Genomic DNA, 115,343 nt, shown 5'->3' on the forward strand with positions numbered 1-115,343 from the left:
GGATCAGGAAACGGTGTCAACTTTACTCGATAGTATGACCAGTGATAGGGATATTCTATATCAGGATGATTTATATCCAAGCGAGTATCACAAGTATAGTCCTAAAGGACTTTGGACGAATGGTTTTTGGGAACCAAGTGCAAATGCTGGTGGTGAGAAGATCAAGGAATATTTGAAAAGGTATTATGGTTCCATACCAACAAAAAGTACAGATCGTCTTTCAGCATTTAATACCCATACTGCCCGAATATGTTTAACAATTAAAGCAATTAAGACTGATTCTAATTTCCCAATCGAGACTTACCTAAACTATGACAAGAGCAAACGAAATGAAATTGTGGCATTTACGGAGGAACAGCTATATACCCCCAATCCTTGGGGAGGTGTTGCAACTGCTCTTATGGATTGGAGGCCATTACCTAGACCGAATGAAGGTGGTTGGCCACCTGAATATCAAGCGCTATTTAAGAATGCTGATGAATATTTGGATGCCTATCTTTTCAAAAAAAATGCGACCCCCAAAATGCAAGCCTTTGTAGAGAGAAGAATTCAATATCTGAAGACAATAATTCTCCAGAGTCGTGCAAATCACCTAATTACAATAGGACAAACAGAGAATAAGTTGGATATCATAGCCCGGATGTTTCCAAAGCAGAAGCTCGAAATTGAAAAGATGCCACTAAAAAACAGAGCATATTATGTACGAGTACGATTACCAGAGAAAACGTTGAACATATATGTACTCCCGTTTTTTAATTACTTCTCGATTGAAAATCTATATCGCGTAGCAAAACATTATATAATACCTAATTATTTTGATTTTCCTCATTTATCGGAGAAAAGCAATTTTGCATCTATTACTTATGATCACAAAATTAAAAATGAAAAAACGTCAAAAAAAAGTAAAAGTATTAGAGTTGAATCCTTAAATGGGAGTGAAGAGAAACTTTTTTTACTGGAGTTGGCTCAAAAAATTTCTGATCTTGAACCTGATATTCGCCATACTTCTGCTCGTCGGGATAATAAAGTTAATTATAACTATATGCATATGTGGTTCGACGATAGCTGCTGGGGTACTCCTCAATGTAGTGCGCATATTCATGTGAACTTCCAATCAATAATGAAAGTTGAAATAAGATGGGGGGTTCACCCTGATAAATTTGAGGAACCCATACGTTCCAATTTAATCAAGGCTGCCAATTATATCGGTAATATGATTTCAGAGTATGGGTTTCAAAGAAGTTCTTCATCCCGAAAATTGATTATTTTTCATAAAATTCTTCAGAAGGATAAAGAGAAGAAGGAAGAATTGCTTAATGATGCAGTTATGGAATTAAGACGAATGTTGTCCCTTGCGCGCGAGAACATTATAAAAATAGTTCCAGATTGACTCACTAATTAAGGAATTTAATTCGAACATACATTCGCTGACAACTCCTAGTCACTCCCATAGTTTATCCTATACCTAACTACTCTTCTAATAGGATGGTGCTCTATGGCTAAAACGCATGACACTCTTCTGTCCCTGATCACAGGGATTAACAAATGGCAGGGCAACTATGGTAAGATTCCGGACGAGCTTTATAAGGGAATGCTGCTATTCATTGAACAGACAGCTGCTTCTAAAGCTCAACCTCCGGTTGATCTATATCATCTACTGCAGATACTTCATCGCCCCTCCAAAGAATGGGGAATCCCTGACCTCCAAGACCATTACCCCGAAGATGCTCCTTTATTAGAAGAATTCATTGGCTTAACGCCGGATGCTGATGAGTTCCTGAACAGATATGTCTCCCCACAGGATGCTGAGCAACAGACTATGTATGAGATCCTGAAGTACTGCCGAGAAGAAGACCGACAGCTTCAGCAGGAATATACTCGCATCCGCACGTTTCTATCTAATCCCCAAAATGCCGTAGTTACTTCCTTTCAATTGTCCCAATTTGCTGATACATTCCTTGATGTTCAACTAACGAATCTGATCAAACAATGTTATGAAGAAATAACACCTGCGGTGCCAAACTTTCGGAAGTGCCCCCACTGTGGATGGACCCTGGAGTATAAGAATGACCGGTGGCGTTGTAATAAGGAAGATATCTGTCATCTGCTTGCTGATTTTGAGCGCATGAGTTCTTTTGATTTTGGTAGGGAAAGAGTATTGCGGCTTGTGCCCGGAATTCAAAGATTTGTATTACTGCCTGGAATATCTGAACTTAGAATCGCCGAACGATTGATTCATAAAGGATACCAGGTTGAGCTCTATCCCAATGTGGATGAATATGATCTCTTAGTATCCGGAGATGGCAAGAGTATATTTCTTGATGTCAAGGATTTCAGAGATCCACGGACGCTTGCTAATTTCTTCAATCATCAGAGTCCTGCCTACCTGGAAAAGTACAAGAACAAATGCCTTATTGTAGTTCCGAATTATCGCAGCCAGCTCTTCGCATCTTATCGTGAACGAAGTATGAATCTGCTAAACGAAACTGCTAGGGCATGTATCGAAATGATTATGGAGAAAGAAATTGAATCCACGCTGAAGAAGGTGTTTCTGTGAGGCAGACTTATTGGGATCTTTCAGAAGGTATCATCAAGGCGTTTGAATCACTTCAACTGCGTAAGTCCGAAATTAACCTTCTGGTGAGCATGGAGTTATTCATTACAGGTTGTACTTTGATCGATCCTAAGCTATCTATCCATCAAGCGTGGTCAGTTTTGGTTGGTTACAATGAACCCATTCTGAAACATACAACTCGCTCGGACATCATCACCCGGCTGAGAATTCTATTTCCTGAACTGCGAACCAAGAAGAATCTCTTGAAACGAATTAATGCTTATGGGGAAATTGGGAGTGAGTATCGGTTATACGAGATCAAGGAGGATGAAGGAGCAGTTCGTATTGCTCCGCGCTATTTAATTGACCGTTGTTCTATCTATAGCAATATCCTTGAACATTCCATCCCACGCCAGTTGAATACTAAACCCTTTGCTAATGAAAAAGTGTTTACATACTCTCGAAGGATTCGAGGTGGGCAATGGATTACCTTCCAGGGGGAAATCCCTGAATCTATGCTCTCCAATGAAGTCAAACCTTTGCCAGCGTATCGGCCTAAAAGAATATTTAAGCTTTCGGTCCCATATAACGGAGCTGTATTAGCAACTGAGATGGATCAACTCCTAGGAGCATCGGCCATGTGGGTAAGTAGGGCCAAGTCTGTGCTTTTGGAATCGCTTGATGGTATGGATCTAGAATTTGTGTATCAAGAGAATCAACACATTGGTGGGGGGCTTGGAGCAGGAAAGTCGACTTTTATGATGATGGAAGCCTACCGGCTGGTAAAACATGAGGGTGCAAGGGTAGGCTTTATTGAAGGTAGTGTTATGCAGGCCCTTGATCGTGTCAAAGAATTGCGTAAGCTTGGAATACATGCTGTTCCTGTTATTGGGAAAACCTCCAGAGAAGAACATCTCAATAACTATTTGTTTGCGAATAGCAGTGGCATTCAAGAGGTTAGTGATTGGCAGAGCCAGCAGTATGAGTCACTTATTCATTTATCCAATGTCTGTATCATTAAAGCGTTGGCTGAAGATTATGATCGGAGCAGCAGATATCCTTGTATCCAGTTGCAGCAAGACGATACATCTGTGAAATGCCCGCTTGCACATGCCTGTGGTGTATATAAAGATCTATCTTCCTTGCAGAATGCTGAGGTATGGGTGGCCACTGCGCCAAGTGTGCTGAAGACACGTATATCAGCAGTGATTGATCCCTTGGAGAGAACGATTTACGAAGCCATGTATGACCTGCTCGATGTTGTTTTTGTAGATGAAGCGGATCAGGTGCAGAAGCAGTTCGATGAGACCTTTTTAACACAATACAATGTGTTCGGGGCAGCTGACGATATCTTTGAACAGCTGAGATATGAGTCTAATGAGCTAACCAGTGGAAATTATGGTCAGTATGCGGCTGATCCTACCTTTATTGAGTGGAACGATAGGCTTCGTATGCTGGATCAGATGATCTGGCGAATTTATAACAAATTGGAACTGTCTCAGACGCTTAGGAAGGATATTAGGAATAATCTGATTCGAGTGGCAGCACTGGCAGGCACAATAAGTGAAAAACTCTCTGACAATACTCAATTACAGTCAAGGTTATTCAAACGTTTCAGCGAATACGCCTCAGACTCATACAAGGATCCAATACTCTCAAGAATCGTTGATGAGATTGTAGAGGCAGAAAGCTCCGAACAGAAGCAGAGACTCCTGGAGCAGATTGTATCCAAAGTGAGCGGTGTCCTTAAACCCAGGGTGAAAAAAGAACTGCTCTTTGCGCAGCTTGAATTCTTCCTGTACTTATGTAGGGCAGAGGAGAGTATCAAGTACATTTTAACTACGTTTCCTATGATTCAAGCTAAACTTGGCCTAACGATTAATTTCTCCCCGTTGTTTACTATGCAGAGGGATTATCAGGCATTTATGAAAGAAGCGATGACCGGGATTACCTTGGGATATAAATATGAATTGCCTGACAATGAAAAGACCGGAAAGTTCAAGCTGATTGAATACACTGCAGTGGGCCGTCTGCTGCTTCATGATTGGCATAATCTGTATCAAGAATGTGACGGGAAAGCAGGTCCTGCGGTTGTATTTCTCTCTGGAACCAGTCATGCTCCGAAGTCAGCTCATTATGACTTGAAGACACCTTCAGAATGGTTGCTGCGAGCCAACCGCCAAAGCTCAGTTATTCAGATGAATTATAAGCCCGTGCTTGATGAGGTTCGTGGAGAATTTTATTCGGTGTCAGGCATTCGTGATCCAGAGCAGAGAGATCAATATTTAAGAGGGATGGTACAGCATCTAAAGCCAGATATTGAATATGAACTGAATCACTGGAGGACTGAAGGTAACAACAGGAGAGTATTGCTGGTTGTGAACTCTTATGATGATGTTGAAACAGTCAGCAGTGTTTTTCGGAATGATCGAACTTGGACGGGCAGATATAAGGCGCTCTCAAGGGGTGATGGTCATCAAGAAGATCAGTATTCCAGAGTATTGATCGAATCCTTTTATCGGGAACGGGCTGAGGTATTGATTGTACCCCTATTGTCTGTTGGTCGGGGATATAACATATTAGATAGGCAGGGAGAGGCCCTCTTCGGTTCAGTATTCTTTCTTGTTCGTCCTTACCCCATACCCAATGATTTGAATTATCTTGTTCAGGTCCTGCATGCGTATTTGCCAGAATATTTGCGTCGCATAGAAGGAAAGAACCTTGTTTACGATAAGGCGGTTACCAAGCTACGGCAAATCAGCAGCGGTAAGCTGGAGCATATGTATATGAAACCGGATTTCTGGTCGATCTTAAGTCCGAAAGAAAGAGAGATTATGGGCTGGTACACTTTTGTTCCGATATGGCAGATGATCGGTCGTTTGCTGCGTGGAGGGTTAGATGCCCGTGTCTACTTCTGTGATGATAAGTTTAATGCTAAACCAGCAGGTAACCCTGAAGGATATTCGATGCTTGAAGTATGGGCAGCAATTATGCGCAAGAACAAGAAGGATGCTATTTTCCAAAGTTTATATGGGCCCTTTAGCGAAGCGATTAATAATATGAATATGGGAGGCAGTCTATGAACAGAATGGAGCTCTTTGCACTGGAAGTAAATGAAGCGGTATTCTATCATGAAACGATTCATGTCATGCATATGCCGGACAGCTGGCGCAATTTTTTCATTACACAAACGACAGCTCAAAACCACAAGCTTGCTTATAAGGTTGAACCTCTTTGCAAGAAGCTAAAGAGTATATTCCCGGAGATTGTTCATGTGGATTTAAATAATAAAGTACTGCAAAAAGACTTGCCATGGATTGTATCTACTGTTGAAATTCCAGAGTCTCATATTAAAAAGCTCACTCTAGGCTGGTTTGCACATTTGAAAGGATATTTAGAAGCGAATCTCCCGGAAGAGATTAAAGAGGCTGAGCTGGGATGGGAAACTTCTACTTTTGGTGAACTTCATGAAGCTATAGATAAATACCAATGGATCCCTGGCTTGTCAGCTCATAAGTTCTGTGAAGAACTGCGAACTGTTGAGTTAGGGCAAGGTATTGTAGAGGAGCTCCAGTTTCATCATACGATCTTTAATAATCAGCATGAATGTGTCTCCACACCGATCAGGAAATCACCGAAACATGATCCTTTTTCTTATGTACTAAAGGTTGAACTGAAGAATCGTGGTGGGGATGCTGATAGACCGCTTATTCTTGTAACTGTAGGTACAAGGCGGTATTTGAAGAACGCACAAATTAAGGAAGGTTCCTGTTATTTAAAAGCGGATCATGCCTGTTCTATTCTTGTGTCAGTCCGTAACCCGTATACAGTGCAAGAGAAGCATTCTTTCTCACAGCTTCAGTTTGAGCGTCGTGCTGGTAGTGGACAAGGAACACCTCCTTTTGCAGTCTGGAAAACAGCCCTGGATGGCTTGTATTGGGATGTTCTGTACGGAGAATCCTTCGAACCGGATATGTTGCTCTCTAATCCTGCTGCATTCCTGGACGAAAATGGTGAAGTTACTGCCTATGTAGTCAATCATCATTCGTTCAATGGCAAAGGTAACTTTGTGAAGTCAGGACTCGGGTTGTCGGAGAAAAGTGGTCTGTTTAATAAGTTTAAAGAAGTACTTGCTATGTATCATCTAACACCGTTATTTCATATTCCGGAGATCCCTCGTAAGCGTATGAATGACATTCGGTTCCCTATTGTCGCGCATCAAGCAGAAAAGCTTATTATTGAGGTTTATAGTAGTGAAGCAATGTTTACTGCAATGAAAGAAGTTTATACGACTGAACAAAAATCACTGGAAAATAAATCAATAATCTTTAATCGTCAAATTTCAGAGAATGTTTATGGTCTCAATTGCGATAAGGATGTAACCGTAGAATTCGTACACTGCAGTCCTGTTGAAATTGTAAATGAACTGGAAGTTGGAACATATAAATCTGATGTTGCCTTTATCAAGCGAGTGAATCAAATTAACAAGCTGCTTAATGAAGAACGCTCTTCCGGGGATCAGCGGACATTGGCATTAGTAGAGATTGCGCCTAAAGAAAACTGGAGCAAAGACGGTGATCCTAAGAGAGCTATAAGGGAAGGGATGAAAAAGGCAAGACGTCTTACTCAGTTCATACATCCTCTTACAGGAGATGAGAAGGGGGATACTGCTCGCATAATCAATGCATTATTTGATTTGCTTAATGATGCAGGCTTCCTAAGCAACAATGTGACCAAGCTAGATTCATACGGTCCAATTCTGTCATTCAATATTTTAAAAGCAGACAACAAACATTTACCTGTCATATCGAAAATGGACGGTACAGAAATAATGTTCAAGATATTCGGAATTGAGTCATGGTTACCTTTAGGAGAGGCACCTTTTTATCTGGAACAGGCTAAAATGTTGGATAACCCAAACAAGTGGAATCAAAGCAAACAGGTTTTTATGGATTTTATGGTTAGAGCGATTGAGAATGAGCTTGGTCAAGATATAAAGCAGCTAACAGTAATGATCAATGCGACTCTGAGAAAGGACTGGCTTCCAGTCATTCGAAATACTGACATTCAATACGATAAAGTTCCTTATCTGAGTAAGCGGCTAGTAAACGATGCTCGTCTTAAGTTTATACGTGTCAATATGACGGATGATGTGCCACAATATAGGATTATTGAAGATGATGCTGAAGAGAAATTCAACAAAGCTTCGGGGATTTTTAAAGATCCACTAGGGATATATTATGGTGTTGGTGGAAGGCCAAGAGCATGGTCTGGTGTGAGAAATGAAGATATCAAGTTCCTGTCTCCTAGCAAACAGCTGCTTCAGCAGAAAGCAGTTGAGTATATTCCTCTGGGAGAGCTGGATGAGATGGAACGTGATGATCTGGCTAATTTAGTTGATCAGCTGCGAAGAGTAGGTCTGAATTACGATAAACATACAATATATCCTTATGGTATTCGGATCACAAAAATTCTGTCGAAATATTTAACTGGAGAAGAGAAGAATTATGATCCGGAGTTTGATGAGGATGTGGAGATCCGGCATACATATCCTATAGAAATAGAAATCTAGTAGAAGACAACTGAAATCATGCAACGTATGGCTATGGCTATAATTATTCCAAATAAATGCAGGTGATTTTATGTCGAATTCCATAGTGCGACTTTAAACGATATTAAGAATCAAAGCTGTCTACGTTATCAAATAATCTCTTATTGCCAAAATCCTACCATGCGAGAATTTGAAGGATCACGGGATAAATCTGAATCGGAATTCGAAAGGCAATGTGTACGATAAAATCGCTACTTGAAATGATGAAGTCTGAGGGTTGGGCATACTTGTTTGATCTTTCATTTTTTGGAGCACACTGAAGATAAGAATGCTATCGATATGCATATACGTAGCATTTACAAAACAGCAATTGATGGTTTACTAAACCAAAGATCTAAGAAGCTGAAGAAGGGTCCAATTGTAGTCTGGAATTGTCTGAAGAGAGTAACAGGTGATCAAAATCAATTGGTTGATGGCTATATTCTGATGATCACTCCTTATTGATGATCACTCCTTATTATAGAAAGCTTACTGGTAGAGACACCGACCCTATTGTGGAATCTATGTGGAAACATAAGGGAGACATTCGAGCAAGCTCAGCCATACCACTATTAGAAGGCGCGGTCCCCGCGTGTATTTTAACTGAGGGGGAGGTTTATCTGTTAGATATTGATGAGACATTCTTCGATAATTTGTCTGAAGTGTTTGAAGAGCATCAGTATATGCTTTCGCTTGTTAATCCGGGGATGACTTTGCGATCCAATCCTTATCAGAATTAATCTACATTAAAGAAAGGTGATATAGTTCATCGCCCCCTTCAGAGTATGGCGAATCTCTTTCCGCCAAGATTTTCACACCGAAACTGCTCTCTTAGACGACCTCACGGCCGTCTTTTTTTGATTTCACAAGGACTTCAGAACCAACTCGTCGAAATGAGACTGATGATATGGATAAGGAATTATTTCCAAATGAACATACGTTCGCTGACATGTGGTGGTCTAGGTAATATGGTCTAATGGAAGTAGGCAATAGGAGCGGAGAGTTAAATGTGATTGTCAGAATTAATGAGTATATAAGGAAGTGCCATATGGGAAGGAAGTGCAACTTTGATTGCGGAAATTCACAATAAAATCTCAAAAACGGGCAGCAACTTGTCTGACCGGCTTGAGGACCAGTTAACGGGTGGTTTTTTTGGCTCAATTCGTTACCTACCTTTTGAAACTGCATTGCAGCATGTGTTGAGGGCAGTTCGTTTCGAGATCAATGATCAGGAATCGGAGTGGGAGCAAGCTTTACTATCGACTCAAGGATTTGACTATGAGATCAAGTTCTGGGTTCGTCATGCAGAAGGGGAAATCGATTTGATTTTGAATCTTCCCAATGCCGTTATTGGTATCGAGGTTAAATACTATAGCGGTCTCTCTTCAGAGGACGAAGAGTCTGAGGGAATGGTCACACCGGAAGAAAGCATCAACCAGCTAGCTCGTTATTCTCGGTTGCTTCAAGATATTAGGCAGGAACAACCCGCGTATCTTATATTCTTGGCCCCTTTAAATATTTTGCTTCCGGTCGAACGAGATATGAAAGGGCGTTCTATCATATCACAAGATATCAAGTTGGGGTTTCTGGCTTGGCAAAATGTACTGGAGCAGCTGCAAGACATTAAATTACTTAATCTGGATATTGGTCAGAAGAGGATTATACAGGACTTGATTGCCCTTTTGCATCAAAAAGGCTTTGCTCGTTTTAGAGGATTCAACTCAGCAAGCAAAGATAGTTTTATGAATGGGCAGTCCTACACATTCTACAAGAAAACAAAGTCATGGCTTAATTTATTATGGCCAATCCACCAAAATGTTCAGGAGGGTAACTATGTCTATATCAAATGATCTTGGCGGTAATATCAGTCTCGCTGTAAAGGTGCTGCGGGAAACGTACAAAAATTTAAATCTGCTTTTCGGTGAGATGGATATGATCGGTACAGAAGTGGGGTTCGTTCCATTAACTCCACGATTTTTAAGATGGAAGTCAGATAGCTATGAGGATGGCTGGCTACTCAATAATTTCATCAAGATTTATCAATTGGATGGAGCCTCTGCCGGTAACGAACAATTGCCTGATTTGAAGGAAGGCGCTGTGTATGTAGTCGAGATTGAACTGGCTGGGGAAGACGCGTATCCCGAAATTACCTTATCTCGGTTTCATTATGATCTTTCCTGTTGGGAACGGATGCCTGCCATCTCGGATCATTGGCTCTTTAATGACCCGTATCGAATAGAAAATCATTTTGACATTGATTGTGTTGATGATATCTGGATAAGTAAAGTTAAAGAAAAATCATCTAAGAAATATTGGGGTTTAAAGCAGGTAATTGGTAGAAGTATTCCGCTTATAACAGTAAATGATGCTGAATCGATTAGAGTAGGAATATTTCAACAGTTGCTTGAATTGCCTGAGGCGTAGACCAGTATTAATCACAGCCATATCGGAAAGTAACGGACATTAAATAGTTCCAACAATCAAAGGAGTCCTGACATGATCAACTTATCCCATTACCAGCAAATCTTCGATATTGAAAATACTACAGAACGATGCAAGAAAGTTAACGATACAATGGATCAGTTCTGGAAATCAGAACTAGACCAGCTTGCCGGGGAGTTAATAGGTCAAGAATACAGAATTGCTACCTATGGTCAGACATTAGTGACCACCTACCATGATTCATTAAATCCTAAATATGCAGAGCAAAAGAAAGATACAAGTATAGGGAAGAAGTATTTTGCTCAAATAGTGCGAAAAATTGGAGACAAAGAGTTCAATCTGCTAACACTTGAGTTTAACGGTGTTGATCAAAGATTGTATGTCTATATAGAACTTAGCTTCTATCAGGTCAATGAGTTGGTGAAAAACGGAAGTTTGAATGCGATGCTGAGCGAACTGAATTCCGAGATCAGAACGTTCTCCAGAACTGGATCATTTACGAGAAACGAAATTGAGCGGACAGTACTCAATCAGACAATCGTCGAGATGATTAAACCCAGAATTAGACCGTGGGTTTACATTGGGCGAGAACTTCCCTTAAAAGGAGAATATGAAACAAAAGTAATTATTGATCTATTAAGACAAACCTGGGATCAGACCTCCACATTTCGAAAGTACTTGTTGGAGTACAGTGAACAACGTGCTAGGGCTGCGAATATTATGAGTCTAATCGGTTCCGTTGAATCGACTTATTCGGCGACACTGTTTGGGAGGCCTTATCAGATTCAATATGGCGTTATGGGGAATGAGAAGTCGGGACAAAGAGAACAAGAGTTTTCTCTAAAGCGGGATGGGCAAACTATTGTGCAAGGGTCCTTCTTGTACAGAGAATATGAGGTGAGAACTGCTTCATCTAGACCGATGTTGGCTATTGATGTAGAAGGACACAATCACATCTATACTAATGTTGAGGTATTGCTTGGCAGTGGTCTAAAGGAATGGTGGTTAGTGAAAGCGTTTCGCACCACAAATCAAAACAATGAAGAATTAAAGCAAGAGGCCATGGAACTGCTTGGTCAGCATGGTATTGAAGTACGTCATAACGAGTATCGGATTGGTACGTATAACAATGCTGTGCAGCGGTTTGATGAAGAAATAGGGGAGATTAAGGGGAGACTGGCATGTACTGCATTGTTATTTGCACATGTAGCAGGTCGCGGTAAATTCAAATTTCTCGAAACGGATGCTCCAAGTGTTGAATTAGTAGATGACATCTCCGCAAATGATGATCAATCGACAGAGGTCATTGAGTACACCAGCAATTTTAATTTTTCAGTTATTTATGAGACGATTCAGAACTGTTCCCTGACGTTTGATAAAGATTTAATCCGTGATCTACATTTGAATTTGACAGCTTTGGACGATAAGCATTTCATTATTCTAAGCGGTATCTCGGGAACGGGCAAAACACAGCTAGCTAAACTCTACGCAAATGCAGTATATGGTTTGTCCTATGAAGCTGACAATCCGTATTTGTCTATAATACCTGTTCGTCCGGATTGGACGGATGCGACTGCTTTGTTTGGCTATTATAGCTCTTTTGAGAATGGATATATGATGACAGAGTTCTTAAAGGCGATCCTTCACGCTCAAGAGGAGCGGGAGAAGCCACATTTTATTGTACTCGACGAAATGAATCTAGCCAGGGTCGAGTATTATTTAAGCGATTATCTGAGTGGGGTGGAATCACATCATGAAATCCCTTTGCACAACCGAGATGACCTAGAATTGATTCCTTCCAAAATTAAAATACCGCCGAATGTATATCTCATTGGAACGATAAATGTAGATGAAACCACACATAGCATCTCGGACAAGGTATTAGATCGTGCATTCGTTATGACGTTAAGCGAGGTGGATCTGCAAACTTTTTGGAGTCGGGTAGATGATGGTGTCAGAGCGGAACTCCAGAACGAATTTTTATTTTTGAAGCTACTACAAGGTTTGTTGGCGCCTTATCACCTGCATTTTGGATATCGGACAATGAATGAGATGATTCGGAAAATGAGCAGCTATCTTGCGTTAGATGTTGAACATCAGGGCTCAAGAAAGGCTATGCTGGATCGTGTTATTGCGGAGAAGGTGCTTCCGAAACTTAGAGGTGATGATCGGATAGCTGATCTGCTTAAAGAACTAAAAGAAACCTTCTCAGAACATTTGAATGAAGAATCAGTAAGTTACGGTCATATTATTCGTATGGAGAAGGAGCTTGTACGTTATGGAGCAACACAGTTCTGGCGGTGATTTTCTGCTCCGATTAAATGGTGAAGAATGGGTTACCTTGGAAGATGCCTACTTAATCGAAGCGACTACCTACGATTGGAAGTACGTAATGAAAGACTTGGAACCGCAGCCTTCGGTCCAGTTTTGCGGTTTGCAGCACTTCCCAAATCGAATCTGTGAAGGAGAAGTTTATGGTCAATTAACGACACCTTTTTATAGCGGCCAGGTAACTTTAGTGATTAATGGAGTAGTATTTGATACTTATATTTATTCGGATACCCGGAAAATGACGCAGGAGCAATATCACCTCATGTTAAGTGAGATTTTACAGGAAGCGTCGCTTTGTTTCGAGCATTCGGGTATTGAAATGGGAGTTGATGCCGATGATCGTTCGCGTGAGCTTTCTTTGGCACAATGGAGCTATATTGAAGCATCGTTCTCTCCACTTGCAACCATGATCCGGCACGTGATTGAGAACCCGACTCGGGTACTTGAAGCCCATGAACAGCAAATGAGACGGGATCGAGTCAAGGTAGTGGATACTCGAACACTGGTCTGGGTAGAACGAAATAGAGGCCGGAGCCCTGATGGAACCATACCGGAAACAGTGAAGTCTTCTATGCGAGAAGATAGCTATAACACATATGAGAATAGGCTGTTAAAGCGGCAACTGATGGAACTGAGACATCTGCTGAAGCTGTACGGGAATATAAGTCCGGCAGAATTTGCAAGTAGAGCTGAAGCTTATGCTGATAAAGTAGGGTATTGGCTAAGAGATCCTTTTTTTCAGCAAGTAACTCCCTACCAAGGTGTGATCCGAATATCCCAAGTGTTCCGAAAACATCCCGTATACCGACAGTGTTATCAATGGTTTGATCGCTTATACAAGCATGGGAAAGAACGAATCGGCATGAGTTACAATTATCCGCTAAGAGAAACTTTTGCGCTATATGAGATATGGTGTTATATGCAGCTTGTGAAGCTTTTTCGGGAAAAGGGCCTATTAAAAAACAGCAGTGGGTTATTCCGAACCAGAAGGGAAGGGATTTTCCTTCATTTTGCAGAGCACAACGAGAGTGTTGTCCAGTTAAAGAATGGTATACGACTATCCTATCAACGGGTATTTCAAAGTAATTCACCGCACTTTTACACCTTTACACAGAGGATGGTCCCCGACATTGTTATTGATGCAGGAGAACGTCTATATATTCTCGATCCTAAATACCGCGTAGCTAGCAATTTGGGGACAGCACTTGGAGAAATGCATAAGTACAAGGATGGGATCTTGCTACGCCATAACGACGAACGTGCAGTTCAAAGCGTTTTTATCTTGACCCCTGTTCAGAGCGATGAGCTTCGTTATTTCACGGCAGATTTTCACGAAAGATATAATATGGGTGCAATTACGGTTATGCCAGGTGGTGGCATGAGATCACTTAGTGAGTGGATAGATAAATTGTTAGTACAATAAATTTTGGTTGATAAGAATGATTATCTAAAGGCATTAAAGGATAAATCAATTGGGGGAGGGTTAACGTTGGCTCTAATTAGAAGTTTAACTAAAATAGTAAGGAATTCAAAATTGCAAATAGAGGCAGAAGCCACTTACAATATCTTGATCCAAAACGGAAAGAAAGTTATCCAGATTAATACTTATGGTTCTAAGGAACGGGTGCATACAAACGTAGTGAGCCAAACTATTCAATTAGATGAGCAATCAGCTAGACAATTATTTGAAATTATCAAATCGGAGTTTTCATTGTAATTATGAGTTGAGATTTAGTTCTATTGAGGAGGCACTTATTAATGGCCACATATAAGCAAATCCAAGGATACGTAAAGCAAAGATATGGATATATTCCTAAAACATGCTGGGATAGCGCATATGAAAGAATTACGTGGTCTTCATCCTAAAATGTCACCCAGAAGATATTCTCCCAATGCTAGAATGCATCCTTGTCCTATAGAAAAACAAAATGATATCAAAAAATCATTCCAATATTTTGAAATGATCTGAAGTGGAATAATAACTATAGGCCTTTACCCTCAAGTGGTAAAGGTTTTTTTACCCGGAGGCGAATTATCTATTTGCTGAAGATTCAACTGTATTTTGCTCTTTAAGCAAAGACTTGAGAACTAGTTTGTCGAATTGACACGAATAAGGGAATATCTAGTACGTTTTTGGAATGGGTTATATCAATGCAAGAAGGATACTCAATGCTAGTCATGAAGTGAAGGAGGCATCGGAATGCTAAAGGATTTTCTTGAAAAAATCGAAAATAAGGAGTGCCCAAATTGTCCCAGAATGAGTGCGTGTAAACCTGTTCTTCAGATAACTGAGTTAGATATTAAAAAAACAATTATGTTTATAGCCGAGGCCCCCGGGCGGTTAGGAGCGGAATCAAGTAGAATACCTTTATATGGTGATCAAACAGGAAAGAATTTTGAAGAGCTACTCCTAAGTGCGAAACTAAATCGACAACAATGTTATATTACCAATGCCGTTTTATGTGTTCCTATTGATGAGCGAGGTAACAATAGCACACCAAAAGAAAGTGAAATTAGAAACTGCTCAGGTCTTCTGTTAGAACAGATTCAAATCATCAAGCCTCGATTAATTGTGACTTTAGGAAAGTCGGCATTGATGGCATTGTACAAGATAAGTAAACATCAGATAAAAATTCCAATAATCAACGAAAAGCCGTCTGTTCATGATTGGAATGGATTTAAAGTGTTAGCGCTCTATCATCCAAGTCCTAAAGTTATGAATATGTTTCGAAATAAAGGAAAACAATATGCTGATTTTAAAGTAATTCAAGATTGGCTAAAAGAAAATTGATAAAGATAGATTGTAGAGGTTTTCAATAGATTTTGATTTCTAAATAGAGACTTATTCATATTTTTTCATGACCAAGAGATTCAGCGAGTCACTGTAGACAGCAATACTATCCGCAAAGTGCTGGCGTACAGCGTTCAGATCATATATACCAAAGTGATGTTCGCCAAAGCTCAGGAGGGGGAAATTCCAATGCATAAGCATGTGCATCAGCAGCTCACCTATGTGTTGCAGGGCAGCTTTTAATCGTCAAAGCGGGAGATATCATCCACTTCCCGTCCCATGTACTTAACCTATATTCCGTTGGAGGATGATATTATTGCTGCTGGATGCTTTTACCCTGGCACGGGGAGTTACGTCTCTTTTTTTGCATAACGACAAATTCTGTCATCTGATCCAAGTATAATAGGAGAATACATCGGCATCTTCAGAAGCCATAGCATCATCCGGCTATATTCAAGATAAGAAGTGAGGTGACAGGGATTGAATTCATTCATACATCTTGAGAAGGAACTCCGTTTACTAAGTAAGCAGATTATAAGTATAAGCAAGGAGCTGGAAACTCACAGAAATTTGTCAACCGCGGATCGGGAAGCCAGATATGATCACATCAAAATGCTGGCCAGAAAATATCCGATCAGGAATGCAAAGCTGCGTGCGGCACACGAATCGACAAAGAAGGCGTATTTCGGCTTACTTACTCTCTTATCTACTGCAGCACAGCAGGATCATACAGAGGACCAGAGGTTATTCTTGCAGCGGATTGCTGCAGGGGCCGGTTATACTCTGGATTTCGAAGAATGGATGAAAGCTAGAAAGATGATTGAGGAAGAGCTGGCTAATGGAAACCAGATTCAACTGGAAGAGAATACATATTCTCTGCTGCTGGATGGCCTGCTATTGATCAATCTCACGGGGGCGGCTACTGCGGAGGAACTACGGATGTCCGCTGAGCTTTCGATTGTACTGAATGTCGCACAACCGGAATTGAAAATGCTGGCCCAATTGGCTAAAAGTCTGATTCATCAGAGCGAGGAGGAGTTCAACTCCATTGTGGCCACAGATCCGGTGAAATGGCGTGGGATGTTCACTCATCATATTCCTGTTGACTGGCTGAAGAATAGCAAAATATATTGCGGTAGTTACGAGGAAATTATTGGGGGTGAGGGAGCTTATAATGCAATTCACAAGCTATTTAAAATAAATGAACGATTGGAAGTTGTTTTTAAAGTGAAAGAGAACTCACTAGTCCAGAAAGATGATGTAATTGTAAAATACATAAAAAATGGTGAGGAAAATTGTATATTATCTCTCAGATCCGGGCGTGTCTTTTATAGAGAGTTAAAGAAAAATATAAATATAGATCAAAAAATGGTGTCTATCAGTGTTTTTATAGGCAGCTGTTTTAACCAGTTAGATACACCGAAGACCTAACTAACTATCAGGACTTTTGATATCAGACAAAATAAAGGAGAACGAACAATGAGCACTATTATCCATCCCATTGAAGCAGCAGAAGATTATGCTGGATTTACCAGCACTGTGGACTCCGTTGCCAATAATCTCTCAGCCGTAGCCAGCGAGCATGACCTGCAGCTGGTCAGCAGATTACGGCAGAACTTTATCCTGAAGACTACTGATTTTTACAGAGAAAACCGAAAACTGAGTATCGGAGTCATTGGCCAGGTTAAAGCTGGTAAGTCATCTTTTTTAAACTCTTTGCTCTTTCAAGGCGCTGAGGTGCTGCCCAAAGCTTCAACCCCCAAGACGGCTACACTGACCAAAATGGAATATGCCGAGCAGAACAGAATTCATGTTGAATATTACACACCGGAGGAGTGGGAGGTGCTTGAGGATAATGCCGCCGTCGATTCGGAGGAGGATATTTATCAGTCGGCGCGTGAAATCGTAGGCATGGTAGAGCGTTCCGGAATTGAACCGCTTAATTATCTGGAGAAGGGGACGGAAGATGAGCTGTTCGACAGCTATGAGCATCTGATCGCCCATCTTAATGATTATGTAGGCGAGGACGGCCGCTTCACTCCGCTGGTTAAAGCCGTCACCCTGTTTCTTAATAAAGAAGAATTCAAGGGGATTTCTATTGTGGATACCCCGGGACTTAACGATCCGATTGCTTCACGGACGGTTCGCACCAAAGAATTCATGGAGGTATGCGATGTTGTCTTCTTCCTCAGCCAGACAGGCAGCTTCCTGGATAAAAGTGACTGGGCCCTCTTATCTACCCAGCTTCCGCAGAAGGGAGTTAAGAAGCTCGTACTTGTGGCCAGCAAGTTCGACAGCGGCATCCGCGATGTGCTGCGGCATAAGGATGAGGATGATATTTTTGGAGGCTGGGAGGACGACAACAGCGCGGATACGATTGCCGGTGCATATGCAATTATCTCACGGAAGCTGAACCGGCGTGCGCGGGAGAAGGTAGCAGAATTTACAGAGGATCTGAGAAGGCGTAACAGCCCGGAGCCGCTCATTCAAGTGATCGGGGAGTGCGGGAAGCCGGTCTTCATCTCGGCGATCGCCTATAATATGTCGCTTAAGCAGCCGGCGGAATACAATATGGAGGAACAGAACATCTGCCGCGGGCTGCAGGAGTTCTCTAAGGATCTAGCTGCCGACCTTAAGCTGCTGAGCAATATGAGTACCATTCAGGAAATCTATGCGGCGGTGGTGGAGGAGAAGACGGAGATTCTGCGGCAAAAGGCGAAAGGCTTCGTGCCCACGGCATTAGAGGAGCTCAAACAGCTGCTGGGAGGCTTCCGAGAAAAAGCGGAAAAGCAGCTCGCGCTCTTGTCCGGCAGTGACCGCGAACGGTTGCTGGAGCAAAAGCGGGCGATGGAGAATCAGATTTCTTCTATCCGTGCTGATGTGGTGACGGTATTCGGTGAACTGAATGCCCGGCTGGAGGCTGAGAAGTCAGAGGCCGTGCGCGATTTACGGAAGGCGAGCAGCGAGCACTCCAGATTGTCGGAGCGGACAGGCACGGAGGTCAAGACCGGCTCACGGACATATTCCACTTCTAAATGGTACAAGCCGAAATCATGGGGAACCTCCCGTACTGAACATTACAGCTATGAGGTTGCCTATTCCTATCTGGATGTGGCGGATGCCCTTGATAATCTGCGCTCCTACTCGATAGAAGCCATGAATCAGATCGAGGAGATGTTTAGCGAGAGTATTCAGCTGAAGGAGATAAAGCGGAAGCTGTTGACCGTTGTGGTTAATAATTTCGATATGGGCAGTGAGAAATATGATCCGGCCTTCTTCCGGCTGCTGGTAGAGGAGAAGATTAACGGGATTGAGTTCCCGGTCATCAAGCTGGATATTACGGAAGCGACGAACCGCTTTGTGTCCAAGTTCAGTGGTGAGATTACCTCGGCATCCGATAAGACGAATATGCAGAATGCCATGCTGAGTGCCGTTAACGCACTGTTCGAGACGATGAGCACTCAGCTGAGTGAGCGGGTGAAAGTGTTCAAAGCGGACATGAATGAAATTGCCGGACAGCTGAGTGTGTCCCTGCTAGCCAGCGTGCAGGCTGAATTCGACGAGTTGCTGCAGAAATATGAGAACCGTCAGCAAGAGATTGAGAAGTACAGAGAGTATATTTACATGTTATCAGATGAACTTAAGAGACTATAAGGCCGGGGGAATGAAGATGGCAACAAGCATAGAGAAGCAGCAGCGGGATCATGAATATCAGCTGGAGACAGCGGTTGAAGCGGCCGGCCGGATTATTACCAAAAGCTATCTGGATCAGCTGGAGCAGTATGCCATCATCGAGCCCTCCGAAGAAGAGATTGATATAGATATTGCCGAATGCGGCCAGTTCTATCAGCTGACCAAGCTGGTCTACAATAAGGATGAGCATTTCCTGGATAAGCTCACGACGATTGCTAACGTAGCCTATTCTATCAATGGCAGTATCGCTTCGATCATCAAGAGTGACGGGCAGTCAGTGAATTATTACCTCGGCGTCATCTCCAAGAATGACCGCGGCCGGAATGAGAACAGCCTGCTTAGACGGCAGGCGGCATCCAAGGCGTTTCAGGGAGCGATTCAGGGTAATCTGATCGGGTCCGATGTGCTGACACTGGACAAGGATGAGGTTATGGAGCTGCAGCAGAATATTTTCTCCCGGAGCGCTCAGGCGATATCCTCCGTGTCAGGAGTCGTCGCACTGCGGGACAGAGATATGAAAGGTATGCCAGCGTATGTGCAGGGGATTGAGAACATGGTCGATTCCTTGCGCGGCCAAGCCTATTCGATTTTGCTCATCGCCGATCCGCTTCGTAGCAGTGAGCTGAAGGCAGTCAAACAAGGATATGAACTGCTGCATACCGAGCTGTCCGCCTACTGGCGCAGCTCACTGACCCTGAACGAAAGTGACAGCACCTCGTTATCCCAGGCAGCTTCAGAAGGCGTATCTAACGGGATTACCAAGGGTATTGCTTTAACCCAAGGCAAGAATACATCTAAAGGGAATTCTTTAGGCGGACATGCTGGTCTGAACATTGGAATACCCAACACAGGTATTGGTATAAATCTGGGCGGCAGCTTTGGAAAATTCAGCTCCACCGGAGAATCCTCCGGAGAGACGACGAGCCAGAGCGAGATGGAGAATACTACCCGCAGCACTAGCAGCACCTCCGGTACCACGCGCAGCGGGGGGAAGAGCCTGCAGCTTCATTACGAGAACAGAAGCACCAAGGCACTGCTGGACAAAATCGACAGTCAGCTTGAGCGTCTGGATGTATGTGAGAGCTTCGGCGCCTTCAATTGCGCGGCCTATGTCATTGCGGATGACCGCAACGCCGCCATGACGGTCTCCAGCAACTATAATGCACTGATGCGTGGGGAAGCATCCTCCATCCAGGCTTCATTCATTAACACCTGGCACAAACAAGCTGATGTAAAGCGGCTGCTGGCCTATTTGAATTCCTTTGTACATCCGCGTTTCACCGGGCAGGGACATGGAGTATCGGAAGAGGCGCTGCAGGTAACGCCAGCATCGATTCTGAATGGGAACGAGATTGCCATTCAGATCGGCTTGCCGAAGAAGTCGGTTGCCGGCATCTCTGTAATTCCCATGGCGCCATTCGGCCGTAATGTACGTACAGCCAAAGGGGGAAGGGTGCTGCAGCTTGGCAGTCTCTATCATATGGGCAAGCCGGATGGCTCACCGGTCATACTGGATGTTCAGAGTCTGGCTGCACATACCTTCATTACCGGATCAACCGGTTCGGGTAAATCGAATACGATCTACCAGTTATTAACCAAGCTTGAAGAGCAGAGGGTATCCTTCCTAGTCATTGAGCCGGCCAAAGGGGAGTACAAGCATGTCTTCGGCAGCCGGCCGGATGTGAATGTATTCGGCACGAATACGCAGGCTGCCCCGCTGCTGCGGCTGAACCCGTTTGTCTTCCCGTCAGGCATTCATGTTCTGGAGCATATTGACCGCCTGATTGAGATCATGAATGTGTGCTGGCCGATGTATGCGGCTATGCCTGCTGTACTTAAAGAAGCCGTTGAGGATGCATACATAGAAAGCGGCTGGGATCTGGAGAGCTCGGAGAACCGCTATAACAATGGCTTTTATCCGACCTTTATTGATGTCATGGGCTCTTTGCAGCGGGTGATTGAGCAGACGGCTTACGCGGACGAGGTGAAGAGCAACTATAAAGGCTCCCTGCTTACCCGAGTCAAATCATTGACCAATGGGCTGAACGGGCAGATTCTCTGCAATGGAGAGCTAGATAACGGGCTGCTGTTTGATCAGAATACCATTATTGATCTGAGCAGAGTCGGCTCTGCCGAGACCCGGTCACTGATTATGGGGATGCTGGTCATGCGTCTGCAGGAGCACAGGATGCATCAGGGCGGTATGAATGTACCGCTTAAGCATGTTACAGTCCTGGAAGAAGCCCATCATTTGCTGAAAAGAACTTCCGGCGAGCAATCGATGGAAGGCGCCAATCTGCAGGGGAAATCCGTCGAGATGCTGGCAAATGCCATTGCCGAAATGCGGACACTCGGTGAAGGGTTTATTATCGCCGATCAGTCACCGGGACTGCTGGATGCAGCCGCCATTCGTAATACGAATACCAAAATTATACTGCAGACACCTGATATGAATGACCGGCAGCTTGTCGGCAGAGCAGCCAATCTGAATGACGAGCAGATCCTGGAGCTGGCCAAGCTCTCTACAGGGGTTGCTGCAGTTTACCAGAACAATTGGCTTGAGCCGGTCTTATGCAGTCTGGAGCCGTTCGCAGCTGCGGAAGAAGTATACAGCTTTGTTCCTGAAGTGCCGAGCAGCATCATGGGGGCGCGCTATACCCGGGAGCTGCTGAAGCTGCTGCTGGGTAAGCTTTTGCCGGAGTACCCGGAGCTGGATCTGGACTACCTGGAAGCGGGTCTCTCCCGCTCTAGGCTGTCAACGAAGTCCAAGATTATGCTGCATCAGCTGATCGGCGAATATAAAGAGGCTCAGCAGCTGCAGCTGTGGAACAGCGAAGGATTTGCACAGCTGGCTGGTCTCGTCAGTGATCTGATGGACGGAGAATCTATCATGGAGCAGACCCGGTTGGCCGGAGTAGAAGTGGAGCGGCTGAACGGATACTTGAACGCCGCGATCAGTCGCAGGATCGGTCCGGTCGATGAGCCGTTAGCTTATGTAATCAGCCATTGTCTGATGAAAAATCATTCGGCAAGAGATACTGAAGGGCTTAAATTATATTATATGTGGGAGCATATGACTCGGGAGAGTATACGGGGATAGGGGAATGGGAATGGAGAATGTAGCGCTGGGTAATAAAGAGGCTGTCGAATTGAAGCGGCCGGGAGCAGATACGAATATTGATGCACTGTTAATTGATGTAGAGAAGTTGGACAGACCCCTCTATGATGCTGAGCGTAATCAAGATAGTGAGGCTCCGCAAGAGGTTATAGAACCGGTTCCACGGCCGGAATGGACAGAGGAAGAGAAGCGGCAATGCCAGCTTGAAACAGGCTGGCCGGGTACTATTATTGACTCGGTAAGGTCCAGTGAGGAGTCTAAGATTTACATCAATGCAGGTCTGAAGGTGAGTGAAATCGGAGGCAAGCCTTGCCTGGAGCGGAACGATATTGATTGCGAACAGAAGGATGCTATGGGCCAGACGAATAAGGAACGGATGGCCCGTGGACTGGCCCCGTTAACGCCGGACGGCAAGACAGTCGAGCTGCATCATATCGGCCAGAAGGCCGATTCCCCGTTAGCCGAATTGACCATGGAGCAGCATAGGGGCAAAGGCAATGATACGATTCTGCATGATAAAAAGATTGAGAGTGCAATTGACCGTATTGCCTTTAATGCAGAGAAAGCGGAGCACTGGAAAAGACGGGCAGAAGCATATAATTGAGGAGGAGAACAATGAAGACTGTAATTGAGCAAATTGAACAGCAGTTCCGTCTGTTCCATGCGGCAGGCTGCTCCGTAGAGCAGGTAATGGTAGCGGAGGAGCAGTTGGGTCTGCGGTTTGCAGACGAATACCGGAATTATGTACTGGATTATGGAGCAATCTCATTTGGCTCCCATGAGTTTACGGGACTGAACGTAGATTCGTATATTAACGTTACAGATGTGACCCGGCAGGAGCGCGAACTTAGAGATAAGCTGCCGGCTGATTGTTATGTTGTGCAGCAACTCGGTATTGAAGGGCTGGTTATCATGCAGCATCAGAGTGGCGCCGTGTATCAGCTGGACGAATCCGGTAACTGCTCGCGGATTGCCGATAGCTTCAGCGGATATCTTGCAAACTTACTATAGATTAGATAGCAGAAGGGCTCTCTCTCGGGAGCCCTTGCTACATTCTATGAGAAATTTGCGCTGCCGATAATCTCGTTGTTCTGATTAACAGAAAGATCCGGAAATAATGTTCTATTGGTATTTACAGGATCGCGTTCATCGTCTCTATAATAATTCCAGCAATTAATGAATTTGGAGTTTTTGACTATTGCGGTGCAATTGGAAATAATCTCAGAGGCATACAAACCTAAAGTGCTTCTCCCGCCGCTTTCTTTGAATGTGCAGTTATCAATAAGCAGGCTTTTAATATTTGAAGGTTGGTTGGAATAAAATACAGCTCCAAGAGATTGCCAATTATAATAATTTGTACTATGGATGTATACACATTTGTCGAAGTTGCAGGAAATCACCTTGATGACAGATATATCTTCAAGGACAAGAACTTGTGTCTTGAAATTATGGAAAACACACTTCTCCAGCAGGAGCTCTTTACAGCAATTGAAGGTTAATGAATTAGCTGAACCAATAAATTCACAATTAATCAGCTCTACTTGTTCGCACGCTTCAAATATTAATTGAAAGTCCGCTGTATTAATAATCATGTTCTCCAGATGAATATGATTCTTGCGCATCAGCATGCTTGTCGGACCTAAATAGTTGCCTTCTTGTTGCTCGAAATTGTAAAGAGTCCGCTCCTGATAGATCATAGAGAACAGATCTGGCCCTGTGGTAATGAAGAATTTCACATATGCTTTAGTGTAGTAATAGAACATCCCGGCGGATATACGGTCAGGCCGAAGTTCTTCAGCAGCCGTATATTTATCGTGATTCTGCTCGATGATGCTCTGCGATAACAGGGCTAAATACTTGATTTCGGCAGCGCTGATCTGAAGCTGCTCGCTGAGTTCGGCAATGAACTGCAGCTGACCGGCTGTATCGCGGCTGCCTATTGCGCTTAACACAAGGCAGTCCACCACGAAAGCAAACCTCAGTTCCTCCGTTCTAAAGCCCTCTATGAAATCCTCCAAAAATTCCTCGTCCGCTTCAGTGGCCCGGCGTATGTACTCCTGAGCGCTGGTCTCTTGAGCTACACCCAAAATAATCCGTTGGAGAAGGAACAGCTGAGAATCATTCATTCCGTCGCTGTAGTGGGCTACAAGACAGAGCATTTTCAGATATAAATCGCGGTAATAATCTTCTTGCGAAGCCAAAGGATGGTTCATAATCGCATAAAACTTAGCTTTATTGTCCTGCATAGCTTCCCTGAGCAGATTTACCTTTTCCTTGTAGATTTTTTGCATGATGCTGTTCCTCCTGTTATTCTCCCGGGCTGAGATGTGTATTGAAGATTTCGGCATACAGCGTACTGGCTTTGCATGCATCCTGGATATGTATGTCTTGCTGTATAACAGCACAATTGGACCGGATAAGGCCTACCAGCTGATCCACATATTCGCTGCCTCCCGGCTGCACCGCGATTGCCGGCTTCAGGCTGCTGAAGGTATTCTGCAACAGACGGAAGGCGCTGTCGTCAGAGCTTATACCTTTCTTTTGCCGGTAGCCCTTAAGCAACTGCAGCGGATTTGTCAGATTCTCCTGAATCAGTTCACTCTCAGAAGGCTCCGGCATAGCGATGCCGGCTAGATCGGAAATAAGCTTAATCTCCGTGAAGAAGTCCGTCTGCAGCTGCCGCAGGGCATGGTTAACGGATTTCAGTCCGGCAATGCTGTGCGTAATTTCTGTAATCAGAGAATCCAGGCATTCGCTAATTGTAGGGTCATCCGTCAGCGTTCTGGATTTGTTAAGCCGGTTCAGGCGGCGGCTCTCCTGCTCAATCTCATTCTCGTAGAACTGCTTGCAGCGGATGAAGATCGTTTTGAAATTACGGGCGAACTTGGATTCATAGACCTGCGCGTTCCAACGGTCCAGTTGATCGCGGATGGCTGCACTATCATAGAGATCCGGCTGTAAATTTGAAAAGGCGAGTACATCCAGATATGCAATTCCCTTGATAGCAAGCACTTTTTTAGTTTTGGTGATAATCTCCCGCAGATCCTGCTCCGGCTTTTTGTCGGCTTTGTTTACAATAATCAGCTTCGGAATATCCTCCCGCAAACTGCGGATGAAGGTAATATCCTCCTCTGTAATAGTCCCGGCATCCGCCTGGATGAACCAGAGAATGAACTGGCTTGAATTGAGATGCGTCCGGGCAATCTGCTCGTCTGTTTTGGCGGAGTGGTTCTTGTCATCGGCTTTGGTGTAACCTGGCGTATCAAGGAAAGCAATATGATCATAATGATGCCAGGGGGTAGTCAGAAAGATTGAATTCATCAAGTGGCCCAAAGTCACCGGATCGGTCAAAGGCCGGTCATGCTCATCATCCACTTTCCCGAATCCGTGCGTAATCCGCTGAATAGCCTTTAATTCCAGATCGATTTTGGTGTTGAAAATATTAATTCCCTGTACCTGGTGATCAGGCCCGTTAACGATATAGGTCGGAACTGAGGTAGAGGGGTCAATATCTGCCGGAAGCACACGTTTACCCATTAAAGCGTTCAGGAAGCTAGACTTTCCGCTGGAGAATCCGCCGCCAAGAGAGACAACATTTTTGCCGATCAGCTTATCGAACAGGATGAAATCCTTGAACTTCTCGAATTCATTCTTGAAATTGGTGAACAGCACATGGAAATCAGCCGGGGCATTCTTCTGGAGTGTCTCCGGGATTTGCCGGCCGATAATATCCTCAATTCTGCTTAGGTCTACTTTAAGATCCGGATGCTTCGAATAGCGGATGACTGTGCGGAGCAGCTCGAAATTACTCCTTAATTTGTCCGTGACTTGCGCATCATAGCTCATGATTGATCTCCTCAATTCTGTTCAGATGCTTGGCGGCCTGGCTGAGCAGCTCATCCTGTAGTTCCTGTTCCTCGTCACGTTTAGCCTTGAGCTCGCGGAGAGCCTTCCCCAGAAGGGAATGCTGCTGCTCAACCTGCCCGCTGATTGAAGCATTCAGCTGCTGGATCTGAACAGTAATTTCAGCTTCCACATGCGAGCCTACCTGTGTGATCACTGCAGGGTATACCTCAGTCTGCAGTTTATGCCGGATCTCTTCCTTCAGCACATTGCGTTTCTTGCTTTCGAAGTGCTTGCCGATAAAATGCTTCGCCAGAGCGCCTATAACCGTTAGCAGGGGGCCGAAGATAATCAGGCTGATGCCTGCAATAACCCCGTTCATAATTTTTTTGGTGATATTGTCGGTATCAATGCTTAAATGTTCAAACGAGAACCCGTTGTCTGCACCGAAGTCAATATGGATACGGTCCGTGAGCTTTTTCAGGTAACGCCGGACTTTGGGCAGCAAGCGCTCCTGTATACTCCTCGTGAGCGACTCGCGGACGATATGATTAACCTTCTCGGCAATATCCTGCTTGTTCAGAATCAGGGTACATAAGGTATTCTCTTCAGCCGTCAGGCTGCTGCGGACATCATTCTGAATGTCTCGTACAATGAGAGGGATTTCTTTCTCAAACAGGTGATTATCATCAGTCAATTGACTGTTTAGCGAGAGCATTCTCCGGTTCAGCTGTTCCTCTTGCTCTTCCAGTTCCGAGACCGATAAGCTTTTGCTATGAATAAGCATCTTCAGGTAATTGCCGGTAGTATTCGCCTCCTGCAGGGCCAGTGTCCGGAATTTTCCGCCAAGCAGCTGCACGGACTGGCTCTGAATGTGGAGCAGGAATCCTTCAAGCTCTTCTACATCCCCTTTATTGCTACTGGTTACGCAGTAGGTGATCTGGTCCGGCTGTTCAATATACTTTCTGATGCTGTCCTTGAGATGGCTGAGGCCCAGCTCCAGCTCCTCCAGGCCTACTTTGTCGCTTTTGGTAATGACGATACAGACCGGCGTGTGATGAAGATTCAACTCCCGCAGAATCTGTACGCTGCTGCTCTTGAGGACCATGTCGTCTGCAGGAAAAGCGAGAATGTAAGCCAGACTTTGCGGCAGATAGCGGTCAATCGCCAGATTATGTACCTCAACCCCCGATTCGAAGCCAGGCATGTCCACAACCATGACCTCAGAAAGACGGGCGAGTAAGTGTTCATTCCTGAGCTGCAGCCGGATGCTCTGCACCCGGTCAGCATGAATAAATTCACCAGCCCGGAAGCTGGCTATATCCGTAACAGTAACGTCTTCATCACTATGAACGATGATTGCAGAATCCTTTTCGTGGTAGGTGATTTCTGTCGGCACAGCCGTTTCAGGGGTGATATTCTCCTTGAGCAGAGATCTGCTGTAGCCCAGCAGCACGTTGAGCAAAGCGCTCTTTCCGGCACTGAATTTGCCGATGATCGGCGTGCATACCTTGCTGGAGCTCATCTCCTCAAGCAAAGCGTTGATTGAAACCGCAGACAGCTCATAACTCTCATTAATGACGGAAAGCTCCTGTAATACAGCACGGATTTGATTCATGTTAATTCTCCTCTATCAGCTATTAGCATAATTCAATCAGATCGCCTTGGCTGCGCAGCCACATATCAATCCCTTTGCCGAATACCTCGGCAGAGATGGTGTATATACCGTCAGTTTCGTCCAGCACCTTGGCTGTGGGCAGTCGGTCCAGTACCGCCTCAACGGATTCGCCCTTGAAGCGGAATTTAATGACCTGCAGGTCTCCGCCGTACATGAACTGTACCCGCTTGCGGAACTCCCCTTCCTCGAAGCGGTCTTTATAGGGTATCGTGAACCGCTCGTCCAGCACCTGGAAATCTATCATCCGGTCAATCCGGTAGATTGTAGGATAAGGATCCTGTTTGCCGGCGGCAACGGTGGTATCCGTTTTTTTATCAATGTAGGCAGCCAGATAAAAATAATATTCCGAGAACAGAATCGCAACCGGCTGAAGCCTGCGCTGCACGACGGCTTTGCCCTTAACCCGCTGATAATCAACCTGCAGGATCCGGTTTTCCTTGACGGCCTTTCCGATGTCCCACAGCTTGCTTCCGAAGACTGTCTTATGCTGCGGTTCTACATAGTGGAACTTCTCGTTGGCAATCAGCTCGGTCATGGGTTTATGAGCATTCTTTGGCAGACAGCATTCCAGCAGCTTGTCCAGCATCGGCATAAGCTCCTGGCGGGTAAAAGCTCGGCTTTCCAACATGATTTTACAGATGGCCAGCACTTCGCTGTTAGAGAGCAGTGCGCGGTTTACACGTTCCAGCCGGTAGCCGTTAAGTGATTTGTCGAAAATAACCGCCTGGCTTAACCCTTCGTCCAGGAACCGCTGCTCCAGAAAGTCCCGGATATCCTCAATATCTCTTTGAATGCTGCGTTCGTTCACACCGTATCTGACAGCTTCTGCTTGTTTATTGATTACAGCGCCGTCGCAAAGCCTGGTATAAATGGCCAGCACGCGCCCGTTTTTTCCGCTATTATTCATGAAGGCTAATCTCATCTCCCAATACCAGTGTCGATGACTCTATTATAATTCATAAGATGGACATTTTCTGTCATTTCTTTGCGATGTTGCAGGGACAATTTTTTGCTAGCCTTGGTGCATAAAGATGAGGGTCTCCGCATTTGTGCTACTTATTCAGTACAAGGGTACTTATAAGTTAGTCGCCTTCATCGGGATACTTCTTGGCATTGTGTTAACGAAGAGGCTGGAGAGCCATAATTTAAGCAAATCTGAGGGAAGTAAAAGGTTTATCGAAAATTATTATTGTGTATGAGAGTGAGCACGGACTTATGCCTAGAAAAAAATTATTAACTGGACATAGGTGGAGACAGCAGAAGCCTCCTGGGTGAAGTGAGTGGGATTATTTTGTGAAATAATATTACATCTTGATAAAGGGGATTTAATTTTTAGGGTTAGAAGTAATTTTAAAAAGGTGATAAAGTGCTGTAGAACTTTTCGGATTAAATATAAAAATGAATCACTCAGCACATGAAATTTCAGCAGGAATTAACCTAGTACCTTGACCAGTATAAATTACAGGATGTAAGTGTTTTAATTTGCCTCGTGCCTGCTCCGTGGTAAATTGCCAGTCGATGGATTTCTGAATTTGGTTACGCTCGGTTTCCCAAGAGGACAGCTCGCCTTGTAATTCTTCAATGGAGGTGATTCGGCGGTTCAGGTATTGAATGGTCATTGCACTGAGTTCAATCTCAGCCATGTTCAACCAACTGCCATGCTTAGGAGTGTAATGGATCTCGAGCCGCTTCGCCAATGCCAGTTCTGGTGCAAAATTTTCATATAAAGACGAGATCGTATGGGTATTCAAGTTGTCCATCACGAGCCGTACCCGTTTCGCTTCTGGATAGTGAACCTTAAGCAGCTCCTGAATCTGCAAAGCCCAGTCGGATTTGGTGCGTCTTTCCGAAGCCTGCACATGACGCAACCCCGCGAGCGGTTCTGTAAACAGAAATAGGCAGCAGCTTCCTTTGCGAACATATTCGTAATCTTCTCGAAGAATCTGTCCTGACTTCATCTTTTGTGGAGGGCGAGAGTGATCGAGCAGTTGGATCGGCTGTTCATCCATACAAATGAGCGGAATTTCAGGATCGTATGGCAGAGCGTAGGTTTCCAGGACATCTTCCATGCGAGCGACAAATTCACTGCTCGCTTTGGCGGGAATGCACCATTGCTTTTTTAGGTGAGGCTTAAGTTTTGTTTTATTAAAGTCGTCCGAATCGTTACTCGTCCGACGGATTCCAAAATATTCAGTTCGATCACTCGGCGGGTTAACAAACGAATCGTCCAGCGAGCATACCCCTTTGGAGGTTCGGAACAGGCTAACGCAATGATTCGAGCTTCCACCTCCCCCGTAATTGGGGAAGGGCGTGGCGGTTCAGCGCGGCGGCGATATTGAAGAGTCTCTTCCAGCCCACGTGTACAATAGTCTCTTTGTTTGGGAATAGCACCTTGGTTTTCATCCGAAAGTAACAGCACGAGACAGCGACGGCGAATACGGCGGAAGTTGAATCTGCATGAAGAACTTATTCAATCATTTCGCGTTCTTTCGCTTAAAGTCGAACCTCGTATTTTTTGTACATCTGCTAGCCCTCCCATATTTTTCTTATCGAAAGAGCATAAAATTACAATCAAAATCGGTCAAGGTACTAGTGATCTACAACAAACCATAGTTAAGCTTAAAATTAATATAAATCATTGTAATTAACATTCATAATTTCACCTCCTCGGCTAAAAAAATTATATTTATGAACTGCTATCATCGCTTCGGACTAGAATCTCAGCTAAGTCATTTAATGGTGGGACATATCGTAGAGTTGTAGACAAGATTTGATGTCCTAACTGTTTTTGAATCGCAACCATACTTACACCAGCCGATTGCATGAGATATCCAGTTGTACGTCTCAAGTCATGAGGCGTTATGACACGGGAAAGGTTTGCTTCGAGGGACAGATCTCTCAATATTTTTCTTAACCCAGGAGCGGTTAGTCGATTCTTTCCATGGAAAAATAACGTATCAATATTGTTGTCTGTCCAAGAGATATAGCTCGGATGATCCATATATCGCCTAAGTTCCTCTGATAGAGCAGTGGTGATGCCTGTAGGACGAGCATCACCTTTTTGGCCGTTTCTAATTAAAACTATTCTACTCTCTAAATTAACACTATCTTCTGATAGGAATCTAACTTCTGAATTTCTTGCCCCAGTAATTAGCATAAACCATATTAAAACAAACTCCTGACGAAAGAATGGTTCCTTTTTTAATGCAGTTTCAAGAAGAGTAAGGCATTCTTCTTTTGAAAGTGCAGTATTTTTAATTGGCCGATCGTAATATGGATTGCGATAATCCTCCATAGGATTATGTTGGATTAAATCCATATCATATAAAAATTTTAAAAAATTCTTTAATGAACTTATTGCATTGTACATAACAAAATTTGATGCACGATAATCTGTGAGAAGATACTCCACGTACTGATCGATAAAATATTCCTGAATGGGGCGAAAAGAGCCGGGATATTTTTGACTTGCATGAAATTTATCAAAATCAAGCTTCCCCTGGAATCCCCTCAGTAACAAATACTTTTCGAACTTACGCAATTGAACCTGGACATCCCCCTTCCCTAAAAGTTCTACATTTTCATACCAAAATTTATAGTATTTTGATTCAAACAAGATGTTGTTCATTTATTGGTCTCCTTAAAAAAAGTCAGTGACTTTTAGATTTGCGAGCGGATGTTGATTGATCACTTTAACGAGTGTATCGTCAAACAATTTAAGATAAACCTCGGTTGAACTCAACCATTTGTGCCTAAGCAATTGCTGAATCGTGTATGGATCTACACCAGATTCTAACAAATACAGCGCAAAAGAATGACGAAGAGAGTGAACAGATAGCTGATAAACCCTTTTGTCATCATCACTAATTGTAGACGCTTCTTCTATGAGGTTAGCTAACATTTTTTGAATTGTACTATCATGAAGAGGGGATATTCCCTTATTGTCGGAGAAGACGTATAGTTCAGAATAGTTGGGTAAATCCCTTATAGCACCATACCTGAATTTCACAAACTGGTTGAGTAGTTCCAGTGAAAATTCTGTGATTTTTGATGGAGTCTTATACTCCTTTTCACCCTTTGAACGTACATAAATCTCTTGTGTTTGAGGTTTAATATCTCCAACTTGGAGAGTTCGCAATTCACTGAGACGAATTCCTGTCCCAAGGAAAGTCCATAGGATGACAAAATTACGGAAAGATTCTCGACCTAATCTTGCAAGCATAATTAACTCATCAATTTGTTCTTTGGTAAAGGCACGGGGGAGACGTCGTTTATCGACAGTTACTTTTAATACACGTTTTAGCTTATTAATATTTTCTTCATAAAAATGGTCAAGAACGGTTCTTAAAAAGTTTCTTAGAAATGCAGCCTTTTTACTTCGTGTGTTTTTATTTTTAACTGGTGCTAAATAACTGCCTAAAAATGGAGAGGTACAAACCGATTTGAAATCAGGCTCCTGAAAATGCTTGTTACAAAATTTGATGAACATACCCATTTCATAGCGGTAGGCTTCTTTCGATGATTTTGCAAGTTCTGTATATGAATCACTAGAAAAATAATATTCAACAGCTTCTTGAAGTAACACATGCTCTGCCGGCTTGCTGGTAGTTGTGTTTTTTGGAACCCAGTCCATTTGATTTAATACCTGCAGGAATTTATCGGGACCAAAGGCTTCAGCCATTTCTTTAATCTTATCTCCTAAGGAAAGATCCATTTCAAATTCCATGTCGTAAATAGGCATAATCATTTACCTCCCTGAGGTGAATAGTCAAGCTTATTAATTTGTTGCGAGAGCCAATTCGTTCGTTGATTGAGATGAGTATACAAACTTACTGTATCCATCTTTACCACCCGGGATAGTTCTTTTAGTATTTGAGGAGGGGGGTTCTTTCCCGCTAGATTCGTTACGAAGCAATGACGGAATAAATGTAATGCGCCAGGGAAATTCCATCCAGCAACGTGACTATATAATTTGTAGTTCTCTTTGAGCTGACTTACAATCTTAACCGGATCATCACCAAATAAGTATTTTTTCGTTAAAGGAAAACGTTGGAACAACTCTAAGTTGCGATAGAGTTTACCTGCTAACGGTAGTATGTGGTATTTTCCTCCTTTACTTTGAATCATAATTGTTTTAGTCTCCAAGTTGATGTCATTCCACGATACATGTGATACTTCCATTGAACGAAGGCCAAGTGTAACCATGAGTTGAAAAGCGACAGACTCCAAAAGTGGACTTTGGGAATACATATCAATGACATTAAAAAATTCAATGAGTTGTTCTTCAGTAGGCAGGTCTCGGTAATGATAGCGAGGTGCTTTTATCGATTTTAGTTTTCTTGCTGGATTTGGAAAACCAAACGATTTTTTTAGAAATACAAAAAAGTTCTTAACATCATAGATGCATTCACTAATAGTGATGGAACGATAATCTCCTTTTCGTTGTTTCATCAATAGGTAGGACCGAAATTCCTGTAGATGAATCTCTTTAATTGATAAGATAGGAATGTTGTGTAACTCATTCCCTGTGAAATCTTTCATATTGTTAACTAGCCAGGACAGCATACAATTGATGTGATTCTTGTATGTGTTTATGGTGTTTTTGGATTTTCCTTCTTTCGTTAATTGCTTTGTGTACAATTCCAACTTTGGATGAACCATTTTTTTGAGATTTTTTACTGGGGGAAATAAAAGAACTTCTTTAGTATCGTATCCAGTAACCCCAGTAATGTAGGTAATCAAAGAATTTATGAGACGTTGCTTTGACTTTGTTGTTGCAAAGGATGTTGACAAATACGACCATACTTCTTGATCTAGAAGGTGTTCATCCATAAGTTTATGGGCAGGTGTTTTTAGATGTCCAGAAAGGCGTTGAGTCAATTCTAGAATTAGTAAATATTCATCTCTGTAAAAATAAAAAGCGTCCCTTGCCTTCTTACTATATAGATATTTTTTTAGAAAAGTTGTTGGGATATCGGTGAGCACGTTATTATCCAAGATCCATTGATTAATACCTTGTCGCCCGATATATGTACTTACAGGTGCTTCTGTTTGCTGAAGGGTATTCGCATAGAGCATGTTCTCAATCCTCACTCGGGTTACTTTTTTAATATCATGATCGTCACTGGAGTGGTAAAACATACCTTCATTTAAAAGAATCTTTTCGTCGAAAGAAGCATTCTGACGAAAAGATTCTTTTGTTCTTTCAGGTTCCATATTGTTTTGTTGGTCTGAATTTTGTGGATCATCTTGTTTGAAATACTCATCCATTTTAAAATCCCCTCTTAAAGTAGTTTGTTGATATCAGTATTTGCTTAATAAGAGGGATATTGAAAAATCTCAGTCCGAATGAGAAAAGTCACCTATCCTAAGGAGAGGTGACGACAATTTTAATTATGATTTTGTGTATAAGAAGGCTGTTTTATATCGGTATTCAGCTAATTCTTTTTTTATTCTATTGTACTGTGATTCCATTCCAGGCTTTTGAGTCATAATCCATAAAGCTGTATGCTGTGGGCGAAAAGGGATATAGGTTCCTACAACGTCATTTGCTTCCGGAAAAACGCTCAAGATTTTCTTTAGAGTTTGTTTATCTAATAAAAGCTCTGAAGTGAGATGGAATTCGAAATAATCCATTTCCGGAAATGTAGTAACCCAACGTCCAGTAACCGGAGTGAGCTCTTGTCGGAAGAGCTTTTGGGGATCGGTAATAACATAACCGGTGATACTTTTTACGTTGGATTTTTCATTTCCTAATGTCTTGAAGTTGATCCTTTTAGCAACCCCGTGATAATAATACTCTGAAAAAGAAGAGTAAGATAACTCATCGGGGGTATTTTTATTTAGCATCTGCCAAGGGTGCCCGAAAAGCATGCCAATTTGAAAGGCTCTTGTAAGATCGGGAATCCCTGTTTTACTGAAAAGTTGGTTAGCTGAGCCAGAAGAATAGCTAAGTGCATCCATAAGGTGGCTTTCATTTAAATTAAATAGTTTTTTGCATAAAATCCGTCTTAGATGGTAGTCCGATTTTAACATTAACTGCTCCCATAATGATTTGTTGCTCTGAATCATTAGTACATCTTGATGGTTTAATTTTGTTAATATGCTTCTTAAATTATTTTTGATTGTATCTTTTTCTTTATTAGTAACAGCCAGTAAATATTGAGATGCTTTTTTAATTGGTTCACTTCGATATTTACTATGATAACTTCGATTCTTACGATAACTAACCAAATTCATCACCATCCAAACTAATTACCATTGATAAAAATCATACATCAGATAAAAGAGTGGGTTGATTTTCCTCAGTCAAACTGAGTAATTTGGTTGAAAATACTAAGTATTTATTTATTAATCTTTTAATACCCTCACTTTAACTGAGAATTTTTAATGAAGAAATTGAGATGGGTATACTAACTTGTGTAAAGTCTCTAATAGACATTTGGATTGGTGATTTGATAAATTTACTCATCAAAAAACACTATGAGTAGATACTCTCAAAGTGTAGTTTACTAAAGATGATTAATAAAATGCTCGGATAAGAACATTTGCTTATACGTAATAAAATTTACGAATTTTAGACATGCCTAAATAAACATGTCATTTTACCGCATTTGGGATGCGTAATTACAGCGGGAACTGTCTTGGCCTGTGAGGAACAGGCGCGGACAAGAGGAATGTCCACAATATTCAAACATCATTCTAACAGAAAAATTAATTTGCTTAAAGGAAGTGTGATATTACGTGAATAAAACTTTTACTGTTAATGAGATTGCTGAGTACTTGAATGTCTCAACTGATAGTATTTATACCATGGTAAGAGAGAAACAAATTCCTCATGTGAGAATACGGAGGAGAATAATTTTTATTGACGAGATTGTAGAACAGTGGCTTAAGGATCAGTGTAATTCAAGGTAATAAACATAATCCACTAAAGTACAAAGAGCTTTCCTAAAATTAGGAGAGCTCTTTGTATTTTGTAGTTAGACAGTTATTAACCCGCTTTAAAGATTTTTTAATAAGAAGCTAAGAGTGTGCTTAAAAGGGCAGGATTAATAATTATAAGATGGAGAAAATATTATAATAGGAGCTGTATTTTTGAATAAAGGGTATTGTTAATTAATGGATTATGATGATGTATAAGCTACATCCACAATTACTCAACATTTATGAGAAAAATGAGCGATACTTAGGATCCTAATATAAGAAGCAAATGTTTATGTTTGCTGAAGATAAAGTTTAAAGGATTTTTGTCTTGAATCAGTTGTTGAAGATTCATGAGAACACTCGATAAGATATTTTTTTCAAGATGTACCAATTGATACTCAAACGGGCATATAACCACTAAAATAAAGTATGCTTAAGTTTCAATAATCAGCACACCATTTAACGTTAAGAGATTTATTAAATTAACGAACTTTAAAAAATAATGGAGGGGATAAGATGTTGTTTGAAATTACTGAGGAGATGAAACAGAAGATAAGGGAATGGGATTCATGTAAGCCTATTGATGTAACAGGAGCGAAATTCTCTTATGTGTTCACTCCAACTAGCCTGGGTTTGGTTATTGATGTGCAATGTGACATCTGTAAAAGAGAATTGAATTTGACGGAAGATTGGTGATTATAAATAAAATGGTTGTCATTAAAATCAAAAAAGCACCAAGTGTCGTTTGTACATTCGATACTTGGTGTTTTTTGTTTGTTGAATAAATCAGTTTATAATCGTTATTTACTAGCTTGGTTCCAATAAATCTTCTATATAATGCTACATAGAAACTAGACAGCTAAAAAGGAGATCCTTAGTTGTGCCGACACCGAGAAGAACGTTTACACCGGAAGAAAAAGCACGGATCGTGCTGGATATTCTAAAAGAAGAAAAATCCGTATCTCAGATCGCTTCCGAAGCAGGGATTCATGCCAATGTCCTGAATAGCTGGAAAAATGAAGCCACTCAGAACCTGTCTCAATTGTTTGTGGGTGACCGAAAGGGCATCACAAAAACGAAAAAAAGAATGCGAACAGCAGATCGAAGAACTCTACGCCGAGGTGGGCAAGCTCACCTACTCAATTATCGTGGCTCAAAAAAATCTGGCCGCTAATCTCCCCCGGGACGAGCGTCTGCACCTCCTCGAATGGGACACTCCTGGCCTGGCGATTCAGGTCCAGGCGGATCTGCTCAGCCTCAATCGCTCTAGCCAGTATTACCAACCGGTCCCTCCCTCCTCGGAGGAAATTCGCCTCAAGCATCGGATCGACGAGCTCTACACGAAGCATATCTTCCTGGGCTGAGATTTTATATCAACGAGTACAGTAGTCCCCGTGAGACACGGCAGGGGGGCAACATTACATCCATTTGCATAATCACTACTTGCCTCATCAATCTCAGCAGAACTTTACACCCGCAGCAGTGTATAACCGTCAGGCTTTGCTCTTATCCACAACTGATTAATGGAGGGAACTTCGTTCCCCTCCCGCGCCTTCGCTTGGGCTTTGCCCCAACTGTTCTCCGGGTGGCCTACGGACTTTGTAGTTATTTTCACACCTTAAAGATATCAAACTCTCTATCTTGACATCATGTAGCACCATAGACGAGCATAGGAATAAAATAGAAGGTCCTTTTTTCTTAACTAAAGAAAACTTCGAAATTTTCAAAAATATATCTTATTCTAAGATTGAGCGGCCACCGATAATAGTAACTAAGAATGGAAAACTTTATTCTCTATTAGTCTAGCTGAATAACATTCTTTTTTTGATTGTAATAAAAAAGAGGGAGGACTCCTTATCTAGGATCCCTCTTTTTTATGTTACCTTTAACTAAAGTAGTAGTTTATACGTGCTGTTGCATGGAAGTTAGATTATTTAATGTTTGGATTTAGTTTATTAAATTTATTCGCAGTCTCACGACTCAAGAATTTTGAAACATGAGTATAAAGATCTGCAGTAACCTGTTGTTTGGAATGCCCTAAACGCTCTTGAATTGCTTTTAAAGACACGTCATTTTCTAATAAGATTGTCGCACAACTGTGTCTTAAATCATGAAAACGCACATACTTAAATTCATGCTTCTCTACGAAGTTTTTCCACCATTTACTTGGTTGTGTGTGATAAATAGGTTTTCCGAAGCCGGCATGAAATACGTAATTCTTATCCCCACCAAGCCACTTTTCTCCCAAAGCAATACGTTCTTTATCACAGCGCTCCTTATAAATTTTGAGTTCTTCCATATACCAAACTGGCATATCAACAGTTCTTATGGAGTCATCTGTCTTTGGTAATTTAATAATTGCCTGACTTTTTATTGTCAGCGAGATGCTTTTACTAATTTTAATAGTATGGTTTTCAAAATCTACTTCCGACCATTCGAGCGCTAGTAACTCCCCACGTCTAAATCCTCCGAGAATAGCACAGATGCAGAATAGTCTCCACATAATAGGTGCTTTATAAAGTAAGGTTATTACTTCTGCAGCCTCCTGCTCATCATAAAACTTTAATTTTTGTTGTGTAACCTTTGGTTTTTTGATGGATGCCATAGGACTTTGAGTCAGAATACTCCAATCCTTAGCACGGCTGAAAACATTCTTCATGACTCGATAAATGTACTCGATTGTTCCACTTGATAATGTTCCATTCGAATTGTCTTTTCTTGCACCAGGCTTACGAAGATCCTCCAGTAAGCTCAAAATGTGCATTGGTTTAATTTCATCGAGTTTGAGATGGCCAAGTGCAGGTAAAATGTGATTTTCTAAGTGAAAGTTATACGTTTTCAACGTTAAAGGGGAAAGCTCAGTCTGTGCATATTTGGTTTTCCACTCTACAACGAATTCAGGCAAGTACATTTTTGCAGGGGTTCTGTACATACCGCTTTCTACAAAAACAATGAAACGAGCAAGTTCAGCTTCGGCTTCTTTCTTTGTTCGAGATTTTATAGTTTTAGTTTTTTTAATCCTTTTACCTTTAGCGTTGTATCCTGCTTCGACTACAAGCAGGTAAGAATTAGGTCCGCGTTTTTGTATGCTTGCCATTATTACACCATCCTTAGTATGTATCTTTCCTTTAATCATTCTTACCTTGGATGATGGGTTTTATAATATTCATGTTGACGAATTGTTGACCAAATTCAACAAAAGCCATTATAATTAATCGAATTAGAACACATGAACAAATACAAAAAGCCCGCTACAACGGGCTTCGTCATATTTAATTTGAATTGATCCAAACTAGCCCACTACCTTGAGGGGGTAGTGGGTGTATACCCGTGGAGGTTCGAGTCCTCTCTACCGCATAATAGGAATGAGCAGAGACCTTTGGTTATCCAAGGGTCTTTGCTTTTTTGTGTTAGCTGCTGCGCCGGGGGAAGGGGGTCATGCCCCACAGCCAGTAACATTGATTGAGGAATGATGCAAGAAATGCAACAATACTGCTCCATAGAGGGCGGTCTATGCTGAAATCCTGCACAAAATACAACAAATCCAGCGCTAACTTGATCTAACCACCGAAATTTGTGCAAATCATGCAACATTGTACTTCATTGAGTAATCGGTATAGATGAATCTTGCAAGAAGTGCAACAATTCTCTATACAAGCGGCCGGTGAGGGAAGGCATCAGCATCATTCACCCGATAGGGTTAATTTGTATTTAGTTTTTTTGAAACTAAACAGTAGCGATACGCACATAACAATGTGTTATGTATCCCTACTGTTTTTCTTTTATGATCACAAAAAACTAGTCGAGGTGGAGATCTTTATGATAAGCAAATTAGGCTTTTCTTCAGATGACCGTTTATTAATTATTAATGCTGATGATTTCGGAATAACTAAGGGAACTAATGAAGCGATTGTTAGTCTATTTGAACAACAAGCTATAACCTCAACATCTATAATGTTTCCCTGTCCAGCAGCGCGGGAAGCCCTTAAGTTTAGTAATCAAAACATTCTAGATAATATCGGGATTCATCTTACCTTAACAAGCGGTGAGCATCATTCATATAGTCCAGTATGTCAAGAAAGGCCATTGAAAAGTCTAATCAATAAGAATGGTAAATTCCATAATGACATTTCGTATATAGAGGAAAATGCTGATGATGAAGAAGTTAGAATTGAATTAGAGGCTCAAATACAAAGTGCAACTATGTTAGGAATTGACCCAACTCATCTTGACAGTCATGGTGGTAGCATTATGGGTTTATATGCGGGCAATGATTTTTTAGAAATAACCTTTGATCTATGCGAGAAATATCGTCTCCCCTTTAACTTACCAACAAGAATAATTGAACAACCATTTTTTAATAACAAGCAAAAAGAAACTTTTCGCATTAGAATTAATTCAGGAAGAAAACGTGGGATCTTGTTTATTGATGATGTAATTTCGTTGCCGTACTGCTGTAAGCCCGTGGAATATGAGGAAATGAAGAGACAGTTGCTCACGCTACTAAAAAATATTAAGCCCGGTATAACACAATTAACTATACATCCATCGAAAATAACTGAAGAATTGAAGTCTGTAACGAATTGTTATTTTGAGCGTGGGATTGAGTATCTATTACTAGTAGACCCAGATATTAAGAAAGTGCTTAAAAAAGAGAATATTAATTTAATCTCATGGAAAGAAATACGTGATTTACAAAGAATTCTAACTTGATCACGCTCTAGCTGGTGACAATTACCTGAAACCTTTAGAATGGAGAAACGAAGATGAATGAAAGGGAGATTCTATGTTACTGGAAACGGAAAGGCTAATTGTTCGTGGATTTTCAGAAAACGACTGGAGCGATTTACACGAGTATTTGTCATTGGAGCAGGTGCTGAAATACGAGCCGGGCGCTGTAAGCGGTGAAGAGGAATGCAGGAATATGGCCAGGGAACGTGCGGAAGGAGATTGTTTCTGGGCAGTTAGCTTGAAGGAGACCAATAAAATGATCGGTCATGTTTATTTTGGGCAACAAGAGCCTGCTGAATTTAAAACATGGATGATAGGTTACATCTTTAACCCTGATTTTTATGGAAAAGGCTATGCCACTGAGGCTTGCCAAAGAGTTTTAGAATACGGGTTTGAAGAATTAGGAATTCATCGGGTGGTGGCTATGTGTAATCCTGAGAACGCGTCTTCCTGGAGATTGCTGGAGCGATTGAATATGCGCCGTGAAGGGCATTTCAAGAAAAAAGCCTTTTTCAAAAGAACAGATGACGGGCAGCCTGTATGGCATGATGCGTACCAGTATGCAATTCTAAATGAAGAGTGGAGTTCTATCGTATAATCCTATCAATCTTGGAGACAATACTAGTAAACGCCTTACCTGGGAGGTAGTCTACGGTAATGAATTACTCTGAGATTTATGATCTTCACCTTCAATTGTTAAAAGCTTATTCTGCTCATAACAACAGAGAGTACTCGGCCTATCAAAGGGAAATCGATTACTATACGAATCAACTGCGTTTTGCTGAGGATATGGTGCAGAGGATCTTCGTTCTGAACCAATTGGTCAAGCTGCATGAGCAAGAGCGGGAGGACTTGATCCGGTGGTGTTCAGAAGCATATTTTCATAAAAATTACGATGTTAACGACTCACCGGACGGCAGTCTTGGATAATGCCGGCCGGTGAGTTTTTTGTGTGGAAGATTAGGGCAATCTGCAATTCATTTAGGAATCCATTTCCATTGACAGCCCTTCCATGTTCCGTTATACCTGCATATATATCAGGATTCGACAGGGACGGGAGGATTTCTACAGTGAATTCATTAATTTCAGTCATGCTCGTAGATGATGAGCCGCTTGCACTAGATCATGTGTACCACTCGGTTCCGTGGGAGGAGAACGGCTTCCAGGTGGTCGCCCAGGCGACCAGCGGGCGAATGGCGCTGCGGATGTTCGAGGAATTACAGCCGCAGATTGTCATCACCGACATCTCCATGTCTCCGATGGACGGCTTGGAGCTGGGGCGGCATGTCGTCCAGCTTGCCCCTAGAACACGGCTGATCTTTCTGACTGCTTACCGGGATTTCGACTATGCCCGCCAGGCGCTGGAGCTGCGCGCGGCCCATTATCTGCTTAAGCATGAGATTAGCCGTAACCGCCTGCTGGAACAGCTGAAGCTGCTGAAGGAAGGTCTGGCAGCGGAGGCTGCCGAGGAAGAAGGGCACGGACATGCGCTCCATATCCTGCTTAAGGATATGTTAGCAGGCAAGTATCAGGCTCCTGCAGGAAATCAGGAATCCCGTCTGCACCGCCTCGTCGCAGATTATCAGCAGGGTCAGCCCGGACTGCTGTATTTCGAACTGGAGGCTGCATTGAAGCTGGGCGGCAGCCGGAGTAATGCACGCAGTACCACTGCCCTCGTATGGAAGAATATTGAAGAAGAGATCCGCCGTCAGACAACGGACTTGGAGGAGCTTCAACTTCTGGAGATGGATGAAGGCGGATACATCCTGCTGCTGAAGTTATCCTCTTCCAGCAGTCTGCTGCTCCAGCATTATAACTTGCGGCAACTCGCGGCCCAAGTTCTGCTCTGCCTGGAGTCTTTCTATCGGGGGAACCTTCCCAGAGTGATCCTATCCGCAGGTAATGGCACAGAACCGCCAGACCTCAGATATGCGGCGATGAGGCAGGCTTATGATTATTCTGTGTTTTTGCCGCCCGGCGGTGTGTTTCTGCTGGAGCAGGCCGTTTCTGCCGGAGAAGCTACTGGTATTGCCCAAGAGGTCAGGCAATACCTGCTATCCCCGGAACGCAGCCTGCTGGAACGGCTGAAGACCGGTCTGGACCACATCGCCACCCAGGCCTACTTGGGAGATTTGCGCGCCGTCATGGGTGAGATCAGAGGCGCATGCCGCAAGGACGGAAGCTTCGCCATAGACCAAGAGCTGGGCACAGACGCGCGGCAAGTAGTTAACAGCTTGTACCGGATTCTCGAAGACTGCTTGCAGCAGCCGCAGAGTCCGAAGCGGTATTCCCGCTGGGTGAACAAAGCGATGGAGTATGTTGCCGGGAATTACGCCGATCCCGATCTGTCCCTGGAGACGGTCGCAGGCCATCTGCAGATCAGCAGCATCCATCTGCGGACAACCTTCAAGCGGGAGACGGGCCAGTCCCTGCTCGACTATACGACGGAATATCGGATCGGGCTGGCGAAGCAGTTCCTGCAGACCGGTGAGTACAAGATCTACGAGGTATCGGAGAAGGTAGGGTACAAAACCAGCCAATACTTCAGCCAGGTCTTCAAAAAAACCACGGGTATACAGCCCAAGGATTTCCTGCAACAGAGAGGCAGGGAATAGCTATGCGAAAAATTAAAAATAAAATTCTTGGCAGCGTGATTCTGATCGTTACGCTGTCGGTAACGGCCATCAGTGCCCTGGCGTATGAGCAGTTCTCTTCGATTCTCGAAGCGCAGGCCCTGCGTGAGGATACCATCCATCTGGAGCAGACCACGAATCAGATGAACCATCTGATTGACGATGTGCAGAAATATGCCGCCAATATGGTCAACGATGAGCTGCTTCAGCAGTTCGCTGCAAGGTTGAAGTATTCCTCTACGTATGACGAGCTTAGTGCATACCGCGATGTGGTCACTCAGCTGACCAAATTTAATGTGCTGCGGGACTACCTTGAGAGCTCGGCCATCGTCCGCTCGGATGGGAAGATTTTCTGGTCCTCGCTGTATATTGATCCGTATTTTGAACGGCTGCTGCGAGAGGACTGGTATCAGGATGCCTTGAAGAACAATGCCAAAAGCGGGTTCACAGCCCCCCATCTGATCCAGGACCCCGAGAGCAAAAAAATTGTCAGCTTCTTTATCCGGTTTGATCCCCAGTATGGCGGAGTGCTGCTTTTGAATATTGATTACGCAGCTTTTGAGAGTCTGTTCCAGTACTTGGGCCAGTCCTTCGACCAGGTAGCCTGGATCGGCCCGGGTCAATCATTGCTCTATCAGCAAGGCACCGCCACTGAGATGCCTGCCCACACGCTGAGCGCAGACAGCCAAGACATTCAAGTCGTTAAGCATGACAAGGGTTATTATCTGGCCAGCGCTTTTGAGAAATCGGACTGGTCCGTCTCCACGTTTACCTCCAATGAACGGTTCTATGAATGGGTGGGTTATATTGTCCGCTACTGGGCCATCTTCCTCGCCTTGTGTCTGGTGCTCTGCTTCCTGTTGTTCCTTCCCATCATCTCGAATATTATCCGGCCGATCCTGCAGATGACCAAAGCGATGAAGCAGGTGTCTATGGGCAACTATAATGTTCAGCTCTCGTTCCGCAGCAATGATGAGCTGTCTGTGCTGAAGAATGGGTTTGAGACGATGCTTGGGGATATTGAGCAGCAGATGAGCGAAAGGGTGGAACAGGAGCGCTGGAAACGTAAAATGACGGCAGAGCTGTTATTCGCCCAGATCAATCCCCATTTTATATACAATACTCTAAATACGGTTGTGTATCTGGCCCGCAAAAAGAATTATACGGCTATTGAAGAAATGGTTGAATCCTTCATTGGCATTCTGCATGATGCCGTCAATATCGGTGATACCAGTCTGTATATCACGGTGGAGCAGGAGATGAACATTATCAATCACTTCGTAACGATTCAGAAGTACCGGTATGCCGACCGGTTCGAGGTAGTCTGGAGCGTAGAAGAGGAAGCGAAGGGTGACTATATTCCGAAAAGCCTGATCCAGCCGCTGGTGGAAAATGCTATTTTTCATGGATTTTCAGAGAAAGAGACTGTAGGCCATATAGAGATCATTATCCGCAAGCGCAGCGGAAGACTGCTGGTCTCGGTCAGAGATGACGGCTGCGGCATGAGCCAGGAGAAGGCCCGGTCTATTATGAAGGGAACCCTGCCGCCCGCACGCCTTCCTTCAGGGGCAATGAAGCAGATTGGATTATGGAATATCCGGGAACGAATCGAGTATTTGTACGGGCAGGAAGGCCGCCTGGTCATCCGGTCAAGTGAGCAGGGTGGCACCAAGGTGTCTGTTCTCCTGCCCGTCCGGCAGCAACCGTCCGAGTGAAAAGCACTATCATTATTTATACAAAATCATCAGATCGTCTAATTGTTGGGTGATCCCTTCAAGCTTATAGTTCTACTATACAGACGGACGGAAGACATTACAGGAACCGCCCGCTGTCACAACAGATGCAAGGGGGATCTTAATTTGCACAATCTATTCAGTAAAAAAGCATCGGTTATAGCGCTTGTTCTAACGTTATGCTTCACCTTGGTGCTGGCCGGCTGCGGCAGTGGAAGCAACAACACTTCGGGAGACTCCAGCAGTACAAACAGTGCGGATCACTCAAATGATCCTGCGAATGCTTCCGGTAAATTGACCGTATGGGGCTGGGACAAGGCCTGGTTCGAGGGCACCGGAGCAAAGTTCAACGAGAAGTTCCCGAATGTCAAGCTGGAATTCGTCGAAGTCTCGGCGGGGGATTATCTGAAAAAAATCCAGACCTCTATCGCTGCAGGCTCCGGTCTGCCGGATATTATCTGGGGAGAAGCGGCCTTCCGCGGCGCTCTCTATGAGCTTAACGTACTGCAAAGCTTGTCCGAAGAGCCCTACAATTTCGATACCTCCAATCTGCTCGACTTCGAGCTTCCGCTGCTGACGAACAGCAAGGGAGAGCTTGTCGGTCTGGAGCAATCCGGCTCGCCTGGAGCACTTGCTTACAAGCGTGATCTGGCTAAAGAATACTTCGGGACAGATGATCCTGATGCATTGACTGCCATGTTCCCTGATTGGGATACCTTCATTGCCAAGGGCAAAGAAGTCTATGAGAAGAGCGGCGGTAAGACATTCATGCTGGGAAGCCTGATGGATGCGTATACCATCCTCTCCAACCAGGGGACAACCGCAGTTGTAGACGGAACCAAGGTGAATACTCAAGAGCTGCTTAGGATCTTCACTCAGCTGCAGTCCATCCGCGACAATAATGCAGAGGGCAAGCTGGCAATGTGGTCACCCACCTGGAATGCTTCGTATTCGCAGGACAACGTAATCTTTTATCCGTCGGCGAACTGGTCGCCAGAATTCGTAATCAAGCCTAACGACAAGGCCAGTAATGGCCGCTGGGGTCTGATGGTGCCTCCGGAAGGCGGATATCCATACGGCGGTACTACTATCGGTATTTGGAAGGACAGCAAAAATAAAGATGCGGCCTGGGCGTATCTCAACTGGCTGTTAGGCACGGACGAAGGCGCTGAAGCCAACTTCGCTACCTCCGATTACATTTTGCCGCTGAAATCCTTCTTCAAGGATACCTCCAAGCTATCTTCCGGGGCAGATGAATATTTCGGCGGACAGGATCTCGGCAAGTTCTGGGTAGAGAAGGTGTTCCCGAACATGAAGTCCAAAGCGGTGACCAAATACGACCAGGATATCTACAGCTCCTCTGAGCTGGTGCTTCAGGTCATGGCGCAGGATAACAGCTTCGATGCCAAGCAGGCCCTGGATAAGTGGGAAGAACAGCTGAAGAAAAATCATCCTGAGCTGACTTTTGAATAACGATGCAGAAATCTAAAGGAATTAGCAGCAAAAATAAATGGCCGTACCTGTTCATCACGCCTTATTTCTTATCCTACGCCGTACTGAGCTTGTTTCCAATTCTCTTCACTCTATATATCAGTCTTACGGACTGGGATTTGTACGGCAACCGCAATTTCATCGGATTCAGCAATTACACGCAGTTATTTTTCCATGATGCCTTCTTCTGGAAATCCCTGCTCAATGTCATGATCTTCATGGCGGTATATCTTCCGGCCCTTGTCCTTATGGGAATGCTGGTAGCCAGCCTTATCGAAAGCAAGCTGATCCGCCGCAAAACCTTGTTCCGGCTCAGCGTATTCAGTGCCTATATGACGACCCCGGTCGCTGTCGGGATTATCTTCTCCCTGTTGTTCGATTGGCAGGGCGGGTTCTTCAATAATATGCTGATGGAGCTGGGGATTATTCAGGAGAAGATTAATTGGCTGGGCTCGGCCAGTTCCTCCCGCTGGGTAGTCATTCTGATGGTCTTCTGGAAAAATCTTGGGTATTTCGTCATGTTCTACACGGCGGGGATGGCCAGTATTGATACTTCCATCTATGAGGCCGCAGTCATTGACGGAGCCTCTTCCAAAGATGTGTTCACGCGCATTACGATTCCGCTGCTGAAGCCGATCAACCTGTTCCTGATTATTACCTCCATTATCAGCGGCCTGCAGCTGGTGGAAGAACCGATGCTGCTGTTCAGCGGCTGGGCTTCCGGCTCCAGTATGGTAGGGGGGCCAGACGGGTCCACCTTTACACCGATCTGGTACATGTTCGATGCTTCCTTCAACGGCAGTGCGTTCAAGTACGGCAAAGGGGCAGCGATCGCTTACGGCACCTTCCTGTTCATCGCCTTGTTCTCAGTAGTTGGCATGAAATGGATCAACAGGGGCGGTGACGACAAATGAGAGCGAAGAAATTCTTTACCGTATTGCTGCTTAGCCTGATCGCTATCGCGTTCCTGTTCCCGTTCTATATGATGATTGTGATGGGAACCTACTATTCCGAGGACCTGTTCAAGCAGCTTCCGATTCTGCCCAGCGGCTATCTGCTGGAGAATCTGCAGACGATCATGTCCGCCAGCTTCCTGCGGAATTACTGGAACAGCTTCTATGTTGCTGTATTGTTCACCCTGGTGACGGTTGGGGTGGCCTCGATTACCGGGTTTGCTTTTGCCAAATATGAATTCAAGGGTAAAAATGCGCTGTACGGCTTCATTCTGCTGACGATGATGATTCCGGGACACCTGGGCCTGATTGCTTATGTCATGGAGATGAAGTGGTTCCACCTGAACAACACCCATGCGCCGCTGATTCTGGCCGGACTGAATAATGCCTTCGGCGTATTCTTCATGACCCAGTTCATCCGCTCCTCCGTCCCGACAGAGGTTATTGAGAGCGCGCGGATCGACGGCTGCTCGGAACCGGCTATTCTCACAAAAATTGTTGTTCCGTTCCTTATGCCAGCCATCAGCACCCTGGGGCTGATCTCCTTCCTCGGGTCCTGGAACGGCTATCTGCTGCCGCTGGTCACGATCAACAAGCCGGAGCTGTACACGCTGCCGTTGGGCATTGCCAATCTGTCCACCGTCTTCCGCACGGATTATTCAGCTAGTATCTTGGGTCTGACCCTCGGTACGCTGCCGCTGATTATTCTCTTCCTGTTCGGCTCCAAGACCCTGGTCAGAGGACTCACCGGCGGGGCGGTCAAAGGCTAACTCACTAAATTAGGTAAGAAACCGGAAAAAACAGGAAAGAAACCTCTCTTGTGGTGAAATGGAGTACGCTCAGCCATTTCACCGGAGAGGTTTTTTTGTGTATTAATAGAGTAGGCGGGAAAAGAAGGATTTTGCCAAGATAAGGTAGAATAACAGTAGCTACAAGAAGAATAATGCCGGTCGGCCCACACACGGAGAATTGCTGCTCCAACTGGAACTAAGATGGCGGCAGATTCAATAATTCAGCTACTTGACGGCGGTATCTGTCTGCCTTGCGCGTACCGTGAATCAGGTTGGACAGCCGATAGGGTGGGATGTCATGTAATTCACAGAATTTCTTCTGATCCAAGTGCAGTTCTGCCAGACGTTGCTTAATGGCCCAGCCGTAGGCAGTAATAGGGCGTTTGCTGTTCAGATTGCTCACCTCGTATCGACTATCCAGCCGGTATGATATAAAATAGGTAAAGATATAATAATAGTTAATTATATACTTTTTTACGTCATTTTTCAATAAAAAATAACTTTTTTACGTATTATATTTTTTGGGGAGGCAGTTGACTGATGCAATCCATCTATGAACGTATTGAATTATTGATTAAACGGCAAGGAATTACGAAGAAATCCTTCTGTGCACAGCTCGGAATCAGCACCGGCAATATGGGAGACTGGAAGCGTGGCAAATCTACGCCTGGCACACATAAGCTGATTGAGATTGCTGCATTTTTTCATGTAAGTTTAGATTGGCTGATCCTGGGCAAACAGCCCCAGACGATTCAGGAAAGCGGCGAGGATTATTTTTTTGGCCAAATGCGGCAATTGAATTGCCAAACGGAGGAGCTGCTGCCGGAGGAAAAGAACTTTATTAAGGAATATCTGGCCTTCACCAAGTACCGCAAGGATCAGGACAAGGACCAGGATACGAAAGGCGAAAATTCTTAAGCTGGTACCTTTACTTTTGAGCGCAACCGATTTATAATATTGAATGTTGGCCTCAAACAATGCTTCAACGTTAGACACACCGCGCGGTAGTGGTGGAATGGCAGACACGCTATCTTGAGGGGGTAGTGGGTGTATACCCGTGGAGGTTCGAGTCCTCTCTACCGCATATTTTTCATAAAAGCCGAGATCCTTGATCATTCAAGGGTTTCGGCTTTTTTTTGAACTCAAAAACACCCTTCGCACGGAACTAATCTGGGTATGAAGGGTGTTTTTGTTGAATCCGCTCTAGCGCAGCAGCTTCTCGATATCCTCTTCGATCTGATCCGGTGTTGTCTGCGGGGCGAACCGCTTCAGCACACGGCCTTCCTGGTCCACCAGGAACTTGGTGAAGTTCCATTTGATGCTCTTCGAGCCGAGTACTCCCGGTGCCTCTTTGGACAGATACTTGAACAGGGGATGGGCGTCGGCGCCTTTGACGTTGATTTTCTCGTACATCGGGAAGGATACACCGTAATTGATCTCGCAGAACTCGGCAATATCCTCGCTCTCACCCGGCTCCTGTCCGGCAAACTGATTGCTGGGGAAGCCCAGAATCTCAAAACCGCGGTCTTTGAATTTATCGTACACTTCCTGGAGACCCTTATATTGCGGGGTGAGTCCGCACTTGCTGGCTGTATTCACGACGAGCAGAACCTTGCCTTTGTACTTGGAGAGTGATTCTTCCTGGCCCCGCAGGGTGTTGGCTTCAAAATCATGGACATTCATGAATGATTCCTCCCGAACATTGATTTATCACAATTTAATTGTACACTATTCACCGCCGGAAGCAAGTTTTAAAAGGTAACAATCTGCCGGGTCGTTTCAAAAATGTGAGGTTGTTTAAGTTAAGTGTAAGTGTTCTTACAAAATTTGTGTTAAAAAGGAGAGATTTTAAAGATGAGTACATTGAAACTAAAACCCCTATATACTGCTACAGCCAAGGTTCGCGGAGGCCGTGAAGGTTCGGTGGAATCGTCCGACGGAGCGCTGAAGCATGATCTCAAAATTCCGAAGGAGCTTGGAGGTCCTGGTGGTGCAGGGACAAATCCGGAGCAGCTGTTCGCGGCAGGTTATGGTGCGTGCTATGAGAGTGCCCTTGCTAATATTGCCCGTAAAGAAGGCGTAAAGCTGCAGGATGTCGAGATTACCTCGAATGTGCTGATCGGCAAGGACGAGAGCGACGGAGGCTTCAAGCTGGCCGTGAAGCTGGATGTGAAGCTGCCGGGCATTGAGCGCTCTGTGGCAGAGGATCTGGCTAAGAAAGCCCATGATTTCTGCCCGTATTCCAAGGCGACCCGCGGAAATATCGAGGTTGAACTGAACGTTCTGTAGAGATAGATAGCAATGTTCAATTGAATAGCATGCTTATTCGTAAGACCAGACATTTAATGTCTGGTCTTACGTTATGTATAGCCGCAGAACCACGGGTAGGAATGAACAAAGCTGGGAATAATGGCTAAATAGAGTCTGAGAAGGCCGGAAGTGCGGTAAATAGCTTGCATGAGCCTGTACTTTGGTTGACATCACCCCGGAAATTCTTTAATATGTCTAAGTATCTGTTAATGTCGCGCGTGCTATTAACTACCAAAAATTTAAATAATGGGTGATGAAGATGTCTTACAAACCGAGTATTACGAATGTGACCAAAGCCAGCAGCAATGATAAGGAAGGATTGTACGAGTTCATTATCAAGCTTGCTGACGGAACGGAGTGCCGCGCGTTCTACAACCGGTTTCCGGAATGGAAAATGACGAACATCAGCCGCCTGCTCAAGACTCCTTGTCCGGTATGCCGCAAAGATTTCATCTGCAAATGCATGGAATCCTTCACTGCTGATTTCGAAGAGCAAATGACCGGGGACGAATGGATTAACAAGGCTATTGCAGAATAATTAGACGAACGGACGTTGTAGGCGCGGGAGCTATCCCGCGTTTTTTGCTTTTTTTTCAAAAGGAGATAGGAATGTTACACTATGCTTAAGAGGAAGGGGGCGGCGATGTGACTGAAGAGCGGAAGGAAGTGCAGGGCGAATCTATTGTGCTGATCGATGGGGTCTGTCATCTGTGCCAGGGAATTGTCCGGTTCATTATTCCGCGTGATCCCAAGGCGCACTTCAAATTCGCTTCCTTGCAGAGTGATGCGGCCCGGGAACTGCTTAAGGCAGGCGGTCTGCCCGAGCAGCAATTAGACACTGTGGTGCTGATAGAGAACGGCAAGTATTATACGCAATCGGCAGCAGTGCTGCGGATTGCCCGCAGACTCCGCTTCCCGTGGCCTGCCGCATATGTGTTCATCCTAATTCCGGGACCGCTGCGTAACGCTATGTACAGGATTGTGGCCAGGAACCGCTACCGCTGGTTCGGCAGGGATGAGCAGTGTCTGCTGCCGACACCGGATATGAAGCGCAGATTTCTGTAGCCGGTAAGGGGGATTCTGAGGGATTCTCTCAAATAGTGGTGAAAAAGTTATTGCTGACTTCTTATATCTATGCTACTATAGCAGTAAATTACAGGAACAGTAACGGAAGCACCGTTCAATGACCGTATTCACGGTTATTGGCGGTGCTTTTTTGCTGTTCTTTTTCTTATGTATTCAAGAGAGGAGGAGGAGTTCATGACGGCAAGAATCGTGCTTGCAGTCCGGGAGAGCCAATATATTGAACCGCTACTGCATTATCTGCATCATAGCGAGTACGCGGAGATGCTGCGGATTACGGCTTTCAGCAGACTGGACGCTTTTATGGAATTTATGACAGGCGATGAGCTGCCGGATGCGGTAGCCGGGGATCCGTCCTTCATTGAAGCCTGGCTGGTGGAAGGGAGAAGTACAGTTCCATGGGCAGTCTTAAGCGAAGGCGGAGAATTGCCGAATGGGCGGGATCTGGCGGGGGGAAGGCACATTGCCAAGTATCAGGCACTGCCGTCGCTGCTGGAAGCGATTCTCCAGCTGAGTGATCTGAAGCGGGTCCGAACGGCTGCTCTGCCTAAGGAAGCAACGCTGCTGCTCGGGATCGTCTCGGCCAGCGGCGGCAGCGGCAAAACTACGGTAGCGTTGAACATGGCGAAGCAGCTTGGAGCAGTTGGACTGTCCGTATTCTATCTGAATCTGGAGAGTGTGGACAGCAGCGGATTCATTCTGCGGATGCCGGGCAGCCATGTTCCCGGTCTGGAGCGGCTCTTATATGAGCTAAAGGCTGGAGGACCAGAGAATAAGGGAGGAAGAGGGGAGCCGAAATGGACCGATTATGCGTTCAGACATGACAGTCTGCGGTGTGATGCCTTCAGGCCTGTAGAGAATTTCAAGGAGATGCTCCAAATGTCCCGGCAGGACACACTGGATCTACTGGAGGGGCTGGCCGGAGCCGGAAGCTATGATGTGGTTATTGTAGACACCGGCGCTATTGAGGAGGAGCGGGCTCAGGCAGTTCTGAACAGATGCGGTGTCCTGCTGTGGGTGCTGAAGAATGATCAGGCCAGTATCCGCAAAACCGAACGCTGGCTGGATTATATCGCAAGTCCGCACTCCGGCATGCTGCCCGAGCTGGTGAACAGGAGCCGATTCGTCATGAACGGCTGCACCGGAGTGGAGAATGAAGGGCCGCTATCCGTTGCACTCCGGCTGGATGCTGTACTTCCGTATATTCCATCCTGGGGGTTACAGCATTATGGAGAACTCTGCCTAAGCTCTCCCCTATTCATTGACGGCATTCAGCAGCTCTCCAGAGCTATAGTAGAGCCTGAATTGCCTGGGGTGTTCACAGGGATTCCTGTATGAATGAAGAGATGTTCCGCGCCCTGCGCAGCGACATCCGTGCAGGGCTGGATGTGACCTCGGTCATCGGGAATGATGAGCTGGCTGCTTATATCGAACGGATCATTCTGGAGCGGGAACAATTACGCCTCCTGACTGCCCAGGAGAAGCACGAGCTGGTGAAGAAGCTGTTCGATTCCTTCCGGGGGCTGGATATTCTTCAGCCGCTGGTGGATAATCCGGCGATCACTGAGATTATGATCAACAGCCACGAGGAGATCTTTATCGAGGAAGAGGGGATGATCCGCAGGCTGCCGCTGGCTTTTGAATCGGGGAGCAGGCTGGAGGATATCATTCAGATTATCGTTTCCGGCGTCAACCGTGTGGTCAATGAATCCTCGCCGATTGTGGATGCGCGGCTGCAGGACGGCTCGCGTGTCAATATCGTATTGCCGCCTGCCGCGCTGAAGGGTCCGGCTATGACCATCCGCAAATTTCCGGAGACACCGATGACGATGGAGGAGCTGGTGAGGCGTGAAGCGCTCTCGGAGGAAGCGGCTGAGCTGCTGCGGATTCTGGTTGCTGCCAAATACAATATTTTCATCAGCGGGGGTACTGGCTCGGGCAAAACAACCTTTCTGAATGCCCTGTCGCAGTTCATCCCGCCGCAGGAGCGCGTCATTACGGTGGAGGATTCGGCAGAGCTGCAAATCGTTACGGTTCCGAATCTGGTCTCCCTGGAGACCCGGAATGCTAACACAGAGGGGCGGGGCGAGATCACGATCCGTGATCTGATCCGCACTTCGCTGCGGATGCGGCCTAACCGTATTGTCGTCGGCGAGGTGCGGGGCGCTGAATGTCTGGATATGCTGCAGGCGATGAACACCGGCCATGACGGTTCGTTGTCAACGGGGCATTCGAACAGTGCACTGGACATGCTCAGCCGCCTGGAGACCATGGTGCTCAGCGCTGCTGATCTGCCGGTAACCGTCGTACGTCAGCAGATCAGCTCAGCGATCGATATATTCGTGCATCTGTCGCGGCTGCGTGACCGCTCACGCCGGGTGATGGAGATCAGTGAGGTTGCGGGTATCCGCAGCGGCGAAGTCATACTGAATCGACTATATGAATTTCGGGAGTCGGGCGAACAAGATGGCCGGGTGCAGGGGAGACTTGAGGTCTGCGGCCATCCGCTTCTGCATACAGACAAGCTGCGGATGGCCGGAATCCTTGATTATCCGCTCAAGCAGTATGAGAGCAGAAGCTCTGCGAAGGAGGCGAGTGTACCTTGAACATCATGAAGAAGAGCGACCGGCATCTCCCTGTAAGGCGACGCAAAGGATTCATGAAGAGGACACCGCCCATGCTGCCGGTTAACGCATCTCAAGGGGGAGAGCAGGTGCTGCTGCCGGATTATACCGTATATGAGCTGACCTCCCTGCAAAGATTGCTGGTCATTCTGGGTGCCGGCGCCCTGTTGTTCGGTATTGGTTACTTGTTCTATCACCGGCTGCTCCTGGCTGCACTGCTTGTCCCCGGAAGCGCCTACGGGCCGCGGCTGCTGCGCGAATATCTGCTGCAGCGCCGCCGGGCTGCGCTGAATCTGCAATTCAAGCAGATGCTGTTCTCACTCTCTTCGTCGCTCTCTGCCGGACGTTCAGTGGAGAATGCCTTCCGGGAGGCCGTGCAGGACCTGCGGATGCTTGACCCGGAGGGCGCAAGTGACATGATCTCCGAGCTGAATATCATCTGTGCCCGGATGGAGAACGGGGAGCCGATTGAAGATGCGCTGTATGAATTCAGCAAAAGAGCAGGAATGGAGGATGTGGAGCGCTTCGCAGATGTGTTCATGGTCTGCAAGCGTACGGGCGGGGATCTGGTTGAGATTGTACGCCGCACATCCACCATCATCGGCGAAAAGCTGGATATCCAGCAGGACATCGCAGTAAGTATAGCCCAGAAGAAATTCGAGGCGAAGGCGCTGCTGGTCTCTCCGCTGATGATGGTGATGTTCATGAGTCTGAGCGCCGGAGATTATATGCAGCCTATGTATACTGGTGCAGGAATAGCAGTGTCTACACTGGCGCTGATTGCATTGTTCCTCTGTTACCTCTGGACCCATAAGATCATGGATATTCCGCTGTGAAGGAGGGTGAGTGAAGGGATGTCATTGATCTGTGGTGCGATTCTGCTTCTGCTCGCAACAGGCTGGCTCATTCTGAGGATGAGATGCGGCAGCCGTTATGCTGCTCTGCGGGAGCTGCCTATGGAAGGCCTGCGGCTGCGGCGGCTGGGTGAGCCTCTATTGTTACTAGTAGAACAGGGCAGAATCGCCAGTTATCTCCCCTCTGTGATGTTTCGGATACAACGTTCGCTACAGCGGATCTATGGTATGCGCTACAGTGCAGAACGGACCTTACTGTTCATGGGGGAGATGCTTAGCTACAGCTGGCTGCTTGCCGCAGGAGGAAGTGCGCTGACAAGCTTTACGGGAGAGCAGGCGGGAATAATCCTCGGTGGGCTCTTGGCAGTTGCACTCCCGGTGGCTATGGTTAGCGATCTGCACAAAAAGGTACGTGTACGGGAGCAGAATATTATGCTGGAGCTTCCTGAGCTGCTGAACAGTATTGTTCTGCTGGTCGGCGCAGGTGAGACGGTTCAGCGGGCGATTGTCCGCTGTGTGAACAGCCGTCATGGGGATAGCGCCCATCCGCTCTACGCTGAATTAATGAAGATGACAGCTGAATGGGACGGCGGTTACTCCTTCCAGCAGGCGTTCGAGAACTTCAGTAAGCGCTGTGCTGTGCAGGAGGTCTCCATCTTCACCACTACAGTGCTGCTTAATTACCGCAGAGGCGGGGCCGACTTTGTTCTGTCACTGCGGGATCTGTCACGGATGCTCTGGGAGAAGCGGAAGGCGATCAGCCGCACACGCGGTGAACAGGCATCGTCGAAGCTGGTTTTTCCGATGGTGGTTATCTTCTTGATTGTGATTGTGCTGGTGGGAACACCGGCGATTATGATGTTAAAAATGTAGGAGGTAGAGGTGTATGTTAACACAGATGGCAGAAGGAGTAAGAAGTTTTTGGAGAGATGAAGAGGGGCTGGGAACACTGGAGATGATTCTGATCATTGCTGTCCTGATTGCAGTCGTTCTGGTATTCCGTGAGGAGATTGTGAAGGTGGTTAAGGATCTGATCGGCACGGCCGGAGATAAGAGTCAGGAAGTCTTTGAGTGATTCCGCTGCGGGAGGATGAGGGGAGCTTCACTATCGAGGCTTCACTTCTGCTGCCGATGCTTATGGGGATTACGATGGTGCTGCTGTTCTTCTCCTTATACAGCTATCAGAAGTCGATGCTGCTGCAGATTGCCTCAGCTACTGCGGAGCGGGCTGCATATAACTGGGAGAATAGTAACCGGACGGTAAGCGGAGAATTCCAGACCGGAAATGTTGACCCGCTGTACTGGAGAATCGATGAGGATGGACTATTGGCTTCGCTATTCGGTTCAGGAGCAGAGAATGGCAGTACGGCCATTACACTGCCTGGTAATGCTGAAGAAGGAGGGCCCCTGCCGGTAGTGAAGCTGCGTCGGGCATCACAGATGGTGCCTGCCGGATTAAAGGGAGAAATGAGCTATGTCTACGGATTGACTGGCCGCAGAATCAGTACGGAGCTGAAGAAGGTGCTACATCTGCCTGTTCTGGATAATCTGCTGGCCGATAGAGCTGCGCCTGAGGTGTATGCCCGCTCCTACGTTACGGAGCCTGTTGAATTCATAAGAACGGTGGATCTCATGCGTTACTACGGGTCGAAGTTCAAACAGGATTCCTCCACCGGTAAGGAGGGCACCGGCATGGAGAAAAAGCATGCAGCCCAGATGCTTGATAAGCTGCATTAAGGATGACTGGTGATGGGGCAGCTTGGACCGGGGTGTTCAAGAATAAGGTTAAGGGGAAGTTCGGATGCGTATTTTCAGTCACAGCAGGTGCTTAAGCAAATCGCCTGGCCGGAGCCGCTGCTTGAATTACGGCGGTGATCCTATTAGCAGTAGTACATCCCAAGGCACAGGTAAATGGTCACCAGGATATATTGTCAGATGTCTCCGCTCAGCGGAAGGTTCGGTATCTATCTTTCTTATTATGGTGCTTGCCTTTGTATTTCTTTTTAATGCTGTGCTGATCGATTACGCACGGATTGCGGCGGTGAATGTGCAGGAGGAACGTCTGGCGAGAGCTGCTATACGCTCTGTAATGTCCGCTTATGACATTGAGCTGCGCGAGAACTATGGCTTATTCGCCTTCGGCGGCGGGGACGGCAATCAACTGCTATCGAAGGTGCTTAATGACAATCTGTACGAGAGCGGACGGGGGGATGCGTTTAACCTGCTGCCCGTGATGGTCGATTCCTCTTCACTGGACTGGAGCCGTCCGCTGGGCACCTATGAGGTCTTCCGGCGGCAGATTATGGAAGAGATGAAGTACAAAGCGCCGGTTGATATCGCCCTGGAGCTGGCAGGCAAGCTTAAGCCGTTATCGGCGGCGATGACAGAGGCTTCACGGACAACAGAGATACTGGGTGACTTGCAGCCCTTATATGATCAGCGTGAGGAAGCGCTGGATCTTATGCTGAAGAAGCGCAAGGAAGCTGCTGACAGTGCGCAGAACCTGCAGAAGCTGCTGATGAATCCTCCGGGTGACAGTATTCCGGCGCGTTCGCTTGCATCCTTGGCCGCAAGCTCCGATATCCCGGCGATGTATGGGGATTATGTTAACAAATATTATGACGATTATTACCGTCCCCCCAAGACATGGCCGAAGTACACGGCAGTGCTATCGCAGTATCAGGTTCAGATTGGTGAAGTAACAGGCAAGATACCGGCAGTGCTGGCGGACTTCCAGGAGAAAAATAGCCGTCTGCTGGATGAAGCAGAGGCTGCACTTGAGCAGGTGAACGCGCTGAACCTTCAGATGCAGAGTGTAATCGATCAGGCGGATGCGGATGCCAGCACTGCGGGGGATGATCCAGCCCATAACTGGGACATTCCGGACACGGCCGGAGAGCTTAGCTCAGAGCCTCTTAAGAAGCTGAGAGCACAGGTGGAGGGACTTATCCTTCCTCCAGCTGAGCTTAGCGGGATGGGGAATAACATCGGGGTACAGCGAAGTGCCGCGCTTCCCTTGGAGCCGCTGGTCTCCGGCTTGCCGTCTATATTAAGTACAGCATCCGGACTGTATGCCGACTATTCTCTTATGAGCGCAGGGGTTCTTAATGCTTCCCAGGCAGTGCACGGCTATATAAGCAGCTACGGGCAAGACGGTACTGTTATAAAGCAGGAAGCGGAACAGATTGAGAACCGCCGCACTGCTGACAGCCAGCGTAAGCAGATAGAAGGGCAGGCGAAGAAGAAGCTTGGCGATGCGATGAAGCTGCTGGATCAGATCCGGGCGCTGGGAAGCAGCGCATATGAAGCGATGGAGCAGTATGGTAGTTTGCGTCAATACTACCAGCAGAATGTGGCCTTTAACGAAGGTCTGGAACAAGGGCCGGGGGCTGCTGTGAATACTGGCGATCAATATGCTGCGGGCAAGTCATCCATGAAAGATATGGATGGGATATATGCTGCTATGGGCAGTGTGTTGGCAGGAGCCAGAGACCGGCTGTACCAGACGGAGTACTCTGCGATGTATTTTCGGCATTTCGATCTGTCTGCGCTAACCTCACTGGCCTCCGGGTCTGCTGAAGGATTCGGTGAGCAGCTGGGAGAACAGCTGAAGCCGCAGGCGCAAGAGCTGGAATATGTTTTGTACGGATTCTATAATCCTGCAGGCAATGTGGCAGCCGCTTATGGCGAGATCTTTGCTCTGCGGCTGGCTGTGCGGACGATGGAAGGCCTGATTGAGAAAGCCGGTATGGGAAATCCGCTTGTCGTCCTGGCCGCCGCACTGCTGTACGGCATTGAGCAGGCTATCCAGGATATGATACAGCTCTGTACCAAGGGGGAGATTCCCTTATCCAAATATATGACCGCACAGCTCAGCTATCGTGATTATCTTCGGCTGTTCCTCCTGCTGCATGGGGGAGGGGAAGAACAGTTGTCCCGGATGCTTGCGCTGATCCGCCTGAATACCGGTATCAATCCGGTAGAGAAATATACATATGCCTCTGCCCGGATCACGATGGGGATGCAGCTTTGGTTTCTGCCGGGTGTAGTAAAGCTGGTGAATTACAGTGCCGGACTGCCAGGAGATGTGCGGGGCAAAGTTTATTTCAGACAAGCAGCGGCTGACTTTTCTTACTAAGGGGGAGGGTAGAATGAAGCGGTGGCTGAGGAAATCGCCGGACCCTAAGGATGAAGGCAGCATGGTTGTGGAGGCAGCACTGATTCTGCCTGTGTTCCTGCTATTTGTCCTGTTCCTCATCTTCATTATCCAAATGACCTTGTATTCAACAGCGCTGCAGAGTACGGCTTCTGACACTGTCAAAATAATCTCAACCCATATGTATCCGGCAGCTCTGGCCATGCAGCAGCAGGGCGGAGGTGGGGAGGAAGCCGGAGAAGCAGGTGAGGCTGAGCACTCAGATAATGCGGACTCCTCCACCATCTGGAGCATACCGCGCCTGTCGATAACGGAATGGAGTGAGGATTACGTGGAGAAGCTTCCGCAGCCGATGGAATCCTGGGTAAAGGCTGTGGTCCGGGAGGGAGAAGGGCCGCTGCAGAAGGTGCAGGCGGGAGCATCCGAGGCCGCGCTGGATCTGGTGCTTAAACCGATGCTCCGGCCATACCTATCATCGGACTGGCTTGAATATAGCAGAATTCATGTATCCAATGTCACTGTGCCCGATCTGAGGCAAGGGACGCATCCATATTTCGGCATGGTAGTCAGCTATGAGCTGCCAATGCGAGTCCCGTTCCTGAATGAAAAAATCGTGCTGGAGGCCAGCGCAGTTGAACGCTTATGGGTCGGCAACACCGATTCAACCGGGGAAGGAAATCCGGCTGAACCTGCTGAGGCTGAGGAGACCGGAACCATTATGATCCTGGAGAAACCGAATCCGGGAGTAGCGAATCACCAGGGCATTATCAAGGTGAAGGTGCCTCCCGGGGCATCGGCCAATCTGTCGATCTTTTACAAGAGCGGTCAGAGTACCGCCAAGTATCTGGGCTGGAAGCAGGCGGATGAGCACGGGTACATCGAATGGGAATGGAAGATCGGCGTGAATACTACGCCGGGTACCTGGCCCTTCGTGGTTAGTCTGGCTGATGGAGCTACGCTTCAGGCGACTTTTACAGTGGTGAACAAATAAAAGAGTAGAGAAAAGAGGAGCACGGATGACGGAATGGGCGTTATGGGGCTGCCTGCCGTTCCTGACAGCAGCATTATTCACAGATATACGCTGGATGAGAATTCCTAACTGGATTACACTGCCTGCGCTGATTGGCGGACTGCTACTGCAGTTGATTATCAATGGCTGGCAGGGGCTGCTGTTTTCACTTTGCGGCAGCGTAGCAGGCTTCCTGCTACTGCTGATTATGTATTTTATCGGGGCGGTGGGGGCTGGCGATGTGAAGCTCTTTGCGGCTATCGGCGCTTGGACAGGAGTGCTTTTCTCGCTTCAGGTTATTGTCTATTCGGTGCTCTTGGGGGCAGTCGTAGGCTGGATCATCATTCTCTACAGGAGGGAGACAGGACGCAGGCTGCGCAGCATGATAAGCAGAACAGCGGGTTTCCTGCTGCTTCGTAATATGAGTCTCGTCAAGGGCCGGGAGGGAGAGTTGCTTCGGTTTCCTTTTATGCTGGCCGTGTTCCCGGGCTTCATCTGTGCTTATATTTATTTCTGACTTGGAGCTTATTGTTGACAGCTTAGGAGGTGAAGGGATTGTTTGGACTAGAACGTGATTTCATCCAGCAGGATGGAATAACGATGCTGTTGGGCAGATCCGGGGGTCTGAGCGAAGGAGAGCTAAATATGGTGCAGGCCCGGATGCTGATGACCAGCGGGATACCGCATCATTTACGGCTGCTGCTCAGAGAAATAGATCTGCAGGTCACACTGGAATATACGGTAGCAAGACGTAAAATGCTTGGAGCTCTGCTTAAAAGCGGGAAGCTGAGCATGACGGAATTTTTCGGGCTGATGCTGCAGATCGCTGCCGGGATGGAGGAGGGGCAGCTGTATATGCTGCGTACAGAGCAGTATGCACTTCATGAGGATTTTATCTTTATCGAAGGTCCGCTCAGCAGCGGCAAGGTCTTCCTGACTTATATTCCGTTGGAACTCACAGAGCCTGCACAGAAGCCGGGAGAAGCCTTGAAATCGCTGATCATGGTCTTCATGGGAGCCATCCAGGAGCTATCGGGTGACGGGATACAGCGGTTGCTGCAATATTGCGGGGAAGAAGCCTTTAGTTCAGCGGGGCTGAAGGAACTGCTCGCAGAAATGCTGACGGAGGTTACACCCCATAAGGACCATGTTGAACGAAATGAGCCTGCACATCTAAGTCCTATGGCTGGCGCAGGCACCTCTGCCGCCGTACCAGGAACGAGGATAGACTGGGCGCAGCCTCAGGCTCGCAGACTGGAAGAACCGGGAAGGGAGAGGTCCGCAGCCGCAGCGTTCTCCCGAATACATGGAGATAAGGAAGCGCAGCCTTCCGGTTCGATGCTTAATCCCACGCCTTGGATGGGTGCTTCACCACCGTTGAAGCGAAAGGATGGATTATCAGGGGTTCAGACAACAATGGATGCAACACTTGGACCTGTTCAGGCTGAGGACAAGCAGAGTCCTTACAGGACATATACATTGCTGGGGGCATTATTAGGTGATGCGTTACTATGGAAGTTTCTCTATCTTAATGACCCCGGGACACTCTGGCTGGCAGTTTGTGCTGCGGTAACTCTGATACTTGCGGCTGTATGCTGGCTGGTATGGAGTGGAAGGCTGGCTTGGGGCGAAGCAGAGGAAGACTTGGATGATCTGGGGGAGGGGCCAGAGGATTATAACAGTACAGCCCGGAGCCGTAAGCTGAGGAGCGACATGGAATGGGATTTCAGCAGGAATCCGGTAAATCAGCATCGTCCTCCTGTACCGGTCTACACTCCTCAGCAACAAGAAGCAACTGTGGGGGGGCACGGATTCACAGCTACACCGGCTGGCAGACAACACGCTCCGCCGGGGATAGCCGCCAGTAGTCCGCAGAAGAAGGAAGCGGCGATGGCTACAGCGCTGCTGACCCGGGAACCTGTTCAGGCTACAGGCAGCAGTCTTCCCCAGGCCGGAAGGACAGTGCCTTATCTGGAAAGAAGTGACCCGGATGACGGGGGAGCTCCCGAACGAATTGAGCTGAACCGGCCAAGCTTCATTATTGGACGCTCCTCTGAAGTGGCTCAGTACATTGAGAAATCGGAGGGGGCTTCACGGGTCCATGCTGAAATCTCCAGAGCCTCAGGAGGATACATTCTGAAGGATCTGGATTCCAGGAACGGGACACTGCTTGCAGGTGAAGCTATGGTTCCCTACAAAGAATACCCGCTGACCGAAGGCAGCGTGTTCACCATTGTTAAGGGTACCTATACCTTTCGCACAGCTTAGCAGAGGTAGATGTGATGAATGGAATGGTGCGTTTGCAGTAGCCTACTGGGATTTCAGTTGCTCCAGTGCAGGCTGTAGCGTGGGATAGTTGAAGGTGAATCCGTGATTAATTGCTTTGGAAGGAAGCACACGCTGGCCTTCCAGCAGAATCTCGGACAGCTCGCCTACAGCAGTTTTTAGCAGAAACGCCGGAAGGGGGAACCAATGCGGGCGATGGTAGACCTTGCCGATCATCCGTCCGAACTGTTCATTAGTGACCGGCTGTGGAGCTGTGGCATTAACGGGACCCTCGATCTCGGGCTGAAGAATGCAGAATTCGATCAGGCGCACAATGTCTGTAAGGTGAATCCAGGACATCCACTGCTTACCGGTGCCGATTTTGCCGCCGAAGCCAAGCGAATAAGGCAGCTTCATTTTGGGAAAAGCACCGCTCTCATTGCCAAGCACAACCCCGGTGCGCAGCTTGACCAGACGGATACCGGCATAGGCTTCATCCGCAGCCTCCTCCCAGGTCTTGACCACCTCGGAAGGGAAATCGACAACCCGGGTCTCGGAAGCTTCGGTATAGGTATCCTGCACCGACGTACCATAAATGGCGACTGCTGAGGACTGGACGATCACGCTTGGCTTATGCTGGAGTGAATTCAGCAGCTTCCCGGCAGCGGCAACGGTTTCAAGACGCGATTCCATAATCGCCTGCTTCCCCTTAGGGGTCCAGCGCTGGCTAAGCGAAGCTCCGGCAAGATTAATCAGCGCATCTGCGCCTTCTGCCGCTTCGGGATTGGCGGCCAGGCTGTCCCAGGTGAGATAGCTAAGCCCCGGATGATCCAGCTTGTTCTCGGGGTTCTTGCGCCCGACACTGATGATCTGATGTCCGCTCTGCAGCCAATATCCGGTAAGCTCGCTGCCGATGAATCCGCTGCCTCCGCAAATGATATATTTCATAGGGGTTGCTCCTTAATATGCTTTATTTGACCAGATGCTTGTAAGGCGCGTAGTCAATGCCGTTCTTCTCCAGGAAGGTGATCAGGAACCTGTTGTCACGCCGGGGCGTAGCAATAATGTACCCTTGGATACAGTGCTCACGGGTAACCTCAGTTGCATGACTCTCTACAGCCAGCTTGCCGATCTCAGCGGCGATAGAGTGCTTGGCAATATCGCGGAACGGGCTAGGCACCGGCTGTACAAGCTGGTCCAGAAAAGCCTTCATCTCGTCGCTCCACAGCGGACGGCTGCGTTCCACCCAGTAGTTCTGCCAGTCCAGCTTGGATTTGCCGTCAGCCTTGGGCAGTACCTTCAGAAATTTGCGGAACATAAAATAGCCGCCGATGCACATGCTGCCCAGCAGTAAAAAAGTCCAAAATGCGATGGAGTTCATAAACCAGTTGCTTGGAGATGTGGATAATAAGCTTGAGGGTAAATGGAAATGCATGAATACACCGCCTTTGACAATGATGATTGTCACTTTCCTTTTGCTCCTCTTGAGTATAGCGTATTTCCTTAGGTTTGCGAAGCGGAAGCGGCCTTTCGGGGCTTGCCTAGATTTATTCTCCCGATCACGGTAGAATAAGGGTTAATTCGTGAAGGAAAGAGGGAAATTAAGCATGCTGAAAATAGGTTCACATGTGTCCTGCGCGGACAAGGGTCTCCTGAGCGCGGCCAATGAAGCAAATGAGTACGGATCTACCTCGTTTATGATATATACGGGAGCGCCGCAAAATACGCGCCGGAAGCCGATTGAATCGATGTTCCCCGAGGAAGGCAAACAGAAGATGCGGGAGAATGGCGTCGGCGAGATTGTGGTTCACGCCCCTTATATTATTAACCTGGGCTCCTACAAGGAAAATACCTATCAGCTGGCAGTAGATTTCCTGCAGGAGGAGATCCGCCGGACCCATGCGCTTGAGGTCAAGCATATTGTCCTGCATCCGGGTGCATTCACTGATAAGGATGCTGATTACGGCATTCAGCGCATTGCAGACGGCCTGAATGAGGTGCTGGGCGGTACGAATGAGACCGATGTGCATATCGCACTGGAGACGATGGCTGGTAAAGGCACAGAGATCGGCCGCACCTTCGAGGAGCTTGCCTCCATTATAGATAAGGTCGAATTTAATCAGCGGCTATCGATCTGTCTGGATACCTGTCATATTCATGATGCCGGATACGATATCGTGAACGATCTGGATGGGGTGCTGAAGAAGTTCGATGATACCATCGGCCTGGAGCGGCTCGGCGTGATCCATCTTAATGACAGCAAGAACCCGCGCGGAGCGGGCAAAGACCGTCATACACCGATTGGCTCTGGCTACCTAGGATTCGAGACGATCAACAATGTAGTCCAGCATGAAGCCCTCGCAGGTCTGCCGTTTATTCTGGAGACGCCTTGGATTGGCAAGGACGCCAAGAAGCTCCGTCCCATGTATGAAGTAGAAATCGCCCTGCTGCGCGGCAATGTCGCTGAACGCTTCGGTGCGGAATTCCTGCAGGAGCTGGAAGAGCTGCATGCCTTTTTTGCCAAGCAGGAGCTGGATTCGCGCCGTTATGTGCTGGATGTGTGGGAGCTGCTCAAGAATGATGCCAAGGCCAAAAAAGCAGATCCCCGTGAACCGCTGGAACGTCTCTATGATCAAGTCATAGCTGCCGGATTATTCCCTCAGCTTAGTGAGGAAGCCGTTAATCACCGGCTGATCGCCTGGCTTGCAGGCAAACAGCTGCTCGTGAAGGCATAGACCCGCAGAGATAACGTAAGCAGATGAGAGGATGAACGGAGAACTATGGAATTACATGTGAAGAGAGAGCATTCAACAGGCAGACCTTATCCCGACCGGGCGCGTATGCTCATATCTTGTCCTGACGGACCGGGGATTGTAGCGGCGGTATCGCATTTCTTGTATCAGCATGGCGCGAACATCGTGCAGTCGGACCAGTATACGATGGACCCGGACGGCGGAATGTTCTTCATGCGAGTAGAGTTTGACCTGCCTAAGCTGGATGAGCGGCTGGAAGAGGTACGTAACATCTTCGGCGGTGTTGCCGAACGCTTCAAGATGAACTGGCAGATCTTCAAGGTAAGCCATAAGAAGCGGCTGGCGATCTTCGTCTCCAAGGAGGACCATTGTCTGGTGGAGCTGCTCTGGCAGTGGCAGGCGGGCGACCTGGATGCAGATATCGCGCTTGTGGTCAGTAACCACACCGATATGCAGGCTTATGTGGAATCCTTTGGTATTCCGTTCCATCATATTCCGGTCACCGCAGAGACGAAGGCTGAAGCTGAAGCGCGTCAACTGGAGGTTATCGGTGAAGATATCGATGTGATCATACTGGCCCGCTACATGCAGATTATCTCCCCTTCATTCATTGAGCATTACCGGCACCGGATCATCAATATCCATCATTCGTTCCTGCCCGCTTTCGTCGGCGGTAAGCCATACGCCCAGGCCTATCAGCGCGGAGTCAAGATCATCGGGGCGACTGCCCATTACGTGACCGAGGAGCTTGATGGCGGACCGATTATCGAGCAGGACGTTCAGCGGGTCAGCCACAGCGATGATGTGAATGAGCTGAAGCGCATTGGACGTACGATTGAGCGGGTGGTTCTGGCCCGTGCTGTCAAATGGCATATTGAGGACAGAATCCTCGTGCATCACAACAAAACAGTAGTATTTAATTAATAAGCTAATCTTGCCGTAACCATTACAACCACTCCGGTAAAAGTCAGCAACCCAGCTTAACGCAGGGGATATAGAACATCGTTCTGGCCTGGCTTTTACCGGCATTTATCTTCAGCGGGAGCTTCCCGCAGCCTCAGGCTTCACACCCTCACAAGGATAATCTAATACACTTCTCAACTACTAAGGTAAAAAAGCATTTTACCGGCATTTTGGACATAAGCGCCAAGATGTATTTTGCTATGTGCAGAAATCACATTCAAAGGGGGTAAAGGGCTTGTCAACAAAGCACGGACGTTTATTAAAACGCAATTATTTCTTCGCCGGACTCATCCTGCTCATCGGCTTCGGCGGACTGCTCGGCTATGATCTCTACTTCAAGCCTTATGTACTGTCACAGACCGTCGTCAAAATCAAGGTGGACGGCGGGGGCTTCCTGCCGAAGAATCATGAGCTGACAGCGGAGAATCTCTATCTGGATTCCGTACAGACCAAAGACATCCCGGCAGGGGTCGTCCGTAGTCTGGAGCAGGTGGAACAGAGGATTACGAATGTTAATCTGACGGATGGCAGCATTCTGACCGAGTCGCTGGTGGATGTAAGCGAACTGGAGCCGCAGCAGGATGAAGGTATTTTCCCGATTCCCAAAGACGCCATCTATGCCATCAACGGTTCTCTCCGCAGCAGGGATAAGGTAGATATCTATCTGGTCGAAGGAGACTCACCCGCAAAAGAACGGAGAGGATACAGTCCGGCTGCTGCTGCATCTGTAACTACTCCCGGAGGGGAAAAGGCCACAGACGCTTCCTCCCTGTTGGAAGGAGAGGTTCCGCCCGAGGTACCTGCACGCAAAGTATTCTTAAGCGGAGTGACCGTAAACTACGTGCGTACGGAAGATAACAACGATGTACTCGACTCGGAGAAAGGCAACAACAATAACCGCTTTACTTCCACCGGGAAGGTGGCAGCCCCGGAATTGAAGCTGAAGAAGAGTGACGGTGAGCTCCTGGGAGCTTATCTCGAGCAGGGCAAGAAGCTATGGATTGTCCGGGTAGAGTAGGCGTGGACAGAAGGGAAGGGGGAATGAGACTTGAGAATATTCAGTCTGGGCATAGATCAGCTGACGATCAATGAGATTAAGCTGGCAGGCTTCACCGTTATTGCCCAAAGTGTGCTGCCGGAGCCAGAACATGCCGGAGGGCATCTGTTAATGGTAACGAGCGAGCAGGTGCCGGTAGCGGAATTAAGAGAGCTGAGAGGGAGGTATCCGGACTCTTCGATTTTGTACATCTATCTGCAAAAAGGGGTGCGGGGTTACCAGGCTATACATATGCAGTGTGAGAGTCTGGGTATATTTTTCGTGCCCCCGCGTTCAACCTCAGCAGCTATCATCGATAAACTGCGCTATATGCTCGAAGATGAGCATAAGGAGAGCGGTAATGTGGTAGGCTTTTTCGGCTCGGGGCCAGGTATTGGCTGCACGAGTATTGCCAAGCTGTTCGCCAGGAGGATTGCCGCTTCAGGGCTGCGGGTGATTATGCTGGGTCTCGACCTGTACGATCCGGGCTATGACCGGAAGACGGCGGTTAGTCTGGACAGGCTGCGGCCGCGGATTACCGGTAAAATGCTGCATGATGAGGATTTCAGCGCGCTGGTGAAGCAGGAAGGCTATGCCTATCTGCCCGGGAACTTCGATTATCTAAGCGCCCAGGATTATCAGGAGGAGGAGATCGAATATCTGCTGGCGAGAGCAAGTGAAAGTGCCGATGTGGTGATTGCGGATTTCGGGTCGATTCCTGAGAGCGCCGCGTGGTATGTGGGGATGCAGAAGTCGGTGCTGCGCATGATCGTTACACACCCGCGGCATGAACACAGGCTGCAGCCCCTGATGGAGCTGGCCGGACATATGGACCTGCATCCGCAGGACTTCCAGTGGATAATTAACCGCAGCAATGTGGAGGAGCTAACATCACCGAAGAGCCTGGCTCTGCGTTTTGGCAGCGAGCTTCTGCTGGAGCTTCCGTATTATCCATCTTTTCCAGAGAGCCTGCCGCTGGGCAAAAAAGAGCTTCAGCAAGTGGACGATAAGGTCCATGCATTGCTTGTATCATTGGGCCTCGCCCAGGAAACCCGCAAGAAGGGGATATTTCAATGATGAACAACAAGGATGACAGCTTGCCGTTGCAGGAGAAGCGGGTGCTGTCCGGATGGGCTCCGCTGGACCCTGAACAGGGCAGGAGACAGGAGCAGCGGGGCGAGAGCTTACAAGCAGTGCCTGGACGCGTGGACGGAACGCAGAGCAGACGGCTATTCTCACTGAAGCAGAGCGTACTGCGTACCAGCAAGCCCGGCAAAGAGGACTTCTACAGCTTCCTGCACACCATGAAAAGTGAAATGAACGCCGGGCTGGAGCGTGAGGATGATGGCTATTTCGAACTGAATGCGAAGGCGCTGGTTGGTGATCCGCAGGCGGTCAGCTTTTTCATGAACGAGATTGAGAAATATCTGCGCCGGACCCCGTTTACCGGAAAAGTGCCGGAGGCTTACCGCACAGCCGCTGAAGCGCTGTTTCATGAATGGAAGGGCTTCGGCCCCGCCTACCGCTGGTTCACAGACCGGGCCTATAGCGAATCCACCGGACTGCAGATGATCGGGCGGCAAATTTTTTATAACCATCAGGGGAGGTTTGTGGCGTATCCCTATGAGATGCCTTCGCTGGACCGGGTGGAGCAGCTTAAGCGTTCTCTCCTCAAGAGTGATCCCGGCAAGAAGCTGAACAAGGATAATCCTTCCGTTGAATTCAAAATGGATGATCCTCTCTGGCCCGGCCGATTCATTCGTCTGGCTATCTGGGTCTCCCCGCGGGTCTGGGAGGGCTTCACTACCATCTCGCTGCGGCGGCAGGTCGTTGAATTTCTGGATCTGGATGATCAGGCCGGCACGGAATGTATTCCTGCGGAAGCGATTGATCTGATTCGTGCGCTTACCGGGACGTTTCGCAACACGATTATCGCGGGGGCCGTAGGCTCGGGTAAAACCACTTTTGCCAACACGATTGTCGGCGAGCAGCTGCTCGGCTCCTCTTCCTGTATGGGCGTTGTGATGATCGAGAAGCATCCGGAGTCGATTTTACCGTATCAGATCAAAGGCCACCGGATCATTCCCATTCAGGCTTCCAATGAGGAATTGATGGAGGTCGGTGTGGAATCGCTGCGGCATGACCCGAACATTTTGTACATGACAGAAATGAGATATAACGAGTGGGAATTCTATCTGTGGAGTGGAGAGAAGGGCTATGACGGCATTACGGGCACCTTTCATACCGTAGATTCAGAGGATATTCCTTATCAGGGGGCGTTTGCTGTATCTACACGGATCGGCGGCAGCCTGAAGGGACATTTAATCTCGGCACTGAAATCTTGTGAGCTGGTGTTCATTCTGGAGAGTATCCCGGATGGGAAGAAACGGCTGGCACGGATCTCCGAGGTCTTTTATGAAGAGGCCAGTAATTCAGTCTTCGCCAATGATCTGATGCGCTGGGAACCGGAGCAGGCGGGCTGGACCTATAATGACAAGCTGACCCAGGCGCTGATCGATAAGATGAAGAAAAAGAATGCCAGAGCGGCACGGATGCTGCTGCAGGAGCTTGGACATCTCGCTGCGCAGAAGCCGATGACTGACCCGCTGAAGGAAAGTCTGAAGTCCAAAATCGTTTTGAATGAATGAGAGGAGGGAGTGCCTGTGGAGCTGCTGTTCTATATCATCCAGTTTGTGCTTCACCTGCTCGTTGCAGGCGGACTCTGGCTGCTGGTCAAGCCGCTGATTGAGCGGCATCTATGGCAGTGGGGGCAAAAGCTGGATCTGCGGATGAGCTTGTTCGGCCACAAGGTCAGCAGCGCGAAGAGGAAAATGTGGCTGTACCGCCATCTGGATGATCTGCTGTATTTTGCCCATAAGCGATACGAGCCGGGCATCAGTGTGCTGCGCTTCGTCACCCGTTCGGGGATGCTGTTCCTCGGTGTATTCCTATCGAGTCTGCTGACTCTTAAAGAGCTGCCGGGGCAGATGAGCTTCAGCAATCCTTTTCTGGAAGGCATGGTGTTGAATGATGGCGCACCTGTGGCGAATGCCTGGCGGCTTCCGCTGTTCCTGGCGGTTCTCTCGGCCTGTATTCCTTATCTGCGGATGAGATATACCTACGCCCAGCGCAAAGTGCGGGGAAGTTACGATCTGCTCGATGTGATCAAAATCGCTACCAAATTCACGCATTTGTCTGCGGATTCCATTTTGTCCAAGACCAGTGACTTGCTGCCGGGGGAGAATGTGTTGAAGACGCCCTTGAGGCTGCTGGGGGCAGCGTTCGCTGGCTATAGCAATGAACGGGAGCTGAACGAGGAAGCCGGGCGTTTTGCCGGAGCGATTGGCACGACGTTTGCCGTAGAATTCGTATCGGACCTGCTCTATTGCGAGAAGGAAGGCACCCGTTATCTCAAAAGCTCGCTCATGACGCTTAACCGCTCCATGGAGCTGCAACGGGAGACTATTCTGACGGTGAAGGCCAGCAGCAGAGATGCAATCAGCCTGGGACTGTACGGTAATCTGATTGTGCTGGTGTCTTCTGTGGGAACGTTCATGTACATGCTGAAGCCGGATGTGTATTTCAAATTGCAGTTCGAGACAACAATTGGACTTACATTTATGATGGTGATTCTTACGGGCCTTTTCATCTCGTTCATGATCAGTACCATCCTCGCCAGACCCAGACTGGACTACCATTAAGGTGATGAATGATGGATAGATTACTTCTTTTGATAGCTGTAACAGGTATTGTGTATCTTGCCTTACTGGTCTTTGTCAGCAGCAGCAGCCGTCAGCAGCGGTATGTGCTCCGTCTGGGCCAGCAGTGGAAGGCTTTCGGGGAACGTGTGCACAATGAGCGGCTGCAGCAATTGCTCAATCAGAGCGGACTCTCTATATCAGCAGCCAAAATCACCCTGTTCCGATATGCGGCGGCTTTCCTCTATCTGCTGGCCCAGGTAACGGGAGACTTCGTACGATCAGAGCCACTGTCAATATACGATCCTCTGATTGCTCTGCTGATTCTCGTAATTACCAGCCCGCAGCGGGTGCTGCCGTTCGGTTGGGTGCTGAGCTGGCTGCATCAGAAGACACTGATTCAAAAAGACGGGGAGCTGATCTCCTTCATCCGTCTCTATGAGAACAACCGTCTGCGCAAACGGGGATATGTGGAATTTGGCGCCTTCTGCGCCGGGACGGCCAACCATTTCAGTTACATCCGCCAGGATCTGTATGAGCTGTCGGAGCGGGCGGTGGATGAGGGGACGGAGCGGGCCATTGAATGGTTTTGCAGCAAATTCCCGGAGAACCACATGTTTATCAACGATATCCGTTCGATTCTGCTTGCGACAGAAGGGATGGATGATGACCATGAAGCAGCGAAGTATCTGCAGGAGCAGGGCAAAATTATTACCAAAATCTCAAGTGACCAATATCTGAAGAAGTGGTCCTTTATCGGGGATATTTCCACGATCATCAATGTCATTCCGTCGATCGCCACCTTTCTGATGATTGTGTCGCTGGCGATGCAGTACATTATGCTGATCAAAGGGAATTTTAACGGCGTAGGGATGTTCCAATGACGAGTTCAGGCAGGCTGATAGCAAGAAAAAGAACCAAATGAAATTTTTGTTATATTCAAGAATCATTTTAAAATATACAATCAAAAGGGAGATATTAACAATGAAAAAAGACGCTATTTCTACTGGTTTGTTTATCGCAATCGGGTTCCTGTGTGTGGCTATTGTAATTGCTGTATTGATTCCTGTAGTACGGGACGTAATCGATAAAGCGGATGACAACAGACCTGAAATCCCGAAGGTTAGTCTGGTTCAGCCTGCAGATTCTGTGGAAGCAGCAGTAACGTACACAATCGCTGGCCCTTTGGTTTAACAGAAATGAAGAAGGACTCGATTTCCGTCGCGCTGTTTCTGGCTATTGGCTTTGTGATTGCCGGAATTTTTATCGCTGGGGCTACAAGCATTATCGGCGGCAGCCAGGATGATATTATTACCCATGTCAAAGCTGTCGAGAAGTATTAAAAGGAGGCGCTGCGCTTGAAGGCAACCGTCCTCCGGGCCTTGTTCATGTGGCTGGTGCTGTTCATTATCCTGCAGCCGATCTTTACGTACATCGATTATTTGCTCGACCTGCAGGTCAAAGCCAACACCTCGTATATCACGCAAAAGGCAGCGACAGAAGGGATGGTCACTGCCTCCATGAAGGCTGAGGTCATCTCTAACCTGAAGGCTGTAGGATTTCCCGAAGGCTCGATTAAGATCACCAGCGGAACAGAAGTGATCCTTGAACGCAAACAGCGGATTGATGTGTACGTAACCGCACCGCGGGTGAACCTGTTCCCCTACAATTTCTCCGGTGTATCCCAGCCGGCACAGTACTATGGACATGGCTCGATCATGAGTGAATATCTCGATTAATTAAGGGATGAAGCTAACCTATGGATTATATTATCAAGCTCGCCTTTGTCCTGTTGATCTTTATTTATTCCTGGTTTTTTCAGATTCAGAACCAGGAATGGGACCAGGTGCGCAACATGCTTAAGGATGCCAATAATATGGCCGTCCATGACGCATCTCAGGAGTTGGACGAACCAGCGAAGGCCCAAGGCCGTCTGGTCATTGATCCCGCTGAGGCTTATACCACCTTCCGCCACACCTTGCAGAGTAATCTGGGACTGGATGACGGCTTATCCCCCTTGGCGGGGAGCCGGCTTCAGGCTCAAGTGAAGATCGTCAAGTTCGACATCGTGGATGAATCTACGGGCGATACTTTTCCGCTGCTCTATGAGGACAGTACTTACGGTATCACCAAATACATACAAGGTCCTTCGGTTATTGCGGTTATCCAAACGCAGCACCCGGTGCTGATCTCCAGAAGCAAAGTTCAAGAGGCGATCACGGTACCGGCGGTTCAGGAGTATAAGATGAATCGATGAAGTATCCGGCAGGGTAATCCTGCACCGAGGCGAGCCTTAGCAGGTCGTACAAACTACTAAAGGAGAGATTTAGATGAAAAAGATAATGATGAAAACAATGTTAGCAACTGCACTGTTAGCAGGTTCGATTTCAGGTCAAGTAGGATCTGCACATGCGACAGCTGCAAAACCGACGGCAGCACCTATTATGAGGGACAACCTGTCTAAGTATGGATTGGTGAAGGATGTGGAGCTGCCGGTGACAGTTACGGCTGGGGGGCTTAGTTATACGCTGGAGAAGATTATGATCTTTGATTCCAAGTCGAAGGATGCTCAGGCGCTGGCTAAGAAGTATGACTATGCCATTAACGATGCTCAGTATTTTGTATGGACAAAGATTACCGTTGAGAATAAGAGCGGGAATCTTGTTCAACAAAATGTTAAAGACTTAAGTGAAAAATGGGCTCTTAATTTTGGTGACCTCGCAAAAGGAGAAGCTTTCGCTGCTATGCCTAAGGCTAGTTACTATAAACCAAATAGCAAAGAAGCATTGTGGGATTGGAGTTTGAAGCCAGGAGAAAAACTCAATACTTACCAAGGGTACCTATATACTGGAGAAATTAATTACTTTAAAATTCGGTTAATAAATAAAAATAAAACTTCTAACTCAGTATATGTTGTGGAACCTAGAGGAAATTGAAGATGAGAAAAAAGAAACTATGGGTTTCGGCTCTTATTGTCATTGCTTGCTTGGTACTAATGCCTAATGCGATCTATTCTGCAGAGACTGGTACGAAGCAGGGCAGTGTTAGTGTACCAGTCACGACAGGCTTAACCGGTTCGAATAATAGTGCTAAAACGTTCTATCTCGATCTGCCGAGCGGGGTCGCTGCTTCTGCGATTAAGTCCGGTACACTCAAATACAATGGTACCAATAGTGTTGTAGGAGTATTAACGCTTGAAAATGGTAAGATCAAGGTTACGTTGAAGGGTACTGTGAAGGACGAAACATTTAATGTAACAGGGACATCTGGCGGTTTTGAAGATCCTTTTAAGAGTACACCCGGTAACTCTATCTGGCGATATGCGGACGGCCGACGTTGGCAGATTAATGACTACAAGGAGGATAAGGGTGTTAACGAAAGTTATAATAGGAATGCAACAGATCACTCCATGCCTTCAAACGATCCGCCTAAAACGACTGTATCCACGAAATCAGATCCAGTAAATCCAAACCAAGCAACCTGGTACCGAAATGCTATGAACCAAGTACCGTTTAGCAGTGTCATACAATCAAGTATTAAACTCGATCCAAAAGATCTTATTGGATACAAAGGCACAACGGCAGTAAAAAATGGTCGGTTTGTTGTTACGTACCAAGTACCCTCCCCTCAACAAAGACCTGAACAAGTGTCTGATAGTTTTCCTAAAGGGCAGTGGGTGGAAGGCAGACTGTATTATGTAACAATTCCATATTTTTTTACCGCTGAAGCCAAAGTCACATCCTACAGCTACGCCGGTTCGGTCACCTTTGATTATTCCCCACCCGACCAAGCTACGCTAAACGGAACGGCCACGCTGGAGAAGCCAAGTCCGAACCCGATCAAGCTGGAGGGCAGCAAGGTCGATGTGAAGATCGACGTTAAAGGCGAACTGCTGGGTTACACAAATTCCTCTAACATCGAAGAATGGGTATTCTATGCCAAGGAAAAAGACGGTTCAGCGAAGGCTGATATGAAGAAAGAATACGGAAAAATGCTCACCGCATCGAAAAGCTTTGACTTCCAGATCCCGGCCAGCCGGGTGACCAGTGACAGCTTCAAACAGGAATACGCGCTGACGGTAATCATTCGGTTCAAGAATCCGGTCATTACGAAGACCGGGACGATAACGTCCCTGGAGCAGAAAATGGAAGTCTCGGCCGGGGTGTACAAGAAGGACAATCCGGTCAGCTATCCCTCCGTACCGAGCAAGCCGACCAAGCCGGAGGGCAAGCCACCCATTGCCCGAATTAGCGCACCCAAGTACGTTAAAGCCGGTTCAGACATGATGGTATATGGAGGAAATTCCTCCGACCCGGACGGGTATATCACCGATTATGCCTGGGGAACTCCTGGAGCAGAAGGCGGAATTGAAAATACGGCCAGAGGTTATGTCTGGTACACACGGGATAAGGTCGGACAGACATTCCCCATCAGTCTTACCGTCGTTGATAATGACGGGCTGATCGGGAGCACCAGCACGGAAGTGACTGTCATTGAACCGATTCCATCCGCAACATTGGAGATCACCGGATCGCTGAAGCAGAACCGGAAAACCACGCTCACCAACAGCAGTACAAGTCCAACACGGTTCCCGATCATTAAGTCGAAAACTCAGGTCACGATCAGCGCAGTCAGCGGCGGGACCCATGCAGATATCAAGTATAGCGGCAGTCTGGCCGAGCTGGAGAGCAAGGACGTACTCTTCCGGAAGCCAGGCAAATACAAAGCGAATATTCATGTTGAGAATACAGCCGGCTATGGTGCAGATGGGGAAATCACGTTCGATATTGCACCGGATGAAGTCCCAAGTGTGTATTTTGACGTTACCCAAAAAATGTATCGGGACCCGGAGAAGGGGAATAGAGCGATCATCCAAATTACGGACAGATCCTTTTCCACAGACAAGGATACCCTGAACCGGCGGATCTGGGAGTATCGGTACGACTCCAATAATGACGGTCGGTTTACCGATGAGAATTGGCAGATCTTCAATAATGGAAATGAGATTAATCCTAAGCTGGAATTGACTCAGGTGGGGAGATACGAGATCCGGTTGACGGTCTTTGAAGAGTTTGGTCAACCGACCATTGAGGATTACGTGACGGAGGCGGACCGGCGTTCTGCAGATTCGTATACCGATCCGATCAAACAAGCGCTGGTGGAGCGGACGGTAGAAATAGATAACCGCGCGCCAGAAGTCGATTGGGACTTGTAGGGGAGGAAGGCAGACATTGAAGAGATTCAAGAGAAGTATCATTTTGCTTATGGCCTACTTGCTGCTCATTCCCGCACTGCCGCAGCCAGTTGTCGAAATGACGAGACTGGCCAGTACGGTGCAGGCGGCAGAGGACAATTTCATTTATTACCGGGATATTGTCTTTGAAGCTGGGCGAGGGGGACATGCCAATCAGGATGATAAGGTTGTCATTGATTTCCCTGCTCTGAAGGTAACCAATCTTAAATTTAATAAAACGACCAAAAGAATGACCTATGATATTGTTCCAGGCTCTAACTTGCATGTCACCTATACAACGGGGAGGCCTGATTGGGGCGGATATACGGAGCCCATGGAAATCGAAATGTGTAGTTCCATTTATACCAAAGAGGCGTACCAGTATGAATTAAACAGAAATGCTTATGGTGATGATAATAACTGGAGCTGTAATGATCCTAGAACACCTGACTTTTATGGTCAGTATTATAACTGGTCAGCAGATTGGGGAAAGTTACACACCAATGCAGTAGCATCTCAAGGATATTATATGCCTGCTGTTATTGATGTAGATATGTCCAACATACGGAACTTGATGGCGAACACCTATCCGAATGAGTATGCACAAGGATATAACTATTATCAGCCAAGTGATTATACGCCAGGACTAGATAAAGATCCAGAAATGTTCCGCATTCGAGTGTTGGCTTGGACGAAAACCTATTGGTGGTCGCCGTACATGACTAGAGTAGCTCAATTGATACCCAATTATGCCCCTAGCCTGTCCGTAGGAACAGCGAATGGAATTACGCTGGTTAATGCTCCGGGCCTCAGCGGAATCAACATAGAGGGGTATGTCAGCGATCCAGATAACGAGGACGTTACCGTCACCGCCGAGATCCCTGGTGTCTTCTACAAGAAGATGGTGGTGCCTCAAGCCAAGCTGTCCAAACCATTCAATATCCCACTGGACGTGCTGCAAGACTCGATCCCGCCGGGAACCTACACCGTGAACATCACGGCATCCGACCCTTCGGGAATGACGGCGAAGGCGGCGCTTACGATTAATGTCAAACAGCAGATGAGGAACAAGTCGTTTGTCCTGGTCAATACACCAGTGGAAACAAGGACGAAATTCTTTGACTCGGAGTGGGACCCTAAGCGGGAAGAACGGTACCGGTTCGATCATGACCCGTACTTTTTTGATAATTCGATGGGGATCATTTGGGATTCTGGATTATGGCGAAGTTTACCCTATACGACTTTCCCGTATAGCGGGTCCTACGTGGCCACGTTCCAGGGGCGTGATAATCCCAAGGATGACGACCGGTTCGACGTGTACCGGAAATGGAGCCGGAATAACCTATCTTCGATGACCTTCCATGTGCACCGCAAGCCAATCGCGCTATTCAGTGCCCGGCTGTCAGGCGGATGGCTGCAGATCACGGACAGCTCCTACGATTTGGATCATGTCACCGCCTCCAATAAAGGGATCATGGATTGGCAATGGCAATACAAGAAGACGGAAGGGCAAGTCTGGACCGATGGATATCCGCCGGCACAGCTACCGACCAATGACCAATATGATATCCGGCTAAGAGTGCGGGACATCGATGGCGAGAACGGGGTTGGCGTCTGGAGTGATTGGTCGCAGCAAACGGTAGGGGCGGCCGGCAACCTGCCGCCGGTAGCGCTGTTCACCGTAGAGCCCAACATCGTATCGTACCGTAAGGCGACCACCATCACGGACAAGTCTTTCGACCCGGACAATGATCCACTGGACGTATACAGCTGGACAGTGTTTAAGGATGGTTGGCAGCAGGTATGGAGCCATTGGGGCAATCCAACGGTGCCGCCGAATATCGCTGCCTACGGCGTGGGGACATATCAATTGACGCTTCAGGTCCATGATAACCGCGGCCTATGGTCACAGCCCTACAGCCAAATGGTACAAGTTATAAACCATCCCCCAGCAGCTGCCTTCAATATGCCGGTGGAAGTGTACCGGGATACGGTCATTACCATGGAGAATCTGACACCGGACCCGGATGAGGATGGGGATTGGCTAAGCTATGCATGGAACGCCAGAATAAATAACAGCCCATATTATTACGCTGGGGGTAACCGAAACCAGGTGATGACCATCCGGGACCTGATCGCACGTAGCGGCATATCACAGCAACAAGCCATTTCAGATGGCTGGGAAATGCGCCTGACAGCCTCTGACGGATCGCTTTCCTCGAATGCGACACGTATGTTCAAGGTCCTAAACCATGTGCCTACGGCCGCCATCAATGGTCCTGCAACGGCGTATCAGTTCGATACGAAGCAATACACCTCGTCTGATTTTGATGAAGATCCATCGGACATTGCCAGTCTGCAATATTTTTGGAAGGTAACAGACAGCGACAGCACCACCAAATTATATAAGACGCCGAGCATTGAAATCAGCTTCCCGGAACCGGGGATATACACCCTGGAACATTGGGCAGTGGACCAGATTGGGGCGAAGTCAAATATTGAGTCACTCAAAGTGAATGTAATCAAAAACGAAGCCCCGTCCATGACGATCATTTCTCCTCCGGGTACAACCGCGAGCCCAACGGTCCTGGATGCAGAGAAGCAGGGGGACCCGTTGATTCAGTGGACCTACTCCGATCCGGAGAATGATCCTCAGGAAAAGTACAGGCTTGAATTTTTCACCAAAGAAGGGCTATTGGAGAAAACGGTAGAGAATACAGATGGCAGCGGATCGATTCGTCAGTATCAAGTTCCAAACCCAACATTCAATCGCTTCGAGTACTTCACGGTATTGGGGCGGGCGTATTCCAAGGGCTCCTGGTCCGAGGTATCAAACGAAAAAGCCTTCATCATCGACACTCCGCCCCAGCCGGGGTTCACCCTCATTACGGATACCGGAAAGGATGCCACCAAAGTAGCGATCTACCGGACGGATGTGCTTAATATCAAGAGCACGGCAACAGATGAGGATATTCCGAAAGGAGACACCATAAGTCATCAGTATTTCTTGAAACCGGCGGCTGGTGCAGAGGGGCTTGTGAGCACAGAAGGCGATTTTAACAAAAAGTTTACTTCAAATGGTGTTTTTACGTATCGGCAGCTCGTTACGGACTCCCTGGGACTGTTCAGAGAGCTGTCCCATAGCATTACCGTGTTGAACCGGTTACCCAAGGTCTCAATTACCTATCCGACAAGTGATAGCCCCAACAAGCCAACGATTGCCAGCACGCTGACACCGATCATCAAGTGGGATTACCAGGATGAGGACGGCGATCAGCAGCAGCGCTTCCGGGTACGGATAATTAATCTGGCCACAGGTGCGATTAAGGTGCAGTCCGGTGACCAGGTATCCAGTTCAAAACAATGGAAGGTACCGGATGGAGCCTTAGCAGAGTACGAAAAATATGCTGTAGAAGTTGAGGTCTTCGATGGATTTGAGTGGAGTGTTGTATCCGCAAGAAAGTACTTTATGGTTAACCTGCTTAGCATCAAGGGGGCTGTCCGTCATACAGAGGAGTGGAATGGCAACCGTCAGGCGTACAATCTGAAGCAGAGCGGCTCGCCTGAAAGCCCGCGGGGGTATAGTGTCTATTGGGCTGGCGAGAAATTTGTGCTGCAGGGGACAGCTACCGGACTACCGGATACCGTGCAAGTCACAATGACTGGAGGATACACGGCGGCGCTGAGTCCGACCGGGAGTGATAAGACCTTATGGACGGGTGAACTGGCCGACCCATCGTTCGAACAGCTGCCGGATGGTCCGGTTACTTTTACCTTTACCGCAACTAATGAGTACCAGACCAAGGTGGATACAGTGGCGGTAACGATTCTCGGAGATTGGACAGAATATTATCAGAGCCATCGTGTAAAATAACGCGGGACGCAATCCTTATGCCTTATGTACTACTGTGATTTTGTTTTACTTGGCATCAAGCGGGCGGAGGGTGATCGTTCAGACGATTCCCTCGGTCCGTTCTTCATGCAGCCGCAGTCTAGGAGCCGCAAAATCTGCCGGATTAGTAGCTTGGGGGTTATGTAGACTGGAACCCCGGAGGGCCGCAGAATGACTCCGGTGCATATAGTAAGAGAGTTTGCCGCTGAATATTTTGTGGGCGCACAGGGATGAAGCGAAATCCTCCGGAGTGACGAAGCAGGAGGGCTTGGCTACCGGATGAACAGTAGTTTCCTCCAATACAGAGGCGACGAACTGGGAGCAGAAAAAAGCATTCTCCCGGTCAATCCGGATGTTCAGCAGCACGCCGACCAGACCGAGCAGATGATATTTATAACGCTCCTGATTCTGCATCATGCCCTGGACATGATTGTACATGGTATCATATTCGTCCTCACTGACTCTGAGCTGGTAGATGGCACAGTCTGCACTGTTGTAGAACGGATGGATAAAGTTCTCATGGATCAGTCCGGCGATAAAAGGGTTGTACACTTTTTTCCGGCCGAAGCTGTAGACCTCACGCAGCTCACTGTCAAAAGCAATCGAGGCATGATTCAGCTCCGCTTTGGTGAACCATTTAATAATTCCGCTGAAGGCCGTGCCTGTTCCGGTGAGCACAATATAAATATCTCTGTTTGCAGTCATCTTCTGAATTCCTTTCTGCTGGAAATTATGGATAATCCGGCTAAAATTCCGCTGAGGTACTTCCATCTTACTGTATAAATCCGCTTTGTAAAACAAACTTTAGTCTTAATTAGAAACTAGACTTAAGGCTAAGTTTCCGGATTCCCATCCGTATCTCCAAAAAGAACCTCCTGTAGCACCGTGAATCGGCACAGGCATGCATAGACCCGGCAGAAGCCGCTAAATATAAGCTGCAGCAAAAACAATTGGAAATGCTTCCACTTCCGTGATACAATAATAGTCAAAATGACATTCTTGATTCGAGGAGGATTATTGTAATGACTGAACAAGCAAAAGATCAAGCCATTCATAAAGAAGAAAACTCAACGGTGGACAACCTGGCCATCACTACAATCCGTACACTTGCCATTGATGCCATTGAAAAGGCAAACTCCGGACATCCGGGTATGCCGATGGGCTCCGCACCTATGGGATATCAATTGTTCGCCAAGACGATGAATCATAACCCGGACCACCCGACTTGGGTCAACCGTGACCGCTTCGTGTTGTCTGCCGGACATGGCTCCATGCTCCTTTACAGCCTGCTGCACCTCAGCGGCTATGATCTGCCTATGGAAGAATTGAAGCAGTTCCGCCAATGGGGCAGCTTAACTCCGGGACATCCGGAAGTCGGCCACACTGCCGGTGTAGATGCGACAACCGGTCCGCTTGGACAAGGTATCGGTATGGCTGTAGGTATGGCAATGGCTGAAGCGCAGCTGGGTGCGACTTACAATAAAGATGAACATAACGTGATTGACCATTATACGTACGCCATCTGCGGCGACGGTGATTTGATGGAAGGGATCTCTTCCGAGTCTGCTTCACTTGCCGGACACCTGAAGCTGGGCAAGCTGATTGTAATGTACGATTCGAATGATATCTCCCTAGACGGCAAGCTCAACCTTGCATTCTCCGAGAATGTTGCTAAGCGTTTTGAAGCTTACGGCTGGCAGGTTCTGCGCGTAGAAGACGGTAACGATCTTCCTGCACTGGCTAAGGCTCTTGAAGAGGCTCAAGCAGACAGCAGCAAACCGACGCTGATCGAAGTGAAGACAGTCATCGGCTACGGCAGCCCGAACAAGCAAGGTAAAGGCGGCCACGGCGGTACCCACGGCTCCCCGCTGGGTGCTGATGAAACGAAGCTGACGAAGGAATACTACAAATGGGTATATGAAGAAGATTTCTATGTACCGGATGAAGTCCGTGCCAGCTTCGCTGAAGTGAAGGCCAAAGGAATCGCCGCTAACAAAGCATGGGATGAGAAATTTGCAGCCTACAAAAAAGCATACCCAGAGCTTGCTGCACAGCTCGAAACTGCACTAAGCGGTGAGCTTCCTGCAGGCTGGGATGCTAATCTGCCATTCTATAAAGCAGAAGACAAAGCTGTATCTACCCGTGTGGCTTCCGGTAGTGCACTGAACGGCTTGACTGGCGGTATCCCGCAGCTGGTTGGGGGTTCTGCCGATCTGGAGAGCTCGACCATGACGCACTTGAACGGTCTGTCCCAGTTCACCTCAGAATCCTATGACGGCCGTAACATCTACTTCGGCGTACGTGAATTCGGAATGGCTGCAGCCATGAACGGGATTGCACTGCACACTGGTCTTAAGGTGTTCGGCGGTACGTTCTTCGTCTTCACAGATTACCTGCGTCCGGCTGTCCGTCTGGCTTCCATCATGAAGCTGCCGGTAACCTATGTGCTTACCCATGACAGTATCGCTGTCGGTGAAGACGGTCCTACCCATGAGCCGATTGAACAGCTTGCTTCCCTGCGTATCATTCCGGGTCTTACGGTCATTCGTCCGGCTGATGCCAACGAAACCTCTGCAGCTTGGGCATACGCTATGGAAAATACCGCCAATCCGGTAGCACTGGTCCTGACCCGTCAGAACCTGCCGATCCTGGCTGGAACCGTAGACGGTGTACGCGATAACATCAAACGCGGCGGGTATGTGGTCTCTGATTCCAAGAACGGCACTCCACAGGCACAGATCATTGCTACAGGCTCTGAAGTACAGCTGGCGGTTAAGGCTCAGGCTGCGCTTGCCGAAGAAGGCATTGATGTTCGTGTCATCAGCTTGCCGAGCTGGGATCTGTTCGAGAAGCAGGATAAAGCATACCGCGATTCCGTTATCCTGCCTGAAGTGAAAGCCCGTCTGGCTATCGAAATGGCCCAAACCTTCGGCTGGGAACGTTATACAGGCGACCAGGGCGACATTCTGGGAATCACTACCTTTGGCGCTTCCGCCCCTGGCGACACCGTAATCAGAGAATATGGCTTCACTGTAGAAAATGTAGTCAGCCGCGTAAAAGCGCTGCTATAATAGACGGATCTAACGACAAAGGGGAGAATAAGCACATGAGTCAGTTAACCAACGCGACAATTCAAAAAGCAGCCAACATTTATTACGACGGAAAAGTGACCAGCCGTACAGTTACACTGGAAGACGGCACTAAGGTGACACTCGGCATTATGCTGCCTGGCGTATACGAATTCGGCACCGACGGCCCCGAGACGATGGAGATTCTCTCCGGCAAGCTCAAGGTGCTGCTTCCCGGTACTGAAGTGTGGAAGGACATTGACGGAGCGGAAACCTTCCATGTTCCCGGCAACTCCAAGTTTGCCCTGGAAGTATTCGCATTAACTGATTATTGCTGTTCTTACCCGATTGTGTAAAAGAAAGTGGTAGAAAAAAAGCACCCCTGGAAGATTCATGGTCCCGGGGTGCTTTTTTTGTGTTGTCAGCTTCAGCGGAGTTCAGCTCCCCGTGCTTTTGTAATGTCTCACGCCTATGCGCCATACCAGCAGAGACACTCCGAGGAAGGCAGCTCCAGAGGGAAGCGAGAGGAAGCCCAGCCAGCGGGGATAACCCCAGCCGCAGACGGTGGCCGCCGGATAGAAGCTGATGAACAGCATTGGGAGCACAAAGCTGAACACGGATTTTAGCATTCGCGGCAAATAGGGCTCTGGGCAGCGGGTAATCTGGTAGCTGGCGTTGGTCAGCAGAAAGATCCAGTCCAGCCCTTTGATAGTGAAAAAAGCAAGACCTGAGGTTAGCACGAACACTCCGCAGTACATCAGACAGCCTCCGGCCAGCGCCATCGCCAGAATGCCGAGTCTGCCGGGCGTCAAGGGAACGCCGAGCTGTCCCAGCGCCCAGCCCGCAGCACAGATCCCTGTAAACGGCCGGACCAGCCGGTGCAGATGGAATCTGGAAGCGGCGACCTGCACGAACAGGGACCGCGGGCGGAGCAGCAGCCGGTCGAAATCGCCGGAGCGCAGCAGATGCCACGGGAAATAATCAAAGCCGCGGCATACGCTCTCGGCAAGTCCGAAGGAAGCCACCGCCAACGAGTACACCAGAATGATATGGGCGACGGTCCATTCGCCGATATTGCCAAAGCGGGAGAACAGCAGGACGGTGGCTATGGGATCGGAGATCACCACAGTAAGCACCTGAATCAGCATCAGCCACCAGCCCTTATATTCCATGCCGGACAGCAGATGCATCCGCAAGTATTTGCAATAAATTTTACCTTCAGCAAGCATACGTTACTGTCACCCTCCCTGGACGATAATGCTGTGTAATCTGCGTTTCATAATCATCCGGCCCGCCGCGATAAAGATAAGGCTCCAGAGGAGCTGTAAGCCGATGCCGGGCAATGCGGCGGCAGGAGCCACGCTGCCTATATATAGCTGCAGAGGGATGTCGGCGAATCCGCCAAACGGCTGCAGGTACAGGAAGGTCTGCATGAAATCAGGCCAGAGCCGCAGGGGGAGGTAGGTGCCGGACAATATGCCGCTTAGCAGTAGAAGCATATAGGTCGGTCCGTCCCCCCAAGTGATATTCAGCCGAATCGCAGTCACAAGCATAGCGAAGGCCGAGCACAGCACAAACGCCATAACCGCCGACAGAAGGAAATAGAATAGTGCAGGCAATGAGGCAGGGCCCCCTAGGGCATACCCGGCAGGCATCAGGAGCCCGGCGAGTACGGTGGCCAGCCCCCTGATCCAACTGGTGCCGAGCTTGCCGGCCGAGCTTTTGACAAACCAGTGGGTGTACAGGTTCATGGGCCGGCACAGCTCGATACCGACGTCGCCGTTGTTGATTTTGCTCATAATTTCGCTGTCGATGTTCATACTCTGGAGTACAAACAGCCCCTGAGCCAGCCAAACATAGGATATGGCCTGAGGGAGGCTGAGTCCGTTATTGTTCCAGGAGCCATTCTCGCTGTATGTATAGAACACGGTGAACAGCACACATTCTATAAGCGCCCAAAACACACCGACCATCGTGCCAGATATGGCGGACACCCGGTACTGGAGCCCTTCTGCCATGCGGATTCGGAAGAGGGAGCTGCAGGCCCGCCATGTATTTCTAAAGTTCATTGTGCACCTCCTGATGGGTGGATGGGCTTAACCCAAAGCCAAGTCATTGTACATAGCAGCAATCATCGCATCCGTGTTCACTTTCATGACGACCTCCGGCGCATATTTCTGCTGCAGACCTGAGAGCTGTCCGTCATAGAGCAGTTGGCCGTGCCCAATCACCATAACCCGCTGGCATAATGCCTCAATATCGTCCATATCATGAGTGGTCAGCAGCATCGTAATCCCATATTTCCGGTTCTCTTCCTTCAGGAAATTGCGCAGTGCCAGCTTGGATACCGCATCGAGTCCGATGGTTGGCTCATCCAGAAAGAGAAGCTTCGGCCGGTGCAGCAGCGCAGCTACCAGCTCACAGCGCATCCGTTGCCCGAGCGAAAGCTGTCTCACCGGGGTCCTTAAGAGCGCTTCCACACCAAGTGTTGCCGATAACTCCGATAGTCTTAAGCGGTAGTCGCCTGGGGGGATCGCATAAATATCCTTAAGCACGTCAAAAGAGTCTGCCACCGGAACATCCCACCATAACTGTGAGCGCTGGCCAAACACGACGCCGATCTTGGATACATGCTCTACACGGTGCTTCCACGGAATCTTGCCCAGGATGGTGCATTCTCCGCTGTCCGGTGTCAGGATGCCGCTCATCACTTTGACGGAGGTGGATTTACCGGCGCCATTCGGGCCAATGTAACCTACCAGTTCCCCCTCTTCGATATCAAAGCTGATCCCGCCAAGCGCGTCCACCCGGGTAACATTCCGCATAAAAGCGCCTCTCAGCAGCCCCCATTTTCCTTCAGGGCGTTTGTACACCTTGAAGCTTTTGCGGATCTCTCTCAGTCTGATTTGCATGTCAGTCGCCTCCTTCGTGCAGAAGATCATATCATCAGGGGAGGAGAGGGGGACAGCGGCACCGGGGGCCTTATTGATCCTTGCTGCCAGGCTGGCGGGGGGAGAAACATTTATTTTCTTCGTTTTCCATAAAAATGCTTGTTATGTTGACATTTCTGTGCTATATTAATTTTATAGTTAACGCAAGGAAAACGTATGTTTTTTTGTACATATACTGTAAAATAAACTTCCCGTACCGGTGATTAAATCACCGGTATTTTTGCGTTCTCACTCCTGACAAGAAGGCCATGCTCGCATAGTAAAAGGGCGCAGCCGATACTGCCTGGCTGCGCCCTGATTACGAGTTACATATACAGAATGTAGGTGAAAAACCGAACACAATAGGCTGCGCACCGGCACATGGTCCATTATCATGGTTCGCTCGGTAAAGTGATTCTGCTCTTAGCAGCCTGCCTCTGCCAACGGACCTGTACGCTCATATTCCCATATGCTCTCGCTGCTCCCCGCATCATAGATCTCTCCGGTACGGATGAAGCCGTGCTTCTCATAGAAGTGATGGTTCCGGACGGCCCACGAGGGAGTATCCAGCGTCCAGCGCTTGGCAGCAGGATACTGTACAAATAAGAAATGCAAAGCTTCATGCCCGAACCCTTGGTTCTGATATAAGGGATCGATAAAAATCCGGCCCAGATGACATTCCTCTTCTGTGGGCGACGGGAAGATTATCATCCCGCCGACAATTCCACCGTCTTTCAGAAGCTTGTAGTAATGGCCCTGCTGCATTTGTTCCGCCTGCCAGGGCACTGAATCATAACCGGGAGGGCCATCCTCCTCTTTATCCTGATATCGGCGGGCATCATCATCGAAGGTTCTTTTTTGTACATCCGCCAACATGGCCGCATCTTGTGGCCGGGCGAGTTCAAAGGTCAGCATTGAAACTTCCTCCCCTGTTTACAATAGTGTGTGAAACACCATCATAAACAGATTCTGAAAAAGCCGCCGTTACATTAGTTACCTTCGCCGATCTTCCGGCCGATCCAGTCTTCGTAGGATTTGACCACAGCGGACAGGTCCTCGTCGCCGTAGCCGTGATTGAAGCCTGCCTGGAACATGCTCTTGGCTACGCCGAGCATAGGGGAAGGGACGCCAGTGGAATCACTGAGCGAGGACGCCAGCTTGAGATCCTTGAGCATCAGGGCAAGGGAGAACTGGTTGCTGAAGTCGTTATCAATGATCTTCTGGCCCTTCAGCTCGGCCTGCTTGCTGCCTGCTGATCCGTTCTTCACCAGCTCCAGGAACTTATCTGCGGGTACCCCGGACTTCACCGCAATGGAGAAGCCCTCGGCGAGCGCGACATTGTGAATGCCGACCATGGCATTGTGAGCCAGCTTGGCTACAGCGCCGCTGCCGTTAGCGCCCATATGCAGCAGCAGACGGCCCATGGAGTCGAAGAGATCCCGGTGCTTCTCAATCACTTCGGCATGTCCGCCGACCATGAAGACCAGTGTGCCGTCGATAGCTGCCGGCTTGCTGCCGGTTACAGGGGCATCAAGGAAGCTGCCGCCCCGTGCTTCAACTTCAGCAGCGATCTCCTTTGCAAGGCCGGGGGAGATGGTGCTGGAATCGATTATGGTTGTTCCCGGCTGAAGGGTGGCGAGAATGCCATGGTCACCGTGGAAGACTTCACGGATCGAATCATCGTTGCTGATCATGGTAATAATAACATCCTTGCCTTCCGCGGCTGCCTGCGGTGTGGCGGCTGTCTTCGCACCTTCCTGTTCCAAAGGTTTGCATTTCTCTGCTGTACGGTTATACACCGTAACCTCAAAACCGCTTCGCAGCAGGTTCGACGCCATAGGTGCTCCCATTGTTCCGAGTCCGATAAAGCCGATGTGCTTCATTTCAATTCCACCTTTGCTTTCCTGAGATCATATTATAGAAACTAAGTTTGCCTTCATTCTATCAGAAGGTTACAGCCTGTTCCACAGAACAGGTCTGCTTATCTACTTAGTAACCGCTTTCAGTTATTTTTTCATAAACAGGGTTCGGAAAGCCGGGGATATGCCTTAAGACCTTGCCAGTCAAGGCAAATTAAAGTATTCTAGATTATAATGTTGCAACACACGGTGTCAAATCTAAAGAGATAAACAGGAGGCTACCATTACCGATGTCCAAGAAGATTAATTTTGACTACACCAAAGCCCTTTCCTTCTTCAGCCAGACCGAGATCGACTACTTCGCCGCTCCGGTGAAGCTGGCCCACGAACAATTGCATAACAAGAGCGGAGCAGGCTCCGATTACCTGGGCTGGATTGATCTTCCTACAGCTTATGACAAGGAAGAGTTCGCCCGTATTCAGCAGGCCGCCAAGAAGATTCAGAGTGATTCCGAAGTGCTGATCGTAATTGGTATCGGCGGCTCTTATCTGGGGGCACGCGCAGCTATCGAGGCGCTTTCGCATTCCTTTTACAATAACCTGTCCAAGGACAAGCGCAAGACACCGGAGGTTTATTTTGCCGGTAATAACATCAGCTCTACCTACATCACGCATCTGCTTGACCTGGTAGAAGGCAAAGACTTCTCCGTGAACGTAATCTCCAAATCCGGTACAACTACCGAGCCAGCTATTGCTTTCCGTATCTTCCGTGCAGCACTGGAGAAGAAATACGGTAAGGAAGAAGCACGCAAACGGATCTACGCTACAACAGACAAGGAGAAGGGCGCACTCAAGAAGCTGGCTAACGAAGAAGGCTATGAGTCGTTCATCATCCCTGATGATGTAGGCGGACGTTATTCCGTACTGACACCGGTAGGCCTTCTGCCTATCGCCGTAGCGGGAATTAACATTGAAGAAATGATGCAAGGGGCCGCAGCCGCAGCCGATGAGTTCAACAATCCCGATGTGGCTACGAACCAGAGCTATCAATATGCTGCAGTACGTAACGCGCTCTACCGCAAAGGCAAGACGACAGAAATCCTCGTGAACTACGAGCCGTCCCTGCACTTTGTCTCTGAATGGTGGAAGCAGCTGTACGGCGAAAGCGAAGGCAAGGACTTCAAGGGAATCTATCCGTCCTCGGTGGACTTCTCGACAGATCTGCACTCCATGGGCCAATTCATTCAGGAGGGTAACCGCAACATTTTCGAGACGGTTATTCAAGTGGAGAAGGTACAGCATCATGTAACGATCGAGAATGATCCGGATGATCTGGACGGCCTCAACTTCCTGACCGGCCAGACGATGGACTTCGTTAATAAGAAGGCATTCCAGGGAACTATGCTGGCGCATACCGATGGACAGGTGCCGAACCTGATCGTTACCATTCCTGACCAAACGCCGTATACTTTCGGCTATCTGGTGTACTTCTTCGAGAAGGCTTGCGGGATCAGCGGATACCTGCTGGGTGTGAATCCGTTCGACCAGCCGGGTGTTGAAGCCTATAAGAAGAACATGTTCGCACTGCTGGGCAAACCAGGCTACGAGAAAGAAAAGGCAGAACTGGAAGCAAGACTTACCGAATAGTCCCACTCTAACCGCAGATCATTCATAGTAAAGTAAGTCATCAGGGAGCAGTCCATAGGTAACCACTACCAGGGCTGCTCCTAATATATATCAAGTCATCACATGCAAAGTAAGGAATGGACAACAATGCTGGAACAATACAGGACGGTACGTACCCCCGGCTCGCGGGAGGTCGTAATCCGTAAATCACGCTTCATCGGGCATGTTATGCCGGTGGAGAACGAGGAAGAAGCTGTGCAATTTATCGATTCGATCAAGAAGCAGCACTGGAATGCTACGCATAACTGCTCTGCTTATATGATCGGGGAGAGGGATGAGATCCAGAGACAGTCGGATGACGGGGAACCGAGTGGAACGGCCGGGAAACCGATTTTGGAAGTAATCCGCAGCCAACAGGTGAAGAATGTCGCTATTGTAGTTACCCGTTATTTCGGAGGCATTATGCTGGGTGCAGGCGGGCTGATCCGGGCCTATACCGATGGCGCTGTACTGGCGCTGGAAGCCGGAGAGGTCATTACACGTGTGCTGAGACGGGAGGTATTCGTGGAAATCGAGTACACCTGGCTGGGCAAGGTGGAGAATGCACTGCGGGGCCGGAATATCCAGACCGGAGAGACTTTGTTTACGGATAAAGTTACACTGCTGTGTCTTCCGCGCAATGATGAAGGTGACGCATTTATCGCATGGATAACCGATCTTACGGAGGGGCAATCCCTCGTTACGGAAGGGCGGCGGCTTTACTACAGCGAAGGGGAATAGATTATGGCAAGAAGAGCAGTGGAACAGGAGTTGTCGAGAGAAAGAATTCTGGAGGCGGCGAGGCATCTTTTCATCACCAAAGGGTACCGTGCCATTTCGATGCGCAGCATTGGTCAGCACCTGGGTTACAGCCACGGCTCCCTGTATTACCATTTCAAAGAGAAGGCCGAACTCTTCTACGCTATTGTAGTAGAGGATTTCAATCATGTGGCTTCGCTGCTGAATCAAGCTATGACCTCTCCGCCTGAAGAGGGAATGACCCGGGTGGAGCAGCTGATTATGGAGTTCATCCGGTTCGGACTGGACCATCCGTATCAGTATGAGATCATGTTCATGATCCGCGACGAAGAGCTGCTGGCTTATTGCCGCGCAGAACAGGGCCGATGTTTTGAGTTATTCGCAAGCATTGTCCGCCGTCATATGAAGGAAGAAGGATATGTATCGGAGGACTGGCAGAACGTGCCGCTGACCTTATTCTTATCTGCTCACGGATTCATTTCGTATTATATTCAGGATAAAGTGTTGTTCGAAGATGTGAAGCAAGCTGCCCTGACACATGTCAAGGTATTAAGCCGCAGTTTATCATAAGCTGTTTTTTTTAACAGCTCGTACTTTAGAGCGTTGCATTGGTATAACTTTGCATGGTGAAAGTGTTATAGGAACTATAAATTGTATAGAGAGCAGCTTCGCGGTTCATGCGTGGCTGCTCTTCTACAAGGGCAGGCAGTGTTATCCTTCCATAATTTTGAGGTAGCACTGGCGTTGCCTTGGACCATCGAACTCGCAAAAATAAATGCCCTGCCAGCGGCCCAGCAGTACAGCCCCTTCATGAATGATAAGGGTCTGCGAAGGACCGGCCGTAATGGACTTTAAGTGGGAAGCCGTGTTGCCCTCGGCATGGCGGTATTTGGGATGCTCCCAGGGATAGACCTCATCCAGACGCATCAACACATCACGCTTCACATCAGGATCGGCGTTCTCGTTAATCGCAATCCCTGCGGTGGTGTGCGGGCAATAGACAATCAGCAGTCCGCTAAGTACTCCGCTATTCTTCACATAAGCCTGAACCTCGCGGGTAATATCCCGCATTTCATCCCGTTTGCCGGTGGTGATCTCCATAGTATGCAGCATCATGAACAGCCCCTCTCTGATTTGGATGTAACGAGTGCTACTTATACTTTAACCCAAAAACTAACAAAGTAATTGACGGCAGCAAGCGGTATTTGGTAAAGTAGGGATAACTTTAAACCAAGTATATTAATAGGAATAATCAAACCTTAAAGTTGAGTATACCGACCGGTTATCCGGAGGTGGGAGGTTGACCATTGAATTCGCTGATCAGGCACAAGGGCTGGACTTGGGGATTTAGATCAACAGTTGTACTGTATTTCGTCATTCTGATTGTGCTGCCGATCCTCGGGGTCTATTACAATTCATTCTCATCCGGGCTCGGAAGCTTCACGGAAAGTGTGAGCGATCCGATTGCCTGGAAATCGGTCTTATTAACACTTAAGCTGGCGGTCATTGCGGCTATTACGAATGTGCTGCTGGGCACGATGATCGCCTGGGTCCTTATCCGTTATAAGTTCCGGGGCAGGGCGCTGCTGAACAGTCTTGTCGATCTCCCGTTTGCTCTGCCTACTGCGGTTGGCGGACTGATGATTCTGCTGCTGCTGGGTCCGGGAAGCCTGATCGGGGGCCTTGCGGAATCACTGGGCTTCACGATTGTTTTTCACCAGCCTGCGATTGTGATTGCGATGGTCTTCGTCACCTTCCCCTTCGTCATCCGGGCAGTGCAGCCGCTGCTGGAGGAGCTGGACGCATCAGAAGAAGAGGCAGCCTATACGATGGGAGCGAAGCCGAGCCGGGTCTTCTTCCAGGTCATTCTTCCCTCTATGGCACCTGGCATGATCGGCGGCGGGATGCTGGCCTTCTCGCGGGCGCTCGCTGAGTTCGGTGCGGTTGTCCTCGTGGCAGGCAATATTCCGGGGCGCACGCTGGTGTCTTCCGTTTATATTTTCGGAGAGGTCGAAAGTGATAATCCGGCGGGAGCCGCCGCGGTGTCGATCATTCTGCTGACTTTATCCTTCCTGATTCTCTGGCTGATCAGCCTTATGCAGATGCGGGGGAGAAGATCATGAGAAGATTGTGGATTGGACTGACCTATCTCGTGTTCTTCGTCCTGATCGCAGCTCCGCTTGGCAGAATGACAATGGGGGCCTTCAGCGAAGGCTGGAGCGGCTTCTGGAACGCCCTGACCCGGCCGGAGGCACTTCATGCGCTGCTGATGACCGGATACGTTGTGGTGGTTGTGACGCTGTTGAATACGCTGTTTGGTATTATGACAGCCCTGTATCTGGTGCGGGCGAACTGGCTGGGGCGGCGTCTCAAAAGCCTGCTGAACAGCATCGTGGATCTGCCTTATGCCGTATCGCCGGTTATCGGCGGGCTGATGATCGTTCTGCTGCTCGGGCCGGACAGTGCGCTGGGTGCGTTGTTTGAACAAATCGGAGTGAAGATTGTGTATGCTTTTCCGGGAATGGTAATTGCTACGCTGTTCGTTACATTCCCGCTGATGGTGCGTGAGGTGATGCCGGTGCTGCAAGAGATCGGCTCCCAGCAGGAGGAGGCTGCGTCCACACTTGGCGCCTATGGCTGGACGACCTTCTGGAAGGTGACCTGGCCGTCGATCCGCTGGGCGGTCATCTATGGAGTGATTCTGACGGTGGCCCGCTCGCTGGGTGAGTTCGGTGCAGTGCTCGTTGTTTCAGGCAATATTATGAACCGGACCCAGACGGCTACCACACTGGTCTATCAGGATGTCGAGAATTTCAATGTTACGGCTGCGGGCGGGATAGCACTGGTGCTGGCCGCATTCTCCGCAGGACTGCTGCTGCTTATGGAATGGAGCAAGAGAAGAAAGGGAGGGCACTAATTATGCATGTAGAGGTGCGGGGACTCGATAAGCATTTTGGCGATTTTCATGCGGTGAAGGATGTCCATTTCGGCATTACCAAAGGCCATCTGATTGGGCTGCTTGGCCCAAGCGGCGGCGGCAAAACCTCCATCCTGCGGATGCTGGCGGGCCTTGAGACGCCGGACAGCGGCGAGATTATTTTCCACGGCCGGGCGGTGAACCATCTTCCGCCGCAGGAGCGTGAGATCGGCTTTGTCTTCCAGAACTATGCGCTGTTCAAGCATATGACGGTGTTCGAAAATATCGCCTTCGGCCTGAAAGTCAAGAAAGCTAGTAAGTCAGTCATCCGTGACCGCGTCACCGAGCTGGTGGAGCTGACCGGACTGAAGGGCTTCGAGAGCCGGTATCCGCATCAGCTGTCCGGGGGGCAGCGCCAGCGGGTGGCTTTTGCCCGGGCGCTGGCCCCTGAGCCGCAGCTGCTGCTGCTGGATGAGCCGTTCGCGGCGATTGATGCGAAGATCCGCCAGGAGCTGCGTTCCTGGCTGCGGGAGCTGATCGAACGTGTCGGAATCACCTCTATCTTCGTCACCCACGACCAGGATGAGGCTATTGAAGTAGCGGATGAGATTATGATCATTAACCAGGGGCGGCTGGAGCAGAAGGGTACGCCTTGGGATATCTATAAAGAGCCGAAGACACCATTCGTGGCAACCTTTATCGGGGAATCGACGCTGATCGGGAGTGCTTCCGAGCTGAAGGGCTTCGAAGGCGCAGGCGGCGGTAAGCCGACCAAGGCGCTGATCCGTCCGGAATATATTGAGGTAGGCCATCTGCATGAATTCAAAATAGCTTCGGCCACGGAGCAGGGCGTTGTGAAGCATCTGCATTTCCGCGGCAGTGAATGGCTGGTGGAGGTTGAGATCAATGGACATAAGCTGGTCACCTACCGCTCTCTGGAGAAAGAAACGCTGACTCCGGGGCAGGAAATATCTGTGCTGGTACACCGCGCCTACCTGTTCAATGAGGAGCGGAGCTGGATTCAGGAGAATGGCCTTAAGAAAGATCCGATGCCTGTATTTATCTAAAAAATAAATGATGTGGGATGTGTCGCCGGTATGAGGCTTATCAGAAGGAGCAGACAACTGCACGGATGGCTGACGGTCTTACTGCTGGCGGTGTTCGCCCTGACCGCTGCCGGCTGCGGGAATGAGCAGCCGGATGCAGGAGAGGGAGGTGCGCCGCCGCAGGGAGATCTAACGCTTGTGGTGGGCGCCTACAGCGTGGTGAAGGATGCCATGGGCGAGATTCTCCCCGGGTTCGCGGAGAAGTGGAAGGCGGATACCGGTCAAACTATCGTATTCCAGCAGTCCTATGAAGCTTCAGGCACTCAGGCTAGGGCAATTGCCGGCGGCTTCGAGGCGGATGTCACGCTGCTTGCCATGGAAGGCGATATCGGGAAGCTGGTCAAGGCGGGCCTTGTGGAGAAGGACTGGAAGAAGCGAGGCGGTGAGGCGGGCATGGTGACGCGGTCGGTTGTGGCCCTGGGGACGCGGGAGGGCAATCCGAAGGGAATTCATGATTTTGCCGATCTGGCGAAGCCGGGGGTCAAGGTGCTCTACCCTAATCCGAAGACCTCCGGCGGTGCCCAGTGGGACATCAACGCGATCTACGGGGCCGGCCTGAAGCGTTCTGAGGAGCAGGAGGGGGCGAAAGACCCTGCGGCTGCCAAGGCCTTCCTGGAGAGCATACACAGGAACGTCGAATCTCTGGATAAAAGCGGGCGGGCCTCCATGGCTGCCTTCGAGTACGGCGTAGGCGATGTGATCGTCACTTATGAGAATGAGCTGCTGGCGCGGATTGCAGAGGGTGTGAAGTATGAGGTGGTCATCCCGAAGAATACGATTCTGATCGAGAATCCTGCGGCCGTGGTGGATAAATACGCAGATAAGCACGGTACCCGTGCGGCCGCAGAAGCGCTGGTCGATTATCTGACGACGCCTGAGGCGCAGGAGATATTCGCCAAGTTCGGCTTCCGTCCCGTGAACCAGCAGGTCTATGCGGTACATGAGAGCCAGTATCCGGTTCCTGCCGGGCTGTTCGATATCAGCTATCTTGGCGGCTGGGAGGAAGTCCGCACCACGCTGTACTCCAAGCGGGGCATATGGTATCAGGTGCTGGCCGGGATCTAGGCGGGTAGTTGAGACGGAAGAGGATTAGAAGACACCTGCTTATTGTGGAGTGCGAAGGATTAAGGGAGCTGTTCTCCGGCCGGATCAGGCTGAAGGACGGCTCTTTACTGTCTTACAGGCCGGGGTGCAAAGGACCGGCTGTTGTTCTATAATGAACTGATGGATATTCGAGAAAAAAGACGATGAGGTGGGCAGGCATATGGATACATTAGTGTTCCTTGGAACAGGGGATGCCATGGGTGTACCCCGGGTCTACTGTGATTGTGAGACCTGTACGGAAGCAAGAAGCACCGGGCGCAATAACCGCCTGCGTTCTTCTGTGCTTATAGATAACGGCAGCGGCTTCCTGGCGATTGACTGCGGACCGGACTGGCGGAGACAGATGGAGCTGCAGGGGAACCGCACCATGAAGCGTCTGCTCGTGACACATGCGCATTTCGATCATATCGGCGGGCTGCCGGAATGGGCGGACAGCTGCCGCTGGATGGGCTTCCGGGGAGAGCTGTACGCTCCGGCGGAGGTCATTCCCGTCATCCAGCGCCAATACCCGTGGCTCAGCGGGCATATCGACATGATCCCTTGCGATGACGGCATTACGCTGGATGGCTGGCAGATTAGCACATGGCGGGTGAACCATGGCAAGAATGGTTACTCCTATGCCTACAGGCTGGAGAAGGAGGGATATATCTGGGTGTACTGCCCGGACTCGATCTCTCTGACCACGGAGGAAACCAGGCGTATGCATGGAGCGGACCTGCTGGTGCTGGGAACCAGCTTTTATTACGAGGCAGCTGAATTGTCCACCCGCTCTGTGTATGATATGACTGAAGCCGCCGATCTGCTGGAGAAGGTACAGCCGCGCCGCGCGGTCTACACGCATATGTCGCATGATATCAATCTGGAGAAGGATTATATTCTGCCGGAGAAGGTTACGCTGGCCGTTACGGGGATGAGGCTTCCGCTGTGCCGGGAGCAGATCTGAGTATTGAAGGGAAGCAACAGGTTCACGGATAACCCAAAAAGGAGCTTTCCAGAAAGTTAGTTTGTACTGACTTTTTGGAAGGCTCTTGCTCGTTGTTTAGGAATTATGATTTTCTTTTGTTGGGATGGGCTCCATGCTTCATAGCCAGTAACTTTGTTCTTTGTACGATCATTTATGGGGTTTGCTTAACGCAGCGATTGGTCTGTAAAATAATCACCCTGTGCGATTTCGGCCAGCAGGCCGCGCTCCTGCGGGTTCCAGCCGAAACGCTCGCGGGTCAATGCTGAAGACACGGGATTGTCGGTCGAGACAAACGGGCCCAGCCAGCCGAAATACGAAGCGGCTTCTTCCATTTGTATCTGCTTGGACGGCACACTCGCCTCCCGCGCAATCGCTTCCGCAATCTGCCTGAAGGGCAAGCCTTCTTCCCCGGCAGCATGGAGCCGCGTGCCCGCCGGAGCCTGCTCTACGGCCAGCCTGAATAGACGCGCCGCATCAAGCCGGTGTACGGCGGGCCAATGATTGGTTCCTTGCCCGATATAGGCGGCAGCGCCCTTGGATCTTGCGGCCCGGATCAGGGAGGGCAGCAGGCCGCCTTGGTCGCCGTTGCCGTATACGATCGGTGGCAGACGTACCAGCGATGCCCGGACGCCGGATCCGGCAAGTGCGAGCACAGCCTTCTCCGACGCCACCCGTCCTCCTCCGATAGATGAGGCATCTCCTGCATCCTCCTCGGTCGCCAGCCTTCCGGGAGTGAGCGTCATAGTGGGGATCGCAATTACAAGCGCTCCAGACCGCCCGGACTGCCCGGCTCCCAATGTCTGAATGGCGTGGCAATCCGTGCCGACTGCTGCTGCCATGAAACGGGCCGCCGCCCGCCCCGGACTTCCGCCCAGCATAATCCGCAGTTTTGCCGGAAGGCCGGCATGGGAGAACTTATGATAGAATGCCGTATGCACAACAGCATCGGCCTGAGCTGCTTCCCGGCGCAAAAGCTCCGTATTCTCAATAGAGCCGCGAACAGCTCTCGTTCCAGCCGCCTCCAGCCGCTCGGCCGCTTCCTTGGAGCGTACCAGCCCGGCCACTTCATGTCCGCCCTCAAGCAGTTCCCGGACCACTGCCGACCCGATAAAGCCGCTTGCTCCCGTTACAAAAATCCGCATTCCGGTATCCTCCTTATAGAATCAAGCCTCTAAATCCCTGTACAAAGCAGCTTGTTCCAACGATGATTTCCGCTTCGCCGCTTGGCTTATCCGGATAAGATCAGTATAGACGGCCCGATACCCTTTCATTTGACTGTTCTGCTTGATTTCTTGCCCGATTCAACGGAAAAGCCCCCCGTTGACAAGATCGGAGGGCTTGCTGGGTAGCATTCAGGAGATGAGGCCCGATTTCCACTTGGCGATATCCCGGCTCGGCGGATTGCCGAAGAAGCGGCTGTAATCCCGGCTGAACTGGGAATCGCTGATATACCCGACCAGCCGGCAAGCTGTTGTGATATCCCGCCCGCCGGAAAGCATCAGCCGCCGTGCCTCCTGAAGCCGGAGCGCCTTCTGATACTGCAGCGGACTCATTGAGGTCACCGACTTGAAATATTCGCGGAACGAGGATTCGCTGAGATGAACCATGGCGGCCAGCTCGGCAATAGTCAGTGATTCCGCGAAGTGGCTCCGCAGCCAATCGATCGCTTTGGCGACGCGCTGGACATTCGATCCGGCCAGCACAGTCTCGGCCACATACACGCCGATTGGACTACGCAGCAGCCGGACGAAAATCTCATCCGCTGCAAGCGAGGCCAGCAGGCCGTTATCGCCGGGCTCGTCCAGACACGCGACCAGCCTGGCTACCGCGCCGATCAAGGCAGGTTCGCCTTCCAGCACATAGCTTGCGCTGCGCTTGCCGGTTTTTGGCAGACCGTTAGGGTAGATCTTCGGTATCAGCGCAGCGATTTTGTGCGGATCGAGATAGACGCCTACTCCAAGGAAAGGCTCCGAAGAGCTTGCCTGAATCGTTTGCATGCTGATGGGCACCGCTACGGGCGCAACAAGGATACGTGAGCCGCTGTATTCGGAGGTCTGTTTGCCGATCTTGATGATTTTGGTCCCCTGCGCTGCAATCCCCACGGTTGGCCACTGCATCGTGTACATGTAATCGGACGGCTCTGTTCTGGAGTAGCGGTTGAAATACAATCCTTGTATCGCTGTCTCGGCAGTCCCGTCACGTGTAACATGAGCCTCGATCAGCCGGGCCAGCCGGAGCGTTTCCTGCCGTGTTTGCTCTTCTGCTACTACCTCCATATGTGTTTTGGCCATGACCATTCATTCATCCTCTCTCCATCAACCATCCATGCTTGGTGCAAGTATACAATATTCAGATTGACGAAGCATAAGAATTCATGTATTGTAACACTACCGACTATTTAGTCGGTAGTGTTACAATACATTTTCCAGGAGGGTCACCATGAAGCAATCTGTACGCAAGCTGAAATTCATCCGCAAGCCCATCGAGATTATTAAGGAGAACAAGAAGGCCTTCATTCTGATGAATGCTGTATTCTACGGGCTGCTGCTGCTCACCATGATTGTTACGGCTATATTCCCCGACTTGCAGGCGAAGACGATTGATAATGCCAATCAGCAGCTCTCGGCCCCTTGGCTGGAATCGACGGTGGTGGCTGCCTATACGAACGGAAATGTAGGACTGGCGAGCATATATACGTTCCTGGTGAATCTGATTCTCGGCACGTTCCTGAGCATGACCTTGCCTTCGCTGGTGATCCCTTTTGCGGGGCTTATCATGGGGGGATACCGCGCTATTTTCTGGGGGATGACCTTTGCTCCGCTTAATGGTGTTACAGGACTGCTTCCGCATTATCTGACACTGCTGATAGAAGGGCAGGCCTACGTTATCGCTATGTTCGCCATCGTTATCCAGGGAAGATCCTTGCTGTTTCCGCGCCGTATCGGACTCGCTTCCCGCTGGAACGGATACAAACAAGGCCTGATCCAGAGCGCCTGGCTCTATCTGCCGGTTATTCTCCTTTTGGTCGTCGGGGGCGTGTATGAAGCCATTGAATTGATTGTGCTTGCGCCGCCGGGGAATTAGTTTGAGTTCAGGGGGAATTCAGATATGATAGGGTACAACGAACCTTAAGAACAACCCCAGGAGGCTATGATGGCTAGACAAAGATTACAGGCTGATGAATCGAAATCATTCATTCTATCCCAGGCCCGCACACTATTCATTAAGAACGGCTACAAAGGAACGACCATGGACGGTCTGTGTGAAATTACGAATCTCAGCAAAGGCAACCTCTATCATCACTTTAAAAATAAGGAGGACATCTTCCTTCAGTTGCTCGAAGATTATGTGGAGCAGTTGTCACTCAAGTGGGATAGTGCCGAGTATCAGTCTCTCTCGCCTGCCCATCAGCTGTTAACGCTGGCGGATCTGTTTGGCAGAGAATGTGAGAATCCCTTGCTGACCGTAGCTGAAGAGTACTTCAAGACACTCCCGGAGGACTCGCCCAAGACATTGAAAGTAGCAGAAAGTCTGGAGCTGATCCCTAACTCTATCAATGAAGCTGTACAAAAAGGCGTGGATCAGCAACTCTTCACAGGAACGGATGCGGAGTCCTTGAGCTTCGCCATATTGTCCATGCTTGTAGGTGCAACCCAGCTATGTTTAGCCATGCCCAACTTAAACAGCGATCAATATGCGTCTATGCATGTCAATGCGATTGAACTTCTGTTATCCGGCATAGCCGCAGGCAAATAGGGGAGAGGTTCTCCCCTGTATTTCTTCAAGTGATTATCTTCCAATGTATTTCAGCCCTAAGACCGATACGGGAATCCGCCCCCCGCCGCTGGGGTCCTTGCCAGGGGTCTAGTACACTAGTGGCATCGGAGCCGCAGAGAGTGAGCCCACGACGGGGTCGACTTCCAGTTTTATGAATATGATGCGTATATTTCTTTATTTTCAAAAAGAGAAGGAGGTACTATACTAAAACGATGTGCCATAATCCAATCAATCGATCATCGTGGAGGTTTATGAATATGAGTAATGATTTAATCCCGATTCTACTGGATATTCCAGAGAGCTTTGAGACAGAGCGCCTGCTTGTCCGTGCTATGCGGGCTGGAGACGGTAAAGAAATGAATGAAGCCATCCGTGAGAGTCTCGATGAGCTGAAGCCGTGGATGCCCTTTGCCCGGAGTATGCCGGCAGTGGAGGAAACCGAGCAATATGTCCGTGAATCGCAAGTAGCTTATCTGAACCGGACTACCTTGAACATGTTGATAACCCGGAAGCTGGACGGCCAATTCGTGGGCAACATAGGCATGCACCATATAGATTGGGATTGCCGCCGGTTTGAAGTAGGCTACTGGATCAGAAGCTCCTGCTCTGGCAATGGGTACATGACGGAGGCGGTGAACGGGATCACAGATTTTTCCATCCAGGTGCTTGAAGCCAACCGGATTGAAATCCGTTGCAGCGCCCTTAACGGGAGAAGCGCCGCTGTCGCGGAGCGTGCTGGGTTTACACTCGATGGCATTCTCCGCAAAAGCACCCGTGAGCCGGACGGGGAACTCCATGACAGCAAGGTATATGCCAAGGTGCGGGGTGCAGAATTCTAAAGGGGAGCTGATGATGTGAAGAAGAAAGGCGCTTTTGCCAGATTAGGTACATACATGCTTAGGCATAAGCTGATCTATGCTGTATTGCTGTTGGTGACGTTATTCAGTATTGTGCTCGATCTTACGATGGCCTGGTTCCTGGCCCGGATTACGGATGCTGCTGTCCGGCTGGATGTGGAGGCGTTCAAGGGACTTACCTGGTTCGGGATTCTATTCTTGCTGGTTACGGGATTGAATACCTTCGTCAGTGCGTATCTCAAAACCAATGTATCGGCCAAAATCAGAAATGAGCTGCGTCAGGACATGATGGGGCATACGCTGGCCTTGCCGCAGTCTTATTTCGACCGCAATCATTCCGGTGATTTGTTGTCCCGGTTCACGAATGACAATCAGTCGGTGGGGGAAGCGTGCGGGCAGGTGATGCTGGATCTGCTGCGCAACCCGCTGCTGGCGGTAGCCTCCTTCGGCTATCTGCTCTATATTAACTGGCTGCTGGCGCTGATCTGCCTGTCCATCGGTCCGCTGCTGTTCCTGACCGGTAAAATCTTCGGCAATGCGATGCGCATCAACAGTGTGCGGGTGCAGGAAAGTATGAGCCGGACTACGGCTTTTCTGAACGATATTCTGGGCAGCAGTATGGTGTTCAAGGCATTCTCCATGGAGCGCAGGCTGCAGAAGCAATATGTTGGCTACAGTGAGGATATTGCCTCAGGGGAGAAAAAGAAAGCGAGAATCGAAGGAGCCACCGGAGCGATCTCCTCCTTGCTGGGGAATCTGACCTTCCTGCTGGCGCTGGTGATTGCCGGGTGGTTCGTGGCGAATGGAAGCCTTGAGGTTGGGGCGATGATTGCCTTCATTCAGCTGATGAATTATCTGGTTGGGCCGTTCTCGTCCCTGCCGGGCCTGGTCGCTTCCATGCAGCAGTCGCTGGGTGCGGCGGAACGGATCTTCGAGGTGATGGATGCGCCTGCTGAGGTTGAGGTGCTGCCTGAGGTCCAGACGGAGCTGCCGGGGTTCGGGGAGCTTCAGCTCGCAGAGGTGTCATTTAGCTATCCGGGCAGTGAGAAGCAGAGCCTTAACAAGGTTAGTCTGGAGCTGGCACGCGGCCAGCAAATGGCCGTAGTAGGTCCGAGCGGCGGCGGGAAATCCACCCTGTTCAAGCTGCTGCTGGGCTTCTACCAGACGGATGCAGGTGAGGTTGCGATCAACGGCCGTCCGATCAGCAGAATACCGCTGGCAGAGCTGCGCAGCTACTTCGCCTATGTGCCTCAGGAGTCGGGCCTGTATTCCGGGAGCATCCGGGACAATATCGAGAGCGGCAAGCCCGGTGCGTCAGACGAAGAGATTGTCGAGGCGCTGCGGCAGGCGAATGCGTATGAGTTCGTGACGGAGCTGCCGGAAGGCATACACACGGATATTGGCGAGCATGGCTCCCGGTTGTCCGGCGGTCAGAAGCAGCGGCTGTCCATTGCCAGAGCGATGCTCAAAAATGCGCCGATTCTGCTGCTGGATGAAGCTACGGCTGCCCTTGACAATGAGTCGGAGCGAATGGTCCAGCAGGCGATCCGTAAGCTGATGAAGGATAAGACAACGCTTGTAATCGCCCACCGGCTCTCAACGATCCAGAATGCCGATGTCATCCTGGTGATGGAGAACGGGGAGATTGTGGAGCGGGGCGGACATGAGGAGCTGCTTGCGGCGGAGGGACGGTACTCGGATCTGTATCATTCCCAGCTGGAACGGGAGGCGGCGGAGGAACAGTTAACCACTATAGCCTAACTTGTTATAGAGTATCGATTGCCTGGATAAACTGACCCAGCGCCTTCAATCTTCTGTCCAGAAGCGTCCGCTGCGGGCTCCCGGCCTTAGACTTAGCATAACTGGATTCTACGGATGGGGTTAACCCGAGAAGAACATGACGGGCTTCTGCCAGCTCGGCAGGGGGATAAGAGAGCGGCTTCTGATTCCAGACATGCTCCAGAACAGCTAACCCGATGTGCATAGCATTTAGGCGTTTCTGCACCAGAGTAGTGTTGGTGCCGCTGTGCTTCATCTGGGTTAAGGCGCTCTCAAGCTTACGGATGGTCGATTGCATAGAGGCTATGGATTGCAGTTGTTCCTCATTCGATATCTCTTCCATGAAGGCACTTCCTTTCTACTTAGTATAAAAGGGTGGCGCACCGCAGTTCGTACCATGAACCTGCGGGGTGCCACCCTTTTTGGAAAGATAATTTAGATGTTCTGGGGTCCCCGCAAAGTACCTGAATATACATCGAAGCTAAAGCCCCACTTTGTGGGGTTATTTAGCATAAGATGTTCTGCTGTTGTTGCAGGAGCTTATGCTTCTTGACCTGCGTTAAGAATGAACTTATCAATTGCGTATTTCACTCCGTCCTCATTGTTGCTGAGGGTAACGAAATCGGCAATTTCCTTCAAGGCTGGAATGGCGTTCGCCATTGCGACACCGAGGCCGGCAGCTTCAAGCATCTCATGATCGTTCCAGGAATCGCCTACAGCGATGGTCTCGGACAGGTCGCAGCCGAAATGCTTAGCCAGGAATTCAAGCGCCAGGCCCTTGGTGCCTTCATGGTGCATGATCTCCAGGAAATGCGGCTTGGACTTCGTAATATGCACCGAATCGCCGAGCAGGCTGCGCAGGATCGGGGACAGCTCATCGAGGAAGTCCGGATCGTCGATAATGAGCATTTTCGGTGTTTTTTGCGGAACCAGCTTTGCTTCCCAATCGGGTTCGATGTAGTACTGTGTCCCGTTCAGGGTGGAATAATCGATCAGCTTCTGGTTCTCTTCGCGGGCATACAGCTTGTCGTCAATGTAAGTCTGCAGGTGCAGATCATGCTCCACACAATACTGGAACAGCTTGCGCACCGCGTCCTGCGGCACATAACGCTCATAGAGCACTGCTTCATCGAGCAGATTCTTCACCAGTGCGCCCTGATAGGTGATGATGGGCACGTTCAGACCGGTCTGGCGGGCAATCGCCTGGGCGGAAGCATAAGCGCGTCCGGTAGCCAGAGTAACTACTACGCCAGCGGCTACAGCCTGCTCCAGCGCGGTTTGGGTGGCCGGGGTCACTTCCTTGTCGTCATTAATCAGGGTATCGTCAATATCAATGGCAATCAATTTGTACATTTGGGTTCTCTCCTAAGTATGGTTTGTAGTCCGGCTATCCGCTATAACTTCTATAGGAAGGGGAACGGAAGCACGGCTCTTTTGTCTGTAGCAATGGAACTTATTAACGTTAATCTGGTAAAAGGGTCCGCAGATTCCGGCTCAGCCCTCCGCCTGCGTCCCGGAAGGCGCGGGGCTGAGCTCCGCCAGCAGCATGGCGGCCAGAATGCAGCCGCAGCCGAGCAGCGCGGATCCGCCCAGCGTCTCTCCGCCGAAGAGCAGGCCGGTGACGGCAGCGAACACCGGCTCCATGGCATAGATGATCGCCACCCGGGACGGGGTGGTGTACTTCTGGCAGGCCGTCTGAATCCAGAAGGCGAAGGCGCTGGTCGGGCCGATGGAGATCAGCATCGCAGAGAGCACCTCCGGCTTGCGGAGCAGCTCTCCGCTATGCAGCAGCGGCCCGCTTCCATCCACGAGCAGGGAGGCGGCGATGCTGAGCAGGCCTACGAAGCCAAGCTGAAGCGCCGCCAGCGGCAGGGCCGGATAACGCGGTGCGTATCTGCCGGTATACGCGATCTGCAGCGCAAAAGCCACGGCGCAGAGCAGAATCAGGCCATCGCCCTTATTCAGGGAGAAGGCAGAGCCGGTAAAGGTCAGCAGATACAAGCCCCCCGCTGCAAGCCCGGCGCTCAGCCAGGTATATCTGGAGATGGCCGTCTTCAGCAGTGCCAGAGACAGGAACGGGACCAGCACCACCGACAGCCCGGTGATAAATCCCGTGTTGGAGGTGGTGGTGTACAGCAGCCCGACGGTCTGGAAGCCGTAGCCGAGGAACAGGAATAGGCCCAGCAGCAGGGCGTGCATCACCATGCGTAAGCTCAGCTTACGCCATTCCTGGCGGTAGAAGACAGCGGTAATCAAGGCCAGCAGTACGGCGGCACCTGTAAACCGGATGCTGTTAAAAGCAAGCGGCGGCAGCACCCGTACGGCAGACTGCACGATCAGAAACGTGCATCCCCACATCATCGCCACCAGTAGCAGACTTAGATCGGCGATTCGGGAGCGATTCACAGGGTTCATCCTTTCAGGGCCAGTTGAGTTGTCCAAATTGTATCCTAAAACAGGGGGCAGGACAAGCCGAAACTGTGCGGCATCCTTGGCCCCGCGGGCGTGAAGAGCCTGGAAACTACATATAAGCTGGACAAAAAAGGAAAGCCTTGGTATACTTCGGTAACCGCACACCTGTTCTTATTTCAAGACATCGAGAAGCATTTATACTTTCATCTAAGGAGCGGATTCACCATGATGGGCAAATCCCATTTAGTTATCAGCACCGGGGTTACCCTGTCCGCCATGAGCCTGCTAGGGCATGCTATTACCCTTCCGGCTGTTGCTGTCGCCGTCGTCAGCTCGCTGCTGCCTGATATCGACGAGCCGAATTCCATGCTGGTACGCAAGGCCGTGCCGGAGTTTTTGCTGCGTATTCTGCAGGTGTCGCTGATCGGAGCGGGCATTTATCTTTATTTTGCCGGGATAGCGGAGCCGCCCTGGAATATCGCACTGGCGCTGCTGGTGGGCAGCGTATCCTTCCTGCCCAGCCGTAGGCTGCGGCATCTGGTGATGCTGCTGATTGCACTGGCCTTGTTTGCTTTTGCCGATGCCTATGATCCGTGGAACTATATCGCCGCCTGTGTGCTGGTCGTAGCTTCCATAGTTCCTCACCGGGGAATCACGCATACGCTGTATGCCGTTGCCGGATGGGGCGCGCTGCTGTACTTCGTCTCCCTTGACATGAATGACGGCGGCAGTCTGTGGATTGCCGGGAGCCTGTCCTACGGGCTGCATCTTCTCGCCGACTCCCTGACCCAGCGCGGGATCACCCCGCTGCCTCCGATTCCATTTAAGCTGCGGCTGAAGCTGATGAGCACCGGCACGAAGAAGGGCAACGCGGTGGAGAAAGTATGCGTGATGCTTACGCTGGCGCTGGTGTTGTATGTGTTCGTGCTTGTATAGCAGCGAACCCGGCAAGCATACGAAGGCAAAGAACCCCACTAGCTCTGCGCAGGATGCGGCAGGTTAGCGGGGTTCTTTTAAAAGCTATTCCTCAAGAAACACAAGTCCGATGAAGTCCTCCGGCTCAATACGGCCGAAGTAATGCTTCAGATCGAGATCAGCCAGCGCCTGGCGGACCTCTGCTTCCTCATAACGCTTGCCGCGCAGCGCGTTCTCCACATCTGCCACATCGCCGACGCCGAAGAAGTCGCCGTAGATTTTAATCTCCCGGATGACCGAATCTTCAATATCCATACGGATATCCACGAGCCCTGCCGGGAATTTGCGGGTGTGCTTTACGTTGCTCTTAGGCGAAAGACCGTAATTCCAGTCCCAATTCTGGTAGTGCTCCTTGGAGATTTCATTGATCCGCACCCAATCGTCCATGGTCAGCTTGTACTGCGGAACGTCAGCGGCCTCCATCCCGAAGATGGAACGCAGCAGCCCTTCGCGGAATTGTTCAATCGTCATGTCAGGATTGCCCAGCAGCTCCTTGATATTGGCGACCCGGCTGCGGACCGACTTGGTGCTCTTCGACTTGAACTTCTCGGGATTCACGTTCAGGGAAGCTTGCACATCATCCAGATTCAGATCGAACATCAGGGTTCCGTGACTGAACATGCGTCCACGCGAGGAGAATTGGGCGTTGCCGGAGATTTTCTGCTCCCCGACCTGAAGATCATTGCGTCCGCTTAGCTCGGCATTCACGCCCATAGACTTCAGATAGTCGATGACCGGCTGGGTGAATTTCAGGAAGTTGTGGAAGGACTGGCCGTCATCCTTGGTAATGAAGCTGAAGTTGAGGTTGCCGAGATCATGATACACCGCGCCGCCGCCGGACAACCGCCGTACGACCTGAATGTTGTTGTCCTTTACATACTCCTGGTTGATCTCCTCGATCGTATTCTGATGCTTGCCGATGATGATCGACGGGCTGTTAATATAGAAGAGCAGGTAGCTCTCGTCCATCGGGAGGTTTTTGAGCGCAAACTCCTCAATGGCCAGATTGATCGATGCGTCTGTAATTCCGGTATTATCGATAAAAAGCATTCGTGATTCCTCCGCGTGACCATAGTAAACTGCTGTACTTATTCTAAACTAAAAGAGAGATTTCTTCAAAAAGGAACGGGAATGGCGGGTGAAGGGGCGGGGGCTATTGGCGGGTAGGATGGGGGAATAAGATGAATTGGCGTGGGTGGCGGATTGAAACGGTTGACGGATGAGTGTCTGAGCAGCATGAACAGGTGCGGCATGTATATGGCAGTTAAATGTATTTCGTGCAACTAAAGGATGGGAAATCAGCGGGTTTATCCGTTTAAATGCACTTTGTACAATTAAAAATAGGAGATGCTGCTATTATTTGAGATAGGGTTAGTTTTAGATGTACAAACTGCAATTAAAACGCACTCCGCGTGAATATCGGTCCCTTTAGTTGTACAAAGTGCAGTTAGAGTATTCGCAGTTCGCAGCGGCCGTCACAAATAGCATCAACCTTGAGATCAAGTCGGGGTTACGGGGCTATGCAGAAAGTTTACGGGTTCAAGGCAGGGTGCATAGGCGATATAGCATTGACGAATTTCCGGGAATTGGCCAATAATTGGGAGAACGGCGTTGGAGCTATGGTTTAGTATAGCGGGCCTTACATAGAATTGAATGAACTGATAGAGCTTGAATGGACTATGAATAGTGTGGACAGGGAGGATGTATGATGGGAAAATATGGACACGGAAGATATATAGGACTGGAAAGATGGACGCGGCGGATATATACAATGGGGAAATATGGACATGGAGGCTATACATATGCTTGAAAAATACGGCCACGGCGGTGATCTGCTGACCGCCGCCGAGTTATACGGGGATAGCGGCAGCGGCTTCCTGGACTTTAGCGCCAATATTAACCCGCTGGGTCCGCCGCCGGGCGTGTTGGCGCTGCTGCGGGATGCGGTCTCTGCGATCACCGCGTACCCCGATCCGGGCCACCGCAGGCTGAAGTCACTGCTGGCGGAGGACCTGGGTCTTGGCACGGATTGGATTACCGTGGCGAACGGGGCGGCAGAGTCGATGGCGCTGCTGCTGCTGGCGGTGGCTCCGCGCCGGGTGGGCATCGTGGAGCCGTGCTTCTCCGAGTACCGCCAGCTCGCGGAGCAGTTCGGTGCGGAGGTCCTGTCCGTTCAGGGGACCAGCCGGACGGATTACCGGGCTGCCGTGGACAGCATCTCCGGCCTGCTGGAGCAGGTCGATCTGCTGTTCCTCGGCCAGCCGAATAATCCGAACGGCGTCCAGTATCCGCTGGACGCGCTGCGGCAGCTCGCGCAGCAGGCGGAGACCTGCGGGACGGTGCTGGCGGTGGATGAAGCGTTCATCGACTTCATCCCGGAAGCGGACCGGCAATCTCTGCTGCCGGAGCTTGGGGCTTACCGTCATACGGTGCTGGTGCGCTCGATGACGAAGTTTTTTGCTATTCCGGGGCTGCGGCTGGGCTTCACTGCCGCGCATCCGGCTCTTGCCGCGGCCATGAGCGGCAAGCAGGTGACCTGGAGCGTGAACGGCCTGGCGCTGCTGGCCGGGGAAGCTTGCCTGCGCTGCGGCGACGGCTACGGGCAGGAGACGCGCGCGCTGATCGCAGCCGAGCGGCAGCGGCTGCGGGAGGGCTTGCTTGAGCTCGGCTGCGGCGTGCCGCCGGGCGAAGCGAACTTCCTGCTGCTGCGGCTGCCCGCTCCGTGGAGCGCGCAGGAGATGCAGCAGCGTCTGGGTGGGTGCGGCATCCTCGTCCGCAGCTGCGCGATGTACCCCGGCCTTGAAGCCGGGCATATCCGCGTCGCGGTCAAGGGCCGCGTAGACAACGACCGTCTGCTGCGGCAGATGGGGGAGCTGCTGCGGGCGGGATTGTGAGCAAGAACGGCGGCAGTGCAGGATGCGAGCGCGCGAAGAGGGCTAATCGGAGCGAACGGAGAGGAGCGAAGGATATGAAGGAAGCAAAGGAAGTGCAGGAAGCGAAGGTAGCGGAGGTAGCGAAGGTAGCGAAGGTAAAGCTGCCCTTTAAGGCCGAAGACGGGGAGAAGACGTACCGCAGTAAGGTGTGGCCCGGGCTGACGCTGGAATGGCGGGAGGGCCATCTGCTGGTGGAGTTTCCGGCTGAAGCGGATAGTATATCGAGTGCAGTATATGGCGGAGGCGCGGGGCGTCTGAAACGTGCGGTGAACCAATACGTCAGCCGGGACTACGAATGCAGCAATCCGGTGCAGGATCTGGAAAACAAGCTTCAGGAATGGGGCTACCCGCTGGAAGGCTGCGCAGGCCTGATGACAGCAGTTCCGCTGGAGCACGCCGCTGTTGCCGAGGAGGATACGGGATCAGCGGGGATTTTCTGCTGCGTAACAGCGGCTGCGGGCAATGCTGCCCGGGCCGGGTCGCAGCGCAGCGTGCTGGCAGCCTACCGCGCGGGCACAATCAATATTATGCTCGGCATCGACGGCTGGCTGTCCCAGTCAGCCATGGTCAACGCGGTGATGACCGCCACCGAAGCGAAGGCGGCGGCGCTGACAGATCTCGGAATTGTGGATTCCGAGAATGGGCTTGGCGCAACCGGAACCACTACGGATGCCATTGTGATCGCAGTGAGCGGAAGCCGCCGCTATGCTGCGGAGCATGTGTATGCCGGAACGGCGACTGACCTCGGCGGAGCCATTGGCAGACTGGTGTACAGCGCGGTGACGGAGAGCCTGCGCTCAGTGAAGGCAGCGCAATCCGAGAGCAGAGCAGAGGCGGAAGCATTGCAGGCTGTACACGGAGTAAACTCGGAAGCATCGCAGGCAAAGCAAGGAGTACACGCGGGAGCGTTACAGGCTGCACATGGGGGGCACGCTGAGGTATCGCAGGTTGGGCACGGAGTACAAGCGGATGTGTTACAGAAAGCATACGGAGTACACGCGGAAGCTTCACAGGATGCACGGTCTGCTCAGCCTCATGCCGCTCAGAGCGGCGGCCGGGAATGACGAACACGGACTGCTATACAGAGCGGCGGGGTGAGCCAAGGTGAAGCTTGCTATCATCCTGCTCTCTGCTTATATTGTGGACCGGGTGGTTGGTGATCCGCGCAGCCTGCCCCATCCGGTTATTTACATAGGGAAGGTCATTAGTGCTCTGGAGCGGGGGATTCGCCGCTTCGCCGCAGCTCCAAGTGCTCTGAAGCGTGCCGGTATTCTTCTTCCGCTGCTGGTGGCGGGTGGCGCTTGGGCGCTGACCGCGCTGTTTGTTATGCTGCTCGCCCGCTTGTCTCCCTGGCTTGCCGGGCTTGCCGAAGTCTGGCTGATCTCGACCACCATCGCCTCCAAGGGATTGAAGGATGCAGGCATGGCAGTATACACCGAGCTGCGTTCAGGAGATATTCCCGCCGCGCGCCGGGCGCTGGGGATGATCGTGGGCCGGGATACGGCTCATCTGGACAGCCCGGAGATTGTGCGCGGTACGGTGGAGACGGTTGCGGAGAATATCGTCGATGCAATCATCTCGCCGTTGTTCTTTGCCCTGCTGGGCGGGGCGCCGCTGGCCATGGCTTACCGTGCGGTGAACACGCTGGATTCCATGGTCGGCTACAAGAACGATAAATACCGCGACCTCGGCTGGGCATCGGCCCGCTTGGACGATGTCGCCAACTACATACCGGCGCGGTTGACCGCACTGCTCTTAACCTTATGTGCTGCGCTCCTGCGGCTGGACTGGAAGAGATGCTGGCGCACCGTGCGCCGGGATGCCCGCCTTCATCCCAGTCCGAACAGCGGGTACCCCGAATCGGCAGTTGCCGGGGCCCTCGGCATCCGGCTGGGCGGCGAGAATGTATACCATGGCATCGTCTCCTTCCGCGCTTACATGGGTGATCCGCTGCGGACGATGGACCCGGAGGATATTATTGTGACCTCGCGGATGATGATGTGGTCATCCGCAATATTTGTCTGCATCTGTGCAGCCGTTGTCCTGCTATGGCACGGGATCGGGGGCTAAAGCGGAATGGAGAAGGTTGGCACACAGTCACCTCAGACCAACCCTGCACAGCTGGAGTTGGTAATAGTCCGACATGGCTATACACAGTGGAATCAGGAACGGCGTTATCTGGGGAGGACTGATGTAACGCTTATGCCGGGAGAGGCGGAGCGGTTGAAGGGGCTGAGGGCACAGCCGCCGCTTGGCGGGGAATTCCGCCGCGTCTATTGCAGTGACCTGCGCAGATGCCGGGAGACCCTTGAGGCCCTGGTTCCGCACCTGATGCCGCAGGCAATCTATGATTCCCGGCTAAGGGAGATGGACTTCGGGGCGTGGGAAGGCTGCAGGTATGATCAGCTCAAGTATAATCCGCTATACCGGAGCTGGATTGACGACCCCGGGGCGGCAACGCCCCCGGAAGGGGAGACGTGGGAGCAATTCGCCGTCCGGGTTGATCATTTCTGGGAGCAGCTTCTGCAGGAGGTGGCGGCAGCGGTACCCGCAAGAGTTGGAACGGCACGGGCATCAGCTGGAGCGGAATCGATTCATCCGGCAGACCCTCCCACGGAAGCGTATGATCCAGAGACCACTCTGCTGAAGCCAGATCAGGGCCAGGTTCCAGCGGTATTCCGTGTCATGCTGGTGACCCACGGCGGTGTCATCCGGCAGCTGCTGGCGCGGATCATCGAAGGCGTGACATTCTATACCGCAGCAGCACCGGCTCCAGGTGAGGTTACGGTCCTGCATCTGCGGAAGGTTGGAGGAAGCTGGCGGATGGCAGCGGAGAATGCTAACGGGTGAATGAGGCGTAACTACTAACGCTGACGATTCCGCTATCGCAGATACTGAAGATTCCGCTAACGAATACGCTATCGCTAACGAGATACTGATGATTTCCCTGACGATAACGCAACCGCTGATGATTCCGCGCATCTGCTAACGGGTGATTGCACTATGTACATCAGATTGGTCTAATAACCGTGCCAAAACACATTCTACTGTATTTCCTGCAACAGAATATCAGCAATTGCCCCCATAACGGGTAAAATCCAAATTTCTAATGTACATAATGCAGCAGAACACGAAAAAGTGTCAATATACACTAATCTGACTGTACGAAATACAATAGAACCCTCAGGAGAGCGCCCGAATGGTGTCTAGAGCCAACTGGTATAATCACATCATGTCCGTGTCCCGCCGCACCCGTCGTTTAGGTCCCATGTGGGTACTCGTAGCAGCACATCAGCATTCCGGTCCCATGCGGGCACTCGCAGTATTATATATGGAACGTCTGGTCCCGGGAGCATTGGCAGCCTCTCATCAGACATTCCGTTCTCAACAGGCGGGGACACCTACCAGCACCGCAGGCGGCACATTCCCGCCCCTCATCCCCCACAGAACCACGTCCGGAAGAAAATCCCGGGGCGGTGGTTCTTTTTTTACGGCAGCGTCTGTGCCATGATAGCTATGGAGGCGATCACAGGATGTTTAAGGATTTCAAGCTCATGGCCGGGCGTCCGGTATCGATCCAGGTGAAGGATTACATGAAGCATCTCATCATCAAAAGCGCGCTCCAAGGCGGGCAGAAGCTGCCCTCGACACGAGAGCTGAGCACCTTGCTGAAGGTCAGCCGGAACTCGGTGATCTCGGCTTATGAGGGTCTAGAAGACGATGGCTTCGCCTATACCGTGCAGGGCCAGGGCAGTTATGTCGCACAAGGCGCGGCAGCGCAGAACGGTGCGGAAGCTTCCCCATGGACGCTGGACTGGACAGAGCGGCTCAGCAGCCAGGCGCTGCTCGCGGAGGAGCTGGACATTATGAAGCGGGGAATACGCGCGGAGAAGGGCACGATTTCTTTTACCAGTATCGCCCCGGATGAGCGCCTCTTCGATCTGGATCATGTGCGTAGAGCGTTCCTGGAGCGTATGTCCGTAGAGGGCAACGTTCTGCTGAATTATGGATATGCCAAAGGCTATAAGCCATTAATAGACTATCTCAAACAATATATGGAGCATAAAGGCGTGGATCTGCGCGGGAAGGATCTGCTGATTACGAACGGGTTCACGGAGGGCTTCGACCTGGTGCTGTCGGCTCTCGGCAAGCGTCATGGCACAGTGGTCTGCGAGAATCCGACGCATCATACAGCGATCAAGAATCTGAAGCTGCACGACTTCGGAATTCACGGGGTCAAGATGGAGCGGGACGGCATCCACCTCGGGGAGCTGAAGCAGGCGCTGGAGGCGCGGCCATACGACTGTGCTTATCTGGTTCCCTCCTACCATAATCCCACCGGCATCGTCATGTCTCCCGAGAAAAGACAAAGGCTAATGAAGCTGATGCAGGACTATAACGTGCCGGTGATTGAGGACGGGTTCAACGAGGAGCTGCGGTATTCCGGCGCCCATGTGGCTCCGTTAATTGCGGCGGCGGGCGGCGGGAACGGCGTGGTATATCTGGGGAGCTTTTCCAAAGTCCTGTTTCCCGGGCTGCGGGTGGGCTGGGTGCTGGCGGATGAGGAGCTGATCTATTATCTGGAGAGTGTGAAGCGGGCGCGGACCATTCATACCTCGACGCTCGACCAGTCCATTCTGTATCAATATCTGCTGGGCGGCAATCTGGAGAAGTATCTCAAAAAAGCCCGGCTGGAGTATAAACGCAAATACGAGCTGACCCTGGCCTGCTGTAAGGAGCATATTCCATATGCCTCCTTGTCGGGTGATGGCGGGCTGCATCTGTTCGTAACGTTCGCGGAAGGCTTCAATACAAGGGAATTGCTGGCGGCTTGTCATGCGCGGGGGGTTATTTTTACGGCGGGAGACATCTTCTTCACAGACGGTGCAGGACAGAATACGTTGCGGTTGGGATTCTCCAGGGTGGCGGATGAGGATATCGTAAGGGGTATTGCAATCATCGGGAAGACAGCACGGCAAATCATGGGAGAATGAGGTGCGGATATGCTAAGAGTAGGTGTGATTATGGGCGGGGTGTCGTCCGAATATGAGGTGTCGCTGAAGACCGGCAGGGAGATGCTGAAGGCGCTTGATCCGGCAAAATACACAGCGGTTCCGGTACACATTACCTCGCGCAAAGAGCTGCTGGAAGGGGCAGCGGGACTGGACTTCGCTCTGCTCGCCCTGCATGGGGCCTACGGGGAAGATGGTACGGTGCAGGGAGCCCTGGAGACGCTCGGAATCCCGTATTCCGGTAGCGGGGTGCTCGCAAGCAGCTTATGTATGGATAAAGGGCTGGCCAAGACGGTCATCCGCAGCAAAAGCATTCCCACACCCGACTGGCTGTGCTGGGACAGCATGGACGACTATGCCCCGGAAGCCGTGCAGCGGCTCGGTTATCCGGTGATGGTGAAGCCGAATTCCGGCGGGTCCAGCATCGGCATGACCAAGGTGAATCATCCACAGGAGCTGCGGGCGGCGGTGGAAAAAGCTTTTGCCAGTGCGGATGGAGGCTCTGTGCTCATTGAACACTACATCCCGGGACAGGAGATTACCTGCTCTATCCTGGGGGGAGAAATGCTGCCGGTCATCGGCATTCAATCGCTGGGTGCGGACTGGTTCGATTATGAGGCCAAATACGAGCAGGGCGGCGCGGAGGAGCAGATCATCCGGCTGCCGGATGCGTTGCAGGAACAGGTGCAGAAGGCGGCGTTAACCTGCTACCGGGCGCTCAAATGTGCAGTGTATGCACGGGTGGATATGCTGTTGAAGGACGGCATCCCTTATGTGCTGGAGGTGAATACATTGCCCGGAATGACGGCAACCAGCCTGTTGCCCCAGAGTGCAGAGGCAGCCGGGATAGACTTCAGCAGCCTGCTGGATGAGATCATTACCGGATCACTGCGGGAGCGCGGGGGGCTGCAAGGTGCATCTGGAGAGGGAGCGCGGACGGTTGCGGATACAGGAGTTAAGCCGCAGGGGCAAGTCAAGGAAGCGCAGCAAGCCGATCATACCCATCAAACCCCTCAAGCGCGGACTGTAGAATATGGAGGTGTCAGGCTATGA

The 115,343-nt window shown here is 49.3% G+C and carries 104 protein-coding genes, 1 tRNA gene and 1 pseudogene (2 of these 106 cut by a window edge); 78 read left to right on the forward strand and 28 right to left on the reverse strand.

The features are described 5' to 3' along the window. The 15 genes from J2Z70_RS20930 to J2Z70_RS21000 form a co-directional block, all read left to right on the forward strand. On the forward strand, positions 1 to 1,390 hold the 3' portion of the coding sequence (locus J2Z70_RS20930; protein ID WP_209876439.1) for a hypothetical protein. It extends 161 nt beyond the left edge of the window; 1,390 of the gene's 1,551 nt are visible here — the last part of the coding sequence; its start codon lies off the left edge, out of view; the stop codon is at positions 1,388 to 1,390. A gap of 105 nt (positions 1,391 to 1,495) precedes the next feature. Next, complete coding sequence (locus tag J2Z70_RS20935) at positions 1,496 to 2,557, forward strand: restriction endonuclease-related protein (RefSeq protein ID WP_209876441.1); 1,062 nt, start codon at positions 1,496 to 1,498, stop codon at positions 2,555 to 2,557. Further along, complete coding sequence (locus J2Z70_RS20940) at positions 2,554 to 5,637, forward strand: pPIWI_RE_Z domain-containing protein (RefSeq protein WP_209876444.1); 3,084 nt, start codon at positions 2,554 to 2,556, stop codon at positions 5,635 to 5,637. The genes J2Z70_RS20935 and J2Z70_RS20940 overlap by 4 nt, the downstream gene beginning before the upstream one ends. Next, positions 5,634 to 8,126 (forward strand): pPIWI_RE module domain-containing protein, encoded by a 2,493-nt coding sequence (locus J2Z70_RS20945; protein WP_209876446.1) that lies wholly within the window; start codon positions 5,634 to 5,636, stop codon positions 8,124 to 8,126. Before J2Z70_RS20940 ends, J2Z70_RS20945 begins: the two co-directional genes overlap by 4 nt. 1,085 nt (positions 8,127 to 9,211) lie before the next feature. Continuing rightward, entirely contained in the window at positions 9,212 to 9,994 is a 783-nt protein-coding gene (locus tag J2Z70_RS20950) for an NERD domain-containing protein (RefSeq protein WP_209876448.1), read from the forward strand. After that, entirely contained in the window at positions 9,978 to 10,568 is a 591-nt protein-coding gene (locus tag J2Z70_RS20955; protein ID WP_209876450.1) for a hypothetical protein, read from the forward strand. The genes J2Z70_RS20950 and J2Z70_RS20955 overlap by 17 nt, the downstream gene beginning before the upstream one ends. Before the next feature lie 72 nt (positions 10,569 to 10,640). Next, entirely contained in the window at positions 10,641 to 12,890 is a 2,250-nt protein-coding gene (locus J2Z70_RS20960) for an McrB family protein (RefSeq protein ID WP_209876452.1), read from the forward strand. Continuing rightward, positions 12,865 to 14,340, forward strand: coding sequence for a DUF2357 domain-containing protein (locus tag J2Z70_RS20965; protein WP_209876454.1), 1,476 nt, complete (start codon positions 12,865 to 12,867; stop codon positions 14,338 to 14,340). Before J2Z70_RS20960 ends, J2Z70_RS20965 begins: the two co-directional genes overlap by 26 nt. A gap of 3 nt (positions 14,341 to 14,343) precedes the next feature. Further along, positions 14,344 to 14,634 carry a hypothetical protein gene (locus J2Z70_RS20970; protein WP_209876456.1) on the forward strand — a complete coding sequence of 97 codons (291 nt, stop codon included), beginning with the start codon at positions 14,344 to 14,346 and terminating at the stop codon, positions 14,632 to 14,634. Between the two features lie 483 nt (positions 14,635 to 15,117). After that, positions 15,118 to 15,708: a uracil-DNA glycosylase gene (locus tag J2Z70_RS20975; RefSeq protein ID WP_209876458.1), complete on the forward strand. Its 591-nt coding sequence runs from the start codon at positions 15,118 to 15,120 to the stop codon at positions 15,706 to 15,708. 570 nt (positions 15,709 to 16,278) lie between these two features. After that, positions 16,279 to 17,139 carry a hypothetical protein gene (locus tag J2Z70_RS20980; RefSeq protein ID WP_209876460.1) on the forward strand — a complete coding sequence of 287 codons (861 nt, stop codon included), beginning with the start codon at positions 16,279 to 16,281 and terminating at the stop codon, positions 17,137 to 17,139. 48 nt (positions 17,140 to 17,187) lie between these two features. After that, a complete protein-coding gene (locus tag J2Z70_RS20985; protein WP_209876462.1) occupies positions 17,188 to 19,362 on the forward strand; it encodes a dynamin family protein in 2,175 nt (724 codons plus the stop codon). 16 nt (positions 19,363 to 19,378) lie between these two features. Beyond that, positions 19,379 to 22,501, forward strand: a complete 3,123-nt coding sequence (locus J2Z70_RS20990; protein WP_209876463.1) for an ATP-binding protein — start codon at positions 19,379 to 19,381, stop codon at positions 22,499 to 22,501. A 4-nt stretch (positions 22,502 to 22,505) separates the two neighbouring features. Then, positions 22,506 to 23,123, forward strand: coding sequence for an HNH/ENDO VII family nuclease (locus J2Z70_RS20995; RefSeq protein ID WP_245368401.1), 618 nt, complete (start codon positions 22,506 to 22,508; stop codon positions 23,121 to 23,123). A gap of 11 nt (positions 23,124 to 23,134) precedes the next feature. After that, positions 23,135 to 23,530 (forward strand): SMI1/KNR4 family protein, encoded by a 396-nt coding sequence (locus J2Z70_RS21000; protein ID WP_209876465.1) that lies wholly within the window; start codon positions 23,135 to 23,137, stop codon positions 23,528 to 23,530. Positions 23,531 to 23,574: 44 nt separating this feature from the next. Here the strand turns inward: J2Z70_RS21000 and J2Z70_RS21005 are convergent, their stop codons facing one another. The 10 genes from J2Z70_RS21005 to J2Z70_RS21045 all read right to left on the reverse strand — a co-directional run bounded on the left by J2Z70_RS21005 (position 23,575) and on the right by J2Z70_RS21045 (position 35,273). Beyond that, positions 23,575 to 24,810, reverse strand: coding sequence for a hypothetical protein (locus tag J2Z70_RS21005; protein ID WP_209876467.1), 1,236 nt, complete (start codon positions 24,808 to 24,810; stop codon positions 23,575 to 23,577). A 16-nt stretch (positions 24,811 to 24,826) separates the two neighbouring features. Further along, positions 24,827 to 26,365, reverse strand: a complete 1,539-nt coding sequence (locus tag J2Z70_RS21010) for a dynamin family protein (RefSeq protein ID WP_209876468.1) — start codon at positions 26,363 to 26,365, stop codon at positions 24,827 to 24,829. Next, a complete protein-coding gene (locus J2Z70_RS21015) occupies positions 26,355 to 27,980 on the reverse strand; it encodes a dynamin family protein (RefSeq protein WP_209876470.1) in 1,626 nt (541 codons plus the stop codon). Before J2Z70_RS21015 ends, J2Z70_RS21010 begins: the two co-directional genes overlap by 11 nt. Before the next feature lie 22 nt (positions 27,981 to 28,002). Then, positions 28,003 to 28,947, reverse strand: a complete 945-nt coding sequence (locus J2Z70_RS21020) for a helix-turn-helix transcriptional regulator (protein ID WP_209876472.1) — start codon at positions 28,945 to 28,947, stop codon at positions 28,003 to 28,005. A gap of 496 nt (positions 28,948 to 29,443) precedes the next feature. Then, positions 29,444 to 30,271 (reverse strand): IS630 family transposase, encoded by an 828-nt coding sequence (locus tag J2Z70_RS21025; RefSeq protein ID WP_245368413.1) that lies wholly within the window; start codon positions 30,269 to 30,271, stop codon positions 29,444 to 29,446. Further along, a complete protein-coding gene (locus J2Z70_RS33385; protein WP_342593039.1) occupies positions 30,160 to 30,459 on the reverse strand; it encodes a helix-turn-helix domain-containing protein in 300 nt (99 codons plus the stop codon). Before J2Z70_RS33385 ends, J2Z70_RS21025 begins: the two co-directional genes overlap by 112 nt. A 267-nt stretch (positions 30,460 to 30,726) precedes the next feature. Beyond that, positions 30,727 to 31,668 carry a tyrosine-type recombinase/integrase gene (locus J2Z70_RS21030; protein ID WP_209876474.1) on the reverse strand — a complete coding sequence of 314 codons (942 nt, stop codon included), beginning with the start codon at positions 31,666 to 31,668 and terminating at the stop codon, positions 30,727 to 30,729. 12 nt (positions 31,669 to 31,680) lie between these two features. Continuing rightward, positions 31,681 to 32,781: a tyrosine-type recombinase/integrase gene (locus J2Z70_RS21035; protein ID WP_209876475.1), complete on the reverse strand. Its 1,101-nt coding sequence runs from the start codon at positions 32,779 to 32,781 to the stop codon at positions 31,681 to 31,683. Between the two features lie 2 nt (positions 32,782 to 32,783). Beyond that, positions 32,784 to 34,310: a tyrosine-type recombinase/integrase gene (locus J2Z70_RS21040; protein ID WP_209876476.1), complete on the reverse strand. Its 1,527-nt coding sequence runs from the start codon at positions 34,308 to 34,310 to the stop codon at positions 32,784 to 32,786. Positions 34,311 to 34,433: 123 nt separating this feature from the next. Further along, positions 34,434 to 35,273 (reverse strand): hypothetical protein, encoded by an 840-nt coding sequence (locus J2Z70_RS21045; RefSeq protein WP_209876477.1) that lies wholly within the window; start codon positions 35,271 to 35,273, stop codon positions 34,434 to 34,436. 510 nt (positions 35,274 to 35,783) lie between these two features. Between J2Z70_RS21045 and J2Z70_RS21050 the strand changes: the two genes are divergently transcribed. The 4 genes and pseudogenes from J2Z70_RS21050 (at position 35,784) to J2Z70_RS21065 (ending at position 37,330) form a co-directional block, all read left to right on the forward strand. Beyond that, positions 35,784 to 35,957, forward strand: a complete 174-nt coding sequence (locus tag J2Z70_RS21050) for a helix-turn-helix domain-containing protein (RefSeq protein ID WP_209876478.1) — start codon at positions 35,784 to 35,786, stop codon at positions 35,955 to 35,957. Positions 35,958 to 36,482: 525 nt separating this feature from the next. Further along, positions 36,483 to 36,662 carry a hypothetical protein gene (locus tag J2Z70_RS21055; RefSeq protein ID WP_209876479.1) on the forward strand — a complete coding sequence of 60 codons (180 nt, stop codon included), beginning with the start codon at positions 36,483 to 36,485 and terminating at the stop codon, positions 36,660 to 36,662. Between the two features lie 184 nt (positions 36,663 to 36,846). Beyond that, positions 36,847 to 36,996, forward strand: a pseudogene (locus J2Z70_RS34020) (transposase); the annotation flags it as partial. A gap of 22 nt (positions 36,997 to 37,018) precedes the next feature. Beyond that, on the forward strand, positions 37,019 to 37,330 hold the full coding sequence (locus J2Z70_RS21065; RefSeq protein WP_209876652.1) for a hypothetical protein: 312 nt from the start codon (positions 37,019 to 37,021) through the stop codon (positions 37,328 to 37,330). Between the two features lie 566 nt (positions 37,331 to 37,896). On the opposite strand, the gene J2Z70_RS21070 is transcribed toward J2Z70_RS21065, so the two are convergent. Then, a complete protein-coding gene (locus J2Z70_RS21070; protein WP_209876480.1) occupies positions 37,897 to 39,102 on the reverse strand; it encodes a tyrosine-type recombinase/integrase in 1,206 nt (401 codons plus the stop codon). 683 nt (positions 39,103 to 39,785) lie between these two features. On the opposite strand from J2Z70_RS21070, the gene J2Z70_RS21075 reads away from it, so the two are divergent. The 8 genes from J2Z70_RS21075 (at position 39,786) to J2Z70_RS21110 (ending at position 48,277) form a co-directional block, all read left to right on the forward strand. Beyond that, complete coding sequence (locus tag J2Z70_RS21075; RefSeq protein WP_209876482.1) at positions 39,786 to 40,679, forward strand: polysaccharide deacetylase family protein; 894 nt, start codon at positions 39,786 to 39,788, stop codon at positions 40,677 to 40,679. A gap of 73 nt (positions 40,680 to 40,752) precedes the next feature. Continuing rightward, the gene (locus tag J2Z70_RS21080; protein WP_209876484.1) at positions 40,753 to 41,295 is read left to right on the forward strand and encodes a GNAT family N-acetyltransferase; all 543 of its coding nucleotides are present in this window, start codon (positions 40,753 to 40,755) and stop codon (positions 41,293 to 41,295) included. 59 nt (positions 41,296 to 41,354) lie between these two features. Next, the gene (locus tag J2Z70_RS21085) at positions 41,355 to 41,627 is read left to right on the forward strand and encodes a hypothetical protein (RefSeq protein WP_209876486.1); all 273 of its coding nucleotides are present in this window, start codon (positions 41,355 to 41,357) and stop codon (positions 41,625 to 41,627) included. Positions 41,628 to 41,767: 140 nt separating this feature from the next. After that, positions 41,768 to 43,312 carry a response regulator gene (locus J2Z70_RS21090; RefSeq protein ID WP_209876488.1) on the forward strand — a complete coding sequence of 515 codons (1,545 nt, stop codon included), beginning with the start codon at positions 41,768 to 41,770 and terminating at the stop codon, positions 43,310 to 43,312. Positions 43,313 to 43,314: 2 nt separating this feature from the next. Continuing rightward, positions 43,315 to 45,045 (forward strand): cache domain-containing sensor histidine kinase, encoded by a 1,731-nt coding sequence (locus J2Z70_RS21095; RefSeq protein WP_209876490.1) that lies wholly within the window; start codon positions 43,315 to 43,317, stop codon positions 45,043 to 45,045. Positions 45,046 to 45,189: 144 nt separating this feature from the next. Then, a complete protein-coding gene (locus tag J2Z70_RS21100) occupies positions 45,190 to 46,536 on the forward strand; it encodes an ABC transporter substrate-binding protein (RefSeq protein ID WP_209876492.1) in 1,347 nt (448 codons plus the stop codon). A gap of 2 nt (positions 46,537 to 46,538) precedes the next feature. Continuing rightward, positions 46,539 to 47,468, forward strand: a complete 930-nt coding sequence (locus tag J2Z70_RS21105) for a carbohydrate ABC transporter permease (RefSeq protein ID WP_036727502.1) — start codon at positions 46,539 to 46,541, stop codon at positions 47,466 to 47,468. Next, entirely contained in the window at positions 47,465 to 48,277 is an 813-nt protein-coding gene (locus J2Z70_RS21110) for a carbohydrate ABC transporter permease (RefSeq protein ID WP_209876494.1), read from the forward strand. Before J2Z70_RS21105 ends, J2Z70_RS21110 begins: the two co-directional genes overlap by 4 nt. Before the next feature lie 217 nt (positions 48,278 to 48,494). Here the strand turns inward: J2Z70_RS21110 and J2Z70_RS21115 are convergent, their stop codons facing one another. Continuing rightward, on the reverse strand, positions 48,495 to 48,692 hold the full coding sequence (locus J2Z70_RS21115; RefSeq protein WP_036697411.1) for a hypothetical protein: 198 nt from the start codon (positions 48,690 to 48,692) through the stop codon (positions 48,495 to 48,497). Between the two features lie 146 nt (positions 48,693 to 48,838). Here J2Z70_RS21115 and J2Z70_RS21120 point away from each other — a divergent pair, with 146 nt between their 5' ends. Both J2Z70_RS21120 and J2Z70_RS21125 read left to right on the forward strand, forming a co-directional pair. Then, on the forward strand, positions 48,839 to 49,216 hold the full coding sequence (locus J2Z70_RS21120; protein WP_209876496.1) for a helix-turn-helix domain-containing protein: 378 nt from the start codon (positions 48,839 to 48,841) through the stop codon (positions 49,214 to 49,216). Between the two features lie 83 nt (positions 49,217 to 49,299). Then, positions 49,300 to 49,382, forward strand: a tRNA-Leu gene (locus tag J2Z70_RS21125). 119 nt (positions 49,383 to 49,501) lie between these two features. Here the strand turns inward: J2Z70_RS21125 and J2Z70_RS21130 are convergent. After that, positions 49,502 to 49,981 carry a glutathione peroxidase gene (locus J2Z70_RS21130; RefSeq protein WP_036727508.1) on the reverse strand — a complete coding sequence of 160 codons (480 nt, stop codon included), beginning with the start codon at positions 49,979 to 49,981 and terminating at the stop codon, positions 49,502 to 49,504. A 171-nt stretch (positions 49,982 to 50,152) separates the two neighbouring features. Between J2Z70_RS21130 and J2Z70_RS21135 the strand changes: the two genes are divergently transcribed. The 13 genes from J2Z70_RS21135 (at position 50,153) to J2Z70_RS21195 (ending at position 62,602) form a co-directional block, all read left to right on the forward strand. Next, positions 50,153 to 50,587, forward strand: a complete 435-nt coding sequence (locus tag J2Z70_RS21135; RefSeq protein WP_036727509.1) for an organic hydroperoxide resistance protein — start codon at positions 50,153 to 50,155, stop codon at positions 50,585 to 50,587. 280 nt (positions 50,588 to 50,867) lie between these two features. Then, on the forward strand, positions 50,868 to 51,146 hold the full coding sequence (locus tag J2Z70_RS21140) for a hypothetical protein (RefSeq protein ID WP_036727511.1): 279 nt from the start codon (positions 50,868 to 50,870) through the stop codon (positions 51,144 to 51,146). A 107-nt stretch (positions 51,147 to 51,253) separates the two neighbouring features. Then, a complete protein-coding gene (locus J2Z70_RS21145) occupies positions 51,254 to 51,673 on the forward strand; it encodes a thiol-disulfide oxidoreductase DCC family protein (protein ID WP_209876498.1) in 420 nt (139 codons plus the stop codon). 195 nt (positions 51,674 to 51,868) lie between these two features. Next, on the forward strand, positions 51,869 to 53,029 hold the full coding sequence (locus tag J2Z70_RS21150) for a CpaE/TadZ family protein (protein WP_209876500.1): 1,161 nt from the start codon (positions 51,869 to 51,871) through the stop codon (positions 53,027 to 53,029). After that, the gene (locus J2Z70_RS21155) at positions 53,026 to 54,297 is read left to right on the forward strand and encodes a TadA family conjugal transfer-associated ATPase (protein WP_209876502.1); all 1,272 of its coding nucleotides are present in this window, start codon (positions 53,026 to 53,028) and stop codon (positions 54,295 to 54,297) included. The genes J2Z70_RS21150 and J2Z70_RS21155 overlap by 4 nt, the downstream gene beginning before the upstream one ends. Positions 54,298 to 54,350: 53 nt before the next feature. Then, positions 54,351 to 55,151, forward strand: a complete 801-nt coding sequence (locus tag J2Z70_RS21160; RefSeq protein WP_209876633.1) for a type II secretion system F family protein — start codon at positions 54,351 to 54,353, stop codon at positions 55,149 to 55,151. Between the two features lie 18 nt (positions 55,152 to 55,169). After that, a complete protein-coding gene (locus J2Z70_RS21165; RefSeq protein ID WP_209876504.1) occupies positions 55,170 to 56,042 on the forward strand; it encodes a type II secretion system F family protein in 873 nt (290 codons plus the stop codon). Positions 56,043 to 56,055: 13 nt separating this feature from the next. Beyond that, positions 56,056 to 56,244 carry a Flp1 family type IVb pilin gene (locus tag J2Z70_RS21170; RefSeq protein ID WP_036727518.1) on the forward strand — a complete coding sequence of 63 codons (189 nt, stop codon included), beginning with the start codon at positions 56,056 to 56,058 and terminating at the stop codon, positions 56,242 to 56,244. Next, positions 56,241 to 56,906 (forward strand): TadE/TadG family type IV pilus assembly protein, encoded by a 666-nt coding sequence (locus tag J2Z70_RS21175; protein WP_209876506.1) that lies wholly within the window; start codon positions 56,241 to 56,243, stop codon positions 56,904 to 56,906. The genes J2Z70_RS21170 and J2Z70_RS21175 overlap by 4 nt, the downstream gene beginning before the upstream one ends. Positions 56,907 to 57,147: 241 nt before the next feature. Continuing rightward, the gene (locus J2Z70_RS21180) at positions 57,148 to 59,307 is read left to right on the forward strand and encodes a hypothetical protein (protein WP_209876508.1); all 2,160 of its coding nucleotides are present in this window, start codon (positions 57,148 to 57,150) and stop codon (positions 59,305 to 59,307) included. Between the two features lie 13 nt (positions 59,308 to 59,320). Beyond that, a complete protein-coding gene (locus J2Z70_RS21185) occupies positions 59,321 to 60,316 on the forward strand; it encodes a TadE/TadG family type IV pilus assembly protein (protein ID WP_245368402.1) in 996 nt (331 codons plus the stop codon). A gap of 25 nt (positions 60,317 to 60,341) precedes the next feature. Continuing rightward, positions 60,342 to 60,851, forward strand: a complete 510-nt coding sequence (locus J2Z70_RS21190) for an A24 family peptidase (protein ID WP_209876510.1) — start codon at positions 60,342 to 60,344, stop codon at positions 60,849 to 60,851. Between the two features lie 38 nt (positions 60,852 to 60,889). After that, positions 60,890 to 62,602 carry a DUF6382 and FHA domain-containing protein gene (locus J2Z70_RS21195; RefSeq protein WP_245368403.1) on the forward strand — a complete coding sequence of 571 codons (1,713 nt, stop codon included), beginning with the start codon at positions 60,890 to 60,892 and terminating at the stop codon, positions 62,600 to 62,602. 42 nt (positions 62,603 to 62,644) lie between these two features. Here J2Z70_RS21195 and J2Z70_RS21200 read toward each other — a convergent pair whose 3' ends face one another. After that, the gene (locus J2Z70_RS21200) at positions 62,645 to 63,547 is read right to left on the reverse strand and encodes a TIGR01777 family oxidoreductase (RefSeq protein WP_209876512.1); all 903 of its coding nucleotides are present in this window, start codon (positions 63,545 to 63,547) and stop codon (positions 62,645 to 62,647) included. Positions 63,548 to 63,569: 22 nt separating this feature from the next. Beyond that, the gene (locus tag J2Z70_RS21205; RefSeq protein ID WP_209876640.1) at positions 63,570 to 64,034 is read right to left on the reverse strand and encodes a DUF2621 family protein; all 465 of its coding nucleotides are present in this window, start codon (positions 64,032 to 64,034) and stop codon (positions 63,570 to 63,572) included. 172 nt (positions 64,035 to 64,206) lie between these two features. On the opposite strand from J2Z70_RS21205, the gene J2Z70_RS21210 reads away from it, so the two are divergent. The 14 genes from J2Z70_RS21210 (at position 64,207) to J2Z70_RS21275 (ending at position 80,156) form a co-directional block, all read left to right on the forward strand. Next, positions 64,207 to 65,334: a deoxyribonuclease IV gene (locus J2Z70_RS21210; RefSeq protein ID WP_036727528.1), complete on the forward strand. Its 1,128-nt coding sequence runs from the start codon at positions 64,207 to 64,209 to the stop codon at positions 65,332 to 65,334. Positions 65,335 to 65,379: 45 nt separating this feature from the next. Beyond that, positions 65,380 to 66,276 (forward strand): formyltetrahydrofolate deformylase, encoded by an 897-nt coding sequence (gene purU / locus J2Z70_RS21215; RefSeq protein ID WP_076082422.1) that lies wholly within the window; start codon positions 65,380 to 65,382, stop codon positions 66,274 to 66,276. A gap of 274 nt (positions 66,277 to 66,550) precedes the next feature. After that, a complete protein-coding gene (locus J2Z70_RS21220) occupies positions 66,551 to 67,333 on the forward strand; it encodes a CpaB family protein (RefSeq protein ID WP_209876514.1) in 783 nt (260 codons plus the stop codon). 30 nt (positions 67,334 to 67,363) lie between these two features. Beyond that, complete coding sequence (locus tag J2Z70_RS21225) at positions 67,364 to 68,428, forward strand: hypothetical protein (protein WP_209876516.1); 1,065 nt, start codon at positions 67,364 to 67,366, stop codon at positions 68,426 to 68,428. Further along, positions 68,425 to 69,999, forward strand: a complete 1,575-nt coding sequence (locus J2Z70_RS21230) for a P-loop NTPase family protein (protein WP_209876518.1) — start codon at positions 68,425 to 68,427, stop codon at positions 69,997 to 69,999. The genes J2Z70_RS21225 and J2Z70_RS21230 overlap by 4 nt, the downstream gene beginning before the upstream one ends. A gap of 15 nt (positions 70,000 to 70,014) precedes the next feature. Further along, complete coding sequence (locus J2Z70_RS21235; protein WP_209876520.1) at positions 70,015 to 71,052, forward strand: hypothetical protein; 1,038 nt, start codon at positions 70,015 to 70,017, stop codon at positions 71,050 to 71,052. Between the two features lie 29 nt (positions 71,053 to 71,081). Continuing rightward, complete coding sequence (locus J2Z70_RS21240; RefSeq protein WP_209876522.1) at positions 71,082 to 71,933, forward strand: hypothetical protein; 852 nt, start codon at positions 71,082 to 71,084, stop codon at positions 71,931 to 71,933. Between the two features lie 100 nt (positions 71,934 to 72,033). Continuing rightward, positions 72,034 to 72,243: a hypothetical protein gene (locus J2Z70_RS21245; protein ID WP_036727541.1), complete on the forward strand. Its 210-nt coding sequence runs from the start codon at positions 72,034 to 72,036 to the stop codon at positions 72,241 to 72,243. 5 nt (positions 72,244 to 72,248) lie between these two features. Continuing rightward, the gene (locus J2Z70_RS21250) at positions 72,249 to 72,392 is read left to right on the forward strand and encodes a hypothetical protein (protein WP_155991580.1); all 144 of its coding nucleotides are present in this window, start codon (positions 72,249 to 72,251) and stop codon (positions 72,390 to 72,392) included. Positions 72,393 to 72,407: 15 nt separating this feature from the next. After that, complete coding sequence (locus tag J2Z70_RS21255) at positions 72,408 to 72,788, forward strand: hypothetical protein (RefSeq protein WP_036727543.1); 381 nt, start codon at positions 72,408 to 72,410, stop codon at positions 72,786 to 72,788. A gap of 20 nt (positions 72,789 to 72,808) precedes the next feature. Further along, entirely contained in the window at positions 72,809 to 73,306 is a 498-nt protein-coding gene (locus tag J2Z70_RS21260; RefSeq protein ID WP_209876524.1) for a hypothetical protein, read from the forward strand. A 73-nt stretch (positions 73,307 to 73,379) separates the two neighbouring features. Next, positions 73,380 to 73,985 carry a hypothetical protein gene (locus J2Z70_RS21265; RefSeq protein WP_209876526.1) on the forward strand — a complete coding sequence of 202 codons (606 nt, stop codon included), beginning with the start codon at positions 73,380 to 73,382 and terminating at the stop codon, positions 73,983 to 73,985. A gap of 710 nt (positions 73,986 to 74,695) precedes the next feature. Beyond that, the gene (locus J2Z70_RS21270; RefSeq protein ID WP_209876528.1) at positions 74,696 to 76,264 is read left to right on the forward strand and encodes a hypothetical protein; all 1,569 of its coding nucleotides are present in this window, start codon (positions 74,696 to 74,698) and stop codon (positions 76,262 to 76,264) included. Positions 76,265 to 76,280: 16 nt separating this feature from the next. Next, positions 76,281 to 80,156 carry a hypothetical protein gene (locus J2Z70_RS21275; protein ID WP_209876530.1) on the forward strand — a complete coding sequence of 1,292 codons (3,876 nt, stop codon included), beginning with the start codon at positions 76,281 to 76,283 and terminating at the stop codon, positions 80,154 to 80,156. A gap of 78 nt (positions 80,157 to 80,234) precedes the next feature. On the opposite strand, the gene J2Z70_RS21280 is transcribed toward J2Z70_RS21275, so the two are convergent. Beyond that, positions 80,235 to 80,879, reverse strand: a complete 645-nt coding sequence (locus J2Z70_RS21280; protein ID WP_209876532.1) for a hypothetical protein — start codon at positions 80,877 to 80,879, stop codon at positions 80,235 to 80,237. Positions 80,880 to 81,196: 317 nt separating this feature from the next. On the opposite strand from J2Z70_RS21280, the gene tkt reads away from it, so the two are divergent. Next, positions 81,197 to 83,245 carry a transketolase gene (gene tkt, locus J2Z70_RS21285; RefSeq protein ID WP_209876534.1) on the forward strand — a complete coding sequence of 683 codons (2,049 nt, stop codon included), beginning with the start codon at positions 81,197 to 81,199 and terminating at the stop codon, positions 83,243 to 83,245. A gap of 35 nt (positions 83,246 to 83,280) precedes the next feature. Continuing rightward, positions 83,281 to 83,598, forward strand: a complete 318-nt coding sequence (gene ppnP, locus J2Z70_RS21290) for a pyrimidine/purine nucleoside phosphorylase (RefSeq protein ID WP_209876536.1) — start codon at positions 83,281 to 83,283, stop codon at positions 83,596 to 83,598. A gap of 81 nt (positions 83,599 to 83,679) precedes the next feature. Here ppnP and J2Z70_RS21295 read toward each other — a convergent pair whose 3' ends face one another. The 5 genes from J2Z70_RS21295 to J2Z70_RS21315 all read right to left on the reverse strand — a co-directional run bounded on the left by J2Z70_RS21295 (position 83,680) and on the right by J2Z70_RS21315 (position 88,061). Then, positions 83,680 to 84,414, reverse strand: coding sequence for an ABC transporter permease (locus tag J2Z70_RS21295; RefSeq protein WP_209876538.1), 735 nt, complete (start codon positions 84,412 to 84,414; stop codon positions 83,680 to 83,682). A 66-nt stretch (positions 84,415 to 84,480) separates the two neighbouring features. Further along, on the reverse strand, positions 84,481 to 85,311 hold the full coding sequence (locus J2Z70_RS21300) for an ABC transporter permease (RefSeq protein WP_209876540.1): 831 nt from the start codon (positions 85,309 to 85,311) through the stop codon (positions 84,481 to 84,483). Between the two features lie 27 nt (positions 85,312 to 85,338). After that, positions 85,339 to 86,154: an ABC transporter ATP-binding protein gene (locus J2Z70_RS21305; protein WP_245368404.1), complete on the reverse strand. Its 816-nt coding sequence runs from the start codon at positions 86,152 to 86,154 to the stop codon at positions 85,339 to 85,341. Between the two features lie 441 nt (positions 86,155 to 86,595). Then, positions 86,596 to 87,087 carry a GNAT family N-acetyltransferase gene (locus tag J2Z70_RS21310; protein ID WP_209876543.1) on the reverse strand — a complete coding sequence of 164 codons (492 nt, stop codon included), beginning with the start codon at positions 87,085 to 87,087 and terminating at the stop codon, positions 86,596 to 86,598. 74 nt (positions 87,088 to 87,161) lie between these two features. Continuing rightward, entirely contained in the window at positions 87,162 to 88,061 is a 900-nt protein-coding gene (locus tag J2Z70_RS21315) for an NAD(P)-dependent oxidoreductase (RefSeq protein WP_342593042.1), read from the reverse strand. Between the two features lie 260 nt (positions 88,062 to 88,321). Here J2Z70_RS21315 and J2Z70_RS21320 point away from each other — a divergent pair, with 260 nt between their 5' ends. From J2Z70_RS21320 to J2Z70_RS21330, 3 genes are all read left to right on the forward strand, one after another. Next, positions 88,322 to 89,677, forward strand: a complete 1,356-nt coding sequence (locus J2Z70_RS21320; RefSeq protein WP_036700477.1) for a glucose-6-phosphate isomerase — start codon at positions 88,322 to 88,324, stop codon at positions 89,675 to 89,677. Positions 89,678 to 89,803: 126 nt separating this feature from the next. After that, the gene (locus J2Z70_RS21325; RefSeq protein WP_209876642.1) at positions 89,804 to 90,436 is read left to right on the forward strand and encodes a YigZ family protein; all 633 of its coding nucleotides are present in this window, start codon (positions 89,804 to 89,806) and stop codon (positions 90,434 to 90,436) included. Between the two features lie 3 nt (positions 90,437 to 90,439). Continuing rightward, entirely contained in the window at positions 90,440 to 91,024 is a 585-nt protein-coding gene (locus J2Z70_RS21330; protein WP_209876547.1) for a TetR/AcrR family transcriptional regulator, read from the forward strand. A gap of 141 nt (positions 91,025 to 91,165) precedes the next feature. On the opposite strand, the gene J2Z70_RS21335 is transcribed toward J2Z70_RS21330, so the two are convergent. Then, positions 91,166 to 91,567, reverse strand: a complete 402-nt coding sequence (locus J2Z70_RS21335) for a secondary thiamine-phosphate synthase enzyme YjbQ (RefSeq protein ID WP_209876644.1) — start codon at positions 91,565 to 91,567, stop codon at positions 91,166 to 91,168. Positions 91,568 to 91,761: 194 nt separating this feature from the next. On the opposite strand from J2Z70_RS21335, the gene cysT reads away from it, so the two are divergent. The 5 genes from cysT (at position 91,762) to J2Z70_RS21360 (ending at position 96,524) form a co-directional block, all read left to right on the forward strand. Next, on the forward strand, positions 91,762 to 92,577 hold the full coding sequence (gene cysT, locus J2Z70_RS21340) for a sulfate ABC transporter permease subunit CysT (RefSeq protein WP_209876550.1): 816 nt from the start codon (positions 91,762 to 91,764) through the stop codon (positions 92,575 to 92,577). Continuing rightward, entirely contained in the window at positions 92,574 to 93,371 is a 798-nt protein-coding gene (locus tag J2Z70_RS21345) for a sulfate ABC transporter permease subunit (protein ID WP_076082476.1), read from the forward strand. Before cysT ends, J2Z70_RS21345 begins: the two co-directional genes overlap by 4 nt. Before the next feature lie 2 nt (positions 93,372 to 93,373). After that, positions 93,374 to 94,438: a sulfate/molybdate ABC transporter ATP-binding protein gene (locus J2Z70_RS21350; protein WP_036727567.1), complete on the forward strand. Its 1,065-nt coding sequence runs from the start codon at positions 93,374 to 93,376 to the stop codon at positions 94,436 to 94,438. Positions 94,439 to 94,468: 30 nt separating this feature from the next. Then, positions 94,469 to 95,542, forward strand: a complete 1,074-nt coding sequence (locus J2Z70_RS21355; protein ID WP_209876552.1) for a sulfate ABC transporter substrate-binding protein — start codon at positions 94,469 to 94,471, stop codon at positions 95,540 to 95,542. A gap of 199 nt (positions 95,543 to 95,741) precedes the next feature. Next, positions 95,742 to 96,524 carry an MBL fold metallo-hydrolase gene (locus tag J2Z70_RS21360; protein WP_209876554.1) on the forward strand — a complete coding sequence of 261 codons (783 nt, stop codon included), beginning with the start codon at positions 95,742 to 95,744 and terminating at the stop codon, positions 96,522 to 96,524. 185 nt (positions 96,525 to 96,709) lie between these two features. On the opposite strand, the gene J2Z70_RS21365 is transcribed toward J2Z70_RS21360, so the two are convergent. Both J2Z70_RS21365 and J2Z70_RS21370 read right to left on the reverse strand, forming a co-directional pair. Continuing rightward, the gene (locus J2Z70_RS21365) at positions 96,710 to 97,687 is read right to left on the reverse strand and encodes an SDR family oxidoreductase (protein ID WP_209876556.1); all 978 of its coding nucleotides are present in this window, start codon (positions 97,685 to 97,687) and stop codon (positions 96,710 to 96,712) included. 210 nt (positions 97,688 to 97,897) lie between these two features. Beyond that, a complete protein-coding gene (locus J2Z70_RS21370; protein WP_245368405.1) occupies positions 97,898 to 98,821 on the reverse strand; it encodes an AraC family transcriptional regulator in 924 nt (307 codons plus the stop codon). Positions 98,822 to 98,984: 163 nt separating this feature from the next. Here J2Z70_RS21370 and J2Z70_RS21375 point away from each other — a divergent pair, with 163 nt between their 5' ends. The 4 genes from J2Z70_RS21375 to J2Z70_RS21390 all read left to right on the forward strand — a co-directional run bounded on the left by J2Z70_RS21375 (position 98,985) and on the right by J2Z70_RS21390 (position 102,940). Then, positions 98,985 to 99,629, forward strand: a complete 645-nt coding sequence (locus J2Z70_RS21375) for a stage II sporulation protein M (protein WP_209876560.1) — start codon at positions 98,985 to 98,987, stop codon at positions 99,627 to 99,629. A gap of 69 nt (positions 99,630 to 99,698) precedes the next feature. Then, complete coding sequence (locus J2Z70_RS21380; protein WP_209876562.1) at positions 99,699 to 100,301, forward strand: TetR/AcrR family transcriptional regulator; 603 nt, start codon at positions 99,699 to 99,701, stop codon at positions 100,299 to 100,301. Between the two features lie 278 nt (positions 100,302 to 100,579). Further along, positions 100,580 to 101,161 (forward strand): GNAT family N-acetyltransferase, encoded by a 582-nt coding sequence (locus J2Z70_RS21385; protein ID WP_209876564.1) that lies wholly within the window; start codon positions 100,580 to 100,582, stop codon positions 101,159 to 101,161. A 15-nt stretch (positions 101,162 to 101,176) separates the two neighbouring features. Continuing rightward, positions 101,177 to 102,940: an ABC transporter ATP-binding protein gene (locus J2Z70_RS21390; protein ID WP_209876566.1), complete on the forward strand. Its 1,764-nt coding sequence runs from the start codon at positions 101,177 to 101,179 to the stop codon at positions 102,938 to 102,940. A 4-nt stretch (positions 102,941 to 102,944) separates the two neighbouring features. Here J2Z70_RS21390 and J2Z70_RS21395 read toward each other — a convergent pair whose 3' ends face one another. The 3 genes from J2Z70_RS21395 to J2Z70_RS21405 form a co-directional block, all read right to left on the reverse strand. Beyond that, positions 102,945 to 103,301, reverse strand: coding sequence for a hypothetical protein (locus J2Z70_RS21395; RefSeq protein ID WP_209876568.1), 357 nt, complete (start codon positions 103,299 to 103,301; stop codon positions 102,945 to 102,947). A gap of 197 nt (positions 103,302 to 103,498) precedes the next feature. Then, the gene (locus tag J2Z70_RS21400; protein WP_209876570.1) at positions 103,499 to 104,311 is read right to left on the reverse strand and encodes a Cof-type HAD-IIB family hydrolase; all 813 of its coding nucleotides are present in this window, start codon (positions 104,309 to 104,311) and stop codon (positions 103,499 to 103,501) included. Positions 104,312 to 104,452: 141 nt separating this feature from the next. After that, positions 104,453 to 105,364 (reverse strand): DMT family transporter, encoded by a 912-nt coding sequence (locus J2Z70_RS21405; RefSeq protein WP_209876572.1) that lies wholly within the window; start codon positions 105,362 to 105,364, stop codon positions 104,453 to 104,455. A gap of 231 nt (positions 105,365 to 105,595) precedes the next feature. Here J2Z70_RS21405 and J2Z70_RS21410 point away from each other — a divergent pair, with 231 nt between their 5' ends. Continuing rightward, positions 105,596 to 106,306 carry a metal-dependent hydrolase gene (locus J2Z70_RS21410; protein ID WP_036727589.1) on the forward strand — a complete coding sequence of 237 codons (711 nt, stop codon included), beginning with the start codon at positions 105,596 to 105,598 and terminating at the stop codon, positions 106,304 to 106,306. A gap of 84 nt (positions 106,307 to 106,390) precedes the next feature. Here J2Z70_RS21410 and lplA read toward each other — a convergent pair whose 3' ends face one another. Continuing rightward, positions 106,391 to 107,395 carry a lipoate--protein ligase gene (lplA, locus tag J2Z70_RS21415; RefSeq protein ID WP_209876574.1) on the reverse strand — a complete coding sequence of 335 codons (1,005 nt, stop codon included), beginning with the start codon at positions 107,393 to 107,395 and terminating at the stop codon, positions 106,391 to 106,393. A 752-nt stretch (positions 107,396 to 108,147) separates the two neighbouring features. On the opposite strand from lplA, the gene cobD reads away from it, so the two are divergent. After that, a complete protein-coding gene (gene cobD, locus J2Z70_RS21420) occupies positions 108,148 to 109,239 on the forward strand; it encodes a threonine-phosphate decarboxylase CobD (protein WP_209876576.1) in 1,092 nt (363 codons plus the stop codon). Positions 109,240 to 109,313: 74 nt separating this feature from the next. Beyond that, positions 109,314 to 110,342, forward strand: a complete 1,029-nt coding sequence (locus tag J2Z70_RS21425) for an adenosylcobinamide amidohydrolase (RefSeq protein ID WP_245368407.1) — start codon at positions 109,314 to 109,316, stop codon at positions 110,340 to 110,342. Positions 110,343 to 110,382: 40 nt separating this feature from the next. Then, complete coding sequence (gene cbiB, locus J2Z70_RS21430; protein WP_209876578.1) at positions 110,383 to 111,348, forward strand: adenosylcobinamide-phosphate synthase CbiB; 966 nt, start codon at positions 110,383 to 110,385, stop codon at positions 111,346 to 111,348. A gap of 6 nt (positions 111,349 to 111,354) precedes the next feature. Beyond that, complete coding sequence (locus J2Z70_RS21435; RefSeq protein ID WP_209876581.1) at positions 111,355 to 112,128, forward strand: histidine phosphatase family protein; 774 nt, start codon at positions 111,355 to 111,357, stop codon at positions 112,126 to 112,128. Positions 112,129 to 112,811: 683 nt separating this feature from the next. Further along, positions 112,812 to 114,272: an aminotransferase-like domain-containing protein gene (locus J2Z70_RS21440; protein ID WP_209876583.1), complete on the forward strand. Its 1,461-nt coding sequence runs from the start codon at positions 112,812 to 112,814 to the stop codon at positions 114,270 to 114,272. Positions 114,273 to 114,281: 9 nt separating this feature from the next. Continuing rightward, the gene (locus J2Z70_RS21445; RefSeq protein ID WP_209876585.1) at positions 114,282 to 115,343 is read left to right on the forward strand and encodes a D-alanine--D-alanine ligase; all 1,062 of its coding nucleotides are present in this window, start codon (positions 114,282 to 114,284) and stop codon (positions 115,341 to 115,343) included. Continuing rightward, positions 115,340 to 115,343, forward strand: the 5' portion of a protein-coding gene (locus tag J2Z70_RS21450) for a pyridoxal phosphate-dependent aminotransferase (protein ID WP_209876587.1). 1,214 nt of this gene lie beyond the right edge of the window; only the first 4 of its 1,218 coding nucleotides appear in the window; the start codon lies at positions 115,340 to 115,342; its stop codon lies off the right edge, out of view. Before J2Z70_RS21445 ends, J2Z70_RS21450 begins: the two co-directional genes overlap by 4 nt.

This window comes from Paenibacillus silagei, assembly GCF_017874735.1.
GTDB classification, from domain to species: Bacteria; Bacillota; Bacilli; order Paenibacillales; family Paenibacillaceae; genus Paenibacillus_AQ; species Paenibacillus_AQ silagei.

Coding starts and splice junctions, on each gene's coding strand:
- J2Z70_RS20935 (WP_209876441.1), top strand. CDS start 1,496: ATGGCTAAAACGCATGACACTCTTCTGTCCCTGATCACAGGGATTAAC.
- J2Z70_RS20945 (WP_209876446.1), top strand. CDS start 5,634: ATGAACAGAATGGAGCTCTTTGCACTGGAAGTAAATGAAGCGGTATTC.
- J2Z70_RS20955 (WP_209876450.1), top strand. CDS start 9,978: ATGTCTATATCAAATGATCTTGGCGGTAATATCAGTCTCGCTGTAAAG.
- J2Z70_RS20960 (WP_209876452.1), top strand. CDS start 10,641: ATGATCAACTTATCCCATTACCAGCAAATCTTCGATATTGAAAATACT.
- J2Z70_RS20965 (WP_209876454.1), top strand. CDS start 12,865: ATGGAGCAACACAGTTCTGGCGGTGATTTTCTGCTCCGATTAAATGGT.
- J2Z70_RS20975 (WP_209876458.1), top strand. CDS start 15,118: ATGCTAAAGGATTTTCTTGAAAAAATCGAAAATAAGGAGTGCCCAAAT.
- J2Z70_RS20985 (WP_209876462.1), top strand. CDS start 17,188: ATGAGCACTATTATCCATCCCATTGAAGCAGCAGAAGATTATGCTGGA.
- J2Z70_RS20990 (WP_209876463.1), top strand. CDS start 19,379: ATGGCAACAAGCATAGAGAAGCAGCAGCGGGATCATGAATATCAGCTG.
- J2Z70_RS20995 (WP_245368401.1), top strand. CDS start 22,506: ATGGGAATGGAGAATGTAGCGCTGGGTAATAAAGAGGCTGTCGAATTG.
- J2Z70_RS21000 (WP_209876465.1), top strand. CDS start 23,135: ATGAAGACTGTAATTGAGCAAATTGAACAGCAGTTCCGTCTGTTCCAT.
- J2Z70_RS21005 (WP_209876467.1), bottom strand. CDS start 24,810: ATGCAAAAAATCTACAAGGAAAAGGTAAATCTGCTCAGGGAAGCTATG.
- J2Z70_RS21010 (WP_209876468.1), bottom strand. CDS start 26,365: ATGAGCTATGATGCGCAAGTCACGGACAAATTAAGGAGTAATTTCGAG.
- J2Z70_RS21015 (WP_209876470.1), bottom strand. CDS start 27,980: ATGAATCAAATCCGTGCTGTATTACAGGAGCTTTCCGTCATTAATGAG.
- J2Z70_RS21020 (WP_209876472.1), bottom strand. CDS start 28,947: ATGAATAATAGCGGAAAAAACGGGCGCGTGCTGGCCATTTATACCAGG.
- J2Z70_RS21030 (WP_209876474.1), bottom strand. CDS start 31,668: ATGAACAACATCTTGTTTGAATCAAAATACTATAAATTTTGGTATGAA.
- J2Z70_RS21035 (WP_209876475.1), bottom strand. CDS start 32,781: ATGCCTATTTACGACATGGAATTTGAAATGGATCTTTCCTTAGGAGAT.
- J2Z70_RS21040 (WP_209876476.1), bottom strand. CDS start 34,310: ATGGATGAGTATTTCAAACAAGATGATCCACAAAATTCAGACCAACAA.
- J2Z70_RS21055 (WP_209876479.1), top strand. CDS start 36,483: ATGTTGTTTGAAATTACTGAGGAGATGAAACAGAAGATAAGGGAATGG.
- J2Z70_RS21070 (WP_209876480.1), bottom strand. CDS start 39,102: ATGATTAAAGGAAAGATACATACTAAGGATGGTGTAATAATGGCAAGC.
- J2Z70_RS21075 (WP_209876482.1), top strand. CDS start 39,786: ATGATAAGCAAATTAGGCTTTTCTTCAGATGACCGTTTATTAATTATT.
- J2Z70_RS21080 (WP_209876484.1), top strand. CDS start 40,753: ATGTTACTGGAAACGGAAAGGCTAATTGTTCGTGGATTTTCAGAAAAC.
- J2Z70_RS21085 (WP_209876486.1), top strand. CDS start 41,355: ATGAATTACTCTGAGATTTATGATCTTCACCTTCAATTGTTAAAAGCT.
- J2Z70_RS21095 (WP_209876490.1), top strand. CDS start 43,315: ATGCGAAAAATTAAAAATAAAATTCTTGGCAGCGTGATTCTGATCGTT.
- J2Z70_RS21105 (WP_036727502.1), top strand. CDS start 46,539: ATGCAGAAATCTAAAGGAATTAGCAGCAAAAATAAATGGCCGTACCTG.
- J2Z70_RS21110 (WP_209876494.1), top strand. CDS start 47,465: ATGAGAGCGAAGAAATTCTTTACCGTATTGCTGCTTAGCCTGATCGCT.
- J2Z70_RS21120 (WP_209876496.1), top strand. CDS start 48,839: ATGCAATCCATCTATGAACGTATTGAATTATTGATTAAACGGCAAGGA.
- J2Z70_RS21130 (WP_036727508.1), bottom strand. CDS start 49,981: ATGAATGTCCATGATTTTGAAGCCAACACCCTGCGGGGCCAGGAAGAA.
- J2Z70_RS21135 (WP_036727509.1), top strand. CDS start 50,153: ATGAGTACATTGAAACTAAAACCCCTATATACTGCTACAGCCAAGGTT.
- J2Z70_RS21140 (WP_036727511.1), top strand. CDS start 50,868: ATGTCTTACAAACCGAGTATTACGAATGTGACCAAAGCCAGCAGCAAT.
- J2Z70_RS21150 (WP_209876500.1), top strand. CDS start 51,869: ATGACGGCAAGAATCGTGCTTGCAGTCCGGGAGAGCCAATATATTGAA.
- J2Z70_RS21155 (WP_209876502.1), top strand. CDS start 53,026: ATGAATGAAGAGATGTTCCGCGCCCTGCGCAGCGACATCCGTGCAGGG.
- J2Z70_RS21160 (WP_209876633.1), top strand. CDS start 54,351: ATGAAGAGGACACCGCCCATGCTGCCGGTTAACGCATCTCAAGGGGGA.
- J2Z70_RS21165 (WP_209876504.1), top strand. CDS start 55,170: ATGTCATTGATCTGTGGTGCGATTCTGCTTCTGCTCGCAACAGGCTGG.
- J2Z70_RS21170 (WP_036727518.1), top strand. CDS start 56,056: ATGTTAACACAGATGGCAGAAGGAGTAAGAAGTTTTTGGAGAGATGAA.
- J2Z70_RS21180 (WP_209876508.1), top strand. CDS start 57,148: ATGGTGCTTGCCTTTGTATTTCTTTTTAATGCTGTGCTGATCGATTAC.
- J2Z70_RS21185 (WP_245368402.1), top strand. CDS start 59,321: ATGAAGCGGTGGCTGAGGAAATCGCCGGACCCTAAGGATGAAGGCAGC.
- J2Z70_RS21190 (WP_209876510.1), top strand. CDS start 60,342: ATGACGGAATGGGCGTTATGGGGCTGCCTGCCGTTCCTGACAGCAGCA.
- J2Z70_RS21200 (WP_209876512.1), bottom strand. CDS start 63,547: ATGAAATATATCATTTGCGGAGGCAGCGGATTCATCGGCAGCGAGCTT.
- J2Z70_RS21205 (WP_209876640.1), bottom strand. CDS start 64,034: ATGCATTTCCATTTACCCTCAAGCTTATTATCCACATCTCCAAGCAAC.
- J2Z70_RS21210 (WP_036727528.1), top strand. CDS start 64,207: ATGCTGAAAATAGGTTCACATGTGTCCTGCGCGGACAAGGGTCTCCTG.
- purU (WP_076082422.1), top strand. CDS start 65,380: ATGGAATTACATGTGAAGAGAGAGCATTCAACAGGCAGACCTTATCCC.
- J2Z70_RS21230 (WP_209876518.1), top strand. CDS start 68,425: ATGATGAACAACAAGGATGACAGCTTGCCGTTGCAGGAGAAGCGGGTG.
- J2Z70_RS21245 (WP_036727541.1), top strand. CDS start 72,034: ATGAAAAAAGACGCTATTTCTACTGGTTTGTTTATCGCAATCGGGTTC.
- J2Z70_RS21250 (WP_155991580.1), top strand. CDS start 72,249: ATGAAGAAGGACTCGATTTCCGTCGCGCTGTTTCTGGCTATTGGCTTT.
- J2Z70_RS21260 (WP_209876524.1), top strand. CDS start 72,809: ATGGATTATATTATCAAGCTCGCCTTTGTCCTGTTGATCTTTATTTAT.
- J2Z70_RS21265 (WP_209876526.1), top strand. CDS start 73,380: ATGAAAAAGATAATGATGAAAACAATGTTAGCAACTGCACTGTTAGCA.
- J2Z70_RS21280 (WP_209876532.1), bottom strand. CDS start 80,879: ATGACTGCAAACAGAGATATTTATATTGTGCTCACCGGAACAGGCACG.
- tkt (WP_209876534.1), top strand. CDS start 81,197: ATGACTGAACAAGCAAAAGATCAAGCCATTCATAAAGAAGAAAACTCA.
- ppnP (WP_209876536.1), top strand. CDS start 83,281: ATGAGTCAGTTAACCAACGCGACAATTCAAAAAGCAGCCAACATTTAT.
- J2Z70_RS21295 (WP_209876538.1), bottom strand. CDS start 84,414: ATGGAATATAAGGGCTGGTGGCTGATGCTGATTCAGGTGCTTACTGTG.
- J2Z70_RS21300 (WP_209876540.1), bottom strand. CDS start 85,311: ATGAACTTTAGAAATACATGGCGGGCCTGCAGCTCCCTCTTCCGAATC.
- J2Z70_RS21305 (WP_245368404.1), bottom strand. CDS start 86,154: ATGCAAATCAGACTGAGAGAGATCCGCAAAAGCTTCAAGGTGTACAAA.
- J2Z70_RS21310 (WP_209876543.1), bottom strand. CDS start 87,087: ATGCTGACCTTTGAACTCGCCCGGCCACAAGATGCGGCCATGTTGGCG.
- J2Z70_RS21320 (WP_036700477.1), top strand. CDS start 88,322: ATGTCCAAGAAGATTAATTTTGACTACACCAAAGCCCTTTCCTTCTTC.
- J2Z70_RS21325 (WP_209876642.1), top strand. CDS start 89,804: ATGCTGGAACAATACAGGACGGTACGTACCCCCGGCTCGCGGGAGGTC.
- J2Z70_RS21330 (WP_209876547.1), top strand. CDS start 90,440: ATGGCAAGAAGAGCAGTGGAACAGGAGTTGTCGAGAGAAAGAATTCTG.
- J2Z70_RS21335 (WP_209876644.1), bottom strand. CDS start 91,567: ATGCTGCATACTATGGAGATCACCACCGGCAAACGGGATGAAATGCGG.
- J2Z70_RS21345 (WP_076082476.1), top strand. CDS start 92,574: ATGAGAAGATTGTGGATTGGACTGACCTATCTCGTGTTCTTCGTCCTG.
- J2Z70_RS21350 (WP_036727567.1), top strand. CDS start 93,374: ATGCATGTAGAGGTGCGGGGACTCGATAAGCATTTTGGCGATTTTCAT.
- J2Z70_RS21355 (WP_209876552.1), top strand. CDS start 94,469: ATGAGGCTTATCAGAAGGAGCAGACAACTGCACGGATGGCTGACGGTC.
- J2Z70_RS21360 (WP_209876554.1), top strand. CDS start 95,742: ATGGATACATTAGTGTTCCTTGGAACAGGGGATGCCATGGGTGTACCC.
- J2Z70_RS21365 (WP_209876556.1), bottom strand. CDS start 97,687: ATGCGGATTTTTGTAACGGGAGCAAGCGGCTTTATCGGGTCGGCAGTG.
- J2Z70_RS21370 (WP_245368405.1), bottom strand. CDS start 98,821: ATGGAGGTAGTAGCAGAAGAGCAAACACGGCAGGAAACGCTCCGGCTG.
- J2Z70_RS21375 (WP_209876560.1), top strand. CDS start 98,985: ATGAAGCAATCTGTACGCAAGCTGAAATTCATCCGCAAGCCCATCGAG.
- J2Z70_RS21380 (WP_209876562.1), top strand. CDS start 99,699: ATGGCTAGACAAAGATTACAGGCTGATGAATCGAAATCATTCATTCTA.
- J2Z70_RS21385 (WP_209876564.1), top strand. CDS start 100,580: ATGAGTAATGATTTAATCCCGATTCTACTGGATATTCCAGAGAGCTTT.
- J2Z70_RS21395 (WP_209876568.1), bottom strand. CDS start 103,301: ATGGAAGAGATATCGAATGAGGAACAACTGCAATCCATAGCCTCTATG.
- J2Z70_RS21400 (WP_209876570.1), bottom strand. CDS start 104,311: ATGTACAAATTGATTGCCATTGATATTGACGATACCCTGATTAATGAC.
- J2Z70_RS21410 (WP_036727589.1), top strand. CDS start 105,596: ATGATGGGCAAATCCCATTTAGTTATCAGCACCGGGGTTACCCTGTCC.
- lplA (WP_209876574.1), bottom strand. CDS start 107,395: ATGCTTTTTATCGATAATACCGGAATTACAGACGCATCGATCAATCTG.
- cobD (WP_209876576.1), top strand. CDS start 108,148: ATGCTTGAAAAATACGGCCACGGCGGTGATCTGCTGACCGCCGCCGAG.
- J2Z70_RS21425 (WP_245368407.1), top strand. CDS start 109,314: ATGAAGGAAGCAAAGGAAGTGCAGGAAGCGAAGGTAGCGGAGGTAGCG.
- J2Z70_RS21435 (WP_209876581.1), top strand. CDS start 111,355: ATGGAGAAGGTTGGCACACAGTCACCTCAGACCAACCCTGCACAGCTG.
- J2Z70_RS21440 (WP_209876583.1), top strand. CDS start 112,812: ATGTTTAAGGATTTCAAGCTCATGGCCGGGCGTCCGGTATCGATCCAG.
- J2Z70_RS21445 (WP_209876585.1), top strand. CDS start 114,282: ATGCTAAGAGTAGGTGTGATTATGGGCGGGGTGTCGTCCGAATATGAG.